General features: G+C 68.4%; 117 protein-coding genes, 2 pseudogenes and 2 riboswitches (2 of these 121 running past the window's edge). Of the genes and pseudogenes, 53 read left to right on the forward strand and 66 right to left on the reverse strand.

Annotation, left to right across the window (positions count from 1 at the left end; genetic code table 11):
* Positions 1-313, forward strand: partial view of a LysR family transcriptional regulator gene (locus AB0L91_RS20915; RefSeq protein WP_365012216.1) — the end only. 527 nt of this gene lie to the left of the window's left edge; only the last 313 of its 840 coding nucleotides appear in the window; its start codon lies off the left edge, out of view; the stop codon is at positions 311-313.
* Positions 314-412: 99 nt separating this feature from the next.
* Here the strand turns inward: AB0L91_RS20915 and AB0L91_RS20920 are convergent, their stop codons facing one another.
* On the reverse strand, positions 413-1,051 hold the full coding sequence (locus tag AB0L91_RS20920; RefSeq protein ID WP_365012219.1) for a hypothetical protein: 639 nt from the start codon (positions 1,049-1,051) through the stop codon (positions 413-415).
* Between the two features lie 116 nt (positions 1,052-1,167).
* A complete protein-coding gene (locus AB0L91_RS20925; protein WP_365012222.1) occupies positions 1,168-2,166 on the reverse strand; it encodes a WYL domain-containing protein in 999 nt (332 codons plus the stop codon).
* A gap of 111 nt (positions 2,167-2,277) precedes the next feature.
* Between AB0L91_RS20925 and AB0L91_RS20930 the strand changes: the two genes are divergently transcribed.
* A complete protein-coding gene (locus AB0L91_RS20930) occupies positions 2,278-2,745 on the forward strand; it encodes a VOC family protein (RefSeq protein ID WP_365012225.1) in 468 nt (155 codons plus the stop codon).
* A 52-nt stretch (positions 2,746-2,797) separates the two neighbouring features.
* Here the strand turns inward: AB0L91_RS20930 and AB0L91_RS20935 are convergent.
* Positions 2,798-3,082 (reverse strand): annotated as a pseudogene (locus AB0L91_RS20935) (helix-turn-helix domain-containing protein); the annotation flags it as partial.
* Between the two features lie 8 nt (positions 3,083-3,090).
* Between AB0L91_RS20935 and AB0L91_RS20940 the strand changes: the two are divergent.
* Positions 3,091-3,438 (forward strand): Rid family hydrolase, encoded by a 348-nt coding sequence (locus AB0L91_RS20940; RefSeq protein WP_365013660.1) that lies wholly within the window; start codon positions 3,091-3,093, stop codon positions 3,436-3,438.
* A 111-nt stretch (positions 3,439-3,549) separates the two neighbouring features.
* On the opposite strand, the gene AB0L91_RS20945 is transcribed toward AB0L91_RS20940, so the two are convergent.
* On the reverse strand, positions 3,550-6,387 hold the full coding sequence (locus AB0L91_RS20945) for a tetratricopeptide repeat protein (RefSeq protein ID WP_365012228.1): 2,838 nt from the start codon (positions 6,385-6,387) through the stop codon (positions 3,550-3,552).
* A 122-nt stretch (positions 6,388-6,509) separates the two neighbouring features.
* Positions 6,510-6,935, reverse strand: coding sequence for a hypothetical protein (locus AB0L91_RS20950; protein ID WP_365012230.1), 426 nt, complete (start codon positions 6,933-6,935; stop codon positions 6,510-6,512).
* A 189-nt stretch (positions 6,936-7,124) separates the two neighbouring features.
* Between AB0L91_RS20950 and AB0L91_RS20955 the strand changes: the two genes are divergently transcribed.
* Positions 7,125-8,273 (forward strand): serine hydrolase domain-containing protein, encoded by a 1,149-nt coding sequence (locus tag AB0L91_RS20955; RefSeq protein ID WP_365012233.1) that lies wholly within the window; start codon positions 7,125-7,127, stop codon positions 8,271-8,273.
* 25 nt (positions 8,274-8,298) lie between these two features.
* On the opposite strand, the gene AB0L91_RS20960 is transcribed toward AB0L91_RS20955, so the two are convergent.
* The gene (locus AB0L91_RS20960; RefSeq protein WP_365012236.1) at positions 8,299-9,513 is read right to left on the reverse strand and encodes an FAD-dependent oxidoreductase; all 1,215 of its coding nucleotides are present in this window, start codon (positions 9,511-9,513) and stop codon (positions 8,299-8,301) included.
* A 391-nt stretch (positions 9,514-9,904) separates the two neighbouring features.
* On the opposite strand from AB0L91_RS20960, the gene AB0L91_RS20965 reads away from it, so the two are divergent.
* Positions 9,905-10,576, forward strand: a complete 672-nt coding sequence (locus AB0L91_RS20965; protein WP_365012239.1) for a TetR/AcrR family transcriptional regulator — start codon at positions 9,905-9,907, stop codon at positions 10,574-10,576.
* 136 nt (positions 10,577-10,712) lie between these two features.
* Complete coding sequence (locus tag AB0L91_RS20970) at positions 10,713-11,876, forward strand: VCBS repeat-containing protein (RefSeq protein WP_365013663.1); 1,164 nt, start codon at positions 10,713-10,715, stop codon at positions 11,874-11,876.
* 44 nt (positions 11,877-11,920) lie between these two features.
* Here the strand turns inward: AB0L91_RS20970 and AB0L91_RS20975 are convergent, their stop codons facing one another.
* The 3 genes from AB0L91_RS20975 to AB0L91_RS20985 form a co-directional block, all read right to left on the reverse strand.
* Positions 11,921-13,024, reverse strand: coding sequence for a hypothetical protein (locus tag AB0L91_RS20975; RefSeq protein WP_365012241.1), 1,104 nt, complete (start codon positions 13,022-13,024; stop codon positions 11,921-11,923).
* 276 nt (positions 13,025-13,300) lie between these two features.
* Positions 13,301-14,200 carry a universal stress protein gene (locus AB0L91_RS20980; RefSeq protein WP_365012243.1) on the reverse strand — a complete coding sequence of 300 codons (900 nt, stop codon included), beginning with the start codon at positions 14,198-14,200 and terminating at the stop codon, positions 13,301-13,303.
* A gap of 93 nt (positions 14,201-14,293) precedes the next feature.
* Entirely contained in the window at positions 14,294-14,959 is a 666-nt protein-coding gene (locus tag AB0L91_RS20985) for a TetR family transcriptional regulator (protein WP_365013666.1), read from the reverse strand.
* A gap of 102 nt (positions 14,960-15,061) precedes the next feature.
* Here AB0L91_RS20985 and AB0L91_RS20990 point away from each other — a divergent pair, with 102 nt between their 5' ends.
* Together AB0L91_RS20990 and AB0L91_RS20995 are read left to right on the forward strand one after the other, a co-directional pair.
* Complete coding sequence (locus AB0L91_RS20990) at positions 15,062-15,994, forward strand: SDR family NAD(P)-dependent oxidoreductase (protein ID WP_365012246.1); 933 nt, start codon at positions 15,062-15,064, stop codon at positions 15,992-15,994.
* Positions 15,995-16,053: 59 nt separating this feature from the next.
* Entirely contained in the window at positions 16,054-17,031 is a 978-nt protein-coding gene (locus AB0L91_RS20995) for a YafY family protein (RefSeq protein WP_365012249.1), read from the forward strand.
* A gap of 53 nt (positions 17,032-17,084) precedes the next feature.
* Here AB0L91_RS20995 and AB0L91_RS21000 read toward each other — a convergent pair whose 3' ends face one another.
* Positions 17,085-17,528, reverse strand: a complete 444-nt coding sequence (locus AB0L91_RS21000) for an RDD family protein (protein ID WP_365012251.1) — start codon at positions 17,526-17,528, stop codon at positions 17,085-17,087.
* Between the two features lie 472 nt (positions 17,529-18,000).
* Between AB0L91_RS21000 and AB0L91_RS21005 the strand changes: the two genes are divergently transcribed.
* Positions 18,001-18,570 carry an HD domain-containing protein gene (locus AB0L91_RS21005; protein WP_365012254.1) on the forward strand — a complete coding sequence of 190 codons (570 nt, stop codon included), beginning with the start codon at positions 18,001-18,003 and terminating at the stop codon, positions 18,568-18,570.
* Here AB0L91_RS21005 and AB0L91_RS21010 read toward each other — a convergent pair.
* The gene (locus AB0L91_RS21010; protein ID WP_365012257.1) at positions 18,558-19,025 is read right to left on the reverse strand and encodes an NUDIX domain-containing protein; all 468 of its coding nucleotides are present in this window, start codon (positions 19,023-19,025) and stop codon (positions 18,558-18,560) included. The genes AB0L91_RS21005 and AB0L91_RS21010 overlap by 13 nt on opposite strands.
* Positions 19,026-19,035: 10 nt before the next feature.
* Positions 19,036-19,773 carry an XRE family transcriptional regulator gene (locus AB0L91_RS21015; RefSeq protein WP_365012259.1) on the reverse strand — a complete coding sequence of 246 codons (738 nt, stop codon included), beginning with the start codon at positions 19,771-19,773 and terminating at the stop codon, positions 19,036-19,038.
* Positions 19,774-19,933: 160 nt separating this feature from the next.
* Between AB0L91_RS21015 and AB0L91_RS21020 the strand changes: the two genes are divergently transcribed.
* From AB0L91_RS21020 to AB0L91_RS21035, 4 genes are read left to right on the forward strand one after another with little or no spacing between them, the layout of a single operon-like run.
* Complete coding sequence (locus AB0L91_RS21020) at positions 19,934-20,827, forward strand: radical SAM protein (protein WP_365012261.1); 894 nt, start codon at positions 19,934-19,936, stop codon at positions 20,825-20,827.
* Positions 20,820-21,389: an AAA family ATPase gene (locus tag AB0L91_RS21025; protein ID WP_357346723.1), complete on the forward strand. Its 570-nt coding sequence runs from the start codon at positions 20,820-20,822 to the stop codon at positions 21,387-21,389. The genes AB0L91_RS21020 and AB0L91_RS21025 overlap by 8 nt, the downstream gene beginning before the upstream one ends.
* Positions 21,376-22,050, forward strand: coding sequence for a class I SAM-dependent methyltransferase (locus AB0L91_RS21030; protein WP_357346722.1), 675 nt, complete (start codon positions 21,376-21,378; stop codon positions 22,048-22,050). Before AB0L91_RS21025 ends, AB0L91_RS21030 begins: the two co-directional genes overlap by 14 nt.
* Positions 22,047-22,601, forward strand: a complete 555-nt coding sequence (locus tag AB0L91_RS21035) for a class IV adenylate cyclase (protein ID WP_365012264.1) — start codon at positions 22,047-22,049, stop codon at positions 22,599-22,601. Before AB0L91_RS21030 ends, AB0L91_RS21035 begins: the two co-directional genes overlap by 4 nt.
* Before the next feature lie 101 nt (positions 22,602-22,702).
* Here the strand turns inward: AB0L91_RS21035 and AB0L91_RS21040 are convergent, their stop codons facing one another.
* Positions 22,703-23,833, reverse strand: coding sequence for an epoxide hydrolase family protein (locus tag AB0L91_RS21040; protein WP_365012266.1), 1,131 nt, complete (start codon positions 23,831-23,833; stop codon positions 22,703-22,705).
* A 63-nt stretch (positions 23,834-23,896) separates the two neighbouring features.
* On the opposite strand from AB0L91_RS21040, the gene AB0L91_RS21045 reads away from it, so the two are divergent.
* Entirely contained in the window at positions 23,897-24,859 is a 963-nt protein-coding gene (locus AB0L91_RS21045; RefSeq protein WP_365013668.1) for a WYL domain-containing protein, read from the forward strand.
* Here AB0L91_RS21045 and AB0L91_RS21050 read toward each other — a convergent pair whose 3' ends face one another.
* From AB0L91_RS21050 to AB0L91_RS21135, 18 genes are all read right to left on the reverse strand, one after another.
* Complete coding sequence (locus tag AB0L91_RS21050) at positions 24,860-25,519, reverse strand: GAP family protein (protein WP_365012268.1); 660 nt, start codon at positions 25,517-25,519, stop codon at positions 24,860-24,862.
* A gap of 1 nt (position 25,520) precedes the next feature.
* Complete coding sequence (locus AB0L91_RS21055; RefSeq protein WP_365012271.1) at positions 25,521-27,179, reverse strand: SulP family inorganic anion transporter; 1,659 nt, start codon at positions 27,177-27,179, stop codon at positions 25,521-25,523.
* A 47-nt stretch (positions 27,180-27,226) separates the two neighbouring features.
* Positions 27,227-28,201: a DUF389 domain-containing protein gene (locus tag AB0L91_RS21060; RefSeq protein ID WP_365013671.1), complete on the reverse strand. Its 975-nt coding sequence runs from the start codon at positions 28,199-28,201 to the stop codon at positions 27,227-27,229.
* Positions 28,201-30,093 carry an alkyl sulfatase dimerization domain-containing protein gene (locus tag AB0L91_RS21065; RefSeq protein WP_365012274.1) on the reverse strand — a complete coding sequence of 631 codons (1,893 nt, stop codon included), beginning with the start codon at positions 30,091-30,093 and terminating at the stop codon, positions 28,201-28,203. Before AB0L91_RS21065 ends, AB0L91_RS21060 begins: the two co-directional genes overlap by 1 nt.
* 197 nt (positions 30,094-30,290) lie before the next feature.
* Positions 30,291-30,905, reverse strand: coding sequence for a (2Fe-2S) ferredoxin domain-containing protein (locus AB0L91_RS21070; protein ID WP_365012276.1), 615 nt, complete (start codon positions 30,903-30,905; stop codon positions 30,291-30,293).
* Complete coding sequence (locus AB0L91_RS21075) at positions 30,902-31,690, reverse strand: ABC transporter ATP-binding protein (RefSeq protein WP_365012277.1); 789 nt, start codon at positions 31,688-31,690, stop codon at positions 30,902-30,904. Before AB0L91_RS21075 ends, AB0L91_RS21070 begins: the two co-directional genes overlap by 4 nt.
* On the reverse strand, positions 31,687-32,754 hold the full coding sequence (locus AB0L91_RS21080) for an iron chelate uptake ABC transporter family permease subunit (protein ID WP_365012280.1): 1,068 nt from the start codon (positions 32,752-32,754) through the stop codon (positions 31,687-31,689). Before AB0L91_RS21080 ends, AB0L91_RS21075 begins: the two co-directional genes overlap by 4 nt.
* A complete protein-coding gene (locus AB0L91_RS21085; protein ID WP_365012282.1) occupies positions 32,751-33,749 on the reverse strand; it encodes an iron chelate uptake ABC transporter family permease subunit in 999 nt (332 codons plus the stop codon). The genes AB0L91_RS21080 and AB0L91_RS21085 overlap by 4 nt, the downstream gene beginning before the upstream one ends.
* Positions 33,746-34,783, reverse strand: coding sequence for an ABC transporter substrate-binding protein (locus tag AB0L91_RS21090; protein WP_365012285.1), 1,038 nt, complete (start codon positions 34,781-34,783; stop codon positions 33,746-33,748). The genes AB0L91_RS21085 and AB0L91_RS21090 overlap by 4 nt, the downstream gene beginning before the upstream one ends.
* Before the next feature lie 27 nt (positions 34,784-34,810).
* Positions 34,811-35,008: riboswitch (cobalamin riboswitch) on the reverse strand.
* 122 nt (positions 35,009-35,130) lie between these two features.
* On the reverse strand, positions 35,131-36,585 hold the full coding sequence (locus AB0L91_RS21095; protein WP_365012287.1) for an NAD-dependent succinate-semialdehyde dehydrogenase: 1,455 nt from the start codon (positions 36,583-36,585) through the stop codon (positions 35,131-35,133).
* Complete coding sequence (gene gabT / locus AB0L91_RS21100) at positions 36,582-37,925, reverse strand: 4-aminobutyrate--2-oxoglutarate transaminase (protein WP_365012289.1); 1,344 nt, start codon at positions 37,923-37,925, stop codon at positions 36,582-36,584. Before gabT ends, AB0L91_RS21095 begins: the two co-directional genes overlap by 4 nt.
* Positions 37,926-37,977: 52 nt before the next feature.
* On the reverse strand, positions 37,978-39,408 hold the full coding sequence (locus AB0L91_RS21105) for an aminobutyraldehyde dehydrogenase (RefSeq protein ID WP_365012291.1): 1,431 nt from the start codon (positions 39,406-39,408) through the stop codon (positions 37,978-37,980).
* Positions 39,409-39,417: 9 nt separating this feature from the next.
* Positions 39,418-40,833, reverse strand: coding sequence for an NAD(P)/FAD-dependent oxidoreductase (locus AB0L91_RS21110; RefSeq protein ID WP_365012294.1), 1,416 nt, complete (start codon positions 40,831-40,833; stop codon positions 39,418-39,420).
* Positions 40,834-40,959: 126 nt separating this feature from the next.
* The gene (locus AB0L91_RS21115; RefSeq protein WP_357346706.1) at positions 40,960-41,931 is read right to left on the reverse strand and encodes an alpha/beta hydrolase; all 972 of its coding nucleotides are present in this window, start codon (positions 41,929-41,931) and stop codon (positions 40,960-40,962) included.
* On the reverse strand, positions 41,924-43,480 hold the full coding sequence (locus tag AB0L91_RS21120) for an NAD(P)/FAD-dependent oxidoreductase (RefSeq protein WP_365012298.1): 1,557 nt from the start codon (positions 43,478-43,480) through the stop codon (positions 41,924-41,926). The genes AB0L91_RS21115 and AB0L91_RS21120 overlap by 8 nt, the downstream gene beginning before the upstream one ends.
* Positions 43,481-43,884: 404 nt before the next feature.
* Positions 43,885-45,111, reverse strand: coding sequence for a helix-turn-helix domain-containing protein (locus AB0L91_RS21125; RefSeq protein ID WP_365012301.1), 1,227 nt, complete (start codon positions 45,109-45,111; stop codon positions 43,885-43,887).
* 121 nt (positions 45,112-45,232) lie between these two features.
* A complete protein-coding gene (locus tag AB0L91_RS21130) occupies positions 45,233-46,390 on the reverse strand; it encodes a zinc-binding dehydrogenase (protein WP_365012303.1) in 1,158 nt (385 codons plus the stop codon).
* 81 nt (positions 46,391-46,471) lie between these two features.
* A complete protein-coding gene (locus AB0L91_RS21135) occupies positions 46,472-47,344 on the reverse strand; it encodes a phytanoyl-CoA dioxygenase family protein (protein ID WP_365012304.1) in 873 nt (290 codons plus the stop codon).
* 456 nt (positions 47,345-47,800) lie between these two features.
* Here AB0L91_RS21135 and AB0L91_RS21140 point away from each other — a divergent pair, with 456 nt between their 5' ends.
* Both AB0L91_RS21140 and AB0L91_RS21145 read left to right on the forward strand, forming a co-directional pair.
* The gene (locus tag AB0L91_RS21140) at positions 47,801-48,490 is read left to right on the forward strand and encodes a transporter (protein ID WP_365013673.1); all 690 of its coding nucleotides are present in this window, start codon (positions 47,801-47,803) and stop codon (positions 48,488-48,490) included.
* Between the two features lie 100 nt (positions 48,491-48,590).
* The gene (locus AB0L91_RS21145) at positions 48,591-48,713 is read left to right on the forward strand and encodes a hypothetical protein (RefSeq protein ID WP_357346701.1); all 123 of its coding nucleotides are present in this window, start codon (positions 48,591-48,593) and stop codon (positions 48,711-48,713) included.
* A gap of 82 nt (positions 48,714-48,795) precedes the next feature.
* On the opposite strand, the gene AB0L91_RS21150 is transcribed toward AB0L91_RS21145, so the two are convergent.
* The 4 genes from AB0L91_RS21150 to AB0L91_RS21165 form a co-directional block, all read right to left on the reverse strand.
* Complete coding sequence (locus AB0L91_RS21150) at positions 48,796-49,137, reverse strand: hypothetical protein (protein ID WP_365012306.1); 342 nt, start codon at positions 49,135-49,137, stop codon at positions 48,796-48,798.
* Positions 49,134-49,622 (reverse strand): DNA-directed RNA polymerase subunit beta, encoded by a 489-nt coding sequence (locus AB0L91_RS21155; protein WP_365012309.1) that lies wholly within the window; start codon positions 49,620-49,622, stop codon positions 49,134-49,136. The genes AB0L91_RS21150 and AB0L91_RS21155 overlap by 4 nt, the downstream gene beginning before the upstream one ends.
* A gap of 12 nt (positions 49,623-49,634) precedes the next feature.
* Positions 49,635-50,057, reverse strand: coding sequence for a hypothetical protein (locus AB0L91_RS21160; protein ID WP_365012311.1), 423 nt, complete (start codon positions 50,055-50,057; stop codon positions 49,635-49,637).
* A gap of 130 nt (positions 50,058-50,187) precedes the next feature.
* On the reverse strand, positions 50,188-50,928 hold the full coding sequence (locus tag AB0L91_RS21165) for a GntR family transcriptional regulator (RefSeq protein WP_365012314.1): 741 nt from the start codon (positions 50,926-50,928) through the stop codon (positions 50,188-50,190).
* A 97-nt stretch (positions 50,929-51,025) separates the two neighbouring features.
* On the opposite strand from AB0L91_RS21165, the gene AB0L91_RS21170 reads away from it, so the two are divergent.
* The 4 genes from AB0L91_RS21170 to atzF all read left to right on the forward strand — a co-directional run bounded on the left by AB0L91_RS21170 (position 51,026) and on the right by atzF (position 58,628).
* The gene (locus AB0L91_RS21170) at positions 51,026-52,105 is read left to right on the forward strand and encodes a DUF1152 domain-containing protein (protein WP_365012317.1); all 1,080 of its coding nucleotides are present in this window, start codon (positions 51,026-51,028) and stop codon (positions 52,103-52,105) included.
* Between the two features lie 464 nt (positions 52,106-52,569).
* Positions 52,570-53,274: a GntR family transcriptional regulator gene (locus AB0L91_RS21175; protein ID WP_357346695.1), complete on the forward strand. Its 705-nt coding sequence runs from the start codon at positions 52,570-52,572 to the stop codon at positions 53,272-53,274.
* Positions 53,275-53,283: 9 nt separating this feature from the next.
* A complete protein-coding gene (uca, locus tag AB0L91_RS21180; protein WP_365012320.1) occupies positions 53,284-56,904 on the forward strand; it encodes an urea carboxylase in 3,621 nt (1,206 codons plus the stop codon).
* A complete protein-coding gene (gene atzF, locus AB0L91_RS21185; protein WP_365012323.1) occupies positions 56,901-58,628 on the forward strand; it encodes an allophanate hydrolase in 1,728 nt (575 codons plus the stop codon). The genes uca and atzF overlap by 4 nt, the downstream gene beginning before the upstream one ends.
* Before the next feature lie 108 nt (positions 58,629-58,736).
* Here atzF and AB0L91_RS21190 read toward each other — a convergent pair whose 3' ends face one another.
* The 3 genes from AB0L91_RS21190 to AB0L91_RS21200 form a co-directional block, all read right to left on the reverse strand.
* A complete protein-coding gene (locus AB0L91_RS21190) occupies positions 58,737-60,101 on the reverse strand; it encodes an NtaA/DmoA family FMN-dependent monooxygenase (protein WP_365012326.1) in 1,365 nt (454 codons plus the stop codon).
* Between the two features lie 10 nt (positions 60,102-60,111).
* Positions 60,112-61,317, reverse strand: coding sequence for an LLM class flavin-dependent oxidoreductase (locus AB0L91_RS21195; RefSeq protein ID WP_365012328.1), 1,206 nt, complete (start codon positions 61,315-61,317; stop codon positions 60,112-60,114).
* 231 nt (positions 61,318-61,548) lie between these two features.
* Positions 61,549-62,346 carry an SDR family oxidoreductase gene (locus tag AB0L91_RS21200; protein ID WP_365012331.1) on the reverse strand — a complete coding sequence of 266 codons (798 nt, stop codon included), beginning with the start codon at positions 62,344-62,346 and terminating at the stop codon, positions 61,549-61,551.
* 204 nt (positions 62,347-62,550) lie between these two features.
* Between AB0L91_RS21200 and AB0L91_RS21205 the strand changes: the two genes are divergently transcribed.
* Positions 62,551-63,540, forward strand: a complete 990-nt coding sequence (locus AB0L91_RS21205) for an AraC family transcriptional regulator ligand-binding domain-containing protein (RefSeq protein ID WP_365012334.1) — start codon at positions 62,551-62,553, stop codon at positions 63,538-63,540.
* On the opposite strand, the gene AB0L91_RS21210 is transcribed toward AB0L91_RS21205, so the two are convergent.
* Both AB0L91_RS21210 and AB0L91_RS21215 read right to left on the reverse strand, forming a co-directional pair.
* A complete protein-coding gene (locus AB0L91_RS21210; protein ID WP_355272635.1) occupies positions 63,530-63,715 on the reverse strand; it encodes a hypothetical protein in 186 nt (61 codons plus the stop codon). The genes AB0L91_RS21205 and AB0L91_RS21210 overlap by 11 nt on opposite strands.
* 186 nt (positions 63,716-63,901) lie before the next feature.
* A complete protein-coding gene (locus tag AB0L91_RS21215; protein ID WP_365012336.1) occupies positions 63,902-65,029 on the reverse strand; it encodes an NADH:flavin oxidoreductase in 1,128 nt (375 codons plus the stop codon).
* 113 nt (positions 65,030-65,142) lie between these two features.
* Between AB0L91_RS21215 and AB0L91_RS21220 the strand changes: the two genes are divergently transcribed.
* Both AB0L91_RS21220 and AB0L91_RS21225 read left to right on the forward strand, forming a co-directional pair.
* The gene (locus AB0L91_RS21220) at positions 65,143-65,586 is read left to right on the forward strand and encodes a MarR family transcriptional regulator (RefSeq protein WP_365012339.1); all 444 of its coding nucleotides are present in this window, start codon (positions 65,143-65,145) and stop codon (positions 65,584-65,586) included.
* Between the two features lie 267 nt (positions 65,587-65,853).
* Positions 65,854-67,038, forward strand: coding sequence for an alanine--tRNA ligase-related protein (locus AB0L91_RS21225; protein ID WP_365012341.1), 1,185 nt, complete (start codon positions 65,854-65,856; stop codon positions 67,036-67,038).
* A gap of 238 nt (positions 67,039-67,276) precedes the next feature.
* On the opposite strand, the gene AB0L91_RS21230 is transcribed toward AB0L91_RS21225, so the two are convergent.
* Positions 67,277-68,905, reverse strand: a complete 1,629-nt coding sequence (locus AB0L91_RS21230; protein ID WP_365012344.1) for an FAD-dependent oxidoreductase — start codon at positions 68,903-68,905, stop codon at positions 67,277-67,279.
* A gap of 161 nt (positions 68,906-69,066) precedes the next feature.
* On the opposite strand from AB0L91_RS21230, the gene AB0L91_RS21235 reads away from it, so the two are divergent.
* The 5 genes from AB0L91_RS21235 (at position 69,067) to AB0L91_RS21255 (ending at position 72,831) form a co-directional block, all read left to right on the forward strand.
* The gene (locus AB0L91_RS21235) at positions 69,067-69,336 is read left to right on the forward strand and encodes a metal-sensitive transcriptional regulator (protein ID WP_355272644.1); all 270 of its coding nucleotides are present in this window, start codon (positions 69,067-69,069) and stop codon (positions 69,334-69,336) included.
* 176 nt (positions 69,337-69,512) lie between these two features.
* Positions 69,513-69,920, forward strand: coding sequence for a hypothetical protein (locus AB0L91_RS21240; RefSeq protein ID WP_357346684.1), 408 nt, complete (start codon positions 69,513-69,515; stop codon positions 69,918-69,920).
* A 166-nt stretch (positions 69,921-70,086) separates the two neighbouring features.
* Positions 70,087-70,713 carry a TetR/AcrR family transcriptional regulator gene (locus AB0L91_RS21245; protein WP_365012348.1) on the forward strand — a complete coding sequence of 209 codons (627 nt, stop codon included), beginning with the start codon at positions 70,087-70,089 and terminating at the stop codon, positions 70,711-70,713.
* 155 nt (positions 70,714-70,868) lie between these two features.
* Positions 70,869-72,230 (forward strand): FAD-dependent oxidoreductase, encoded by a 1,362-nt coding sequence (locus AB0L91_RS21250; RefSeq protein ID WP_365012351.1) that lies wholly within the window; start codon positions 70,869-70,871, stop codon positions 72,228-72,230.
* Between the two features lie 214 nt (positions 72,231-72,444).
* Complete coding sequence (locus tag AB0L91_RS21255; RefSeq protein ID WP_355272651.1) at positions 72,445-72,831, forward strand: hypothetical protein; 387 nt, start codon at positions 72,445-72,447, stop codon at positions 72,829-72,831.
* Positions 72,832-72,838: 7 nt separating this feature from the next.
* Here AB0L91_RS21255 and AB0L91_RS21260 read toward each other — a convergent pair whose 3' ends face one another.
* Positions 72,839-73,207, reverse strand: coding sequence for a VOC family protein (locus AB0L91_RS21260; RefSeq protein ID WP_365012354.1), 369 nt, complete (start codon positions 73,205-73,207; stop codon positions 72,839-72,841).
* 62 nt (positions 73,208-73,269) lie between these two features.
* On the opposite strand from AB0L91_RS21260, the gene AB0L91_RS21265 reads away from it, so the two are divergent.
* The 5 genes from AB0L91_RS21265 (at position 73,270) to AB0L91_RS21285 (ending at position 78,283) form a co-directional block, all read left to right on the forward strand.
* Complete coding sequence (locus AB0L91_RS21265) at positions 73,270-73,716, forward strand: MarR family transcriptional regulator (protein WP_365012356.1); 447 nt, start codon at positions 73,270-73,272, stop codon at positions 73,714-73,716.
* Between the two features lie 141 nt (positions 73,717-73,857).
* Positions 73,858-75,222 (forward strand): MFS transporter, encoded by a 1,365-nt coding sequence (locus tag AB0L91_RS21270; protein WP_365012359.1) that lies wholly within the window; start codon positions 73,858-73,860, stop codon positions 75,220-75,222.
* A 46-nt stretch (positions 75,223-75,268) separates the two neighbouring features.
* The gene (locus AB0L91_RS21275; RefSeq protein WP_365012361.1) at positions 75,269-75,928 is read left to right on the forward strand and encodes a response regulator transcription factor; all 660 of its coding nucleotides are present in this window, start codon (positions 75,269-75,271) and stop codon (positions 75,926-75,928) included.
* A gap of 16 nt (positions 75,929-75,944) precedes the next feature.
* The gene (locus tag AB0L91_RS21280; protein WP_365012362.1) at positions 75,945-77,366 is read left to right on the forward strand and encodes a HAMP domain-containing sensor histidine kinase; all 1,422 of its coding nucleotides are present in this window, start codon (positions 75,945-75,947) and stop codon (positions 77,364-77,366) included.
* Positions 77,363-78,283: a TAXI family TRAP transporter solute-binding subunit gene (locus AB0L91_RS21285; RefSeq protein ID WP_365012365.1), complete on the forward strand. Its 921-nt coding sequence runs from the start codon at positions 77,363-77,365 to the stop codon at positions 78,281-78,283. Before AB0L91_RS21280 ends, AB0L91_RS21285 begins: the two co-directional genes overlap by 4 nt.
* A gap of 79 nt (positions 78,284-78,362) precedes the next feature.
* Here AB0L91_RS21285 and AB0L91_RS21290 read toward each other — a convergent pair whose 3' ends face one another.
* Positions 78,363-79,298 carry an alpha/beta hydrolase gene (locus AB0L91_RS21290; protein WP_365012368.1) on the reverse strand — a complete coding sequence of 312 codons (936 nt, stop codon included), beginning with the start codon at positions 79,296-79,298 and terminating at the stop codon, positions 78,363-78,365.
* A 369-nt stretch (positions 79,299-79,667) separates the two neighbouring features.
* On the opposite strand from AB0L91_RS21290, the gene AB0L91_RS21295 reads away from it, so the two are divergent.
* The 5 genes from AB0L91_RS21295 (at position 79,668) to AB0L91_RS21315 (ending at position 82,866) form a co-directional block, all read left to right on the forward strand.
* The gene (locus tag AB0L91_RS21295) at positions 79,668-80,186 is read left to right on the forward strand and encodes an OmpA family protein (protein WP_365012371.1); all 519 of its coding nucleotides are present in this window, start codon (positions 79,668-79,670) and stop codon (positions 80,184-80,186) included.
* 27 nt (positions 80,187-80,213) lie between these two features.
* The gene (locus tag AB0L91_RS21300) at positions 80,214-81,110 is read left to right on the forward strand and encodes an NAD(P)H-binding protein (protein ID WP_365012374.1); all 897 of its coding nucleotides are present in this window, start codon (positions 80,214-80,216) and stop codon (positions 81,108-81,110) included.
* The gene (locus tag AB0L91_RS21305; protein ID WP_365012377.1) at positions 81,107-81,775 is read left to right on the forward strand and encodes a CPBP family intramembrane glutamic endopeptidase; all 669 of its coding nucleotides are present in this window, start codon (positions 81,107-81,109) and stop codon (positions 81,773-81,775) included. Before AB0L91_RS21300 ends, AB0L91_RS21305 begins: the two co-directional genes overlap by 4 nt.
* Before the next feature lie 9 nt (positions 81,776-81,784).
* Entirely contained in the window at positions 81,785-82,222 is a 438-nt protein-coding gene (locus AB0L91_RS21310) for a VOC family protein (RefSeq protein WP_365012380.1), read from the forward strand.
* A 197-nt stretch (positions 82,223-82,419) separates the two neighbouring features.
* Entirely contained in the window at positions 82,420-82,866 is a 447-nt protein-coding gene (locus AB0L91_RS21315) for an NUDIX hydrolase (RefSeq protein ID WP_365012381.1), read from the forward strand.
* A 57-nt stretch (positions 82,867-82,923) separates the two neighbouring features.
* Here AB0L91_RS21315 and AB0L91_RS21320 read toward each other — a convergent pair whose 3' ends face one another.
* The 4 genes and pseudogenes from AB0L91_RS21320 to AB0L91_RS21335 form a co-directional block, all read right to left on the reverse strand.
* Positions 82,924-83,643 (reverse strand): ABC transporter ATP-binding protein, encoded by a 720-nt coding sequence (locus AB0L91_RS21320; RefSeq protein ID WP_365012384.1) that lies wholly within the window; start codon positions 83,641-83,643, stop codon positions 82,924-82,926.
* Positions 83,640-84,401 carry a cobalt ECF transporter T component CbiQ gene (gene cbiQ, locus AB0L91_RS21325; protein ID WP_365012386.1) on the reverse strand — a complete coding sequence of 254 codons (762 nt, stop codon included), beginning with the start codon at positions 84,399-84,401 and terminating at the stop codon, positions 83,640-83,642. The genes AB0L91_RS21320 and cbiQ overlap by 4 nt, the downstream gene beginning before the upstream one ends.
* Positions 84,402-84,845: a PDGLE domain-containing protein gene (locus AB0L91_RS21330; protein WP_365013675.1), complete on the reverse strand. Its 444-nt coding sequence runs from the start codon at positions 84,843-84,845 to the stop codon at positions 84,402-84,404.
* Positions 84,837-85,499: pseudogene (locus AB0L91_RS21335) on the reverse strand (energy-coupling factor ABC transporter permease); the annotation flags it as partial. The gene AB0L91_RS21330 and the pseudogene AB0L91_RS21335, both read right to left, overlap by 9 nt.
* Positions 85,500-85,606: 107 nt before the next feature.
* Here AB0L91_RS21335 and AB0L91_RS21340 point away from each other — a divergent pair.
* Entirely contained in the window at positions 85,607-86,005 is a 399-nt protein-coding gene (locus AB0L91_RS21340; RefSeq protein WP_365012389.1) for a low affinity iron permease family protein, read from the forward strand.
* A 149-nt stretch (positions 86,006-86,154) separates the two neighbouring features.
* Positions 86,155-86,826, forward strand: a complete 672-nt coding sequence (locus tag AB0L91_RS21345; RefSeq protein WP_365012392.1) for an alpha/beta fold hydrolase — start codon at positions 86,155-86,157, stop codon at positions 86,824-86,826.
* A 38-nt stretch (positions 86,827-86,864) separates the two neighbouring features.
* Here the strand turns inward: AB0L91_RS21345 and AB0L91_RS21350 are convergent, their stop codons facing one another.
* Positions 86,865-87,470, reverse strand: coding sequence for a TetR/AcrR family transcriptional regulator (locus AB0L91_RS21350; RefSeq protein ID WP_365012394.1), 606 nt, complete (start codon positions 87,468-87,470; stop codon positions 86,865-86,867).
* 49 nt (positions 87,471-87,519) lie between these two features.
* Between AB0L91_RS21350 and AB0L91_RS21355 the strand changes: the two genes are divergently transcribed.
* Entirely contained in the window at positions 87,520-88,293 is a 774-nt protein-coding gene (locus AB0L91_RS21355; protein WP_365012396.1) for a nuclear transport factor 2 family protein, read from the forward strand.
* A gap of 108 nt (positions 88,294-88,401) precedes the next feature.
* On the opposite strand, the gene gndA is transcribed toward AB0L91_RS21355, so the two are convergent.
* The gene (gndA, locus tag AB0L91_RS21360; protein WP_365012398.1) at positions 88,402-89,847 is read right to left on the reverse strand and encodes an NADP-dependent phosphogluconate dehydrogenase; all 1,446 of its coding nucleotides are present in this window, start codon (positions 89,845-89,847) and stop codon (positions 88,402-88,404) included.
* Between the two features lie 166 nt (positions 89,848-90,013).
* Positions 90,014-90,110: riboswitch (TPP riboswitch) on the forward strand.
* Between gndA and AB0L91_RS21365 the strand changes: the two genes are divergently transcribed.
* The 4 genes from AB0L91_RS21365 (at position 90,101) to AB0L91_RS21380 (ending at position 93,452) form a co-directional block, all read left to right on the forward strand.
* Positions 90,101-90,808 carry a TenA family protein gene (locus tag AB0L91_RS21365; RefSeq protein ID WP_365012401.1) on the forward strand — a complete coding sequence of 236 codons (708 nt, stop codon included), beginning with the start codon at positions 90,101-90,103 and terminating at the stop codon, positions 90,806-90,808. (Overlaps the previous riboswitch by 10 nt.)
* Positions 90,805-91,827, forward strand: a complete 1,023-nt coding sequence (locus AB0L91_RS21370; RefSeq protein WP_365012403.1) for an ABC transporter substrate-binding protein — start codon at positions 90,805-90,807, stop codon at positions 91,825-91,827. Before AB0L91_RS21365 ends, AB0L91_RS21370 begins: the two co-directional genes overlap by 4 nt.
* Positions 91,805-92,656, forward strand: a complete 852-nt coding sequence (locus AB0L91_RS21375) for an ABC transporter permease (RefSeq protein ID WP_365012405.1) — start codon at positions 91,805-91,807, stop codon at positions 92,654-92,656. The genes AB0L91_RS21370 and AB0L91_RS21375 overlap by 23 nt, the downstream gene beginning before the upstream one ends.
* Positions 92,649-93,452, forward strand: a complete 804-nt coding sequence (locus AB0L91_RS21380; RefSeq protein WP_365012408.1) for an ABC transporter ATP-binding protein — start codon at positions 92,649-92,651, stop codon at positions 93,450-93,452. The genes AB0L91_RS21375 and AB0L91_RS21380 overlap by 8 nt, the downstream gene beginning before the upstream one ends.
* Positions 93,453-93,472: 20 nt before the next feature.
* Here the strand turns inward: AB0L91_RS21380 and AB0L91_RS21385 are convergent, their stop codons facing one another.
* Positions 93,473-93,955: a nuclear transport factor 2 family protein gene (locus tag AB0L91_RS21385; protein ID WP_365012411.1), complete on the reverse strand. Its 483-nt coding sequence runs from the start codon at positions 93,953-93,955 to the stop codon at positions 93,473-93,475.
* A 160-nt stretch (positions 93,956-94,115) separates the two neighbouring features.
* On the opposite strand from AB0L91_RS21385, the gene AB0L91_RS21390 reads away from it, so the two are divergent.
* From AB0L91_RS21390 to AB0L91_RS21405, 4 genes are all read left to right on the forward strand, one after another.
* The gene (locus tag AB0L91_RS21390; protein WP_365012412.1) at positions 94,116-94,598 is read left to right on the forward strand and encodes a hypothetical protein; all 483 of its coding nucleotides are present in this window, start codon (positions 94,116-94,118) and stop codon (positions 94,596-94,598) included.
* A 31-nt stretch (positions 94,599-94,629) separates the two neighbouring features.
* On the forward strand, positions 94,630-95,382 hold the full coding sequence (locus AB0L91_RS21395; RefSeq protein WP_365012415.1) for an ATP-binding cassette domain-containing protein: 753 nt from the start codon (positions 94,630-94,632) through the stop codon (positions 95,380-95,382).
* Positions 95,379-96,170: an ABC transporter permease gene (locus tag AB0L91_RS21400; RefSeq protein WP_365012418.1), complete on the forward strand. Its 792-nt coding sequence runs from the start codon at positions 95,379-95,381 to the stop codon at positions 96,168-96,170. Before AB0L91_RS21395 ends, AB0L91_RS21400 begins: the two co-directional genes overlap by 4 nt.
* A gap of 163 nt (positions 96,171-96,333) precedes the next feature.
* The gene (locus AB0L91_RS21405) at positions 96,334-96,825 is read left to right on the forward strand and encodes a carbonic anhydrase (protein WP_357346641.1); all 492 of its coding nucleotides are present in this window, start codon (positions 96,334-96,336) and stop codon (positions 96,823-96,825) included.
* 10 nt (positions 96,826-96,835) lie between these two features.
* On the opposite strand, the gene AB0L91_RS21410 is transcribed toward AB0L91_RS21405, so the two are convergent.
* The 3 genes from AB0L91_RS21410 to AB0L91_RS21420 form a co-directional block, all read right to left on the reverse strand.
* Complete coding sequence (locus AB0L91_RS21410; RefSeq protein WP_365012420.1) at positions 96,836-97,825, reverse strand: hypothetical protein; 990 nt, start codon at positions 97,823-97,825, stop codon at positions 96,836-96,838.
* 30 nt (positions 97,826-97,855) lie between these two features.
* Positions 97,856-98,254 carry a PPOX class F420-dependent oxidoreductase gene (locus tag AB0L91_RS21415; protein ID WP_365012422.1) on the reverse strand — a complete coding sequence of 133 codons (399 nt, stop codon included), beginning with the start codon at positions 98,252-98,254 and terminating at the stop codon, positions 97,856-97,858.
* 287 nt (positions 98,255-98,541) lie between these two features.
* Positions 98,542-99,993: an FAD/NAD(P)-binding protein gene (locus AB0L91_RS21420; protein ID WP_365012425.1), complete on the reverse strand. Its 1,452-nt coding sequence runs from the start codon at positions 99,991-99,993 to the stop codon at positions 98,542-98,544.
* A gap of 159 nt (positions 99,994-100,152) precedes the next feature.
* Here AB0L91_RS21420 and AB0L91_RS21425 point away from each other — a divergent pair, with 159 nt between their 5' ends.
* Positions 100,153-101,256, forward strand: a complete 1,104-nt coding sequence (locus AB0L91_RS21425; RefSeq protein ID WP_365012427.1) for a helix-turn-helix transcriptional regulator — start codon at positions 100,153-100,155, stop codon at positions 101,254-101,256.
* A 23-nt stretch (positions 101,257-101,279) separates the two neighbouring features.
* On the opposite strand, the gene AB0L91_RS21430 is transcribed toward AB0L91_RS21425, so the two are convergent.
* The gene (locus AB0L91_RS21430; RefSeq protein WP_365012430.1) at positions 101,280-101,660 is read right to left on the reverse strand and encodes a nuclear transport factor 2 family protein; all 381 of its coding nucleotides are present in this window, start codon (positions 101,658-101,660) and stop codon (positions 101,280-101,282) included.
* 86 nt (positions 101,661-101,746) lie between these two features.
* Here AB0L91_RS21430 and AB0L91_RS21435 point away from each other — a divergent pair, with 86 nt between their 5' ends.
* Positions 101,747-102,556, forward strand: a complete 810-nt coding sequence (locus AB0L91_RS21435) for a helix-turn-helix transcriptional regulator (protein ID WP_365012433.1) — start codon at positions 101,747-101,749, stop codon at positions 102,554-102,556.
* Here the strand turns inward: AB0L91_RS21435 and AB0L91_RS21440 are convergent.
* On the reverse strand, positions 102,520-103,584 hold the full coding sequence (locus tag AB0L91_RS21440) for an NAD-dependent epimerase/dehydratase family protein (protein ID WP_365012436.1): 1,065 nt from the start codon (positions 103,582-103,584) through the stop codon (positions 102,520-102,522). The genes AB0L91_RS21435 and AB0L91_RS21440 overlap by 37 nt on opposite strands.
* Here AB0L91_RS21440 and AB0L91_RS21445 point away from each other — a divergent pair.
* Positions 103,573-103,743 carry a DUF5713 family protein gene (locus tag AB0L91_RS21445; protein WP_365012438.1) on the forward strand — a complete coding sequence of 57 codons (171 nt, stop codon included), beginning with the start codon at positions 103,573-103,575 and terminating at the stop codon, positions 103,741-103,743. The two genes, AB0L91_RS21440 and AB0L91_RS21445, sit on opposite strands and share 12 nt — an antisense overlap.
* A gap of 25 nt (positions 103,744-103,768) precedes the next feature.
* Here the strand turns inward: AB0L91_RS21445 and AB0L91_RS21450 are convergent, their stop codons facing one another.
* The 3 genes from AB0L91_RS21450 to AB0L91_RS21460 are packed head-to-tail and all read right to left on the reverse strand — an operon-like array spanning position 103,769 to position 105,357.
* Positions 103,769-104,263 carry an SMI1/KNR4 family protein gene (locus AB0L91_RS21450; RefSeq protein WP_365012439.1) on the reverse strand — a complete coding sequence of 165 codons (495 nt, stop codon included), beginning with the start codon at positions 104,261-104,263 and terminating at the stop codon, positions 103,769-103,771.
* A 43-nt stretch (positions 104,264-104,306) separates the two neighbouring features.
* Entirely contained in the window at positions 104,307-104,807 is a 501-nt protein-coding gene (locus AB0L91_RS21455) for a hypothetical protein (protein ID WP_365012441.1), read from the reverse strand.
* Positions 104,808-104,865: 58 nt separating this feature from the next.
* Positions 104,866-105,357 (reverse strand): MarR family transcriptional regulator, encoded by a 492-nt coding sequence (locus tag AB0L91_RS21460; protein WP_365012442.1) that lies wholly within the window; start codon positions 105,355-105,357, stop codon positions 104,866-104,868.
* 96 nt (positions 105,358-105,453) lie between these two features.
* Here AB0L91_RS21460 and AB0L91_RS21465 point away from each other — a divergent pair, with 96 nt between their 5' ends.
* On the forward strand, positions 105,454-106,296 hold the full coding sequence (locus AB0L91_RS21465) for an NAD(P)H-binding protein (RefSeq protein ID WP_365012444.1): 843 nt from the start codon (positions 105,454-105,456) through the stop codon (positions 106,294-106,296).
* Between the two features lie 90 nt (positions 106,297-106,386).
* Here the strand turns inward: AB0L91_RS21465 and AB0L91_RS21470 are convergent, their stop codons facing one another.
* The 8 genes from AB0L91_RS21470 to AB0L91_RS21505 all read right to left on the reverse strand — a co-directional run.
* Positions 106,387-107,298: an acyl-CoA thioesterase domain-containing protein gene (locus tag AB0L91_RS21470; RefSeq protein ID WP_365012447.1), complete on the reverse strand. Its 912-nt coding sequence runs from the start codon at positions 107,296-107,298 to the stop codon at positions 106,387-106,389.
* An 86-nt stretch (positions 107,299-107,384) separates the two neighbouring features.
* Positions 107,385-108,464: an alkaline phosphatase family protein gene (locus AB0L91_RS21475; RefSeq protein WP_365012449.1), complete on the reverse strand. Its 1,080-nt coding sequence runs from the start codon at positions 108,462-108,464 to the stop codon at positions 107,385-107,387.
* 134 nt (positions 108,465-108,598) lie between these two features.
* Complete coding sequence (locus tag AB0L91_RS21480; protein ID WP_365012452.1) at positions 108,599-109,465, reverse strand: hypothetical protein; 867 nt, start codon at positions 109,463-109,465, stop codon at positions 108,599-108,601.
* 70 nt (positions 109,466-109,535) lie between these two features.
* Complete coding sequence (locus tag AB0L91_RS21485) at positions 109,536-110,339, reverse strand: DUF4239 domain-containing protein (protein WP_365012454.1); 804 nt, start codon at positions 110,337-110,339, stop codon at positions 109,536-109,538.
* 125 nt (positions 110,340-110,464) lie between these two features.
* Positions 110,465-110,686, reverse strand: a complete 222-nt coding sequence (locus AB0L91_RS21490; protein WP_365012456.1) for a hypothetical protein — start codon at positions 110,684-110,686, stop codon at positions 110,465-110,467.
* A gap of 77 nt (positions 110,687-110,763) precedes the next feature.
* On the reverse strand, positions 110,764-111,447 hold the full coding sequence (locus AB0L91_RS21495; protein ID WP_365012458.1) for a 2-oxoglutarate and iron-dependent oxygenase domain-containing protein: 684 nt from the start codon (positions 111,445-111,447) through the stop codon (positions 110,764-110,766).
* 116 nt (positions 111,448-111,563) lie between these two features.
* Positions 111,564-111,776 (reverse strand): helix-turn-helix transcriptional regulator, encoded by a 213-nt coding sequence (locus AB0L91_RS21500; protein ID WP_071929024.1) that lies wholly within the window; start codon positions 111,774-111,776, stop codon positions 111,564-111,566.
* A 199-nt stretch (positions 111,777-111,975) separates the two neighbouring features.
* Positions 111,976-112,601: the 3' portion of a helix-turn-helix transcriptional regulator gene (locus AB0L91_RS21505; RefSeq protein WP_357346625.1), read on the reverse strand. The gene runs 349 nt beyond the window's last position; the window shows 626 of its 975 coding nt (coding positions 350-975); its start codon lies beyond the right edge, outside the window — the gene reads right to left on this strand; its stop codon occupies positions 111,976-111,978.

A 112,601-nucleotide genomic window follows, 5' to 3' on the forward strand; every position in this document is an offset into this window, starting at 1 on the left:
CCACCGGCCCCACCTCTCGATGGCCGAAGTCGACGCCTTGACCGACCTGCCCCTGCCGCGCTGGCCCCGGCGAGACGGCAGCTATCCGGACGGCCCCGGCCCGCAGGTTCGCGACCACACCCAGTTGGCCCAGCTGATCACCCTCGGACGGGCCTGCGCGGTCGTCCCCGAGTCGCTGCGCGCCCAACTCCGCGCCGACCACGCCACCGTGCCGGTGCCGGACGCGCCGACCGTCACGACCGTCATCGCCTGGCCACCGCACAGCACATCCCGAGCCGTCGCCGACCTCGTCCGTACGGCGACACGCCTCTAACCTCCGCCCGTGCCGTTGATCGACTCGATCGGCGCCCGGGCGGTGGGCAGTACAGCGGATCCGCGACCGGTCGACTGAGGGCGGCCCGCTGGCGCACGATCAGCCCGAGGACTCGGGAACCGATCTGCCCAGCCGGCGATCCGGTGGAGTCGGCGGGATCTCCGCCGTGCGGTGCTCAGTGTCGCCGGACGGGCTCGACAGCTGGAGGAACCGGGCCAGTTGCCATTCATAGCTCTGCGATGAACCGCGGATGGCGAGTCCGATGTCTTTCCGCACGACCTCATAGAAGCCGCGGCGCGCTTGACTTGCCTCTTCGACTGCCTGCGCCCAGGGGACATCGGAGATCCTGCCGGTTGCTATCAACTGGAGACGGAACCCGCTCTCGTGCCACCTGCGGCCTGCGACGACCGCGTCTTCGCTTCCCAACATCAGCACCGACTCCCACATCATCGTTCGCGCTTCCTCCGCGGCGGCGAGGGCGACCAGCCCTTCGTCGAGGGGAAGTTTGTCGATGTCGGGGTGCATCCCCTGGTGCGCGGCGATCCGGACCGAGAGACCGATCGCCTTCTTCACCGCGTAGGCGTACTCGGTGTAGGCGGCGAGTCTCTTCTCATCCCATCGGATCGCCTGAGCTCGGCGCCATCGTGTTCGCTCGGCGGCCGAGGTCGACAGGTAGGTTGCGACAACTCCGAGCAGCACGCCGATCAGGGCCGGCAGCTGCTGTACCAACGATGTCATCTCGAACCATCCCGACGGCGATGATGCGTGGTCGGTGGCGCACGTCCGTTCTCTCCCACGCGAATGTGTCAGCCTGCCCGATGAATTCTCCCAGTACGCAACATCTTTGGATAGGGTCACGGCCTCGGGCGGGCGGCGCGTGCGGCGCGCCGGGAGAGTGTGGCGAAGGCGTCGCGGAGTTCGCCGGGCCCGACGACTTCGATCTCGGTGTCGAATCGGGCCAGGGTCGCGGCGAGCGCGGCCCAGGACCAGGATCCCGTCAGGAGCCTGGTGCGCGCGGAGCCGAGTTCCTCGACGGTGCCGTCGCCGGCGAACGGCGTCACCCGGGCGGCGGGCAAGTCGAGAATCACCTCGCCGCGACACGGCCAGATGTTCGCGGTGCCGGAGCCTTTGAACCGCGCGGACAGGAAGGCGGCGATGTCGCCACCCGGTACCTCGCGTGGGGTGAAGCGGGGGCCGTTGGGGATGCGCAACACCATCCGATCGGCGCGGTAGGTCCGCCACTCCTGCCGCTCGGGATCCCAGCCGATCAGATACCAGCGACCGCCGCGGGCAACGAGGTGGTGTGGTTGCACCCGGCGCGCCGGCGGCGACTCCCCGGGTGTCCCCGCCGCAGACCGGTAGTCGAACCGGACCTCCTCCGCGGCGCGCACCGCGGCGCTCAGGGCGAGCAGCACAGTGGGGTCGACCTGGGGATCTGTTCCGCGTCCCGCCGATTCGACCGCGGTCACGTCGAGCGCGTCGACACGGTGACGCAGGCGCGCGGGCAGGACCTGCCGCACCGTCGTCAGCGCACGGGCGGCGGCCTCTTCGATCTCCGCGCCCGTTCCGACCGCGACCCGCAGCGCCACCGCGAGCGCGACCACCTGGTCGTCGTCGAACAGCAGCGGCGGCATTGCGCTCCCCGCCGCGAGCCGGTAACCACCGTCGGGGCCCTTCGCCGCGTGAATCGGGTAGCCGAGTTCGCGCAGCCGCTCGACGTCGCGCCGCACCGTGCGTTCACTCACGGCCAGCCGCTCGGCCAGCACCGCACCCGGCCAGTCGCGGTGGACCTGCAACAGGGACAACAGCGCGAGCAGACGACGAGAGGTCACGGTCGAGGACGCGATCGGCATGCTGACCAGCCTGCCACGAATAGCGGACGTTCCCTGTCCGGTACTGCTGACACGGTGGGCTTGTTGCCGGAGCCTCCGGCGACGAAACCACTTCCGAAGGGACCGCTCACCATGTCGGTAAACACTGTCGCGCACTTGAACTTCCACGGTCAGGCGCGTGCCGCCCTGGAGTTCTACCAGTCGGTGTTCGGCGGGCAGCTCACCGTCGCCACCTACGGCGACTTCGGGATGCCCGCGGCGCTGCCCGATGCCGCCAAGGTGGTCTTCGGTCAGATCGTCGCCGACACCGGGTTCCGGGTCATGGCCTACGACGTGCCGGGCACGGACGCGCCGGTCGCCCTCGACCAGCCGACCACCCGCCGCGAGAACGGCACGACCCTGACCACCGAGCCGTTCTTCCTGTCCGTCCGCGGCGACACCGTAGAAGCGGTCGGCGCGCTGTGGGAACGCCTCGCCGACGGAGCGAGCGTCATCGAGGACTTCGGCCCGGCGCAGTGGGCGCCCGGGTTCGGGATGCTGCGCGATCGCTTCGGCGTGACCTGGATCCTCGACGTCGCCACCGAGTACGCCCCGGCCTGATGCCCGTTCCCGGGGTGCGGCCATCGCGGTCGCACCCCGGCGGGATGGTCTGCTATCGCAGCGTCCCGGGGTCGTTCTCGCGCTGGTGATCGTCGAAGCGCGCGCGTGCCGGCTGGACCGCGGGCAGGGTGTCGGTGGTCCAGAGCAGCAGCGCGTCGATGAGTCCCTGCAGGGTCCGGCCGATCGGCGAGATCCGGTACTCGACAGCGATGGGCCGGGTGTGGGTGATCACTCGATCGACCATGCCGTTGCGTTCGAGACGACGCAGCGCCGCGGTGAGCGATTTCTGTGTCACCTCCGGGATCGCCCGGCGGAGCTCGTTGAACCGCAACGGCTGATGTTTCGATCAGCACCGGAACCCGCCACATCCACGTCGCCGGTCAGATCGCCCGCGACGCCGACGGCAATCCGGTCGCCCCCGGTGACCTCGCCGGCCAACTCGCCCACGCCCTGCGGAACACCGCCCTCGGCCTGGCCGGAGCGGGCGCCACCTTCGCCGACGTCGTCCGTCTCAGGTTCTTCGTCACCGACTGGACTCCCGACAAATACGCCGACTTCCTCGACGGCATCAACCAGGTCGCCACCGAACTCGCCCTCCCCGATCCCCTCCCCCCGGTGTCCGCCATCGGTGTCGACTACCTCTTCGAACCGGATGTCCTCGTCGAGGTGGAGGCCTACGCCGTCCTCGACTGACGCACTCCTCCACGGCGGCTTGGTCGACAATGAATTCCCCTCGCCGAGGGACGGATTGGCCCGGGGACAGCGCGGCGCTCGCCGAACACCTGTAGGACCTGCCCCTGGGCGTCAGTCCTGGGCGGCAGCCGCGCGCCACGCGACCAGGCGCCGGGTGGCATCATCGTGTTCGGCGGCGCCGAGCCGGTCGTAGAGCGCGACGGCGGCCGAGAGGTGCGCGAGGGCTTCGTCGATGGCCCCGCGCCGGCGGGCGACCTCGGCGAGCCCGGCCAATGCGTGCGCTTCCTCGTAGGTGTCGTGCAGTCCGGCCGCGTCGGCGAGTGTGCCGGTGAACAATTCGGCAGCGGTGTCGAGGTCGTCGCCGCGTGCGGCGAGCCCCGCCAGGAAGTTGACCGCGTAGATCTCACCGGCGCGCGTGCCCACAGCACGATAGATGTCGCGTGCCTCGGAAAACAGCCGACCCGCCTCGTCGCGGTCGTCGTCCAGATCGCGGATCCGACCGAGCGCGACCAACGCGTTCGCTTCACCGAAACGGTCGCCCGCCGCACGGTAGTCGGCCAGTGCCGAATCGGCGTGCGCGGCGGCAGCCTCGGCATCGCCTGCCGTGCAGTGCAGATGGGCCAGCTCGACGAGCGCGCTGGTCGCGCAGATGCGATGGCCGACCTCGCGTCCGATGGTCAGCGAACGGGTCTGGAGGTCGAGGGCCCGTCGGTAGTCGCCGCGACGTCGCAGGACGAGTCCGAGTTCACCGAGTGCGTAGGCTTCGCCGACCAGGTCACCGGCCTGCGCGTGCAGCCGCGCTCCGTCTGCCAGTAGCTCGGCGGCGGCGGCGAAATCACCGGTCAGCCGGTGGACGCGACCCTGTTCGACCCGGCAGTTCGCCTGCAAGGCGGGGTTGCCGGTGTCGCGGGCGAGCGCGCTCGCCACATCCTGCTGGGCGACAGCCGTGGGGTAGTCGGCGGCCAGCCGGTGGCCGATGCCGAGGTGGTGGACGGCGTCGGCCTCGCCCCGGCGGTTGCCCAGCTGCCGGAACGCGGCCACGGCGCTGCGGTGCACGTCGATCGCGGCCGGGTAGTCGCCGGTGATCTGGTGCAGGATGCCGATCGCGTGCAGGGCCTGCGCCTCGCCGAGCGGGTTGCCGATGGTGCGGCACAGGTCGAGTGCCTGCTCGTGATAGGCGACGGCGGCCGGGTAGTCGCCGCTCAGTCTGCTCAGCGTGCCGAGTTCGTTGACCGTCTCGGCCAAGCACAGTGGATGATCGATCGCCGCATAGAGCTCGCGGGCGGCGGTCAGCTCGGCGGCAGCCGTCCGATAGTCGCCGGTGATGATGGCGACGAGTCCGAGGTTGTATCCGGCGGTGGCCCGGCCGAGCCGGTCGCCGGACTCCTCGAAGATCACGAGCGCGGCTCGCAGCAGACTTCGGGCGTGGTCGAACTCGCCGAGTTCGTGCAGGACGTGACCGATGTTGTTGAGGGCGTTGCCCTCTCCGGTCCGATGTTCGATCCGACGGTAGGTCTCGAGCGCTTCGGTCAGCAGATCTCGTGCCTCGGCGTGTGCACCGGTGAGATCCCGGACGACGGCCAGATCGTTGAGGGCGTTGCCGTAGGCGAGCTGGTCGCCGCCGGTCCGCGCGTATTCGGCGACCCTGCTGTGCAGACGGGCCGCCTGTTCCCAGGGACCGTCCAACCGGAGCAGGCCCGCCAGGGACGAGGTCAACCGGAAGAGGTGCTCGAAATGATCGATGCCCCAAGCATACTCGACGCAGGCGAGCAGGTTGGTGCGTTCCGCGCGCAGCCAGCGGAGAGCGGCGGCGAAGTCACGGGGGCCGGAACGGCCGGTTGTGGCAGTCCCGACACCCGCTCGGCGGGTAGGGCGCGTGGTGGCGCCCAGAAACTGCTCCGCGAGTTCGGCGATGTCGGCATAGTGGGCGATGAGGCGGCGCACCGCTTCGGCGGATTCGAGCGCGGGATCGCGCGCGAGCAGGGTGCGCGCGTATTCCCGCAGCAGATCGTGGGTGCGGAAGCGGCCAGGTGACTTCTCATCGACGAAGTGATCCTCATAGAGCGCTTCGAGTTCGCGCCGCGCGGTGGCGACGCTACAGTCGTGGAGAGCGGCCGCGGCGTGCGCGTCGATATCTGTTCCAGGATGCAGGGCCAGCCGCCGGAAGAACTGTTGCCGTCCGGCGGGAACGGCGCGATACGACATCTCGAACGCCGCGCCGACCGCGCGGGTCCCGGAGGTCAATTCACCCAGACGATCCTCGGCTCCGGTGAATTCCGCGGCGTAGTCCGCGATCGACCAGCTCGGATGATGGGCGAGGCGACCGGCCAGCAGGACCAGGGCCAGCGGCAGGCCCTCGCAGCACTCGACCAGCTGGGCGACCGCGGCCAGATCCGCCGCCGGCCATGTCCGGCGTCCGGACAGATTCCGGAACAACTGGGTGGCATCCTCCGTGGGCAGCATGTCCAGCGGCGTCGGGACGGCGTCGTCCATGGCGACGAAGCGGCGCCTGCTGGTGACGAGAGTGAAACAGCGACTGCCACTGGGCAGGAGGGGGTCGACCTGCCCTTGGTCGCGCGCGTCGTCGAGGACGACCAGGATCCGCTGATGACTGACGCGATCCCGCCACAGATCGCGTCGGGCGTCCAGGCCGTCGGGAATGTGTCGCGGGTGGATACCCAGATCGATCAGGAGGGTGGCGAGCACGTCGGCGGGTTCGGCCGGTGTCGCTCCGGGCCGGTGGCCGCGGAGGTCGACGAAGAACTGGCCGTCGGGGTAGTGCGGCGCGAGAGCATGCGCCACGCGGATGGCTACCGCGGTCTTGCCGATCCCCGCGGTGCCGCTGATGGTACCGATGGCGGTGTGCCCACTCGCCGCGCCGGTCACCAGGGACGCGATAACTTCTTCCCGATCGACCAGCGTGCGCAGGTCCCGCGGCAACAGATGCACGGCAGGTCCCCGTGGCGCGAGCGCCGTCTCCTGGACAATGGTCGCGTGGACATCGCGGCCGGCTTGGATGCTGGTGCCGCCGTCCACCGAGGCCACGAGCTCGACCCGGGGCGGTTCGGCCGTCACGGCAGTGGCGGCGGACCGGAGAGGTGGGCGTCACGCCCGGCCTGAATGCTGATACCGCCGCTGACCTCCGCGTTGAGCGTCACCGAATGGTCCTCGACCGGAACCGCGCCCGGCGCTGCGGGCCGCAGGTTCTCGTCGAGGACTCGACGCAGTTCGACGGCCAGTTCCGGGTCGTGCTGGAGCAGTCGACGGAGGCGGTGCTGCCATGATTCGGCCAGCACGGCCTCGATGGTGGTGTCGCCCGCGGCCTGGGCTGCCTCCAGACCGGGGCGCTGGCGTTCGAGATCGCGCCCGACCTCCTCGGCCTCCTCCGGATCACCGTGCCGCCACAGGCCCACGATCGCATCCCGTGCCTGTGTCCAGGTCTGGGTGGTCAACGCGGTCACCAAGGCGGACCCGGCAGCGATGATCAGTTCATCCATTGAGAGTCCTTAGAACACAGGATGTTTCGATCGAGAATACCGGGCCGGAGCCTGCTGCGGTCGCAGCTCGACATCGGTCATCGATCTTTCCGGTTCGCCGGGGCCGCACCGTGGTCACAGCGATTCGGGGGCTCGGGTCCGGGTTGTCCCTGATGTGCGCGAAGGCCTTGCGATGCAAGGGTGTCAACCATGCATCTGCGTAGGTTCGTGCTGGTGGTCGGGGTCGCGACGCTGCTCGCGGGCGGGGGGCAGGTCATCGCCCACGCGACACCGGCCGACCAGCTCCGCCGCGACACCGAGGCCCTCCACGCCCTCGGCGTCAGCGGCGTCCAGGCCAGGATGATCGCACCGGACGGACGGCACACCGTCGCCACCAGCGGCACCGCCGACCGCACCACCGGCCGTCCCGTCCCGTCGGACGGCTACTTCCGGCTGGCGAGCACGGCCAAGGCGTTCGTCGCCACGACGGTGCTGCAACTGACCGCCGAGGGCCGGGTGTCCCTGGACGACACCGTCGACCGGTGGCTCCCCGCGGTGGTGCGCGGCAACGGCAACGACGGCTCGCGGATCACCGTGCGCCACCTGCTCCAGCACACCAGTGGCCTGCACGACGACCTGCCCGGGTACACCACGCCGCAGGAGTACTACGCGCAGCGCTACGACGTGTACACGCCCGAGCAGCTGGTCGCCCGAGCCATGGCGCACCGGCCGGACTTCGCGCCCGGCACGGGCTGGGGGTATTCGAACACCGGCTATGTCCTGCTCGGCATGATCATCGACCAGGTCACCGGCCGTCCGGCGCACCAGGAGATCGAGCACCGCATCCTGCGCCCGCTCGGCCTCGACCAGACCACCTGGGCGGGCACCTCCCCCACCCTGCCAACGCCGCATGCCAGGGCGTATCAGCTGTTCGGGCCCGACGCGGAAGTCGATGTCACCGAACAGATCCCGGTGGATCCGGACATCCTGTCGTTCGTCACCACCACCCGCGACGTGAATCTCTTTCTGCGCGCACTGTTCACGGGACGTCTGTTGCCCGCCGAACAGCTGGCCCAGATGCGCCAGACCGTCCCCGTGAGCGAGGACCTGCAGCGGCTGTGGCCCGGTGGACGGTACGGGCTCGGCCTGGTCGAACGCCCGCTGAGCTGCGGCGGCAGCTACTGGGGTCACGAGGGCGGCGACGGCGGTTACATCACCCACAACGGCGTCACCGCCGACGGCACACGCAGCGTCGTCGTGTCCATGTCCGAAGCGTTGGGCGATAGCCCCGAACACATTCAGGCACAGGAGAACGCGGCGAGCACACTGGTCGATCACGCGCTGTGCGGCGAGCAGTGATCGCAACACCACCGCCGATCAGCGGCTAGTTGTTGGCGCGTTGGATGGAGCGTTGGACCAGGCCGCGGATGCCGGGGAGCTGGATCGCGCGGAGCATCATTTCGCCCGCCCACACATGGGTGCGTGTCGGCGGGGCGAATCGGCTGATTCCCCTGCGCGCCAACGCCTGTCGCTTGTCCACCTCCGGCCGCAACGCCGTCTCCCAGGCGTCGAGCGCGGCGGGGATGTCGTCGCCATGTTCCGCCAGCGCGGTGCCGAGCCGGTCGGCACCGTCGAGGGCGAGGGCGGCGCCGTAACCGGCGAAAACCGTGACGCACCAGGCCGCGTCGCCGAGCAGAACGATCCGGCCTTGGCTCCAGCGGTCCATCACGATCTGGCCGACCGAATCGAAGTAGGCGCTGCCGGGCTCGGCGGCGAGCTGACCGAGTGCGTCGGCGACACCGCCGCCGAGATCCCCGAACGCTCGGGTGAGCGCGGATGCGGCGCCGAGATCGAGTTCGGTGGCGGAGTCGGCGTCAGGGCAGCGGTAGGCGAAGAACGCCGAGGACCTGCCCAGCCCCAGGTTCATCACCGCGGCCGTGCGGCCGGGACCGATGAACGTGGCGCCCACCCCATCGGGCATCCGGGTGGGAGGTGTATCCAGTGGAAACGCACCGACCATATGACCCAGGTCCACGAAATACTCGGACTCGGCGCCGAAGACGAGCTCGCGAACCCGGGAGTGCACGCCGTCGGCGCCGACGAGGAGTTCGGCGCGGAGATGGGTGTCGTCGCTGAGGGTGACGTCGACCTCCTCCGGGGTCTGGGTGATGGCCCGCACCGTAGTGCCGAAACGGATATCGGCGAACTCGGCGACGGCGTCGTACAGCGCCGACTCCAGATCGCCACGGAACAGGCTCAAGGCCTGGTCCCCGACAGCGGCCTCGGCGACGGCAGCGGGAATCCGGAGTTTCTCCCGGCCGTCGGCGTGGACGAGGACCGAGGTGAAGAATCCGATATCGCGCGGGTTCAACGCCGGGAGCAGCCCGAGCCGCTCGGCCGCGTCATATCCGGGCCCGTGCAGGTTCACCAGGTAGCCGCCACTGCGGCGACTCGGCGCACGCTCGACCACGACGACATCCCAGCCCTGCTGACGCAATCGCAGCGCGGCCGCCAAACCGGCGATCCCCGCGCCGACGATCACCGCCCGCCTGCCCGATGGCTCGGCTTGCCTGCGCGCAGCGCTGTCGAAAGCTTCCATTGCGACTCCTCGGTTCGATGTGATGTCGACGAAAGGAACTTCCGCCGTGCGTCAACTAGTAGTTGACGCACAGTCAATCGTCAACCATCGGTTGACGCAGGGTTCGGCAGGCATCCTGGACGCCCGCGATCGCGCGTGCCCACTCGCCGATGCCATCACACTCATCACCCGGCCCGATCCCCTCGACCGAGTCGGGCAGATCGCATCAAGACATCTCCGTGCCACCACAGTTATTGCCGCAGAAAATGATTCGCCACAGCGCCAGCCGCCGCGGCGATGCGATCAACCGTCACATCCCCAGGTAGCCCTCGGCTACGAAAACGAACCGCAACCGGGACTTCGTCGTTACAGTAGTAAACATGAGTGTCTACAACTTTCGTCGAACGGCGTCGTGAGCACCGATCCGGACGAGGTCCCGTCCGCGTTTCCGAAAGGCCCGCACGGATATTCGCCGGACGTCGTCGCCGCTTCGCAGCGTTCGCGGATCTTGCACGCGATCGCGGATGTCGTTGCCGAGCGGGGATACGCCGACACCAGCGTGGCGAATGTGCTTGCGACTGCCGGGGTATCGCGAAAGACGTTCTACGAAATGTTCAGCGGCAAGGACGACTGCTTCGCCGCGGCATTCGACGAAGCGCAGCGAAACCTCGCCCAGGCGATCATCGAGGCGACACTCGGCGTACAAGGTCCCGCGGAACGACTCGAAGCCGGGTACCGGGCGCTCTGCACCGCCCTTGCCGGGAATCCCTCGATGGCAAGGATATTCATCGTAGCGGCACCGGAGGCTGGGCGAGTGGTGGCGCCACTCCGGGCCCGCTGGATCGAGGGATCGGTACAACGCCTTCGTCGGCTCTACGCCGACACGATCGGTGACGACTCCGGCTTGCCGTCGGAACTGGCCGAGTACATCGCCCGCGCGGTCGTCGGCGCGGTCGATGCCCTCATCACGCATCATGCCGAAACCGAAGGCGTGGAGAGTCTTCCGCGGCTGGTTCCGCGGCTCGTCGAGGTTGCCGAGACCTTGATGTACAACCTCGAAAGGACGTCCGATGAAGCGAGATGACGCGATCGCGCAGAGCACGGCGGGGAAGTTCGTGCGCGTCTCGGCCGTGGCCGTGGCGACCGTCGCGATCGCGCTGTCCGCGGCTCCCGCGCACGCGGACGTCACTACCGGATTCCTGTGGGACGCGCCGGTGGAGATGCGCGCCGGCGCACTGGCGTGGATGCTCGCGTCGGGCGACCTCAACGGTGACGGCAAGCCCGATATCGTCGCCGCGAACGCCCTGGGGAGTGGAGATTCCGGCCTGTCGCTGTTCCTCAACAGGTCCGACGTGGGTGGGACGGCGCGATTCGATCCGGCGATCGGCCTCGCCGGCGATCTGCTGCCCCAGGCGGTGGCGATCGCCGACATGGACGGTGACGGGCGCAAGGACATCGTCGTCGCGGCGGGCAGCGCCGAGCTGCGGAGCGGTCGGGTCTCCGTCCTGCGCAATACCGGAGAACCGGAACAGTCCGTGCCTACCTTCGTCCCAGCTGCTTCGTTCGAGACCGGAGCGATTCCGCAGCAGGTGAAGCTCGCGGACATGAACCAGGACGGCACGCTGGACGTCGTCACGTCCAACCTGGGCGCGGTGGTGAGCCGGTCGGTGTCGATCGGTCTGCTGAAACCGGACGCCCCTGAGCAGCCGCTCGCGTTCGAAACACCGATCCAGCTCGACGGCGGCCTCTTCAACGAGGGATTGAGCGTCGGGGATCTCAACGGCGACGGCAAGCCGGACATCGCCAGCGGCAATGTCGGCACCGCGGATCTGCGCGTGTGGATGAGCACCGGGCCCGAGCACGAGGTGCGGTTCAGTCAGCCGACCAGCTACTACCCGGGCGCGGCCTTTCCCGCGGGCGTCCTGATCGTGGACATGAACGACGACGGCAGGCCCGATATCGTGTGCGGTTGCTCAGCCGATCCGTTCGGCCTGTTCGGTTTACCGGTCATGACCAATCGAACGACGCCGGGGGCAGCGGTCGGTGATTTCGCCATCGCGCTGAACCATGCGGGCGGCACCGGAACGCAGGGTCCGGCCGCCGCCGACTTCGACGGCGACGGCAAGCTCGACATCGCGGCGGCCAATTTCTACGCATTCGGGTTCAATACCGTGTCGGTGGTGCGAAATATCTCGGGACCGGACTCGACGGGCGTGCACTTCTCGAAGGCACAGGACCTCCCCGGCGGTGCAGGTGCGCAAGATGTGGTGGCTGACGACTTCAACGGTGACGGAATCGTCGACCTGGCGACGCAGAATGCCCTCGGGCCGGGCCCGGGTTCGTACGTCAGCGTGTACATCAACCGAACTCCGCAGAAGCGCTAGGCCATATCCCTCGGCCTCGATCTACCTGTCGACTCCGACGAGCATCACATCGGATAACGCAAGATCGCCGCGGCCGGCCCACCACCGGGCACCTCCGACCCGCGCACCGCGAGCACCCGGCCGTCCGTGAGCAGTACCCGGCGCGCGATCTCGTCGAGCACATCGAGACCTTCGGCGTCGGAACCGAACTCGACCGCACCGTCGTCGGCGGCCAGCGTGCCCGGGAGCGCGGTCTCGATGTCGACGAACAGGATGCCGACGATGCCGAATGTCGCCGCGCGGGCGATGTCGGCGATATCGGACAGCGCACGGCCCTCCGACATCCGCTTGTCGAACAGCGTCCTCAGGTCGGCGAGCTGACCGGCGTAGTAGCGGTCCAGGATCGGTCTCGTCTGGGCGGCGAGCTCGTCCGGGCCGAGATGCTCGGGGTTGCCCGCCAGGCTCTCGTCGAGCAGATCCGGATAGCTGTTCACCGACCGGAACAGCGAATCGGTGGGCTCCGTGGCGGCGAGCACCAGCGGGACGTCGCGGCCGGTCAGCGTGGTCCGCAACTGCTGGTCCACGGCGCGCGCGTACTGCCGCACCCGCATCTTGCGTCCCTCGTATCCCTGCACCCGGCCCTTCGGCGCCCGATCGCCCAGCGAGGACTTCCCGGCATGGTCGGAGGCGCTACTCGGCAGATCGCGTGGGGTGACGTCGACCGCGGGGCCCTCGGCGTCGACATCGATCAACCGGGCGGCGCCCTCCGACAGGGCGAGGACATAGGCCGACTGCGGAAAGGTCACCGTGCGCAGCAGCGGCTTGAGCAGGAATCGGTCGGCGACCGTGGTGGACGCCGGCAGCCGATTCGGCACACGGTAGGTCCGGATCCGCTCGGGGGTGGCCAGGACGACGAGCGTGCGCGACTGGAACCGCCAGAACTCGGGATCGTCCAGCAGGTCGTCGAATTCCTCCGACAGCGCCGCCCGCTCCCCCGCCGAGGTGACCCGTTCGAGCGCGTCACGCACCTGATTGGAGAAGGCGACGCGGCTGATGTCCGGTTCGGCGGGATCGATCTCGGTCGGTGTGTAGATCGACACCGACCAGGGCGCTGTCATCGCGGCGAGGACGGCCATCTCACGGCGGGTGGGGACATCGGTGTGCAGCACGCGGACTCCTCGATAGTGTCGCTTTCAGGTGCACAGGTCGTCGAATCATCAGTATCACCAGACCGTGCCCGCGTTCGGGCTACCGAAGACCGAGTTGTTACCAAGTGGTTGCCAGCCCTGCCTAGTGCCAGGACCGGAATGCCCGGCAAGTGCCAAATATCCCGTTATGCCCTGGATCCACACCCGAGAATCGCGATGACCACCTCGGTTTCCCGCGTCGCTGGATAGTCGCCGAACAGCGGAGAAGCACTCGGTAACGATCTTCGATCGGGACGCTCAGCGCTCTGTCGCGCGATGAACGACCATGACCGGGCACCGCGCGTGCTGGACCAGCGCATTGCTCGTCGACCCCAGCAACAGGCCCCGGAAACCACCGCGTCCGCGGCTCCCGGTGACCACGAGCTGCGCCTCGACCGACCATTCGAGGAGATGATGGGCCGGGCTGTAGCGATAGACCCGTTCCTCGACGTCGACCGCGGGGTGCGCGGCCCGGCCCGGCGCCAGCACCTCGATCAGCAACCGGTGCGATTCCGCGATCGAGTCGGCGTCGTCGACAGGATCCGGCAGAGCGGCCGCCTTCTCGTAGCGCAGGTCGTCCCAGGTGTGGACAGCAACCAAGCGCACGCCGCGCAGCGCAGCCTCGGCGAAAGCCGCTGCCGCCGCGGCACGACTGGGATCGCTGCCGTCCACCCCGACCACGACCGGTAGATCGGTGCGCGCGGCGAGATCGCCACGCACCACGACGACAGTGCCTGCCGCGTACGCGGACACCGCGAGCAGCGTGGAACCCAGCCGATTCCCCCCACGCCCGGCACCGATCACCGTGAGATGGGCGCCGCCCGACCGCGAGACGAGCGCGTCGGCGGCGTCGTCGTCAGTGAGTTCGACTGCCACTGCCAAGCCGGGGTCGATGGTGCCGACCAATCGACGCGCATTCTGGAGACGTTCCTCGCCCTGCGCGCGGACGGTGTCCGACAGCGAGGGCGTGAACAGGTCGAAACGCCCGAAAACCGACTGTACGGAGCTGATTTCGAGGGCGCACAGCAGCAGGAGCGGACGCCGCCGAGCCACCGCGGCGCGGGCGGCCCACCGCACCGCCGAATCACTGTGCCCGTCGATACCGACCAGGACCGGCGCCGACTCACGATCCGGAGTATCGGATACCGGGCTGCCCATGGGCGCGACCTTTCGCGTCGAAGAGACGAGGTGCTCCTGGTGGTGCTCGACCCATCCTAGAAGCTCCCGACCCGAGGACGAGTACGGAAAGACTCAGGCGCGTGGCAGCACTCCCAGCAGCGCCGAGGTGAACGACGCGCGCAGAGCGTCACGCAGATCTCGGTGGAGCACACCGAGCGCAGGCTCGTCCTCGTAGGCGGCGAGCACGCTGGGCGGCGGCGAGGCGTAGGCCGACAGGGCGCCCGCCGAGACGAGGCTCATCAGGCAGAACAGTTGCGCCTGGTCGTCGTCGAGCTCGGGGACGTGGCGGCGCACGAGTTCGGTCATGGCCGCGAGTCGTGCGAGGGAAGACCGCTTGTGCCGCTTGACCACCTCGACCGAAACGTTGTGCTCGAGGACGCCACCCTGCGCACCGAAGAGGTCGCACAGGACGACCCGGTCCGCCAGTGAACGACTGAGGACATCGGCGAGTTGGCCTGCCCGCGCTTCCGGCGCCTCCTGCGCGTCGATGCCCGCGACCAGTTCATCGGCGAGGGCGGCAAGCCAGCTCTCCAGAAAGAAGTCCAGCAATTCGAGCAGCACCGCCTCGCGCGACTCGAAGTACCGCAGGACATTCGATTTGGCCAGGCCCACCCGCCGGCTGAGCTCGTTGAGGCTCACCGCGGCTACCGGCATCTCGGCGAGCATCTCGGCCGCCGTGTCCAGGATCGCCTGTCGGCGGATCTCCCGCTGCTCCTCGCTGCGCGCTCGCTGAAACATCACGCCGCCATCGTAGCTTAGAGACCGCCGGTCTCTTGACAGCAGACCATCGGTCTCTTACGGTGGAGAATATAACAGACCGCCGGTTCTTTAGGAGAAGTCATGAGCAGCAACTGGACTGAGCAGCACATCCCCGATCAGCACGGCCGGGTCGCGATCGTGACCGGAGCCAACACCGGACTGGGCTTCGAGACCGCTCGGCTGCTCGCCGCGCGCGGCGCGACGGTGGTGCTGGCCGTCCGCGACGTCGAGAAGGGCAGGCAAGCGGCCGCCCGCATGACCGGTGAGGTCGCCGTCCAGGCTCTCGACCTCACCTCGCTGGAATCGATCCGGTCCGCGGCGGCCGACCTGCGCGAGGCCCACCCACGCATCGACCTGCTGATCAACAACGCTGGCGTGATGTACACCCCGCGACAGACCACGGCGGACGGCTTCGAATTGCAGTTCGGCACAAACCACCTCGGCCATTTCGCCCTCACCGGCCTGTTGCTGGACCGGCTCCTGCCGGTCCCCGGCTCCCGCGTGGTGACGGTCAGCAGTACCGGACACCGCATCCTGGCCGGCATCCATTTCGACGATCTGCAGTGGGAGCGCTCGTACAACCGCGTCGCCGCCTACGGCCAGTCCAAACTCGCCAACCTGATGTTCACCTACGAATTGCAGCGTCGGCTCGCACCGCACGGCACCACCGTCGCGGTCGCCGCCCATCCCGGCGTGTCCAACACCGAGCTCGTTCGCAACTCGCCCGCGGCGTTCCGCGTGCCGGTCACCTGGCTCGCGCCGCTGCTCACCCAGAAGCCCGAGATGGGCGCCCTGCCCACCCTGCGCGCCGCCACCGACCCGGCCGTCGGCGGCGGCCAGTACTACGGACCCGGCGGACTGGGTGAGATCCGTGGCTATCCGAAACTGGTCACCTCCAGCGGCGATTCCCACGACCGAGCCGTCCAGCAGCGCCTGTGGAGCGTTTCCGAGGAGCTCACCGGTGTGACGTTTCCCTGCGGTGAGGCAGTGACTCCGCTCCGCAGCGATTCCTGAGGCCGTCGAGTCACAAGCTAGGACAAATATCGTCCTAGCTGTGCGGAAGAATGTGCGGGGTGTTGGAAACTTCGGCTCGCCTCCTCGAACTCCTTTCGCTCCTGCAAACACCCCGCGTGTGGACCGGCGCCGACCTGGCCGAGCGCCTCGACGTCGATACCCGAACCGTCCGCCGCGACATCGACAAGCTCCGCAACCTCGGCTATCCCGTGCACGCGGTCTCCGGTGCGGCCGGATACCGCCTGGGAGCGGGAACCAAACTGCCTCCGCTGCTCTTGAACGACGAGGAGGCGGTCGCCGTCGTCGTCGGATTACGCACCGCGGCGAGCGGAACGATCACCGGTATCGAGGAGAGCTCGCTGCGGGCCCTGGCCAAGCTGGAGCAGATCCTCCCGGCCCGGCTACGTCACCGAGTCTCGGCGCTCCAGGCAGCGACAGTCAGCATGCCGGCGGGCACGCCGTCGGTGGACGCGGATGTCCTCACCGCGATCGCCGCCGCGATTCGCGACCACGAACAGCTCCGCTTCGACTACCGCACCCATGACGGTTCCGAGATCCGGCGGGCGGCCGAACCGCATCGGCTCGTGCACACCGGACGGCACTGGTACCTGGTCGGCTGGGACGTCGAGAAGCAGGACTGGCGCACCTACCGGGTCGACCGCCTCCGCCTCCGCGTCCCCAACGGGCCTCGATTCACCCCGCGCGAGGCACCCGAGGTCGACCTGACCGGCTGGGTGTCCCGCGGGGTCAGCACCGCCCCCTATCGCTACCAGGCACGCATCACCCTCGAGGTGTCGGCTGCCGTGGCGGCGGATCGGATCCCGCCGACGGTCGGTGTCATCGAGGCGATCGACGACGGGCACTGCCTACTGCACACCGGCTCGAACTCACTCGATGAAATAGCCGTCTACACCGGACTTTTCGGCTTCGGGTTCCAGGTTCACGAACCGCCCGAACTCATCGACCACCTTCGTGCGCTGGCGGACCGCGTCACCGTGGCCATCACTCCCCGCGACAACGCACACCCGACCCGGTAGCGGTGGTACAACGGGTACCGGCGAACCCAACACACGACCGCACACCGTGGGCATCAATCCTTGACGACTTGGGTACCGCCCGCGAAGTTGTCGTGCCAGCCCTGCTTGGTCGAACTCGAACTCACCGTCACCGCGATGCCGATCGCCGCGATGAACCACAGCAGGCCGCCGACCCAGGGAATCAGGTTCAGCAGCATATACGCGTTGCGCTTGGCGGACTCGGCCAGATCCGGTGTGCTCGCGCCACCGGCGCCGTTGACTCGCAACCCGAGGATCTTCTTGCCCGGCGTCGATCCCGTCGCTACTTCGAAGGCCACGAAGTACAGTAACCCGAATCCGGCGCCCGGCAGGATCGCAATCCAGCTGGGGAGATCGGTGACTCGCTCCAGTAGCCAGAACAAGACCGCGCCGATCAGTCCGGCGATGATCCAGTCGATGAACCGCGCTGCGGCCCGACGTCCGATTCCGGCGGGTGTGATGCCGACTGCGTTGGTCATGGTGTCCTCCTCGACGCGCTCACACGTCACCGTCCTCGACGCAGAAACCGCCAGTCACGGTGGCACACCGAGTATCTCACCGCTTCGCACGGCAGGGACACGGTCAGGTGGATCGAGACCACGTCGAGTACGGAGACGTACGGTAGCGACCGCCTGTCGACTACGACCCGCTCGTCGCCGTTCGTGCCGTGCCCTGTTGGAAACGAGCCTCGGTCGACCGTCGCTCTACTCGGCATCACCGACACCGCCGCTGTCCTCGATCGGATCTCCACCACCCCTGGACCTCGGCGAACCGACGGCGACCTGTCTGTCCGGCACCGCCGAACTGTTCGCGGACGCCTGATCGTCTTCAGCCAGGGGGCAGCGCGCCCTGATCGGTGGCAGGCTCTGTCGCGCCGGCATGGTCTGCGGAACGCGGGCGAGGCCGGTCAACTGTCGCGCGAATGGTCTGTTCTCCGGTAGTTTCCCGCCTGTGGGTGGCGATGTTGATATCGAATGGGCCAGGTCGATCGCCCGCGCAGAGTTGGAGCATGCCCTGCCACGCCGTTGGTCGCACTCACAGGGTGTCGAGCGAGCCGCCGAGAAGCTCACCGCCTGCCTGTCGGCCGCCGATGCACTCCTACTTCGAGCTTCGGCCATACTGCATGACGTCGGCTACGCCCCAAGACTGGCGCGGACGGGCTTTCATCCACTCGACGGTGCCCGATTTCTGCGGGACGAGCATGGCGTGGATGAGCAGCTGACGCGACTCGTGGCTAACCACAGCTGTGCGCTGCTGGAGGCAGAGGAGCGCGGACTCCGCGGCGAGCTGGAAGCCGAGTTTCCTCTCCCTCATGACCGCCTTCTGGTAGACGCATTGATATACGCCGACATGACAACAACGCCCGACGGAAGCCAGACGACGCAGTCCGCGCGGATCACCGAGATCATCGGCCGCTACGGCCCAGACACATTGGTGGGCAGATTCATCCAACGCGCGGAACCAGAGATCATGGCCGCAACGAGAAGGATCGAACGGGCGCTGCAGAATCAGCCGAGGTAAGGGTAGCTACCAGACAGATAGTCACCGATTTGTTGCCGCATACTCGGGTGGATGTCGTAGTTGTCCAGATCATCGGAAGCAACGAACTTCACCCCGTCGGCTTCGTCGTTGATCGTCGGCTTCCCTGACACCGGTCGCCCGATATAGGTGTTCTCGTACTGCTGGCGCACCTCGCCATCGGTGTAGGCGACGATGTGGTGGGGATTGCTGTAAATGCCCAGGAATCCGGTGATTTCAGCGGTAATCCCGGTCTCTTCACGGCATTCCCGGATAGCACATTCGGCTGCAGTTTCACCGAAGTCCATCGCGCCGCCCGGCAACGCCCACTGGCCTGTGTCGCGACGACGTTGCAGCAGAATCGCCCCGGCAGCGTCGGTGACCAGCAGATTGCACGCCACGACAAGCGAATTGGGCTTCGGGGCCTTCGGATCGTAGTAGTACTCGATTCTGCCCATTGTCGACCTCTCAGTCCGGAATCCAGGGCTGTGCATCTGCCCAGATCGCGTCGAAGCTCTCGGCGTAGTTGTCGAACCAGCCGCCATCGTTGACCCGTTTGAGCTGGAATACGGGATTGGCACTGGCTGGCTGCCCCCAGATGTGTGGATTCACCAACATGGTGTCGTCGTATCGAAACAACGAGTTGTAGAGCGTCGTATCATGTAGTCGCACCTCGCACCGTGCAACAGACGGGAGTGAGCGGTAATAGGTAAGCGAGGCACGGATCTTCGCGGCCAACGTATCCCGGCCGAGACCTTCTTCGAGACCACGTTCGAGGACCGCCCTGCCGCTGGGGTCGCCGAAGCACAACCTCACTCGGACCCCCTGGCGTGCTCGTTCGGTGAGCGTGTGGGCGACACGGGGATTCGACTGCGCCAGGAACGTGCCGGAGAACACGAGAACGTCGATCTGCTCGGTCGCATTACCCAGCAGAGACAGCCAGATCTCGCGAGGCACTTCAGCACGATTGTGAAAAGTGGCGACAAGTTCGACGTTCGTTGGCGCGGCGCTCTCGGCAACGGCAGGTGGCCAAAGGAATCCCTCTTCGACCCGCAGGTGATGCGCCACACGTCGGCGGTGCCGAGGATGCGGGACCCTGCCACCGAGCCAGCGCCCGACCGTCTTCGGATCGACCTCACAGACATCGGCCAGCGACTCGGGCGCGATCCCGCGCTGATGGAGCACACTCTGCAGCCGGATGTTCACGCCTTCCATAGAAGCCGACGCGACAGGCTCGAGCAAGCACAGGCTCCGAACCAGGAATCGAAACGTCCCCGGACGTCCTGGGCGACGTCCCAAACGCGGTTACGGGGTCCTGCTGCCGACGGCCACGATGTTGGCCTCACCGAAACCCAAGGCGGCCAATATGATCACCGAACGAACCGGCATCCACACCATCCGACGCCTCTACTTGCAGCTGCTCTATCGGTGCAACTTCGAGTGCAAACACTGTTTCCACGGTGAACGGCTCGAATACGCCGACGCATTCACCGCCGCACAAGCCTGCAACCTCCTCGCTCGCATGCAGCGCGACTACGCCACCGAGGCCGTGGTCCTGCTGGGTGGTGAGCCGTTCCTGTACAAGGAACTGCCGCGTGTGGCCCGCTATGCCAAGCACACCCTGGGGTTGGCCGTAGAAATCTGCACCAACGGCTACCGCATCGGCGCCCGGCTGCGCGAGATCGCGCCGTGCATCGACCTGTTGCGGATCTCGCTCGAAGGCATCGGCGCCACCAACGACCGCATCCGCCGCAACGGCAGCTACACCACTGCCATCGAATCCATCGCTCTTGCGCACAGCCTCGGCGTAGCCACTGGTGCAACGCTGACCGTGAACCGATACAACATCGACGAAGTCGTCGACCTGGCGAGAACCCTCCAATCGCACGGGGTGGCGCAACTCAAACTGCACCAGCTCCGCGCTGTGGGCAACGCGGCACAGCACCCGGACATGCTGATCACCGACCCTGCCGCCTACACCGACCTCCGGAACCGACTCGGCGAGGCTCACCTGAACATCGCGGTGATTCTCGACGACGACCTCAACGAATCACCGACGTGCCCGACTTCGGCCGGCAACGACACCATCGACCGAATCGAGACCGACCCCCGCGGCGCACTCACCATGTCCTGCAAGGCCGTAGGCAACGACTCACACGCCTTCTGGTACGACAAAGACTCTGACCGCATCGAATACCGACCATCCGCGCACGACGAGATCGCTCTCGGAATCCCCGACGTGGTGTATGGCCGTGTCTGAACACGTGCTGTTCGAGAGCATCGAAGGACTCGCGGGCACCGGCAAAACCACCGTCGCGCCGCTGCTGGCACAGGCCCGGCAGGCCGTCTTGGTCGCGACGGTCCCTGCGAACTTCCAGTCGCTCCGCCGGAAGCTGGACAAGTCGAGCAATGCCGACGCGCGCATGTGCCTGTTCCTGTCCGCTCTCCTGACCGCGACAGACCAGATTGTGCGCTATCTCGAGGCCGGGGTCCCCGTCGTCGTCGAAAGCTATTTCGCGCGCTGCATTACCACTCATCGCGAATACGGTGCCACGCTCGGCATCGTGCTGCCCGCTGAGCTGCCCGAACCAGTGACCTACCAGCTGACATGTGCACCGCACGAACGACTGCGCCGTCTTGCGCACCGCGACAAAGCTGTCACCAAGTGGGACATCCTTGCCGAACAACACTCGGAAAGCCTCACCGCCGCTATCGGCGAATGGGCCACACATCGCATCGACACGACGGCGAGCGCACCCGCCGATGTCGTCCGAACCATCCTGTCCCTCAACCGAAATGGGTCCGAAGATGCAACCCGCTAGCCTCTGGGAGCAAACCCTTACCTTCTTTCCGCAATTCCTGCGTGAACTGGACGACCGCTGCGGCCAGGGCGCGACGGTGACCGTCGTCGGCGCCGGCGACGGCAAGTTCGTTCTGCCACTCGCCGCCGCCGGGTACACGGTCATCGCCGTCGAGAGCGACCCGCAAGCGCTACTCGGCGGCGAGGTTCTGCTACCTGGATCCGGTCTCGCGTACGCACCCAGCTTGGCCGAACGTGTCGAGGACGCCGGGCTGACAAACCGCGTGCGGATCGAACCACACGACTTCTTCGACGCCGAGCTGCCTGAATTGCAGGCTGAGGCTGTGTGGACGAGTTGCTCGTGGCACTACAGCGCCAACCACCATCGTCCGCTGAGCGAATTCATCGGACGAATGACCGACCTCCTCACCCCCGGCGGGCTCTTCGGCGCCGAATTCATGATGCCGGTCGAGGATCACCAGTACCGCATCGAGCACTACACCACCCCGGACAAGCTGTTCCGCTACTTCCCCGGTGAGACGTGGGAAGTGTTGCTCACCTTGAGAACGGATCCGTTCATCGAACGGCCGCACGTCGGGCAACTCCACGACCACACGCACCGCATGGGTGTACTTTTCGCTGCACAGTCCGAACTCCTCGACGAAGGGTCGCGAGCTCGATGAAGCACGAATACGAAGCCACCTTCTTGGCGATCGACGTCGAGGTGATCAAGGCGAAGCTCGAGGCGCTCGGCGCCGCTCAACGATTCCCTCGAACCCTGCTGACCCGCAAGATCTTCGACGGCGGGGCGGTGCCCGAAGGAGCCTGGGTCCGCCTCCGGGACGAAGGCACCCGAACAACATTGACACTCAAGCGCGTCACCGACTCCACAACCATCGACGGCACCACCGAGGTCGAGACCACAGTCGGCGACCTGGACTCGATGGCCGAGATCCTCACCGCGATCGGGCTCACAGAGACCCGATATCAGGAGAACTACCGAGAAGAATGGAGCCTCGGCGACGTCGTCTTCGACCTCGACACCTGGCCGGACCTGCCCACCTTCCTCGAAATCGAAGGGCCCGACGAATCCTCGGTCCGCCGTGCCGCCGCGGACCTCGGACTCGACTACACCCAAGCGAAGTTCGGCAGCGTAGACACGATCTACCTGGTGGAACTCGGTCGGGACATCCTGACCGAACCGACCCTGCTGTTCAGCCACTCCACCGCGTAGCCCTGTCGCGGGCCCTGACAGGTGATGGCCCGCCAATGCCGGTGCGCAGCCGCCGACGGCCAACGTGGGTTTCTCCCCGGCCCGCCGGCCTAGCGTTGTGATCAGGAAATGCTGCGGAAGAAGGTGCGGATGTCTTCTGCGAGTAGTTCCGGCTCCTCCATCGCGGGGAAATGGCCGCCCTCGGTGAACTCGCTCCAGTGGGCGATCGCCTTCCACGGGTCCAGTGCACGGCGCATGAGTGGGTGGGTGTCGAAGACGGCCCATGCGGACGGCACGTCGGCGGCCATGATCCAGTCGAGTCCGGAGTGCTCGCCCTCGTAGTAGAACTGCGCGCTGGACTCGCCGCTGCGGGTGAACCAGTACAGGCTGATGTTGGTGAGGAGCTGGTCGCGGTCGACCGGCGGCCGGGAGGCACCGGACCAGGTCGTGAATTTCTCGGCGATCCACGCGAGCTGACCGACCGGCGAGTCGGTGAGCGCCGCGCCGATCGTGTCGGGGCGGTGGTTCTGGATCTCGAGATATCCCCGCTCGGCGGCGACCTCGGTGCGCACCGCCTCGAGCTGGGCGATCTCGTCCTCGGACAGACCGTCCGGGAGCGGGAGCTTGTCGCCGACGAACGCGAGCAACCGGGAGTCGGCGCCGGTGTGCGTGCCGATGACCCGTTCGGGGTGCAGCGCCGCGAGGCGGCCGATGACACCCGATCCGATATCGGTGCCGTGGGCCGCGAACCGCTCGTAGCCCAGCCGCGTCATGATCTCGGCGTAGGCCTCCGTGGTCCGTGCCAGCTCCCAGCCGGTCCCCGACAGTGGGGTGGAGAACCCGAAGCCGGGCAGCGACGGGACGACGAGGTGGAACTCGTCGGTCAACAGCGGGATGAGGCGCTGGTACTCGACGAACGATCCGGGCCAGCCGTGGCTGAGGAGCAGCGGGATGGCCCGCGGGTTCGCCGAACGCACCTGCACGACGTGGAACGTCTGGCCGTCGACAACCGTCGTGAACTGTTCGTGCTCATTGAGTTTCGCCTCCTGCGCACGCCAGTCGAACGCGTCGCGCCAGTACTCGGCGAGTTCCTTCAGGTACGGCAGCGGGATGCCCCGGCTGAAGTCGGTGCGGTCGTCTCGGCCCGGCACGGGGATCGGCCAGCGCGTGTGGGTCAGCCGGGCGCGAAGGTCCTCGATATCGGCCTGCGGGATGTCGATGCGGAAGGGAGTGAGTGCGCTGTTCTCGTTCATGCCACCCAGGCTCCCGGGTAATGCGGCAGGATAGCTTCCGCAATTGCTGGAATGATCGAGATTGTGTTGGAAACCTCGGCCCGCCTGCTCGAGCTGTTGTCGTTGCTGCAGCTCAAACGGGACTGGACGAGCGCCGAGCTCGCCGGTCGGCTCGCGGTGAGCACGCGGACGGTGCGCGCCGACATCGGCAAGCTGCGGTCGCTCGGCTATCCCGTCGACGCGCGTCCCGGCGTCGCGGGTGGGTACCGGCTGGTCGCCGGGACGGCGATGCCGCCGCTGCTGCTCGACGACGACGAGGCCGTCGCCGTCGCGGTCGGACTGGGTGCGGTCGCGACCCAGCGGCTCGGTGTCGAGGAGACATCGCTGACCGCGCTCGCGAAGCTGGAGCAGGTGCTGCCGTCTCGCCTGCGTCGGCGGGTCGAGGCGGTGCGCGAGGCGACGAGCGTTGTTCCAGGAGCCGAGCCGCCGCTCGATCTGTCGGGCCTCGCAGCGGTCGCTACCGCGATTCGCGGTCATGAGCGGCTCCGGTTCGGCTACACCAAGCCAGGGGGCAGCGAAAGCGCCCGCCACACCGAGCCACAGCGGCTGGTGAGCTGGGGTTCGCTCTGGTACCTGCTCGCCTGGGACCTCGACCGTGCCGACTGGCGGATCTTTCGGGTCGACCGCATGGTCGCCCACACGCCGACGGGCGCGCGGTTCCAGCCGCGCGTGATCCCGGCGGACGAGGCCGTCGACTACGTCGTGCGACGCGTCAGCAAGGCCGCCTGGCAGTACCGCGCCCGCGTCCTCGTGCACGCTCCCGCCGCCGAGGTCGCCGCGAAGATCCGGATCCCGGTCGATATCGAGGTGGTCGACGAATCCACCTGCCGGGTCGAGCTGGGTTCCACCGACCCGGACCGGCTCGCACTGTGGGTCACCCAGCTCGACCTCGATATCGAGGTGATCGACGGCGACGAGCTCGCCGAGGCGTTCGATCGCCTCGCGGCGAGGTTCCGCCGCGCGGCGAGCAGCCCACCCGCGAGGTGATCACCCGGCGAGGTTGACGATGCCGCGGACGGCGAACAGCGTGCCGAAGCCGAACAGCACCGACAGGGTGAGGGCCCTGCTGTGCGCGAGCATCCATTTCTCGAGGACGGCGAGGCCGTGTTCGGCATGCTCGCCGACGATGATGAAGATCCCGATCGGAATGATGAAATCGGCGACGGCCGCGACGAGCAATACCAGGGTGGCGACGAGCGCCGCGCCGGTACCGACCGCCGCACTGGAGATGGCGCTCATCCCCGCCAGCATGATGAACAGATTCGGGTTGAAGACACCGAGCACCACGCCCAACGCGAAAGCTTTACGCGGACCGGCCGAGTCGAGTTCGGCGAGTAGTTTCGGTCGCTCGGCGGTCGGTCGGGGTTTGCGGTACAGCAGCCAGCCGCCGATCGCCAGGAACAGCAGGCCCACGATGAGTCCGGCGTAGGCGGAAGTCCGGGCGGACGTCGCCGCCGGATCGGACGCGCCACCGAGCACCGCGGCCAGCGCGACCAGGAAGTAGACGACCAGGAATCCGGCGCCCAGCATCGACGCGTTGCGTACCGGCTCGCGCGAACGCAACAGCAGGACACAGCCGATGACCGCACCGGGGGTGATCATCAAGCCCAGGATCTCGGGCAACAGCAGGAGCAGTAGTCCACCCACGTCAGGACCTCCGTCGCTGGTCGATCCGGACCTCGGCGTCGGCGTAGGCCGACAACGTCGATTCCCCGATCGTGCTGGATGCCGGATAGAACTCGATCTCGATGCCTTGACTGTCGAGCAGTTCGTCGGTCCAGACCGCGCGGATCTGCGGGTCGATCCCGCTCAGGTAGAGGCGTCCGCCCACCTCGTCGAGGCGGCGCGCGTAGTCGGCGATGATGTGCAGGAAGGTCGAGCTGACGCTGGCGCGGCCCCGCAGGCGCAGGATGACGACGCACCCCGTCGCTCCGGTCGGGTCGGGCAGTCGCGTCTGCAAGGTCCGGGCGCCCGCGTAGAAGAGGCTGCCGTAGACGTCCAGGATCACGATCTCGTTGTCGGACAGGCGTTTCGGCACCGTCGACTCGAGCAGGTGGTCGCCCTCCACCCGCAGGCGCACGACCTTCAGATCGATGGCCTCCTGGTTCATCTGCATCAGCAGCGAGATCGCCACACCGACCCCGACCGCCGAGGTCACCGGCAGCAGCAGGGTCGCGACGAAGGTGACGCCCAGGGCGGTGCGCGAGATGGTGCCGCTGCTCCAGATCGCCATCACCCGGTCCGGATCCATCGAGCCGACCGCGGCGACGATGAGGATCGCCGCCAAGGTCGGCATCGGCACCCGGCCCACGACACCGCTCAGCGCGACGAGGATGACCAGGATCCACAGTCCCGACCACATCGCCGCCCACCTGGTCCGCGCGCCGGAACTCACGTTGATCGCGGTCTGGCCGACCGAACCACCCACCGGCATCCCGCGGAACAGGGCGGCGAAGACATTGCCGATGCCCTGCGCGCAGAAGTCACGGTCGGTCTTCGCGCGGGAACCACTCGGGTTCGGCGACGATTCGGCCACCCCGGCGCCCTGCACCAGGACGATGACGGTCACCGCGAGCGCACCCGCGATCAGCGACGGCGACAGCACACTCAGCTCGGGCACCTGCGGCAGGGGAAATCCGCGAGGAATCTCACCGGAATCCGAGACGGTCGCCACGCCATCCCAGCCCAGACCGATCACCAACGCGGTCGGCACGATGAGACCGGCCAGCGAGGCGACGGTGCGGAACCTGGTGCGGGCCAACGCGACCAGCAGCACGATCGCGAGCCCACCGACGACGGCCGAGGGCCAGTGGATCTGCCGCGGGTGCAGCACCACGTGCACCGCCTTCAACGCGGCCACCGACCCCTCCGACGGCGCGCCGACCAGCACGGGCAACTGGCCGAAGACGATATTGGCCGCGACGCCGAGCAGGAAGCCGGTCATCACCGAATGGGAGACGAACCGGGTGTAGCGGCCCAGCCGCAGTGCGGCAGCGGCGATCATCGCGATGCCGCCGATCAGGGTCAGCACGACCATGGCGGCCGAGCGGTCCTCGGGGTCGAGATCGGTGAGCACCGAGCCGGCCGCCAGGGCCGACGCGCTGGTCGTGGTGATCACCATGAGCCGCGTGCTGGTGCCCATCCCACCGAAGAAGCGCCCGGCCAGGCTCGCGTAGAGCCCGTGGACCGGGCTGACGCCGGCCAGCATGCCCGCCGCCATGCCGTCGGGGACCCCGCCGATCGCGCCGGGAACTCCCGCGACGACATCGGCCTTGGTCATGCGCTGCCCCGCGAATGGGTTACGCATGCCACGCACCTGCCGGCCCACCGAGCAGTCCCTGTGCGGCGATCATCTCAGTCCTCGAGTCTGGCGCCGACCGTGTGCACAACGATCACTTTCGGGTCGAACGGCACGAGATCGTCCACCACGTCCTGTAACTCGGCCACCGGTGGTAGCTGCTGCGGGCCGAGCACCGAGACCGTCGCGGTGTCGCCCTGCAGCGTGACGTCGATGACCTGTGCCCCCGGCGCGTCACCCAGCCAGTCCCGGGTCGCGTCGGCGATCTGCCTGGCCCACAGGGTGGACAGCGAATTGATCACCATCGGAATCGCGACCAGCACCAGCGCGGCACCGAGCACCAGATACGCGCGACCACGCCGGGCCGAGGAAGCCTCCGCCTCCCCCGCGTAGCCAGCGATGAGCAGCACCGCCGTCACCGTGATGATCATGGCGAGGACGTTCGACGCGAACAACACGAACGCGCCGAGCGCGAGCGAAGGCGCGTCCGAGCCCAGGCAGACCCCCACCACACCCAGTGGCGGCACCAGCGAGATCGCGATCGCCACACCGGGCAGCACATCACCGACATCACGCCGGGTGATGGCCACCGCTGCCACCAGCCCGGTGGCCAGCGCGGCGGTCAGATCCATCAGTTTCGGCGAGGTCCGCCCGACCACCTGTGCGTTCGTCAGCACGTTGACCGGATTCGGCAACACCTGCGCGAACACGAACCCGAGCGCGACGACCACCACGATCCCCGCCAGCACCAGAATCAGGCTGCGCCCGACCAGTGCCGCGCGTCCGGTGACCACGCCCAGCGCGACACCGAGGATGGGCACCGACAGCGGCGCCACGATCATCGCGCCGATCACGGTGGCGGTGGAGTCACCGATGACACCCGAGATCGCGATCACCGCCGAGAGCACCAGCATGATCCAGAACGCCGACCGCTTCGCGGTGACCGCACCGACCGACAGATCGAGTTTGTCGGTGAGCTCGTCCAGCGATCGGCGTTGATCCGCGGGAACCAGGAAGTCCAGTGCGGGCATCACGGCGTCACGATCGAGAAATCCGGATCGGGGGCATCGAGGTAGCCGACGAGTTCGGTCAGCGTGCTCGCGTCGCCCTCGACCGTGACCCGACCGGCGGTGATCATGTCCGGCAGCGACTCGCCGCCGAGCAGCGCCGCCCGCAGGTCTTGCTCGGTCAGGGCGAACCTCGCGTCCGCGGGTGGGAGATCGCCGTCGACGTCGAAGTGGACGAGCAGCCCATTGCGGAGGTGCGTGCGATGCACCGGCCCGCCCTGCACCCGCCAGTCGATGACGATCGTCGCCGACCAGGCCCGCGGGCCGTCGATCCGCAGGGCGAGGGCGTCGAAGAGCTGCTCCACCGACAGCGCCGCCTGAATATCCGGCGAAGCGGTCACCGTCGGTGTTCCGACTTTGCCGTTGCGCAGTTCGTAGGCGCCCATCAGGAAGAAGTTGCGCCAGGTGCCGTTCTCGGACCCGTAGCCGAGCTGCTCGAGTGTGTCGGCTTGCAGCGCTTTCGCTTCGGTGTTGTCCGGCTCGGCGAAGACGACATAGTTGAGCACCTGGGCAACCCAGCGGAAGTCGCCTTCCGCGTAGGCCTTGCGGGCCTTGGCGATCACCTCGTCCGCGCCGCCCATGAACTCCACGTGCCGGATCGCCGACGCGACCGGCGGATGCTGCCACAGGGTGGCCGGATTACCGTCGAACCAGCCCATGTACCGCTGATAGATCGCCTTGACGTTGTGGCTGACCGAACCGTAGTAACCGTGGGTCGACCACGAGTTCTCGAGCGACGGCGGCAACTGGATGTCCTCGGCGATCTCGATCCCGGTGGCGCCCTTGTTCAATGCCCGCAGCGTCTGGTCGTGCAGGTAGCCGTAGAGGTCACGCTGGATCGACAGGTACTCGGTGAGCCGGTCGGTGCCCCAGGTCGGCCAGTGATGGGAGGCGAACACGACATCGGCGCGGTGCGCGTAGCGGTTGATCGCCTCGGTCAGGTACTTCGACCACACGTGTGGGTCACGCACGAGCGCGCCGCGCAAGGTCAGCAGATTGTGCAGGGTGTGCGTGGCGTTCTCGGCCATGCACAGCGCGCGCCGGTCCGGGAAGTAGAAGTTCATCTCCGAGGGCGCCTCGGTCCCCGGCGTCATCTGAAACTCGATGGCGACGCCGTCGATCGTCACGGTCTGACCTGTGTGGTCGATGTAGACGGTCGGCAGGATCAGCGTCGGCGTGCCGGTGGAGGTCGTCGGTCCCAGTCCCGCGCCGACCGCGCCCAGCGGTCCGCGCGGTAGTGCGGCACCGTACATGTAGGCCGCGCGCCTGCCCATCGCGGTACCGGCGTACACGTTCTCCTCGACGGCGTGCTCGGTGAACCCGACCGGTGCGATGACCGGGACTGTGCCCGCCTCGACGTCGGCGTCGGACATGACGCCCTTGACCCCGCCGAAGTGGTCGATGTGGGAGTGCGAGTAGATCACCCCGGTCACGGGGCGATCGCCACGGTGCGTGCGATACAGGGCGAGGCCGGCGGCGGCGGTCTCCGCCGAGATCAACGGATCGATCACGATCACGCCGGTGTCGCCTTCGATCAGGGTCATGTTGGACAGGTCGAGGCCACGGATCTGGTAGATGCCGTCGGCGACCTCGTACAAGCCTTGCATCGCAACCAGTTTCGACTGCCGCCACAGGCTCGGGTGGACCGTGGGCGGGCACTCGTCGTCGAGGAAGGAGAACGTCCCGCTGTCCCACACGACGTCACCGTCCGCGTTGCGCACCACGCCCGGCGACAGCGAAGCGATGAACCCCCGCTCGGCATCCGCGAAATCCTGGGTGTCGCCGAACGGTAGCGTGCGTGCGGCCTGCTCGTTGCCCGCTTCGATACTGGCCGAGGCTTCCTGCTGACTGGTCATCGGTTCCCTTCCCACGACAATGAGCAACACCGACCGGTTCCCGCGCAGGCGGAGGCCGCCTCCGCAGCATCACACCGCGACGCCGCCGCGACCTCATCCGAACGGGATGAACTTGGCCGAGCGTCTGATCACGCGATCGGCGACGGGTCGGCCGCAATGTCGTGCGCGGACGTCCAAGCCCCCCATCGTGTTCTGAGCTAGGCGGTCGGATCGGGGTGGGAAACAGCGGCGGCGGAATGCCACTGTCCGTCGGGATAGGTGATGTACAGGGGTCCGAGGTTGCAGGGTGTCAGGCAGCCGGTCGGGGTGACGAGGGCGTCGGGATGGGTGGCGCGCAGACTTCGGTGAAGCTCGGCGGCTCCGTACGCGGTGCAGCGCGGACCGCGGCAGACCAGGATGTGGCCGGTGTGCCGCGGAATCTCCGACCAGGCGGGGCTGCGGAAAGCGCGGGGGCTCGCGGTGACGGGCGTGCCCGGTTCGCGCATACGGGTGCGGATGACGTCGGTGAATCCGGTGGCGGTGTCGACGCCGTCGGTGCGGCGGATGTCGAGGTCGATGGCGCGGGTTTCGCGCCAGTTGGCGACCGCGCGATCGATCCAGGTCTCCAGGTAGCGGTCGCGCGGCACGGCCAGCGGGATGAGGGTGACCGCGACATTCTCCGCGGCGGCCGCGTCGAGAACCTCGTGGATCGTTGGTTCGCCTTGGTCGAGGAGGGCGTAGCCGAGGCCGCAGGCGCGCGCGAGCGCATCGACGGCGGGCACGTCCACGCCGGACGGGGTGGGACGGGCGACGAGGAGGTGGCGGCGGTTCACGCGGTCCGCACCTCGCGGCCGGCCGGGACCACCAGCGGGGTACCCGTCATCGGGTCCTCGATCACCGCGCAGGTCACGCCGAAGACGTCGGCGACCAGGTCCGGGCGCACGATGTCGGCCGGGGCGCCCTGCGCGACCACCCGCCCGTCCTTCATCGCGATCAGGTGGTCGGCGTAGCGGGCGGCCAGATTCAGGTCGTGCAGCACCGCGATGATGGTGCGCGGCAACAGGTTCCGCAGCACGTCGAGTATGTCGAGCTGATGTGCCAGGTCGAGGAAGGTGGTCGGCTCGTCGAGCAGCATCACCTCCGGTTCCTGCGCGATGGCCAGTGCCAGCCACACCCGTTGCTTCTGCCCGCCGGAGAGCTGGTCGAGGGTGTGGTCGATCAGGTCGAGGGTGTCGGTGGCCGTCAACGCGGCACGCACCGCGGTCTCGTCCGCCGCCGACCACTGCCGGAACCACCGCTGGTGCGGGTGCCTGCCGCGCCCGACGAGTTCGCCGACCGTGATCGAGTCGGGGGCGACCGGCTGCTGCGGCAGCATGCCGAGCCTGCGGGCCACGGTCCTGGCGGGCTGGGGCGCGAGGTCCGCGCCGTCGAGCAGCACCGCACCGGCACTGGGCGGCAGGAGCCGGGCCAGGCCGCGCAGCAGGGTCGATTTGCCGCAGCCGTTGCGGCCGACGATCACGGTGAACCGGCCCGCGGGGAAGTCGACGGTGGCGTCGGTGACGATCGCGTTGTCGCCGTAGGTGAGGGTGAGCGCGTCGGTGGTGAGATGTGCGGTCATCCAGCGTGTCCGATCCGGGTTGCGCGGGCGAGGAGATAGACGAGGACGGGCGCGCCGAGCAGCGCGGTCACCACACCGACCGGCAGTTCCGCCGGGAACAGCGACCGGGCGGCCAGATCGGCGCCGACGACCAGCAGCGCACCGGTGGCGGCGGCGGGCGCGAGCCCGGCACCACGTTCGACGAGCAACCGACGCACGATCTGCGGCGCGACCAGCGCGACGAAGGCGACCGGTCCGGCCGCCGCGGTGGCCAGGGTGGCGGCTGCGGCGGCGAGCACGACGAGGGCGGTGCGGTGCGGTCCGCGCTGCCCCGCCAGCGAATTCGCGAGTTCGTCGCCCAGCTCGAGCAGCGGCAGCGAGCGGGCGAGCACCAGCAGCGGTGGCACGACCACGACCAGGGCCGCGGCGGCGAACCACACATGGTTCCAGTCGCGATTGGCGAGGCTGCCGGTGAGCCACATGGCGGCCGTGTGCGCCTGGTACACGCTGGCGGTAGTCAGGACGTACGAGATCGCCGAGGTCAGTATGGCGGTCACGCCGATGCCGACCAGGACCAGGCGGTAGCCGTCGAGGCCGTCCTTGGTCGCCGCCACGACGATCAGCGCCATGGCCACGAACGCACCGGCCAGCGCACCGCCGACGAGTGCCACCCCGGCACCGCCGAGCACCACGCTCACCACCAGCGCGCCCAGCGAGGCGCCGGCGTTGATGCCGATGATCTCCGGGCTGACCAGTGGATTCGTCGCGATGCGTTGCAGGATCGCACCGGACAGCGCGAACGCGGCACCGACCCCGAGCCCGGTGAGCGCCCGCGGCAGCCGGTCGGCGACCACCACGTCGTATTCGATGAGGGTGCCACCGCCCGAGAGCACCCGCAGCACGTCGACGACGTCGAGCGGAAAGTGACCGACCGTCAGCGAGTAGGCGGCCACCCCGAGCGCAGCGGCGGTGATCAGTGCCGTGAGCCTCAGGGATCGACGTTGGACGCGGATCACGATCCGCCGGCTCGGCGAGCGCACCAGCAGGGTGCCTGCGGGCAGCACCCGCCGTTCGGTCGTCGTCACAGCGTGGCCACCTTCCGGTTGCGCACCAGATAGAGGAAGAACGGCGCGCCCGCGAAGGCGGTGACGATGCCGACCTGGATCTCCACCGGCCGGGCGACGAGACGGCCCAGGATGTCGGCGAGCAGCAGCAGCGACGGCCCGAGCACCGCCGACCACGCCAGCACCCACCGGTAGTCCTGGCCCGCGAAGAACCGCGCGATGTGCGGAACCACCAGCCCGACGAACGCGATGGGCCCCGCGATCGCCACGGCGGCACCGGCCAGCAGCACGGCACCGGTGGCGCCCAGCGCGCGCACCGCGCCGAGGCGGGTGCCGAGGGTGCGGGCCAGGTCGTCGCCCATGGCGATCGTGTTCAGCGGCCGCGCCACCACTGTCGCCAGCACCGCGCCCGCCACGATGAACGGTGCGATCGCCCAGACGGATTCGCTGTCGGCCCGGGTCAGCGACCCGACCACCCAGAACCGGAAGTTCTCGAACTTCGTCCGGTCGAGCAGGGTGATGGCGGTGGTGATCGACCCGCACAGCGCGGCGAACGCGGCACCGGCCAGGGCCAGCTTCACCGGCGTCGCGCCGCCGAAGCCGAGGGATCCCAGCGAGTAGACGAAGACCGCTGCCACAGCGGCGCCGAGGAAGGCGAACCAGACGTAGCCGGCCGGCGTCGCCACACTCAGCCCGCCCATGGCGAGCACGATCGCCAGCGAGGCCCCCGCGTTGATGCCGAGCAGACCCGGGCCGGCCAGTGGATTGCGGGTCAGCCCCTGCATCACGGCACCGGCCAGCGCGAAGGCCGCACCGGCCAGCACCCCGGCGACGGTGCGCGGCAGGCGAATGTAGCGGACGATGTGGTCGTTGTCGGAGCCGGTGAAATCGGTGAACGCCGCGATCGCCTGACCCGGGGGCACGGCGTTGGCCCCGATCAGGATCGATGCGGCACCGATGACGGCCAGCACGGCCCCGGCCACGAGCAGGCCGGGACCGCGAACCGCGCGCGTCACCGTCCGAACAGCTCGGGGTGGATCAGCTCGGCGACCAGTTCGGTCGCGTGCGCGATCCGCACGCCCGCGGCCCGATCCGCGAACAGGAACGGGTGCACCTTCCCGGCCCGAACGGCGGTGAGGGTGGCGAAGGCCGGGTTGCCGACGATCCGGTCGACCTGCGGCTTCGCATCGGCACGGGTGTAGGTCGCCTTGCAGCACTGGCTGGTCAGGATGATGTCGGGGTCGCGGGCGATGAGCTCCTCGGCACCGATCTGGACGTTGCGGCGCGCGGTGAGGTCGGCGAAAGCGTTCACCCCGCCCGCGGCCTCGATGATCTGGGTGACGAAATCGATGCCGCCCGCCACCTGAAAAGTGCCGTCTTCCTTGGGCGAGACCACCGCGACCCGCGGCCGCGAGGCGGTGCCGACCTTCGCCCTGACCGCGTCGATTCGGGCGCTCAGGTCGGCTACCACCTCCTCGGCCCGTCCCGGGACACCCCAGAGGGCGCCCAGGTCACGCAGGTCGGCGTAGACATTGTCGAAGCGCACGGTCCTCGGGTCGATCGCCTCGTCGGCCAAGCCGTCCGCACTCGGGCACAGCGGGCTCAGCACCCAGGTGCGTACCCCGAGTTCGTGCAGGCTCGCACGGGTACCGACGCTCTGCTGCGCGGACTTCGCGAACACCCCGTTGAACCCCGACAGCACGAAGTCCGGATTCTGGGCGAGCAGTTCGTCGCGGCTCGGCAGCTTCTCGACGTAGGCCGACTTCGCCTGTGCGTCTTGATATTCGGGCAGCACGGTGGAATCGAGGAAGGCGGTGCCGACCAGGCGGTCGGTCACGCCGAGCGCGTGCGCGATCTCGATCGAGGGCTGATACGCGGCGTAGATCCGCTGCGGTGGCGCCGGAACGGCGATATCGATTCCGCAATTGGCGCGGGTCACGGCAGGCGCGCCGTCGGCGTGCGGGCCGGGTTGCACGCCGCAGCCGGCGATGACGATCGCACAGGCGATCAACGCGCCGCTACGTAGGCGCGTCAGAACAGACAGGGTCACGGTGTCGGCCTTCCAGGTCCTCGTGGAATGGGTGTACTAGGCCGTGGCCGGTCTCCTGGCTGACGGGGGTTGTGCGCGGCGGATCCACCTTCCCAGGACACAAGTGCCCCAGTGGCTCCGGTCGACAGGTGTCGTCCGGATCGATCCGCCGCTCCCGATCACAGTGGCGAGGGCCGCACCGGTTTTCTCACCGGTTTCCCGAACACCACGGCTCGGGCACTGTATCAAGATCACGATTCCGGCCGGTCGGTCGGCACCGATTTCGGACTATTCGGATATTTCACCTGCGCAGGACCTGGTCAGCTCGGGCGCTGCCCCCGAGGCCTCAGAGGCGCGACGGGCATCAGCTACTGCAGGGCGATGTATTTGGTGTCGAGGTATTCCTCGATGCCCTCGATGCCGGCTTCCCGACCGAGGCCGGATTCTTTGATTCCGCCGAACGGGGCCGCGACGTCGGAGATGAGTCCGCGGTTCACACCGACCATACCGGCTTCGATCGCCTCCGACACTCGCAGCGCCCGGTGCAGGTCACGGGTGTAAATGTAGGCAGCCAAGCCATATTCGGTGTTGTTGGCGGCGGCGATGCCCTGGTCCTCGTCGTCGAAGCCGGTGATCGCGGCGACCGGCCCGAATACCTCTTCACGCAGAATGCGCGCATCGGCGCTGACGTCGTTCAGCACGGTCGGGGCGTAGAAGTAGCCGTCGCCGTCAGCACAGGCGCCGCCGGTGGTGACCACCGCGCCCTTGGTGACGGCGTCGATCACCAGTTCGTCGACCGAGTGTCGCTGCTTGTCGGTGATCAACGGGCCGACCTGCACGCCGTCGAGGTGGCCCGGGCCGATGGCAAGCCCACGCATGCGTTCGGTGAGGCGGGCAGTGAATTCGGCGCGGACCGCGTTGTCGACGTGGAAGCGGTTCGCGGCGGTACATGCCTGTCCGGTGTTGCGCATCTTGGCGGCCATCGCTCCCTCGACCGCGACGTCGATGTCGGCGTCGGCGAACACGACGAATGGCGCGTTGCCGCCGAGTTCCATCGAGGTGCGAAGCACCGAGGTGGCTGCGCGCGCGAGCAGGTGCTTGCCCACCGCGGTGGATCCGGTGAAGGTGAGCTTACGAAGCCTCGGGTCCGCGAGCATCGGGTCGGTCAGCTGCGCTGATCGAGAGGTCGGCAGGATCGACAACACACCGGGTGGCAGGCCGGCCTCGGCGAAGATCTGGCCGAGGAACAGCATCGTCAACGGCGTTTCGGAGGCGGGTTTCACCACCACTGTGCAGCCGGCGGCGAGCGCGGGGCCGATCTTGCGGGTGCCCATGGCCAGGGGGAAGTTCCACGGTGTGATCGCCAAGGTCGGGCCGACGGGCTGTTTGGTCACCAGGATTCGCCCGTTCCCCGAGGGGGAGAGTGTGTAGCGGCCGTTGATCCGCACGGCTTCCTCTGCGAACCAGCGCAGGAATTCACCGCCGTAGCCGACCTCGGCGTAGCTGTCGGGCAACGGCTTGCCCATTTCCAGGGTCATCAGCAGGGCGAAGTCGTGTCGGCGTGCTGTCACCAGTTCCCATGCCCGGTGCAGGATTTCCGCGCGCCTTCGGGGCGCTGTCGCCGCCCACGCCGGTTGCGTTGCGGCTGCGATGGTCAGGACCTGCGCGCCGTCGGCGGGGTCGGCGTCGGCCACTTCGACCAGGACCTTTCCGGTGGCAGGGTCGTAGACCGGGAACCGCGACCCGCCGGCCGCCGGAGCTTGGTGCCCGCCGATCCACAGGTCGGTCGGCAGCGTGGCCAGGAAGGCGTCGATGTCGGTCATCGGCGGCCTGCCGCGGCGTGCAGGACGTCGTCGAGCACGGTAATGGCCTCGTCGAGCAGGGCGTCGCTGATCACCAGGGGTGGCAGCAATCGGATCACGTTGGAGTGGGTGCCGCAGGTCAGCAGGACCACGCCCTGGGCGAGGGCTTCCGCAGCTATCCATTTGGTGAGGTCGGGGTCTGGATCGGTGGAGCCGGGGTGGACGATCTCGATGGCCAGCATCGCGCCGCGGCCACGAACGTCGCCGATGATTCCGGTCCGGTCGGCCGCTTCGTGCAACCGTGGTTTGATCGCGCGCTCGATCGCCCGCGCCCGGGCAGGCAGGTCGAGTTCGCGCATCGTGCGCAAGGTGGCCAGCGCGGCCGCGCAGGACACCGGGTTTCCGCCGTAGGTGCCGCCGAGTCCGCCCGGATGCACCGCATCCAGGAGCTCGGCGCGGCCTGTGATCGCGGCCAGGGGCATACCGCCAGCGATGCCCTTGGCCATGGTGATGATGTCGGGCTCGATCTGCTCTGGTTCACTGGCGAACCAGGCGCCGGTGCGGGCGAAACCGGTTTGCACCTCGTCGGCGATGAACACCACATCGTGCCGCTTGGCCCAATCGGCCAGCGCGGGAAGAAAACCCGGGGCCGGGGTGATGAAGCCGCCTTCGCCCTGGATCGGTTCGATGATGATCGCTGCCAGCGATTCGGCGCCGATCTGCCTGTCGATCTGCTCGATGGCGCGGCGTGCGGCGAGCTCACCGGTCAGCCTGTCGCGGTAGGGATACGAGGCAGGCATCCGGTAGATCTCGGGCGCGAATGGCCCGAACTGGGTCTTGTAGGGCATCGACTTCGCGGTCAGTGCCATGGTCAGGTTGGTGCGGCCGTGGTAGGCATGGTCGAAGGCGACAACCGCGGTCTTGCCGGTGGCCAGCCGCGCCACCTTGACGGCGTTTTCCACCGCCTCGGCGCCGGAGTTGAACAGGACGGTGCGCTTGTCGTGTGCGCCCGGGGTCAAGGCCGCCAGTTGTTCGGCGACCTCGATGTATCCCTCGTACGGGGTGACCATGAAGCAGGTGTGGGTGAAGCGACGGGCCTGCTCGGCCACCGCGGAGGCCACCTCCGGGTTGGCGGCGCCAACGGTGGTCACCGCGATCCCGGAGCCGAGATCGATGAAGGAGTTGCCGTCGACGTCGACGATCACCCCGCCATCGGCGTCGGCGGCATACACCGGGACCGCAGAACCGACCCCGGCCGCGACAGCCTGTCCGCGCCGCTTCGCCAGGGCGGCAGAACGCGGCCCAGGCAGCGCGGTGACGATGGAGCGCTGTTGCGCGAGACGATAGGCGATGTCGGTCATCAGAGAGACTCCAGGTGAATAGATCGGAAGGTGGGTGGGGGTTGCCCTGGTGTCAGTGGAGGGTGCTCATCACGTGCTTGATGCGGGTATATTCCTCGACGCTGTAGGCGGAGAGGTCTTTGCCGTATCCGGAGTACTTGAATCCCCCGTGGGGCATTTCGGCGACCAGTGGGATGTGGCAGTTCACCCATACCGCGCCGAAGTCCAGTGCCCGGGTGAGTCGTTCGACGGTGCCGTGGTCGCGGGTCCACACGCTCGACGCCAGGCCGTAGTGCACGTCGTTGGCGTAGTCGACGGCCTGGGACTCGTTGATGAAGGACTGCACGGTCAGCACCGGCCCGAAGGTCTCCTGCTGCACGATCTCGTCGTGCTGACCGACGCCGGTGATGATGGTGGGTTCGAGGAAGTAGCCCTGGTCTCCCACACGTTTGCCGCCGGTGACGATCCGGGCGTGCGACGGCAACGCATCGAGTTTGTCGGTGACCGTGGTGAAGTGGTCGATATTGTTCAACGGGCCGTAGTAGGCATTCGGGTCCTCGGGCAGTCCCGGCCGTAGGGTCTCCGCCTTTTTCACCAGCGACTCGACAAGTTGATCGTGGACGGAGTGGTGGACCAGGACCCGGGCTGCGGCGGTGCAGTCCTGTCCGGCGTTGAAGAAGGCCGCTTCGGCGATGCCGGCGGCCGCCTTGTCGATGTCGGCGTCGGCGAACACCACCGCCGGCGCGTTGCCGCCGAGTTCGAGGTGTACACGTTTGACCTGCTCCGCCGCCGCGGCCGCGACGGCGATCCCGGCCCGCACCGAGCCGGTGATCGAGACCATGCCGAGAGCGGGACGTGACACCAGTGCCGCGCCCGTGGTGCTGTCGCCGAGTACTACGTTGAACACCCCGTCGGGCAGAATGTTCTTGCTCAGCCGGGCGAGAACCAGGGTGCTTTCGGGGGTGGTGTCGCTCGGTTTGAGGACGACGGTGTTACCGGCGGCCAGGGCGGGTCCGATCTTCCAGATCGCCATCATGAACGGGTAGTTCCACGGCGTCACCTGCCCGACGACCCCGATCGGTTCGCGCCGCACGTAGGAGGTGTATCCCTCCATGTACTCCCCGGCGGCTTTTCCCTCGAGCAATCTGGCCGCGCCGGCGAAGAAGCGCAGCTGGTCGGCGGCCACTGCAACTTCCTCGGTGGCGATGACCGCTCGCGGCTGACCGGTGTTGCGGCACTGCGCTTCGACGATGTCATCGCTGTGTGCCTCGATCGCGTCGGCCAGTTTCAACAGCACCGTCTGCCGGAAGGCCGGGGTGGTCTTGCCCCAGGTGACAAACGCTCGTGACGCGGCGGCGACCGCCGCCTCGACATCCTCGCGAGTCGAGACCGGTGCTCGGCCCACCACGCGCTCGTCGACCGGGTTGACCAGGTCCAAGGCCTCTTGGGACACCGAGGCCACGAACAAGCCATCGACGTAGTTGCGCAACAGCGCGATCGGCATGATTTCCTCTCAGAGTTGTGCGGTGGTGACAGCGGGCGCGGTCGGTGCGTTGTGCACCAGCGCCCGGCCGACGTCTTCGGCGGCTCGCTGCCCCGCGCTCACCGCGCCGTCGATGTAGCCCTGGTTGACGGTGGCGGTCTCGGTGCCGGCCCAGTGAACGCGTCCCACCGGTTGCCGATCGGCATCGGTGTACTGGGTGATCACGCCAGGCGGACGGGAGCTCACGCAACCGCTGATCCACGGTTCGTGCGTCCAATCCTTCTCCAGGTAAGCCCGCGGCTGGGCTGCCTCGGGCCCGAACAGTGTCTGCAAGTCGGCCAGGAACGTCGCACGACGCACTTCGGGGTTGTCGAGGATCTCGTCGCTCCAGTGCAGGCCGTGCCCGGATCCGGCGGTGCCGAGAAAGGTGAGGAGGATTCCGACGCTGCCGTCGGGCGGCGAATTGTCGACGACGTAGTTGGCGACCCGCAGATCGGTGATCGCCTGGCCGTTGAATCCCTGGTCACGCCAGAAAGGTCGGTCATAGATCGCGAACAGTTTGCTTTCGGTGCCGTTGCACCAACGGCGCTGGAGCATGGCCCGGCGGGTAGGCAGATCCGGCGCGAACCGGATGCGGTTGGCATCCGAGGGCGCCATAGCGACGATCGCTTGTTCCGCGCGAACATCGACACGCGCGGAGGACACCGTCACCCCGGTACTGTCCTGCGTGATCCGCGAGACCGGCGAGTCGAGCACGACCTGTCCGGGCAGGGCGTCGGCCATGCGCAGCGAGATCAGCTGGGTGCCTCCTACTACGCGGGATTCCTGAGCGCCGCCGGTGATGTTGACCAGATGGTCGATCCCGCCGCAGCCGGCGATGCGGGTCAGCTGCACCAGCAGCGAGGTGCTGTGGAGGTCTTCACCGTCGGTGACGGTGAAGGCCAGTTTGAACAGCAGCCGAACTTCCTTGGTGAAGGAGTTCGCGTCGACCCACCGGCCGAAGGTGATGCTGTCCCAGTGACGAGCCTCAGGTGCCTTCCACGGGGCGTCGAGCGGGACGGTTTTCGCCATCCGCTCGAGGCGCAGCTGCAACTGCGCGAAGTCGGCCAGGACCATCGGGTTCAGCGGCGGGATCGTGCCCTTGTAGAGCTTCTTCTTTCCTTTACGCAGGTAGATCGACTTGCCCTCGACGTAGGTCTTGAACGTGTCGAGGCCGAGTTCGTCCAGCAGCGCCAGCACGTGCTCTTGGCCGGGTCCGACCCACTGCCCGCCGCCCTCGGTGATCACACCGGGAACGACATCGAGGTTGAAAGTGCGTCCGCCGACCCGGTCGTCGGCTTCGACAACGACGACAGAATGTCCGGCTTGGTGGAGTCGACGGGCTGCGGTGAGGCCCGATACTCCGGCACCGACTACAACGACGTCGGCTGTCAATTGCTCGCTCATGGTGTGACTCCTTTGTCGGTCGAAAGAGTGAAGTGCGCCGGAGCCAGGGCGGTCCGGCGGATTCTTGTCAGCGGACGCGGCGGTCGAGCTGGTCGGCGAGGCCGGCGCGGGTGTCGGTGGTCTTGTTCATCGCGTTCCTCCGGATCGCCCTGTGGCAGTGGTGCGTCGGCGACGCTGTCTGGGCTTCGTGGTGGTGCAGTGCTTGTCGACATGCGCGGCGATGTGTTCGACGATCACGTCGGCCAGCGAGTCCGGGATGTGGTGGCCCATCCCCGCGATGACGAGGTGGCGGGAGTCGGGAATGGCGGCCGCGGTCGCCTCGCCCCCCGAGGGGTCGACGAGGGGGTCCCGTTCGCCGTTGACGACGAGTGTGGGTACGCGAATCGTGCGCAGCTCGGCGGTGCGGTCGCCGGACGCCAGGATGGCTTGTAGCTGGCGTTGCATTCCGGCGGGGCCGTCACCGGCTGTTCTGTCCCATTGGACGGCTGCGTGCTCGGCCTCGGCGAGTTCATCGATGGGGTACCCGGCACCCGCCAAGTTGGCGGTCAGGCGCAGGTGCGCTTTGATCGCCTGCGGTTTCGTCCGCGGCGACTGCGTGGCGAGGATGAAGGTCGTCTTCATCGATGCTCGCCCGACCGCAGGGTGGCCCGTCGTTGAGTAGACCGAAATCAATGATGCTGCGTACGTGGGGAATTCGGCGGCGACCTGCTGCGCGATCATGCCGCCCATCGATCGCCCGACCAGATGAACGGGACCGATGCCGAGGTGCTCGATCAGGTACGCGCAATCGGTGGCGCAGTCGGTGAGGGTGTAGGCATCCGATCGTGGGCGCGACGAGACCAGCCGGAGGACCCCCGGGGCGGGATCGGAGACGAAGGTCGACCGACCGCTGTCCCGATTGTCCACCCGGATGACGAGGAAACCGCGGGAAACGAGCGCGGTCACGAAGTGCTGGGACCACATGGTCAGGTCTTCACCGAGGCCACCGATGAGCAGGACCGCGGGTCGACCCGGCCGACCGTCGACGCGATAGCAGACCCGGATGCCGTTGGGCAGAAGTGTGAACTGGTCCGTGCTCGCCTCGGGCCGCTCAGACATTGCCGGATTCCTGTGCGGCTCCGGCCAGTTCCCCGCGAGTGGATGAGCCGCCGGCGAAGGGCTGGTCGGTACTGGCGCTGAGGTGCAGGCTGTCGTCGAACAGCGCGCCCCGCAGCAGTTTGGCGTCTTCGGGGTAGGACAGTCCCATCCGCCAGGGCAGTTCGGTTCCTTGCCGGGGCACGGTGTGCTGGGAACGCAGTACGTACCCGGCGCTGATGTCGAGCACGGGCTTGGTCTGCATGCCGAGCTCGGCGACCGCGATCGCGGTGTCGTAGCCGTGGCTGTCCATGTGCGCGAGCAGGTCACAGAAGTAGCGACACAAGAGGCTGATCTTCAGCGTCCACGACGATGTCGTGTATCCGACCGCGATCGCCCAGTTCGGCACGCCGGAGAGCAGCATTCCGCGGTAGGCGATCGTTTCGGCGAGGTCGACCGGAGTGCCGTCGACTCGCAGGTCCATGCCCCCGAACAGCTGCAGGTTCAGGCCGGTCGCGGTGACGATGACGTCGGCGGGCAGCTCGCGACCGGATTCGAGCAAGATGCCATCCGGGGTGAATCGCTCGATCTTGTCGGTAACGACCGAGGCGACGCCGTTGCGGATCGATGCGAAGAAGTCGCCGTCGGGTGCCAGGCACAGCCGCTGGTCCCACGGATCGTAGGGCGGGTTGAAATGGGTGTCGACGTCGAAACCCTGTGGCAGCAGGCGCTTGTTGACCCGGCGGATCAGCGCACGCCCGGCCCTGGGGAACATGCGCAGGCCCTTCACGACCCCGCGGTCGAGCCAGATGTTCTTGAACCGTGTCAGTGCGTATCCGCGCTGTTCCCCGAACAGCTTGGTCAGTGCCAGCGCCAGCGAATCCACCCGGGGCATCGACATCACATACGTCGGGGTGCGCTGCAGCATGGTCACGTGCTCGGCCGCGCCCGGGCCCGTGGCCATCGACGGAACGAGCGTGATCGCGGTGGCGCCGCTACCGATCACCACCACCTTCTTGCCGGCGTAGTCGTAGTCCTCGGGCCAGTGCTGGGGATGGAGGATGTCGCCGCCGAAGTCGTCGCGTCCCTCGAAGTGCGGAGTGAAACCTTCGTCGTAGCGGTAGTAGCCGGTCGCAGCAAAGACCCAGTTCGCCTTGATCTGCTGGTGGGTGACCGAGTCGGTGCCATTGTCGATCCGGACCCGCAGCGTCCAGGCCGCCTCGGTGGTGGACCAGTCGGCCGAGGTCACTCGGTGCCGGAACCGGATCAGCTGCTCGAGGCCGTTCTCCTGCACGGTTTCGCGCAGGTAGTCGCGAATGAGTGGCGCGTCCGCGATCGCGGCCCTGTCCTTCCACGGCTTGAATTCGAAGCCGAAGGTGTGCAGATCCGAATCAGATCGAATACCGGGGTAGCGGAAAAGATCCCACGTACCACCGATATTGTCGCGTCCTTCCAGCACAACGACACGCTTGGTCGGGAATGCTTTCGTGACGTAGCGGGCGGCGCCGATTCCCGAGATTCCGGCACCGATGATCACGATGTCGAACTCTTCGTTGACGATCGACGTGTTCATCACATTCACCCCATTTTCCGTTGGTTAGGCGTTAACCCACTCTCGCCTCGGCGCTATGTCGCCGAATACAGCGCCGTGCCCCACCTGTGGCCTCGACCGGTGCACAGTGCACACCTGTCGGTCTGTGCGTGTTGGTCTCGCCGGACGGAACCCGGGATGAGCTACCGCCGAGTCGTTGGACACGGCCCAGCAGAACCAGCCGAGCGGCGGTGGCGCGGTGTGTCGCATCGGTGATGGATGAGGGTGCAACGACGTGTCCCCCGGCACACCGAAGCGCCGGGCCGGGATCCACGTCAGGCTTTCATGAATTCAGCGCATCGCAGCCGGCAACCGAGTTCACGATTTCACCGGCCGAACTCGAAAGGCTCGCAACGCCGACCGTTTTCAGCTCCGGGCGTAACCCGTCAACGGTCATCGCGCAGCTGCAGATACATCAGCGCCGCGACCACACTGGTCGCATTCTCGACCAGCGGCATCGGCAACATCCGATCGACGCGCGCCAATCGGCGCTCGATGGTGTTGCGGTGGGTGAACAGTCGCTCGGCGGTGCTGGTGGCGTTGAAACGCTCTTGCACGTAGGCCAGGGCTGTCTCCCGCAGCAGGGTGTCGGCGGTCGCGAATTCGCCGAGCGTATCGGTGACGAACTGTTCGGCTTGGGTCATGTCGGCGGACAGGGCCGCGACGAGTTGGATGTCCTCGTACCGGACGACCCGGCGGGCCGAACCCAGCCGTGCCAGGACTCGCTGCGCGGTGGCCGCATCCAGGTGGGTGCGGCGAAAGCCCTCGATGTCCCGTCCTGGCCGGCCCACCGCCACTCGTACCCCGGGCAATCCCTCCAGCTCCGGTTGCAGCACGGAGGTCGGCGGGACTTGATCGGTGGGAATCCACAACCAGAGCGCATTCGTGCTCGCCACCAATGTCAAACGCCGTCCGGCGCCGCAGGCCCGCATCACATGCTCGGCTGCTGCCTCGAGCGCCTCGGAGCGTTCGCTGGAGTCCACCCAGACGATGGCTGCCACATGGGTGCCGGTGAGGGCGTAGCCCAACCGCGCCTCAGCGCGCGCACGGCTGATAGGTGCGCCTTCGACCAGCAGCTGCGCGGTGGCGTGCCGTTCGGCGTTGGCACTGCGAGCGAGATCGGTGCGTTCGGCTTCGACATATTCGGCCAGAGCTGCCATCGAGTCATCGACGAAGGTGATGATCGAGTAGCCCGACACCTGCAAGGTCTCGCGCAGCAGTTCGTGATCACTGGTAGCGGCGAAACACTCGTCGGTCCACCGGCGCCACGCGACCCACTGGGCGGCACGCCACGATCCCAGGTCGCTGGTGTCCAGACCTCGCCGCACGAGGTCACGGGCGAATCTCAGGGTCTCGGGATCCTCGAACACTGGTACCCGTCGACCGGGATGGTGGATGGTCCCGGTGAGCCAATGGATGAGGTAGGCCTTGTGCATTCGCCGGTCCCCCGCAGCGAGCACCGGATCGTCGACGACGAACTGGTACTGGGTGCCGAGCTGGGAGGCGGCGAACACCTCGTCGACGAAGTCCTCGGTGGTGGGCAGGATCCGTTCGGCAACGGCGCGCATCAACGCGCACGTCCGCTCGCTTGGCACCGGCCACAGTTCCTCCATGGGTGCACTGTTCACCATCGATGGCTCGATTGCATCCGACTCTCCGAGAACCGCCACGACGACCTCACTACCTCCCGCCGTGGCTGTGATCGGCAACGGCGCAGAGTGGGGCTCGAAGCACTCAGCCCCCGACGGCGGCCCCGCCGGGGAGGAGGAGTTGGCGCAGGGCGTGGCCGGCGGCCAGGTCGGCGAGTGCGTCGGCTGCTTCCGACAACGGCCTACGGGCGGAGATCATCGACGCCAGATCGAGACGCCCCGCCATCATCTCGTCCACCAGTTCCGGGATGTCGCGGTGGGGAATGGATGAGCCGTAGTTGCAGCCGAGGATGCGCTGGTCGGCTTCGGCGAGCGCGAGTGGATCGAAGGTCGCGTATTCGCCCTGAGCGGGAAGGCCGACGATCACCGCCGAGCCGCCGAGCCCGAGTGCGGCGATCGCCTGCTCGGTGGTGCGGATCTTGCCGATCGCGTCGAACACATAGTCGTAGCCCTCGGGTACGGCCGACCGGAGCGCGGCGACCACGTCGGGCACCGCGGCGGCGTCGACGGTGTCGGTCGCTCCCAGCGTGACGGCCAGTTCGAGCTTGTCGGCCACTACGTCGACCGCGACGATGCGGGTTGCTCCCGCGAGTCTCGCGCCCTGGATGCACGCCAGACCGACTCCACCACAACCGATCACGGCGACCGTGGACTCCGGCCTGACCGCCGCGGTGTTGCGGACCGCACCGACACCGGTAGCGATGGCGCAGCCGATGATCGCGACGTCTTCGAGTGGGGCATCGTCGCGAATCTTGATGGCGCCGGACACCGGGACCACCACTTCCTCGGCGAACGAGGACACTCCGAGATAGTGGTGAATGCGGCCGGTCGCGTCCGACAAGCGGGTCGTACCGTCGTAGAGCACCCCGCCGGGCGCGACGATCGAGGCCACCAGTGCGCACTGCGCGGGTCGCCCAGCGCGGCATGTGCGGCAGTCCCCGCAGCCGGGCACCCACGACAGCACGACATGGTCGCCGATCTCGAGGTCATCGACCCCTTCACCGACCACGGTCACGATCCCGGATCCTTCGTGCCCCAGGACAACCGGCTGCGGCACCTCCCAAGCACCGGCGGTGACGTGCAGGTCGGAGTGACAGACCCCGGCCGCGACGATCCGGACCTGCACTTCGCCGGGTCCCGGGGGTGCCAGATCGACGTCCTTGAGCGTGATCGTGCCGCCGTCGTCGAGGACGACGGCGCGGATCGGAGTCGGCTGGGAGGTGGTGGTGTCGCGAGTAGGCATGCGGTGGTTCCTGATTCGTTGAGCTGTAGGGGGCGCGCCGCCACCTGGGCACTGCCGTGGCGACCCGTCGAACGTGGCTTGTCAGAGGCCCAGGCGATCAGCGATCTCGTGGGCATCGGCCATCCACAGGCCCGGCGATCCGACGGGGTACTGCGAGCGAAACCCGAGTAGTTTCTGCACCCGCACCGACAGTCCGCGGATCGTTTCTCGGTCGATCAGCAGCGCATGCGCCTCCTCCGGAGTCAGAAAAGACGCCTGGACGGCGATGCTCACTGCCCGTCTGCACTGGTCGTGGGTCTGATTTGCGCCGCCCCCGTGCAACACCTTTCCGGAGAAATACAAGGCGTCACCTGCGCTCATCTCGGCTGCTACAGTTTCCGCGGGATCTCCGCGCAGACCGAAATCGTCGGCCAGATGAGTCCCCGGCAGCACTCGGGTCGCGCCGTTGGCGTCGGTGGAATCGGTCAGCGCGACAAGGAGATTGGCGCACACTTCGGGTGCGTTCCTGCCCATGGCGGCGAAGGCTGGATAGTTCTCGTTGTCGCGATGCAGGAACTGGGCCCGGTTACCGGGACCGATCTGAATGACCTGACCGGTCGAGAGCCACCAGTCCCCCAGATGATCGCGGAATGTTCCCTCGCCCAGGGCATGCAGGAGATCATCATCGAGGATCTCCCGGCGAAACGTCGGACTCTGCGCGACCAGTCCGGTCATCCGTTTGGTGTTGGCGCCGTGAAACTCCTGCATGATCGGGTTCCGATGCTGCGACCCCGCCGAAACATCGCCCAGAGCGGGGTCGAGTTCGGCGTTGAACCGGCGGACCTGATCGGCCGACAAGAATTCGCTGATGATCACCGCCCCGTCCTCGGCCACGATCTGCAAGATTTCATGCACGTCGGTCGACCGCGGTACCTTACGCACGAGCCGTGACTGGCCATCTGCCATTGATGCCATGGTTTCACCTTCGTCTCGACTGAATGGACTCACCCAGCGCTATCAGGTCGGATGTTGTTGTTCACCACAGAGCTCCGTCTCAGACGCGGGTTCCTGGGATATCCGCGGTTCGTTGCCGCTGGTGTAATGCCACTCTGCCTGCGGCGGTGTGTGTCCACCACGACGCGGTGCCCATGGATGCGCCGGGGACTGGTGCACGCTGCACACCTTGTCGCCGATTGTCCGATCGCAACCCGGTGCCGGCCTGGGGTGCCGCAACGCGGCGCGTGTGTTGCGCAGCCGCCGGGCCGCTGCAAGAGGCGAATCCGAGACTCGGACTCGAGGGGCCCGGTGGACGGTGTGCAGAGTGTCGCAGTCGGCGCGACATGTGGTTGCACGTCGGCGTATCGGGCGTCCCGCAAGCCAGCCACTGTGGAAGCCGCACGAGATCACGGTCACACTCAAGGAGGCGCGACGATGCGCGAGGCATTATTCGCAGCGGCGGACATCTGGATGATCGCCATCGGACTCATCTGCGGCGTGAAATTCATTCGGGGACATCACAACTATCTGATCGGCCTCGAATGGATCATCATGGGAATGTCGGGGACGAATTTCCTGATCTACGGCTTGACGATGGCGGGTCCCGATTCCCCGATGTTCCACATCGCCTTCTTCCTCGACGCATTCTCGCGCTCGATCGGGTTCACGCTGATCCTGGTCCTCGGATTGCTGGTCGTCACCCACGGCTACAAGCCCACAACCCGGGTCGAGGTGAGCGCCTTCGCCCTCGCCGCCGTTCTCGGGTTCTGCCTCTCCGAATACGCCCGGGAGATCGGTACCCCCGGCAAGGCATTCCTCCTGATCACCGCGCTCGCGACGTCCGGCTTCCTGTGCTACTTCGCAGGGAGGCTCTGGGAAATCGGCGAGCGCGCCCACGCCGGGGCGGTGGCTGCCGTTACCGCATTGAACGTGGTCGTCGCCGCGATCTACGACTTCTGGCGGATCCCCGGCGACGACGCCAACCACACCCTCTTCTACACCCTCGCATTGTTCACCTGGGGCCTGGCGATGCTCGTCGTCTACCGGTCCTACACCGCCTTTGCTACCCACAACAGCCGGGTCGGCGCAGGCATCGACCCCGTCGGCACCTCCCCGGTCCACTGAGCTGAAGTCACGGCGTAGTCGAGGAAGTAGGCCTCGCGGGCGCGGGTGGATTCAGGGACCTGGTCGGCGGCGCCCATGAAAGCGGTGGATTCGCTTGCGAATGACCGAGGACGAGTCGGTCGAGATGGTTCTCGACCTCGCCGCGGCCGGAGTCGTCCTGCTCGAGCTCTCCGGCAGCAACGGGCAGGACCACCCGCACCGGCAGAAGTTGCAGCGCCAGTAAGTCGCGGCAAAACGGGGGCCTTGCCAACGACGAGTTGAGTGAGCGTTGATCGGTTGGCAACGGGCGCAGGACGTCGGGGCAGTCACCGCAGACGCCCCCGTGGCCGGTCGACCGGTTCCTCGTCGCCGAAGCGGTTGAACAGCAGCTCGTGGAGGGCGTGCGCCGGCGTCATCCGGCCCGCGCGGATCTGTGTCCGCAGCGCGGCACGTTTGCAGGCACAGTCCTCGGCGGAGCACAGCTTGTGCTTCTGGGTGAGTTCATGGGCACGATCGGCGGACAACGGACGCGTGGGAGCGCGGTGCGGGAGGTCCGCGCGTACATCGGACACCGAGATTCCTTGCACGTCTCGCGACCACCACAGGTTCAGTGCGACAAGGACGGCGATCACGGCTGCGAGAGCGGCTGCGACGACGAGGGCGGTCATTGCTTGCTCGCCGGTGCGACGCAATCCAGAATCGCCCGGGTTACTATGGCTCCGGACGGCAGCTTCGCTGTCGGCGGCTCAACCCAGTACCGCAGATTCTCGTGCCACTCTGTGGGCGCAGGGAGCGCGATCTGTGTTCCGGAGCGAGACAGGGATACCTGGTGACGGAACAGCTGTGCGCAAGTGACGCGGTCGGTCGGCGCGTTGCCGGTCACCAGCAGGGTCCAGCGCCTGGAACGGGGGTGCGAGATCACCGGGCCGAGGCCGATCTGCTTGGCGTGCAGGTGATCGCGGACCCTGGTCGCTAGTTCGGCGGGCAACGTCATTCCCGCCAGGCGACTGTTGGCGACGACAATGAGCCGCCGCAGGTCCTCCTGGACGTGCGCATCGATCCCGTGCGCGCGGTAGAACTCGCAGTGTGCTCGCAAGGCTTCTTCCGGTGCCGCCGATGAGGACTGCTGGGTGTCCGCAGATACAGACGTCATGGCTTGGCTCCCTCAACTACCCAGTGCGACAGGCGAGCCGGCGGCGCGCGACCAACCTCTGGCCACGGCCAGTGCCCGACCCAATGACCATGGGCGGGCCACCGAGACCGGATATGGGTCCGGCTCGGCCGCTGTCCGGATCGGAATCCAGGGCATCTCGGCGGGATCGCACAGCTCCAGCATTCGGACCGTCTCATTGAGAGTCAGCCCGATCGGCCGCACCAACGCTTCGAGCTCACGCCACCTCGGATCAGCTGCGGGAAGTGGCAATACCTCGCTGATCGTGTCGGCGAGGACGACCAACGCCAGCGCCTGATCGGCGGTGAAGATTCGACCGCGAAGCGGCGGACAACTCCACTGCCCCGCACCGACGACGACCGCGCACACCGTCGATCTGTCGGTCCGAATCCCCTTGCAGTCCATCTCGACGGTCATCTCGGCCCGTCCCCTCCGCGATGTGGCTTCATGAGGCACACGGTCGGCGCCCCTGAGTGGACTATGCCACTTCATCGGCTAGTGGCATAGGCCACTTTGCCGATGATTGGAAAATTTCCGGAGAGCGAGATCAGAGGGTGATCGGATACTCCTGGCGGAACGTCCACGTCGACTGCGGGTAGACAGCCTCGTCGACCTGCAGCGGAACTTCACCCGGGCCATAGGCGACGAGCCAATAGACCAGGACGGCCGATCCGTGGTCGAGCCGGAGATAGTCCGCCTCGGCTTCCGTGGCGATGCGGGCGCTGACCTGATCGCGGGCGAATGACGCACGCAGCCCGACCGTTTCAGCCAGATACCGAAGCGTCCCGCCCCGGATTCGCTCCGGGGTCAGCAAGGCCGGGGCCGACTCGGCGAGATCGGCAGCGAACCAGCTTGTAGAGAACTCGATCGGACGGTCGTTGGTGATGAGTCGGCACCGCCGGACGACCTGAGAGTCCGGGTCGATTCCGAGCGAGCGCGCGACATCCGCTGGCGCGTCGACGATACCGACGCTCGGAAAGCTGACACTCTCCGCGTCGCTGTACATCGTGCCCAGCGCGGCCGCACGCTCATACCGCTCGCGAGCACGTGGCGCCGCCGCGACGTCACGCACGATCGTGCCCGACCCAACGCGAGATTCGACGAGGCCTTGCGCACGAAGGACCGCCACTGCGCTGGATGCCGTCGGGCGGGAGACACCCCAGCGTCTGGCCAGTTCCCGCTCCGAGGGAAGTTTGTCGCCGGGGCGCAGATCGCCCCGGACGATCTCGTCGCGCAGAGCGCCGGCGATCTGCTTGTATGGCGCTGCGACCTGCTCGACTTTCGGCACTGCAACTTCCTCTCGTGGGCGGCCTAGTACCCTAGGCCACTAGCCACATTAGCCACTTTTTCGCTCGACGACAGCAGGCAGACTCATGAGGAACGCAGTGGCCTTCGCCGCAGGTGGCGGTGGAGATGCCATCTCCGCCGCCGTCCTGGGGCACGCACTCGCCGATCAGATCACTGTCTCGGCAATCATGAGCTGGTCATGGGATCGGCTTCTCATGGACCCTTCGCCCGGTCCGCGCAGCGCCGCCGACTTCGACGGTCTGGTCGACCGTGGATCCGACCTCTTCGAGGTCGGACCGAACGCCAGCCTGAACACCGGCGGGCTGTCCACTCTCCCCCGGGTCGCCTGCCACACGAATTTGCCGATGCTGCTGGCCGATCCGACGAAGGGAGCCCGAGGACTGAGCCGTCAGCTGGTGCGGGCGGCACAGGTTTTCGACGCAGACATACTTCTGGTGGTCGATGTCGGAGGCGATATCCTGGCAGCCGGCCACGAGCCCGGGCTGCGCAGCCCTCTCGCCGACTCGCTCGCTTTGGCAGCAGCCGTCAAGACTGGAATACCGACCGACGTCCTCGTCACTGGGTTGGGCCTCGACGGCGAGCTCACCGTCGACGAACTCGAGGGTCGGCTTGCTCGACTCGAGGCCACTCCCCTCATCGATCTACAGCCGCAGCACACCACTCAGCTGGACGGTGTATGGCAATGGCACCCATCCGAGGCGAATGCCCTGCTCGCAGTCGCCGCGAACGGCTGGCGCGGACGTGTCGAGTCTCAACGCGAAACCTCGATCGTCGTCGACGACCGGTGCACCACGGTCTTTCGCGTCGACGCGGACCGCCTGGCCGGCGACTCGATCGCCGCGGACCTGGCCACATCCAGAACCCTCGACCATGCCGAACATCTTGTCCGCGTGCGACGGGGCATCAGCGACATCGACATCGAGCGACAGCGGCTCGTTGCGCGGCGCCAGCCACGCACCACGGGCCTCGACGATATCGGTGCCCTCGACCGATACGTTCAGGACGCAGCAGCACGCGGGACCGACGCCCTGACCATCCGTCGCGTTCTCGAACTCACTGATGCGACAAGCCCATCCGGTGCCGATACCTTGCGCAAGGAGCTTCTACGGCGGCGCCCGAACAACTTCCTGCCGCCCCTGTATCTGACCTCGCCCTAGTTCAGGCCAACGCGCTGGCGCGTGGCGGAGACGGCCGATGCCACTCAGCTGGATCGGGCAAGAACAGCGCCGGGGTCAGCCCGCTGTGATCCGGTTGAACGCACCGGTCACCGCCAAGTGATATGTGCTTATTGACGGTCGCGCGGCGCGGTCGTGGTTTCGGTGTCGCGGAGGCGATCCGTGCTGGCGCCCAATGCGGCGGCCGCGGTCCATCCGGCTCGCGCTGTTCATGGGAGTCAGCCTGGTCAGGTTTAGGCGAACACGTTCGACCCAGCTAACAGTTCTGCCGCCCTCGAAGCGTTGCCACGGGGCAGGGTGTGGCGAGACAACGCGGCCGGCCGAAGGGATTCTCGATTGATTCACGCTTGGGACAGTCGCGGCGAATTCGGGCGGTGAGGAGTTCCTAACGCTGCGGTTACCTTCCGCGACTTCAGAGAAACAGCACGTCAATAGCGTATACAGGCATGTCGACCACACTGAATACGCTGGGCCCGGCGCCGGGAAGTCTGCGCGACGTGGTGTATTCCGCGCTCCGCGACGAGATCATGAACGGGCAGATCCGGTTCGGGGAACGCCTGACCGAGCCGAAGGTGTCGGCCAGATTCGGGATCTCACGCACACCGGCGCGGGAAGCATTGGCCAAGTTGTGCGCCGACGGACTGTTGCAGCGCGACGAGGTCGGATACAGCCCGGTGCGGCCCAGCATCACCGGCATCCGTGACCTCTACGAGCTTCGGATCACCCTGGAGCTCGGCGGAATCACGCGCGCCATCACCAACCCCGAGGTCCGCCACGACCGGGAACTGCTCGAGCACGAACGGCAGCGCTGGCTGGACCTCCAGGCCGACCCGCCCGCGCAGGAACCGGGTTTCGTCGTCGTCGACGAGAGCTTCCACGTGGCGTTGCTGACCGCGTCGGGCAATCCCGAACTGGTGTCGGCGCTGACCGCGGTGAACGCCCGGATCCGCCACGTGCGGATGTACGACTTCATGGTCAACAACCGGGTCGAGGTGACCATCGCCGAGCACCTCGCCATTCTCGATGCCGTTCTGGCAGAGGACCTTCCCCACGCGTACGAGCTGTTGCGCCGACACATCGGCGAATCGTTGGACGTCGTCGTCGACCGGGTCACTCGCGCCGTCGTCGCGATGACCCTGGCGGCCGAGTAGGAGTTTGCGGTGAGTCTGAATTTCGACACCCTGCTGGTGGCCAACCGCGGGGAGATCGCCTGCCGCGTCATGCGCAGCGCGGCCGGCCTCGGCCTGAAGACGGTGGCGGTGTACTCCGATGCCGATCTCGGAGCCGCGCATGTCCGGATGGCCGACACCGCGATCCGGCTCGGACCGGGTCCTGCCGCACAGTCGTACCTGCGCAGCGATCTGGTCATCGAGGCCGCGCTGGCAGCCGGAGCGGGCGCGATCCATCCGGGTTACGGATTCCTCTCCGAGAACGCGGAATTCGCGACCGCGGCCGCCGAGGCGGGCATCGCGTTCGTCGGCCCGACACCACAGCAGCTGCGGATCTTCGGCGACAAACACACGGCGCGCGAAGCCGCCCGCGCGGCGGGCGTTCCGCTGGTTCCCGGCAGCGGCGTGCTGGACTCGGTCGACCACGCGATCGCCGAGGCCGAGCGCATCGGTTACCCGGTGATGCTCAAGGCGGTCGGCGGTGGCGGTGGCATCGGCATGCAGGCATGCTTCACCGCCGACGAAGTCCGCGCTGCGTTCGAGCGGGTGCGCAGGCTCGCAGTGGCCAACTTCTCCTCCGCCGGGGTGTTCCTGGAGCGGTTCGTCACCAGGGCCCGCCACATCGAGGTCCAGCTGTTCGGTGACGGTGCGGGCCGGGTCGTCAGCCTGGGGACCCGGGACTGCTCACTGCAACGCCGGAACCAGAAGGTCATCGAGGAAGCGCCGGCACCGGGACTGCCCGCCGAGGTCACCGCGGAACTGCTCGGGACCTCGCGGGCGTTGGCGAGCTCGGTCGGCTATCGCTCGGCGGGCACGGTCGAGTACGTCTACGACACCGAACGCGAGACGGCGTCGTTCCTGGAGGTGAATACGCGCCTGCAGGTCGAACATCCGGTGACCGAGGCGGTGACCGGCGTCGATCTGGTGGCGTGGATGCTGCGCCTGGCCGGTGGCGACACCGGCATGCTCGACGGCCTGCCCGACCACGGACCCGCGATCACCGGTGCCGCGGTCGAAGCCCGCGTCTACGCCGAAGATCCCGGCAACGACTACCGGCCCAGCGCCGGAACGGTCACGCGGGCACAGTTTCCCGACGAGGCCAGAGTCGACACGTGGATCGCGACGGGCACCGAGGTCAGTTCCTTCTATGATCCGCTGCTCGCCAAGGTCATCGCCCACGGCGACACCCGCGCGCAGGCCTTCGAGCGGCTCGCCACGGCGCTCGGGCAGACGCGGGTCTACGGCGTGCAGACCAATCTGCCCCAGTTGCGGGCCGCGGCGACCGCGCCGCTCGTGCGAGCGGCCGAGCATGTGACGAGCAGTCTGGCCGATCTGGCGTGGGCGAGCCGCCGCATCGACGTGGTGCGGGCGGGAACCATGACGACCGTGCAGGACCACCCGGGCCGGATCGGCTTGTGGGAGGTGGGGATTCCGCCGTCGGGACCGATGGACGACCTGTCGTTCACCCTCGCCAATATCGCGGTCGGCAACAAGCCCGGCGTGCCCGCGCTCGAGAACACGCTGCAGGGACCACGCCTGCGATTCGCCGGGCCCACGCTGATCTGTGTCACCGGAGCGCCCACCGTGGTGACCGTCGACGGAGACCCTGTCCCGATGTGGGAACCGGTCGCCGTCGCCGCGGGCGCGACGCTGGACATCGGCTCGCCCACCGACGCGGGACTGCGCACCTATCTCGCCGTGCGCGGTGGCATCGACGCACCGCTCTACCACGGCAGCGCGGCGACTTTCGCGCTCGGCGGGTTCGGCGGCGTGACCGGCAAGGCCGTCGCCGACGGTGACGTCCTCGGCGTCGCGGCCGTCGACGCGGACCGGCCCGACACCCCGGCCGCGGTGCCGGTCGAGCACCGGCCGGTGTTCACCCACGACTGGACCTTGGCGGTGGGTGAGGGTCCGCAGACAGCGCCCGCGTACTTCACCGACGCCGACATGGCACAGTTCTACGACGCCCGCTGGACGGTGAGCAGCCACGCCAACCGCACCGGGATCCGGCTCGAGGGACCGAAGCCGCAATGGTCGCGCACCGACGGCGGCGACGCCGGATTGCATCCGTCGAACCTGCACGACAACCCCTACAGCGTCGGCGCGCTCAATGTCTCCGGGGACACCCCGATCCTGCTCGGCCCCGACGGACCGAGCCTGGGCGGGTTCGCCTGTCCGCTCACCGTCGTCTCCGCCCACCGCTGGCAGCTCGGTCAGCTGCGACCCGGCGACACCCTGCGCTTCGTCCCCGTCGGCGACGCGACCGCCACCGCCCTGCGGAACTCCCCCGTCGTCCGCGCCACCGGCGTGGTCGGCGAACAGGCTGCGCCGCTGCATGATCGAGGCGTTCTTCATCGTGCACCGGGCACCCTCGATCGGCCCGACGTGGTGTATCTGCGCGGCGGCGACGACAACGTCCTCGTCGAGTACGGCGCCATGGAACTCGACCTGGGTCTGCGGATGCGCGTCCACGCCCTCGCGCAGGCGCTGGCCGCGGCGGCCCCGGCAGGGATCATCGACGTCACTCCGGGTGTGCGGTCGCTGCACATCCACATCGATCCCGACACGCTGCCCCAGCACCGGCTGATCGGGTTGCTCGCCGAGCTGGAACTCGAGCTGCCCGCGACCGCGGACCTGGAAGTGCCCAGCCGGACCATCCGGTTGCCGCTGTCGTTCGACGACCCATCGATCGCCACCGCGATCGATCGCTATCGCAACGGGATTCGCGACACCGCGCCCTGGCTGCCGTCGAACACCGAGTTCATCCGGCGCATCAACGGACTCGACAGCGTCGACGAGGTCCGCCGGACCGTCTTCGACGCCGAATACCTCGTGCTCGGCCTAGGCGATGTGTATCTCGGTGCACCGCTGGCGGTTCCACTGGATCCGCGGCACCGGCTGGTCACCACCAAGTACAACCCGGCCCGCACCTGGACCCCGTCCGACGCGGTCGGCATCGGTGGCAAGTACCTGTGCGTGTACGGCATGGAGTCCCCCGGTGGCTATCAGCTGATCGGCCGCACGATCCCGATCTGGTCGAGCTACCGGCAGACTCCGCCGTTCGAGGACGGCACGCCGTGGCTGTTCCGGTTCTTCGACCGCATCGTGTGGGAGCCCGTCACCGCCGAGCAGCTCCTCGACTATCGTGCCGCCGCCAGGGCGGGCCGGTTCGACGCCGAGATCAGCGACGGCACCTTCGCACTGGCCGACTATCTGAACCTGTTGCGCGACAACGCCGACGACATCGCCGCGTTCGAGGCGAGACAAGCCGCGGCCTTCGATGCCGAGAAGCAGGCGTGGCACGCCGCCGGCGAGTTCGACCGCACGATCGTCGCCGACGCCGAACCCGAACAGCCCACCGACCCGCTCGCCGGCCTGCCGACCGGCGCCACCCTGGTGACCGCCCCGATGGTCGGCAATGTGTGGCGCATCGACATCACCCCCGGTGCCCGGCTCCGCGCCGGCGAGCAGGTGGCCGTGCTGGAGGCGATGAAACTCGAGCTGCCCGTGACGAGCCCGGTCACCGGCACCGTGCTGCGGGTGTTCGCCGAACCCGGAGCCAAAGTAGAACCAGGAACCCCTCTCGCTGTGATCGGAGCCGACGAAGAATGAACACCCTTGCGCCCCAGTCCGACGCCGGGCAGGCACCGACCGCTCGGGTCGCCGCCGCCTACGCGCGTATCGCCGAGGTCGACCGGCCCGAGGTCTGGATCACCGTGCGTGCGCAGGCCGAGGTGACCGCCGAGGCCGCGGTGATCGAACAGCGTCTCGCCGCGGGTGAAGTATTGCCGCTGGCCGGTCTGCTCGTCGCCGTCAAGGACAACATCGACGTCACCGGGATCCCCACCACCGCCGGATGTCCAGAATTCGCCTACACCCCGACCGACACCGCCACCTCGGTCCAGCGTCTGATCGACGCGGGCGCGGTCATCCTGGGCAAGACGAATCTCGACCAGTTCGCCACCGGCCTGGTCGGCACCCGCAGTCCGTACGGTGCGGTCCGCAACGCGCACCACCCCGCGCTGATCGCCGGTGGCTCGAGCTCGGGTTCGGCCGCTGCGGTTGCCCTCGGCATCGCCGATCTCGGAATCGGTACCGACACCGCCGGTTCGGGCCGCGTCCCGGCCGCGCTGCACGGCATCGTCGGCATCAAGGCCAGTCTCGGCATCATCCCCACCGACGGTGTGGTCCCCGCCTGCGCCGACTACGACGCCGTCACCGTCTTCGCGGGCACCGTCGATCTCGCCACCCGCGCGGCGGCGATCATGGCGGGTCCGGAGCCCCGCGACCCCCGTAGCCGCACCTGGCCCGCCGACGTCCGCTTGGCCGCGCCGCGTGAACCCCGGCTCGCGGTGCCGGACGAAGCGAACCTCACGGCGCTGTCGTCGAGATATCGTGACGCCTTCGATCGCACCGTCGCCGCGGCCACGGCCGCCGGGGTCAAGATCGAGCCGATCGACATCAGCGGCCTGCTCGAGGCCGCGCGGCTGCTCTACGGTGGCGCGATCGTCGCCGAACGATACGCCGCGGTCGGCGCGTTCCTCGAGACCCGTCCCGCCGGTGCCGATCCGACCGTGGCCGCCATCATCACCGCCGCCGCGGCGACTACCGGCCCGGCTTTCGCCGCCGACCTCGACGCCTTGGCCCGGGCGCGCGCCGACGCGCTCGCGCTGGTCGGATCCTTCGACGCCCTGTTGCTGCCGACCACCACCGAACACCCGAGCATCGACGCCGTGGCCGCCGAGCCGGTCACGATCAACCAGCGGCTGGGCACCTACACCAACTTCTGCAACCTGCTCGACATGGCCGCGGTCGCGGTACCGGGGGAACCGACGGCCACCGGCGAGCCGTTCGGGGTCATGCTCGTTGTCCCCGCGTTCGCCGATCAGGTCGCCGTCGACATCGCCGCCCGGCTCGAAGGGGCCGCCGCGACACCACTTCTGGTGGACCGCGGGGTCGATCTGGCGGTGTTCGGCGCCCACCTGCGTGGCCAACCGCTGAACTGGCAGCTCGACGACCTCGGCGCCCGTTTCGTCGGAAGCATCCAGACGACCGACGCCTATCGGCTGACCGCACTGGACACCACACCGCTCAAGCCAGGACTCGTCCGCACGGCCCCCGGCGCGGGAGCCCCGATCGTCGGCGAGTTGTTCCGGTTGTCCGAGGCGGCGTTGGGCAGTTTCCTCGCGGGACTACCCGCGCCGATGGCCTTGACCCGTATCGAGCTCGCCGACGGCCGCGCGGTCGTCGGATTCACCGCCACCCACGACGCGACGAGCACCGCAACCGACATCACCGAGTACGGAGGCTGGGTGACGTACCTGAACGCTAGGTAGCGGACAGCCAGGCTCACGCACAGCCGCCTGCCGCCGCGACGTCCTCGGAGGTCGAGCATCGAACCCATCTCCGAGGGCACCGGCGCTGTCGGGCGGCTACCGCGGGGATCAGGCGTCGGCCGGGGCCGGGGTGGCGTGGACGGCGGGGAGACCGAGGTTGTCGCGCAAGGTCTTTCCCGTGTATTCCGTGCGGAGGGCGCCGCGGTCCTGGAGCAGGGGGACCACCCGGTCGACGAACTCGTCGAGGCCGGTCGGGACGAGGTGGGAGCCGAGGATGAAGCCGTCGGAGCCGTCGTTCTGGACGAAACTGTCGATCTTCTCGGCGACCTGGGCGGGTGTACCGACGATCGGGGCGCGTTCGAACTGGTCGATCACGGTTTCGCGCAGCGACAGTTTCTTGGCTTCGGAGACCTCGCGCAGGCGGCGGACCGTCGCGAAACGGTCCTGGTGCAGGGAGGCGCGGCCCTGGATGATCGGTGCGGCGTCGGGGTCGGGGTCGACATCGGGGATCGGGCCCTCCGGGTCGTAGCCGGACAGGTCGCGGTTCCAGATCTGTTCGAGCAGGATGAGGGCGGTCTGGCCGGTGACCTGCTCGTCGCGGATCGCGTGGTACTTCTCGATCGCCTCGGATTCGGTGTCGCCGAGGACGAAACTCGCCGAGGGCAGGATCTTGAGGTCGCCCGGGGCGCGGCCCGCGGCGACCGCTCTGGCCTTGATGTCGCGGTAGAAGTCCGCGGCCTCGGGCAGTTTGCCGAACGGCGAGAAGATGGCGTCGGCGTTGGCGGCGGCGAAATCGCGGCCCTGCGGTGAGACGCCGGCTTGCAGGACCACGGGCCTGCCCTGCGGGCTGCGGGGCACGGTGAACCGGCCCGCGATGTCGAACTGGGCGCCGTGGAAGGCGAAGGAGCCGGTGTCGGGTCGGGCCAGGAAGCGGCCGGTTTCCCTGTCGGCGACGATGTCGTCGGCGTTCCACGAATCCCACAGGGCGCGCACGGCGTTCAGGGTCTCCTCGGCCCGCACGTAGCGGTCGGCGGGGTCGAGGAAGCCGCCGCGGCGGAAGTTCTGCCCGGTGAACGCGTCGAAGGAGGTCACCACGTTCCACGCGGCCCGGCCGCCGGACAGGTGATCCAGGCTGGCGAACTGGCGCGCCAGTTCGTAGGGCTCGTTGAAGGTCGCGTTGATGGTGCCGGCGAGGCCGAGATGCTCGGTGACTCCGGCGATCGCGGCCAGCACACCGAAGGTGTCGGGGCGGCCGATGATGTCCTGGTCGAAGATCCGGCCCGCGCGTTCGCGCAGGATGAGGCCCTCGGCGAGGAAGAAGAAGTCGAACTTGCCGCGTTCGGCGGTGCGCGCGGTGTGTTCGAAGGTGCTGAAGTCGATCTGGCTGCCCGCCTCGGGATGCCACCAGGCGGTGTGGTGGTTGACGCCGCCGAGGTAGGCGCCGAGGATGACCTGCTTCCGGGGTGTACTCATCGGGGGGACCTCACACGTTCGCGTAGCGGTTGGGGACGGTGGTCGGCAGGCCGAGCAGCCCGCGCAGGGAGCCGTCGGGGTAGCCGGTGCGGAACAGGCCGCGATGTTGCAGAGCCGGTACGAGTCGCCCCGCGATGGCGTCGAGGTCGTCCACGGCGACACCGGGACGCAGCCGGAATCCGTCGATTCCCTGTCCGCTCCAGTCGACGAGCAGATCGGCGAGGTCTTCCGCGCTTCCGGCGAAAATGGCTGCGTCGGAAGTGAACTCGGTGCCGGCGAGGTCGTCGAGCCCGGCCAGGCGCTGCGCACCGGTGGCGTCGTCGGTGTCGAGGAAGACGACCAGGTCGGCGTACACCCGCAGCGGTTCGCCCACCCGGTTCGCCGCGGCCGCGGCGACTTCCCCGAGGATCGGTGCCGGGCCGTCCGCCCTGGTCGGCGTGACGAACACGAGATCCGCTCCGGCGGCGGCGAATTCGTAGATCCTTCGGCTGTGCGCGAGGGCGGTCACCACCGGTTGTCCCTGCGGCGGCCGCGGGGTGATCGACGGACCGCGGACCCGGAAGAACTTGCCCTCGAAGTCGACGTAGTGCAGTTTGTCGCGGTCGATGAACCGGCGGGTCGCGACATCGCGGATCTCGGCGTCGTCCTCCCAGCTGTCCCACAGCCGCCGGACCACCTCGACCACGTCGGTGGCCTCGACGAACAGTTCGTGCACGTGCGGCGGGTAGGTGCCGGTGGCGATGGCCTCGGCCCGTTCGGCCGCGGTGAGGTCGGGGATCGCGCGGCGCCCGAAGTGGGCGGCTTCCTCGGCGGTGCCCGACACCTTGACCTGCCAGCCCGCCCGGCCCCGCGAGGTGTAGTCGAGGGTGGCGAGGGCGGTGGCGACGTGGAACGGTTCGGTGTGGGTGGCGGTGACGGTCGGGATGAGACCGAGGTGCCGGGTGCGCGGCGCGACCCGGGCGGCGATGAGATGGGCGTCGAGCCGGGCGTTTACCCGGTCGACGGCGTCGGCCGGACCGTACGGGTCGCTCGGGATGCGCAGGCTGTCCTCGATGGTGACGAAATCGAGCAGCCCGCGTTCGGCGGTGGTGACCAGGTCGGTCCAGTAGCCGGCGTCGAAGAGTTCGGTGGGACGTGAGTTCGGTGCGCGCCAGGCGGCCGGATGCCAGCCCGCGCCGTCGAGCGCGACGCCCAGATGTAGGGGATTCGATGCCATCAGCTGCCATTTCTGTCGTTCGGGAACGGTGCCGAGTGCAACGCGCGTTTCCGTTGGACAGGACTGCGGAGCACGGTCACCGAGACCGATGGCGAGGCGGGGCGAGCACGATCGGACGCGCTCGCCCCGACATCACCGCTGGCAGAAGGTCATCGGCCCGCACGCGGACGGGCGGTGTGGCTCCCCGTGTCAACGGTTCAATTCTGGTTGATCGACCGGAAATGGCCCGGATCAGTAGAAGATCGGGCCGGGCACACCGCCGCCCGCCGCGACGGCGTCCCCGGTGATGGCGATGCTGCGCGGGGAGGCGAGGAAGGTCACCACATCGGCGACCTCGCTCGCGTCGATCACCCGGCGGATCGAGTTCCTGGCCAACTCGGCCTCCAGGGTCGCGATGTCGACGCCATCCTCGTCGGCCCGGGCGCGGAGCCGGTCGCTGAGCCGTTCGGTGCGGGTGAGCCCGGGGTGCACGACGGTGACGTTGACTCCGTGCGGGCCGAGTTCGTCGGCGAGGTTCTTGGTCAGCGCCGACACGCTGACGTTGCGGATGGTCTGGCCGATCGAATTCGCCTGCCGCGCACCGAGTCCGCTGATGTTGATGATGCGCCCCCAGCCCTGTTCGACGAGATGCGGGGCGACAGCCCGCGCGGTGCGCAGATAGCCGAGCACCTTGATCTCGACCTCCCGGCGCACGATGTCGTCGGTGGTGGCCGACAGATCGGTGTTCGCGCCCGCGCTCCAGGGGGTGGCGGCGGAGTTCACCAGGATGTCGACGCCACCCAGTTCGTCCACCGTCCGCGCGACGAGGTGCTGGACCTGCGCGTCGTCGCCGGTGTCGGTCGGTATCGCGATCACCCGTCGTCCCGACTCCCCGGCGATATCAGCCGCGGCGGCCTCGAGCGGTTCGCGCGAGCGCGCCGCGATCACCACATCGACGCCTTCGGCCGCGAGCCCGCGGGCGATCGCGAGCCCGATTCCCTTGCTCGCGCCGGTGACGATCGCGCGCTTTCCCTGCAGTCTCAGATCCACGACCTCGACGCTAGCCAGCGCGCACCCGCCGGAGAGCGATCCAGCTCGAGCTGATCGCAACCTGCCCCGCCCGCGACCGCCGGTCAGCGTATTGTCCTCCATGGAGAAATCCTGCCCAGCTCGGATTCGCCGAATCGGTCGACGCCGACGGCTGACGTAGCCGCGACCGTTTCGCGGATCGGCCTGCCGCCACGAGGAGACGTCATGGCTACCGACCAGAGCTTGCTGCACCGCTTCGTCATCGCGCAGTTCGACGCGGCCGGGCTCGATCGTGCGCAACTGATCCGGGATGCCGGGGTCCCGGATTGGTCGATGACCGGCCAGGACGTGCATCTGCCCAGTGCGGTGTTCTCCCGGCTGTGGGAGATCGGCGAACATCGTCTCGGTCCGGATGTCGCCCTGCAGGTCGCGCGCCGGTACCAGCTGTCCAGCCTGGGCCTCTACGACTACCTGTTCGCTTCCGCGCCGACGCTGGGCGCCGGGCTGGCCACCTGTGGGCCCTACGTCACCGCGGTCACCACCAATCACCGGTTCGACCTGGTCGCCGAGAGCGAGGACGAGTCCACCCTCTATCTCGAGATGCTCGACGGGGACGGCCGGGGCCGGGATCACACCCAGCTGTGGGGACTGTCGGCCGTGCTGAGCCGCGCTCGCCGGGTCGTCGACGATCCGCTGAACCCCGTGCGCGTCTCGCTGCGCCAGGCCGCTCCCCCGCACATCGACAGCTTCCGGGAAGTGTTCGGCTCCGCCACCGTGGAATTCGACGCGCCGACCGATTCGATCACCTTCCGTGCCGCGGACCTGGATCGCCCACTGACCACCGCCGATCCGGTCCTGGCCGGTGTCCTGCAACCGCTGGCCGCCGCGCTACCACCGCCGCCGACACTGGCCTCGGCCTGGCCACGGCGGGTGGCCGACGCCCTGGACCAGGCCATCGATGCCGGGGAGGTCTCGCTGCACAGCGTCGCCCGGATCCTCACGATCAGCCCTCGAACGCTGCAGCGACGGCTGACCGAGGCGGGCACGACCTGGCGCGCCGAACTGGACCGAGCCCGCAGCGCCCGGTTGGCGGCCACGGGCTCGCTCACCGGCACCAAGCAGGCCGAACTGCTCGGCTATTCCGATGCGGGCTCGTTGCGCCGGGCGGCCCGGCGCTGGTCGGCGGCTCCGCCGCCCGACAGCCTCACACCCTGAGGTAGGTCGAGGCGATCCGCCAGAAGGTCTCCCGCTCCATCAGGTGGAAGTCCCATCCGTCGGTGATGTCCCGGAACGCGGTGACGATGCCGGCTACGTCGAAGTCGTCCCGGGTCGCCGTCCCCTTCGCCTCCAGCGCGGAAATCACGTAGGCGGTGGCACTCTCCTTGGTCACCGACACCACGCTCCCTCGTTCGCACACTGATCCGTCTGATTCGTAAGTCTCGAATTCCATCGGGTCCGCGACAAGGACAGAACGCGCCATTCCCGCGCCGAACGCGCCAACCTGCCCGCATCGTCGCGCCGCCCGGCGACCGACCGCGCGCAGCGGTCGCCGCCGCATCGTGGATCGAATGCCAGGTCAGCTCAGCGTCTTCAGTGCCGCGGCGTCGTAGGGCTTCAGCTCATCGATCCGGCCGGCCAGGACCTTGGCCGCCCACTCCGGGTCCTGGAGCAGGGCGCGGCCGACGGCGACCATGTCGAATTCGTCGCGCTCGAACCGATCCAGGAGGTTGTCGATAGTGCCCAACTCGGCGCCCTCGCCGGTGAAAGCGCGCAGGAAGTCGCCGTCGAGGCCGACCGAACCGACGGTGATGGTCGGCTTGCCGGTGAGCTTCTTGGTCCAGCCGGCCAGGTTCAGGTCCGAGTCGTCGAACTCCGGAAGCCAGTAGCGGCGGGTGGAGGCGTGGAAGGCGTCGACGCCGGCCGCGGCGAGCGGGGCCAGGATCGCTTCGAGCTCCTGCGGGGTCTCGGCCAGACGGGCGCGGTAGTCCTGCTGCTTCCACTGCGAGTAGCGGAAGATCACCGGGAATTCGGGCGAGACGACGGCGCGGACCGCGGCCACGATCTCGGCGGCGAATCGGGTGCGCGCCACCGGGTCGCCGCCGTAGGCGTCGGCGCGCCGGTTGGTCTGCGCCCACAGGAACTGGTCGAGCAGATAGCCGTGCGCACCGTGCAGCTCGACGCCGTCGAAGCCGATGCGCTCCGCAGCCGCGGCGGCGTCGGCGAAGGCGGCGACGACATCGTCCAGGTCGCCCTGGGTCATCGCCTTGCCCGCGCCCTCGGTGCCGTCGGCGCCGATCCCGGACGGGCCCATGGCCGGGGCGTCGGGGTAGGGCTGTTCGCCCTGGTTGCGCACCATGCCGATATGCCACAGCTGCGGCACGATCGTGCCGCCCGCCGCGTGCACGTCCGCGGCGACCTTCGCCCACCCCGCCAGCTGCTCCGCACCGTCGAACCGGGGCACCCGATCGCTCTGCCCGGCCGAATCGTGGCCGACGTAGGTCCCCTCGGTGACGATGAGGCCCACCCCGGCGGCGGCGCGGCGCGCGTAGTAGGACCGCACATCGTCGCCGGGCACACCACCCGGGGAGAACATGCGCGTCATCGGCGCCATCACGATGCGGTTCGGGACGGTCAGGCCGTTCAGGGTGATGGGCCGGGCCAGGATCTCGGCCGTGCGAGCGGCGTCGGAGGCGGTGACGATCACGGGGTGCTCCTCATGTCACTTGACAATGTCGATGGTTGAGAACTTCAAGCAATGCCCGCCACGGTAGAGGTAACTATTTGAGATGGTCAAGTTTCTGGGGATAAGCTGATCGCATGACAGCAGCTCCCCGCGTCGACACGACCCAGCTCATGGAGTTGCTCTCGGTGTCCCTCGGCGTCTACTACGGGGACTTCACGGTGGCGGCGGCGAGCGAGAACCTCACCGCGAGCCAGGGCAAAACGCTGACGGTGCTGCGCCGCGGGCCTGTCGCGATGCGCGCCCTGGCCAAGATCCTGTCCTGCGACGCCTCCAACGTCACCGGGATCATCAACCGGCTGGAGAAGCGCAATCTCGTGCGCCGCGAAACGAGCCCCTCCGACCGGCGCGTCACCTATCTCGTCATCACGCCCGAGGGCGAACAGGTCACCGACGCGATCCGGGCGAAGATGCGGGTCACCCACGACGGCCTGAACCGGCTCAGCGAGGACGACCGCGACCAGCTGTACACGCTGCTCGAACGCGCCTTCGTCCAGCGCGCCGCCAGTCGATCCGAGTGAGCGCACCGCCGATCAGACATCGGACACCGCGGCCGCCTGCCGAAAATCGGTCGTGCCCCACGGGGCCGCGTTGCTACCGTGCAGACATGAAGGTCGATTCACACTTCGCCGCCGCGGCCGCACGAGCTCTCAGCTCGCCGGTCGCTGCCGCCTGACCCCTTCTCCCCTGCCGGCGACCGGAAACGGTCCGCTGGCGTGCGTCGGTCTCGATGCCCGATCGCCGGGCGTGGCCGCTTCCGGTCGATACCCATCGATGGAGCAACCGCCATGATCACCACCGACCAGACCGTCCGCATCTTCCTCGACTTCTTCCGCGAACGCGGGCACGAACGCACGCAGGGCGAATCACTCGTGCCCTCGCCGGGAGATCCGGTGCTGTTCACCACCTCCGGAATGCACCCGTTGACGCCGTACCTCCTCGGCCGACCCCATCCGCTCGGCCGACGGCTCACCGGCCTGCAACGCTGCCTGCGCACCACCGACCTCGACGAGGTCGGCGACGACACCCACCTCACCGTCTTCGAGATGCTCGGGTCCTGGTCACTCGGCGACTACGGCGGCCCGCAGAGCCTGCGCTGGGGCATCGAACTGCTACGCGACGGATTCGGCATCGATCCCGGTCGCATCCACGGCACGGTCTTCGGCGGCGACGACCAGGTCGGGCCGGACCTCGAATCGTGGCGCACCTGGGACGAACTGGGTCTGCCGGTCGAACCGACCACCGACGAGAACTGGTGGTCCAACGGCCCGATCGGACTCTGCGGACCCGACTCGGAGATCTTCGTCTGGACCGGCGACGAAACCCCGCGGGGCACACCGACATCCGACGATCGGTGGGTGGAGGTGTGGAACCACGTCCTGATGCGCTACCTCCGGCATCCCGACGGCAGCCTCGAACCGGTGCGCAGGCGCAGTGTCGACACCGGTCTCGGTCTGGAACGGCTCCTGCGAATTCTGCAGAACACCCCGTCGGTCTTCGAGATCGACGTCTTCCAGCCCTGGCTGACCACCCTGCCCCGTATCTGGGGTCCGCTGGAGGAACCGTCGCTGCGCGTGCTCTCGGACCACCTGCGCTCCAGCATCGTCGTCCTCGGTGACGGGGTCAGGCCCTCCCCGTCCGGCCGTGGCCACATCCTGCGTCGCCTGATCCGCCGCAGCCTGACCACGCTGTGGCGCGACGATCCGACCCGCACGCTCTCCGATCTGCCCGTCGAACTGATCGACCACACCCTCCAGCACTTCCGGCAGTCCGTCCGGCCCCTCGAGGTGCGCACCATCCTGCTCGACGAGGAACGCGGATTCGGCCGGATCCTCCAGCGTGGGCGAAAAGTACTGTCCCACCGCCGATTCACGCGACCGCTGACCGACGAGGACTACCACTACCTGCACGACACCCACGGCCTGCCCCGAGACCTCGTGGTCTACCTGACCACCGAGAGCGGCCTCGGATGACGCGTGGTCACGACAGCGGTACGCGCGCGGGAATCTTCATCGAGCGGCCCGGAACCACCGCCGCCGCGCCGGGCGCTCGTCCGCGCACGAACAGCGCTGTGCCGCCGGGACGTCGCCGAGCACCTGCTCGACGTGATTACCGCATCCGCTGTAGCCGGGCTTACCGCAGGTACGACAGGTGATTCGCTGACACATGGGGTGTTCCTTTCGGTTGGTGCAGAAGGATTCTCGGCCGGATCTAGCGCTGTAGTTCAGCGGTGGCCGCACGCCAGGTTCGATACCCGCCGTCGAGGTTGACCGCGTCGCGCCCCAGCTGGGTCAGCAGTCGGGTCGCATTGTTGCCGCGCTGACCGACCTGGCAGAACACCAGGACCGGGCCGTCCGGGATCTCGTCGGCGCGCGCACGCAGGACATCGAGGGGGATGTTGCGCGCGCCGGGGATCGACCCCGCGGCGAACTCCTCCGACGACCGGACATCCACGACCTGCGCCCCCGTGGCGACCAGGTCGTCGAGGTCGTACCACTGCGCCGTACGGAGTGCGCCGATGCGCAGATTGTCGGCGAGGTAGCCGAGCATGTTCACGGGATCCTTCGCGGACCCGTAGGCGGGCGCGTACGCCAGCTCCAGATCCATCAGCCGTGATGCCGTGATGCCGCCCGCCATCGCGGTCGCCAGGACATCGATGCGCTTGTCGACCCCCTCGCCGCCGACCGCCTGGGCACCCAGGATCCGGTCGGTGTCGGGGTCGACCAGCAGTTTCACCGACATGCCGCGGGCGTCCGGGTAGTACCCGGCGTGCGAGAGCGGATGCGTATGCAGCGCCCGGAACGGGCGGCCCGCGGCACGCAGCCGCTTCTCGCTCCAGCCGGTCATCGCCGCGGTGATATCGAAGACGCCCACGATCGCGGTCCCCTGGGCCGGAGGATCCACGGCGGGCAGGCCCGCGATGACGTCGGCCACGAGCCGACCCTGCCGGTTCGCCGCGTTGGCCAGTGGCACCAGCGCGGACTGCCCCGACACCGCGTCCTTCTTCTCCACCACATCGCCGACCGCGTAGATCCCCGGCGCCGAGGTGCGCAACTGCTCGTCGACCACGATGCCGCCGCCCGGAGCGATCTCGATCCCGGCGGCCCTGGCGAGACCGCTTTCGGGGCGGACCCCGATCGCCATCACGACCAGTTCACCGGGCACCGCGCGCCCGTCGGACAGCGTCACGGTGTCCGCGTCGATGGCGGTCACCTCCGCGCCCAGCTCCATCCGGATCCCGTGCTTGCGCAGCTCGGCGGCGACCGGTGCGGCCATCTCGACATCCAGCGGGGCCAGCACCTGCGTGCCCCGTTCGATCACGGTGGCCGCGATGCCCCGGCGCACGAGGTTCTCGGCCAGCTCCACGCCGATGAATCCGGCGCCGACGACCACGGCCGACCGCACGTCGGCCGCCGCCTCGACCATCCGGTCCACGTCCGCGACATCCCGCAGCACCAGCGCGCGTTCCACACCGGGCACCGGTGGCACCACGGCGGACGCGCCGGTGCTCAACACCAGCGCGTCGAAGGACTCCACGTACTCGCGGCCCGACTCCAGCGCACGAACCGTCACCGTCCGCGCGACCGGATCCACCGCGACGGCCTCGTGCCGCACACGCACATCCAGCCGGAACCGCGCCGACAACGCCTCCGGCGTCTGCAGCAGCAGCGACTCCCGCTTCGGGATCACGCCGCCGACGTAATAGGGCAGCCCGCAGTTCGCGAAGGACACGTGCGCACCGCGCTCGAGCACCACGATCTCGGCCGATTCGTCCAGCCGACGCAATCGGGTGGCCGCCGACATCCCGCCGGCCACTCCACCGACGATCACCACTCTCAACTTCTGCCTCCCTGCGCTCGTTGGCACGGCGGGTGCCGCACTTCCGGTTGTCATACCCCTGGGGGTATATTCGAAGTTGAGAGCCAATATACCCCCATGGGTATCCAGCGGGGCAGTGAGATGCGACTCCCCGACGGTTTCCCCGAGAGAAAGGCACCGCCATGGTCGGCAACGAAGAGACGATCGCCCAGGTCCTCAACCGCCTCCGGCGCGCGAACGGTCAGCTCGCCGGGGTCATCTCGATGATCGAACAGGGCCGCGACTGCAAGGAGGTCGTCACCCAGCTCGCCGCCGTCTCCCGCGCCCTCGATCGCGCCGGCTTCAAGATCGTCGCGACCGGCCTGCGCGAATGCCTCACCGGCGACACCGCCGACGGCTCGGAACCGATGACCGAAGCCGAACTGGAGAAGCTCTTCCTCGCACTCGCCTGACCCACCGGCGGTCCTTGACCGGCCCCACCGATCAGCGGAAGCTGAGGGCCGGTATCCACCTCCCGGAAACCGAGACCTGCGCTCGACATCGATGCACCCATCGCGGTGTTCGTCACATCATCGCCGTAGCCGTGGTCCGGAATTCGCCCGCCACGGATTGTCCGGAAGGAGTGGAAATGCACGCAAGCACGGGACGGATCGCCGTCGTCACCGCCGTTGTCACACCCTTTCTCGCGGTCGGGGTGAGCCTGGGGGCCGGGACCTCGGCGGCGGCCACACCGCCGACGATTTCGGTCACCCTCGCCGGTGACGACAGCTGGAACATTTCCTGGGACGGATCCCCCGCCGCGAATTGTTCCCTGTTCGTCAACGACGTCGTCAATCCCGATGCCAATCCCGCGCCGGCGGTGTTCACGGCCGGCGTGAGCCCCTCGATCGCGGCGGGTTCGTACGCGGTGCGGGTGGAATGCCCGATCATGAGCGGGAACAAGAGCAACACGGTGACCTTCTACACCCCGCGCGGACCGGTGAACGACGTGCGGACCCAGTTCAGCAACGCGACCCAGGGCGCGACCGGAAGCTGATCCCGGAACCACGCGGCGGAACCCCGACGGCCACGACGGGGTTCCGCCCTCGCGCACATCGCCCGCCAGATTCTCGGACGGTTGTCCGACTTTATTCGAGTCGACCCGGGTGACGTGTGCGAGAGTTGTGGCGACCTACGTCCGCCCGTGGAGCGAGGAGAGACCCGTGGCCTACGTCAAAGCGTCCGAGCGCGAGGAGCAGATCGTCGCGGCGGCGGTCACCGTGCTCAGCAGGGTCGGGGTACCCGCCACCACACTGCGCGCGGTCGCCGCCGAGGCCGGGGTCCCGCTCGGCACGCTGCACTACGTCTTTCCCACCAAGGACAAGCTGCTACAGGCGGTCATCACCACCGTCATCGGCGACATCTCGCGGACCCTCGGAACCCAGCTCGAAGTCGACAAGGGCGTCGAACACGCGCTGCGCCACGGCGTCACCGGCTTCTGGGAGATCCTGGTCGCCGACCGGATCGGCCTGCAGATCATGCAGTACGAACTGATGACCTACTCGCTGCGCACCGACGCCGGCGGCAGCCTGGCCCAGCTGCAATACGAGCGCTACAGCTCGGTCGTCACCGAGTTCTGCGAACGCGCAGCCGAGGCGGCGGGCGAACGCTGCGCGGTCGGCTTCGACACCCTCGGCCGACTGGCACTGGCCCAGATCGACGGGCTGATCCTGCAGTACGTGTCCAAGCCCGACCCCGACCGCGCCCGCCGCGACCTCAACCGGGCTGTCGACATGCTGGTGCTGTTCGCCGATCCGCAGCCGGTCGCCCGGAGCACTACCCGGCGATGAACTCGCGGCGCCACATCCTGGCCGCCGGATCACCACCCCTTGCGTCGTAGCTCACTTCCGTTCTATCGTAATTCGTACGGATGACCGACTTATTCTCCGTACGCCCGCATCAGAGCGGGCGCTGCGCGGTCGGCACAGACGCACCCTGGAGTGAGATGATGGCCCACCAGAACTCCCCCGCCCAGCCCGACCACGAGGACACACCGCGCGCCGCGACAGTCGTCGTGATCGGCGCCGGCATGGCCGGACTTATCGCCGCCCGCGAGTTGCGCCGCCGCGACATCGACGTTCTCGTGCTCGAGTCCGCCGGTCGACTGGGCGGGCGGGTGCTGGCCGAGACCACCGTGCTCGGCTCGCGAGTCGACCTCGGCGGCCAATGGATCGGCCACGGGCACCACCGCTTCGCGACGCTGGCCGCCGACCTCGACGCCCCGGTCTTCGCGATGCGAACGCCCAGCCGTCCCACGATCGTCGACGGCGACACGGTCGTCTCGCACTCGAGCCCGACGGCGGTGGTGACCAACGCGGTCCTGCTGGTGTGGGAGATCGCCACCCGCGTCGGCGCTCCCCGCTCGTGGCGGACGCGCAGCCTGCGGTCCTGGCTGGACCACGTGCCGAACCGGCGAGCGCGGCGGCTGCTGACCGTGATCACCTCGGTGTCCACCACCGCCGACCTCGACCGGTACTCGATGCACGCGTTTCTCGACATGATCCGCTTCCAGGGCGGCTTCCGGACCATGCTGTCCACCGCGGGCGGCGCCCAGGACAGCCTGGTCACCGCCGGGGCCGGGACGCTGGCCGAACGGCTCGCGGCCGAGCTCGGCGACCGGGTGATCCTCGACAGCGCGGTCACCGCGATCCACCGCGACGACGACGGCGTCACGATCCGGTCGGCCACCGGCACCTACCGCGCCGCGAAGGTGATCGTCACCGTGCCGCCGCCGACGGCCGCGCGCATCGAACACCAGCCGGCCCTGCCCGCCGCACGAATCCACCTGCAGGACAACACGTATATGGGCTCGGTGTACAAGGCGATCGCGGTCTACGACCGGCCGTTCTGGCGCGACCGCACCGACGCCGAGATGCTGGCGCTCACCGAACCGGGCCTGGCGACCTTCGATACCTCACCGCCCGGCGGTCCCGGTCACCTGTGTGTTCTCGTGGCAGGCCCCGAGGCTCGCGCCCTCGACGAACTCGACAGCGACGCCCGCCGCGCGGCGATCCTCGGCCCGCTGGCCACCCACCTCGGCCCGGAAATCCTCGCGCCGCGCGGCTGGCACGAGAAGTCCTGGCACCAGGACCCGCACGCCGGTGGCGGCTACACGGCCCTGCCGATCATCGGCTCCGACGAGGGCTATCTGCCCATCGACACGACGCCGCTGGGCCACCTGCACTGGGCAGGCTCGGAGACCGCGCGCGAACACGCCGGATACATCGAGGGCGCCATCGAGTCCGGCCAGCGCGCTGCCGCCGAAGTCGCCGCCGCCCTGCGGGATTCGCCGCCCGTGTCGGCGTGATGCCGGAATGGCGACGATGTCGCCGCGTCCTTGCATTGCCCGCTCCGACATCGGCCGGCACCCGCCGCGCCCCGGGTCCGCCGGTCGGCACCCCGTGCCCCACAAGGCCGGGCATGCCGACACCGGACCCGGGATATAGCGGAGCCGCCCTTTCCCGAGGACACTGTGAACGTAGACGTTCGCTCGTCCAGTGTCGTCACGAGGAGGAATTGCCATGGCAAATTTCGGGCCTTTCGACATCGACCCGGAGGATTTCGAACGCGCGCTCCGTGACACCGGAAACGATATTCGCGACATGCTCGGAAAAGCGGGCGATTATCTGGGTCGCGTCGATCAGGGCGGCATCGGCGCCCTGACATCCCTGTTCGGCCAATTCTCTCAGCAGCCGCGCCCCGCGGCGCCCGAGGGCGCGACGACCGGTGAGACCGGCAGCGGCGTGTGGGCGGCGTACACCCTCGACGACGACGGCCAGGCCAGGGTCGACCAGGTGTTCCCCAATGAACTCGAGGCGCTGCGCGCACATCGCGACAACACCGACGATCGCCGTCGGGTGCGATTTCTGCCGTACGGGGTTCCGGTGAGCGTCCTGGATCTGCCGTGAGCCCCGATCAGGCGCGGTCGTGGAGCGTGATCCGGTAGCCGTCGGGGTCGGCGAAGGTGAATGTCCGGCCGAACGGTCCGTCGATCGGTGCGGACACGATGGGGTGCCCGTCGGCGACGAGCGCGTCGTGGATGGCCTGGACATCGGTGGCGTGGAGCCAGATCGCGGCACCGATCCCCGGCTGAGCAGCGGAGGCGAGATCGGTGCCGGGCACGATGTCGCGCAGCGCGAAGGCGATCGGTGTCGTCTCGAAGACGACGGCGTGCGGCGGTCCGATCTGCGAGCGGACGAGGCCGAGGTACTGCTCGTAGAACGCCTGCGACGCTTCGAGATCGCGCGCCTGGAGCGAGATGAAGTCGGGGCCGGTGGCGGGCATGCGAATCCTCCTAGGGTCATGTCAGGTTTCTGACACGCATCAATCTATGTCAGAATACTGACATGAGTCAAGACGGTGTCGACCTGGAAACGTCGCTCGGGTACCTGCTGAAGGAGGCGTCGAGTGCCCTGCGCGTCGCCATGGAGGAGGTGCTGCGGCCGCTCGGGATGAACGTGACGCACTACTCCTGCCTCGAGCTGCTGGCACAGCGACCGGGTCTGTCGAACTCCGAGCTCGCCCGGGGCGCGTTCGTGACAAGGCAGACCATGAACGTGCTGCTCCACACCCTGGAACGGGACGGCTACGTCACCAGGCCCGCGCAGGCACCGGTCGGGAAGGCGCTGCCGACGCGGCTCACGCCGAGCGGCCGACGCAGCCTCGAGCAGGCGACCGTCGCGGTCCGGTCCGTCGAGCTCAGAATGCTGGCCGACCTGACCGAGACCGAGCAGTCGGACGCCTTGCGCATCCTGCGGAGCATGATCCGGTCCCTGCGCGACGACACCGCGTAGCCCGTTCCCGGCGCACCCGCCGAGACAGAGATCGCCCTAAGGGAGTGTTAGGAACCTCCCGCGCGGCTTCCGTTCGGTCTGTGACTGGCGACACAGTGGTCTCCGACGGCGCAAGGCCGCGCCGATGGAGGAGGGTGCACAGTGACAACACGGGCCGGAGGTGAACGGCGAGTCGTGGCGAACGTGCTGCGTGGCTCGATCGGCAACCTCGTCGAATGGTACGACTGGTACGTCTACGCCGCGTTCAGCGTCTACTTCGCGAAAGCGTTCTTCCCCGACGGCGACCCCACCGCGCAATTGCTCTCCACCGCAGCGGTTTTCGCGGTCGGATTCATCATGCGCCCGATCGGCGGCTGGGCGCTCGGACGCTACGCCGACCGGTTCGGCCGCCGCTCCGCACTCACGCTGTCGGTGACGGTGATGGCCGCGGGCTCGCTGATGATCGCGGTGACACCGGGATTCGGCACCATCGGCATCGCGGCGCCCGTCCTGCTGCTCATGGCGCGGCTGCTACAGGGCCTCTCGGTCGGCGGCGAGTACGCCACCAGCGCCACCTATCTGTCGGAAGTGGCCTCGCCGGGCCGGCGCGGCTTCTACTCCAGCTTCCAGTACGTGACCCTGGTCGCGGGTCAGCTCACCGCCCTCGGCGTGCAGATCATCCTGCAGCAGGTGCTCACCTCCGAGCAGATGCACAGCTGGGGCTGGCGCATTCCGTTCCTGATCGGCGCGGGCGGCGCGATCGTGGTGATGCTGCTGCGTCGCGGCATGGACGAATCCGACTCGTTCAAGGCCGTCGCGGGCTCCGCGGAGACCCCGGCCGCCGCGGGCAGCTCGCGCGGGTCGCTGCGGGTGCTGCTGCAGTACCCCAGGGAATGCCTGCTGGTGGTGGGCCTGACCATGGGCGGCACCGTCGCGTTCTACACCTACACGACCTACATGCAGAAGTTCATGATCAACACCTCGGGCATCTCCAAGGACACCGTGGCCTGGATCAACTTCGTCGCACTGCTGTTCTTCGTGGTGCTGCAGCCGATCGCGGGCGGACTCTCGGACCGGATCGGTCGCCGCAAGCTGCTGATCTTCTTCGGGGTGGCGGGCACGCTGCTGACGGTGCCGATCATGTCGGCCCTCGCGCACACCGCCAACCCGTTCGCGGCCTTCGGCCTGATGATGACCGCGCTGGTGATCGTCACCGGATACACCTCGATCAACTCGATCGTGAAGGCCGAACTGTTTCCCACCAAGATCCGGGCGCTCGGCGTCGGTCTGCCGTACGCGCTCACCGTCGCGGTGTTCGGCGGCACCGCCGAGATGATCGCCCTGGCGCTGAAGAAGGCCGGGCTCGAGTCGCTGTACTTCTTCTACGTGGCCGGGTGTGTGGCGATCTCGCTGCTCACCTACTACTTCATGCGCGAGACGTCGGCCGAGTCGACCATCGACGCCGAAGCCGCCGTCGAGGCCGCGCCGGTCGAGCCGGAGCGCGCGATGGCCACCGTGCGTGGCTGACCGTCCGGCAACCGCGCCGGTCCTGCCCCTGTGGGAGGATCGGCGCGTGCGGCTTGCGGTGGTCGAGGACGACGACGGAGTGGGTGACGCCCTGGTCGAGGCGCTCACCGCGCGCGGCTACCGGGCCGAGCGCCTGCGCCGGGGTGCCGATCTGCTCATCGCCCACCGCGGCTACGACGCGGTCCTGCTCGACCTCGGCCTGCCGGACGCCGACGGGCTGCAGATACTGCGGCAACTGCGCGAGGTCAGCGCGATCCCGGTCCTGATCCTGACCGCCCGCAGCGACGAGCGTTCCATCGTGCGCGGTCTGCGCGGCGGTGCCGACGACTACGTGGTGAAACCACCCCGTATCGCCGAGCTGATGGCGCGGCTCGAGACGGTACTGCGCCGGGCAGCGGCCGTGGCCAAGCAGGCCAGGACCGAGGTGATCACCGGCGATGTCCGGGTGGACCTGCGCGCCCGAGTGGTCGAGGTCGCCGGGACCCCGATCCCGCTCACCCAGAAGGAATTCGAACTCGTCGAGGCACTGGTGGAACGCCCCGGCGCCGCCGTGAGCAGGCAGCAGCTGATGGACCGCATCTGGGGCGACGCCTTCGTCGCGGTCTCGCGCTCGCTCGATGTCCACATGACCGGGCTGCGCGCGAAACTGAACCGGCCCGGCCTGATCACCACCATCCGCGGCTACGGATACCGGTGGGGCGAATGACTCGCCGAGGACGCGCATGCGGCGCCGGCTGCTGATCGCGCTCACCGTGTTCGCCGCGCTCGCCGTGCTGGCGTTCGCGGTGCCGTTGTCGCTGACCGCGGCCACCAGCCGAACCCAGCACCTGGTGCTGGGCCGGTCCGGCGACGCCGACCGTTTCGCCACCCTGGCCGACGCGGCCGGGTCGGCCGGTGGCGTGCGGGCACTCGCCGACGAGGTGACCCGCTACCACGAGCTCTACGGAGAGAACGTGCTGGTCGTGGACGCGCGCGGGGCTCCGATCGTCAATGCCGGGGTCGCGGTGGACGACCCGCGGATCCGGGCCGCGGTGGCCGCGGCGCGGCGCAACCAGCGCCCGCAGCAGGTCGATCGGCTGACGCCGTGGAGCGCGCCGGTGATGCTCATCGCGCGTCCCGTCGGCACCGGGGTGCAGGTCAACGGCGCCGTCGTGATCGAGGCGTCGACCGCGGCGGCACGCTCGGCGATCGCCCGGCTGTGGGCGTTGATCGCGGTCGGCGCGCTGGGCGCGATGGTGGTGTTCGTCCTGTTGGCGCTCGTGTTGAGCCGCTGGGTGCTGCGCCCCCTGGCCGCCATGTCCGACGCGGTCGCCGAGCTCACCGCGACGCTGCCGAAGCCGCGTGGGCGGGCCCCGATCACCCGGCGATACGGCGGGCCACCCGAGGTCCGTGCCCTCGCCGAGTCCGTCGACGCGATGGCCACCGCCGTCGGCGATTCCGCCGACGCGCAACACCAGCTCGTCGCCGATACCGCCCATGCCATGCGGAACCCGCTCGCCGCCTTGACGATTCGGCTCGACTCGCTGGAAGCCGCCGTCCCCGCCACCGCGTCGGCGACCTTCCGCGCCGCCACCACCGAGGTGGAGCGGCTGACCGCGCTGTTGGACGACCTGCTCCAGCTGGCCGTCGCCGAAGCGCCCGCGTCGTTCGGGACCGCGGCCTCCGCCGAGGAGCACTGCGATCCGGCGCAGGTCGCGGCCGACCGCGTCGACGCGTGGACCTCGGCGTTCGACGACGCGGGGATACGACTGACGGCGACGCGCCACTCCCCTGTGCAGGGTGACAGCGCCGAGCACCTGGCGGCCGCGATCAGCGCGGCCGCCCTCGCCCAGATTCTCGATGTGGCCCTGAGCAATTCGTGCCGATACGCCGGATCCGGCGCGCACAGCTCCGTCGGCGTCTCGGCCGGTCCGGACTGGGTGACGGTGCGCGTCGCCGATGACGGGACCGGCGTCGCGCCCGACGAACTCGACCGGCTCACCGCCCGGTTCTTCCGCGGTTCGACCGCGGCCGCCGGCGGCACCGGTCTGGGACTGTCGATCGCGAACGCGCTGACCAAGGCCCGGGGCGGCACGTTGACCGTCGAGGCGGTGCACCCGCACGGTCTCGCCGTCGCGATCCGCGTCCCGGCGGTCGTGCGATGAGCGGGCTGCCGATCAGCCGTCGCCGGCTGCTGGCGCTGGCCGCGTTGGCATCGGCGGGCGTGGTCGGCTGCGCCACGAACGACCCCGCGACGATCCGGCTCGCCTCCGGCGAGGACGGCGGCTTCTACTTCGCCTTCGCCCGGCTGCTGGCCACCGCCGCCGCGAGAAACACTGACGACCTCCGCATCGAACCGGTGGAAACCGCTGGCTCCCAACAGAATCTGCGAATGGTCGCCGACGGCGCTGTCGACACGGCCCTCGCGCTGGCCGACTCGGCGAGCGACTTCGGTGGCCGCGTGCTGGCGCTGGGCCGGGTCTACGAGAACTACTTGCAATTGGCCGTCCCCGCCGACGGCCCGATCACACAGGTCACCGACCTGCGCGGGCGCCGGGTCAACCTCGGCGCGGAGGGTTCGGGCGCCGCGGTCACCGGTGAGCGCCTGCTGCGCACGGCCGGTGTCGACCCCGCCGATGTCACGGTCGAGCACCGCCCCCTGCGCGAGGCCGCCCAGGCGCTGACCGACGGCACCATCGACGCCCTGCTGTGGGCCGGTGGCGTCCCGACCGCCGCGCTCACCGTTCCAGACCCGATGCGACTGCTCGACCTCGGCGCCCTGGCCGCCCCGATGCGGGAGGAGTACGGCCCCGTCTACGACCGCGTCGCCATCCCGGCCGACGCCTACCCTGGCAGTCCCGCCGTCCACACGATCGGCGTCGCCAACCTCCTGCTCGCCGGCGCGACCCTGCCCGACGACACCGCCGCCGCCATCGTCGACCTGCTCGTCCGCCACGCGGACGCACTCGTCCCCGCCGAGGCCGCCGGCGCCCAGTTCCTCGACGGCCGCTTCCTCATCGGCACCGGAACCATCCCCCTGCACCCCGGCGCCGCCGCCGCGTACCGCCGCCGGCACGGATGACGTAGCTCCCGCCCGGGCGGCGACGCACAGCGAGGGCCACCGGTGTATCCGGTGGCCCTCGCTCGTCGAATCAGGCGGATCAGCCCAGGTGCTTGTGATAGAACGGCACCAGGCTCGCCAGCGCTTCACCCGTCGGGCCCGGCTGGTCGTAGAGGTCGTAGTGCGAGGCACCCTCGACCACCACGAGCTGCTTGTCCTTCGACGCCGCCCGACCGAACAGCTCCATGCTCAACCGCTGCGAGGCGAAGGCGCCCGGCTTGTCACCGATCACGACGCACAGCGGCTGGGTCAGGAACACCTCGACGCGGTCGTAGGCGTCCCAATCGGCCAGCGCGGCCTGCCGGGCGAAGTTGAAGCTGGTCTTGCCGCCCGGGGCCTGACCACGATCGGTCTTGTAGTAGTCGGTGGCCTCGAGAACATCGATATCGGTGACACCGGCCTGCTTCGCCGCCTTCACCGACGGCGGCAGCAGATCGTTGATCACCTGGGCCTGACCACGCGCCTCGGCGGTGCGCTGGGCGGCGATGGCCTCGAGCATGCCCATCGGGTTGTACTCGGAGAATCCCTCCCGCATCAACCGGCCCACATTGCTGCCGACGACCGTGCCGAGCGCCTTGATCCGGCGGTCGCTCTTGGTGGCCGCCACCGCGTAACCCGCGCCACCACAGATCGCGAGGACACCGATATTGTCCGCGTCGACATAGGGCAGGGTCACCAGGTGATCGATGACGAAACTGAAATCGCTGGTCCGGAAACCGGGGTCCTCGACCGAACGCGGATCCCCACCGCTGTCACCCTGGAAGCTCGCGTCGAACGCGGCCACCACGAAACCGGCTTCGGCCAGCGCGGTGCCGTAGATGTTGCCCGAGGTCTGGGCCTTGCAACTACCGGTCGGGTGCGCGGAGATGACGGTGGGGTACACCTTCGACTCGTCGAACCCCGGCGGGAAGTAGATATCGGTCGCGATGTCCCAGGCCCAGCCCTTGACCCGCACGGTGGTGATGTTGTCTGCCATGACTTTCTTCTCCCGTTCGCTAGCTGATCAATGGCTACGAACAGAACGCTACGGTCGCTCCGGGAGTCGAAGAAGGACAGAAAAGTGCATAGGAACGATCCTTCCCAGTCGGGTCAGAACGTCTTCGGCACCGGCCTACGCGCGGGCCGGTGGGCCGTCACCGAGACCGTGCCCGCTGGGTTCACCCGATTCGGGTGAGGCGCGCGGCCCGGACGCGGCGCACGATTCGCCTGTGGGATCGACGCCGTGTCCGGGCTCGGTGCTGTCGGTCGACGCAGCGGGCGCGATGGCGACGACGATCTCGATGAGAGGGGACCGACCGAGCTGTGCACGACCCGCCTTCCGACCTTCACAGACCAGGAGATTCCAGTGAAACTCACGAGCAGTGTCTACGGGATAGCGTCGATCGCGGCGGTCGTGCTGATGACCGCGGGGTGCAACTCCGACGACACCGCGTCCACGACCACCGCGACGACCCCGGGCAACAGCCTGCAGAGCAGCATCGTCGCCACGGCGTCCTCGGCGGTGAGTTCCGTGCGCGACAACGTGCAGCAGACGGTGCAGGACGCGATCAACAAGATCCTGGTCGCCGCCCCGATCTCCTTCGACCCGGGCAGTTCCGACCTCGGCACGACCGACACCGTCACGCTCAAGGCGGTGGCGGCGGCCCTGCAGGGGAACGACACCAAGATCGAGGTCACGACCTACGCCCAGGACTCGAACGTGGCCGCCGCCAAGACGCTGGCCGAGGCCCGCGGTGACAATATCGCTGCCGAGCTCGAGGCCGACGGCATCGACAAGTCACGCATCACGGTGAAGTCCGACGCGAATCCGTCCGACCCGCAGGTCGATCCCGATCAGGCCAAGATCACGGTGGTCGACGGCTAGACCGGACGGCACCGACACGGAGCGGATGTGGATGTCCTCGTAGCCGGTTCGACCGGGTTCATCGGACGGCGGCTCTGCCCGGTTCTGCAGGAGTCGGGCCACACCGTGCGGGCGATGACCCGGCACCCGGGCAACTATCGCGGTGCGGGCACCCCGGTCGGCGCCGACGTCGCCGACCGCGAGTCGCTGTATCCCGCGCTGCGTGACTGCGACTGCGCCTACTACCTCGTGCACTCGCTGACCGAGGCGGACTTCGCACGGCGCGACGCGGCGGCGGCACGCAACTTCGGGCAGGCGGCCGCCGCGGCCGGCCTCGAGCGCGTCATCTACCTCGGCGGGCTCGGGGACGACGCCGATCGCCTCTCGGCGCATTTGCAGAGCCGCAGGCAGGTCGAAACGCTGCTCGGCGAGGCCGGTGTCCCGGTCACGACATTGCGCGCCGGGATCATCGTCGGGCACGGCGGGATCTCCTGGGAGATCACCCGGCAGCTGGTCGAGCACCTGCCCGCGATGATCACCCCGCGCTGGGTCCGCACCCGCACCCAGCCGATCGCCGTCGACGACGTGATCCGCTACCTCGCGGGCGTGCTCGACGAGCCACGAACGACCGGCCATACCTATGAGATCGGCGGTCCGGATGTGCTCGCCTATCTCGACATGCTGCGGCGCGTGGCCCGGATCCAGGGTCGGCCGACACCGATCGTGCCCGTCCCCCTCCTCTCCCCACGACTGTCGTCGCTGTGGCTCGCGCTGGTCACCGATGTCGATGTGCAGACCGGCCGCTCGCTCATCGACTCGATGGTCAACGAGGTCGTCGTCCACGACACCTCCATCCGCGATCTCCTGCCGTTCGACACGATCGGCTACGACGAGGCGGTCCTGCGAGCGCTCGGCGAGCGCGTCGGGCTGCGGCACGACGGATGAGGACCGGCTCGTGGCCGCGGAGGAGACGGCCGAGGCGGGGCGAGCGACGGCCAGGAGAGGTCGTTGTCGTCGGCCTGACCGGCGCGGCGCTGCTCGGCGCCTCGCTGGCCGCACCGCCGGCGAGCGCCCGCTTCTACGGCCTCACCCTCGCCACGGCGGCCACCCTGACCCTCGGTGGCCTGGCCACCACCCCGCCGCCGGAGCGACCGCGCGACCGGCGGGTCCTCGTGCCCGCGATCACCGGCGTCGCGGCCTTCGGCGCGTTCTACGGGTGCGCCCTGATCGTGCGACGAATCCCGGTGCTGCGCAGCGCGATCACCGAGCTCCTGCGCTACGCCGATCGCGGCCGGACGCCGGCGGTGCTGCTGACCGCGCTGGCCAACGGCGCGGCCGAGGAGGTCTTCTTCCGCGGAGCCGTCTACCACGCCGCGCCCCGCCGACCGGTCGCCGTATCCACCGGCGCCTACGTTCTCACCACGACCGCGACGCGCAATCCGGCGCTGGTGCTCGCCGCGGCGGTCATGGGCACTCTGTTCGGCCTGCAGCGGCGGCACACGGGTGGGATCGACGCCTCCCTGATCACGCACCTGACCTGGTCGACGCTGATGCTGCACTTCCTACCACCGCTGTTCCTCGACGACCACCGCCCGACCTCGGAGTCCTAGGATGACCGCATGCCAGTCACGATGAACAACGTCGGCATCGTCGTCGAGGATCTCTCGGCGGCGATCGAGTTCTTCACCGAACTCGGCCTAGAACTCGAAGGCCGCGCCATGGTGGCGGGCGAGTGGGCCGGACGCGTGACCGGCCTCGGCGACCAGCGGGTCGAGATCGCCATGATGCGCACGCCGGACGGGCACAGCAGGCTCGAGCTGTCGCGCTTCCTCGTGCCGCAGGTACTCGCCGGTCCCCGGGAGGCCCCGGTGAACACGCTGGGCTACCTCCGCGTCATGTTCACCGTGGACGACATCGACGACACGCTCGCTCGCCTGGGCGGATACGGCGCGCAACTGGTCAGCACCGAGGTGGTGCGCTACGAGGACGTCTACCGCCTCTGCTACATCCGCGGCCCCGAAGGCCTGCTCATCGGGCTCGCCGAAGAACTCGGGTGACGCGGGACCGGATAGGGCTCGTCCGCGGGATCTCATCCGGGCCGGATCGGGTCCGTGGGCTCGGTCACGGCTTCGCAATCTTGCGTCCTGATTCGCCCACGACCGTAGTGCCCGAGACGTACGGTAATCACCGACCACCGTCGTCGAATCCGGCCGCGGTGGTGAACGGTGGCGGAGTCGAAAGTTGGTGAGTACTAGTGGTATCCGAGTCGGAGTTCGAAGAACTGTCGCGTCGAGCCGAGGTCGACGGTACCGCACCGCGAGTCGGTGCGATCATCGATCGCGGCGGACAGATACTCCTACTCGCGCGCCACGACACCGGCCCGATCAAGGCCACGCTGAAGCTTCCCGGCACCACCGTGCTGCCGCGCGAGCCCCTCGCCGACGCGGTCGTCCGGGGCGTGTACGAGGAAACGGGCCTGACCGTCACCGGGATTCGGCACCACGTCGGGGATTTCGACTACCTGTCCCCCGACGCGCACCCGGTGCGCCGCCTGCATTTCGCGGTGGATGTCGCGGCGACCGATCCGATCCGCCTCACCGTCCACGCCCGGTACGTCTGGGCGCCACTCGACGGCGAGCTCCTGGTGACCCCTTCCATCCGCCGCATCCTCGACACCTACCGGACTCTCGTCCATCCCTGAGTCCGTGGGGGCGGTCCTGCCGGGACCGCCCCGGGCTTCCGGAACACACGCTGTCGATCAGCTGAGGCGGTGCGCGGCGAGCAGGGCGGCATCGCCGAGGATGTCCGCGGTGGGGCCGTTGGCGACGACTTCGCCGCCATCGAGGATGACGACCCGGTCGCAGATCCGCTGCGCGTAGGGCAGATCATGGGTCACCACGAGCATGGTGGTCGGCAGCGACAACAGGATCTCGGCCAGCTCGCGGCGGGCCACCGGATCGAGGTTGGCGGCGGGCTCGTCGAGGACGAGCACCTCGGGTCGGCACGACAGCACCGTGGCCAGCGCGGCCCGACGGCGTTCCCCGAGCGACAGGTGCGCGGGTGAGCGCCCGGCCCGATCCGTCATCCCCACCGCGGCGAGCGCCTCGCGGACGCGATCGGCCAGAGCCTCGCCGCGGACACCGAAGTTGGCGGGACCGAACGCGACGTCCTGTTCGACGGTCGGCATGAACAGCTGGTCGTCGGGGTCCTGGAACACCACCCCGACCCGTTCCCGGATCTCGCGCACACTGTCGCGGTCCAGCCGCAGACCGCCGATGTGCACCTGTCCCGAGGTGGCGGTGAGCACGCCGTTCAGGTGCAGCATCAAGGTGGACTTGCCCGCGCCGTTGGGCCCGAGGACGGCCACCCGCTCCCCTGGCGCGATCTGCAGGTTCACTCCGTTCAGCGCGCCGGTCCCGTCGGGATAGGCGAAGGTCAGGTCGACCACGCGCACCGCGGGTGTCGTCGGTTCGGTCACCGCACCATCCAAGCAGCAGCGCAGACGACGATCGCCGCGACCGCGGGTAGGCAACCCAGCAGCCATTGCCGTGCGGTGGCGGGCGGGGTGCCGATATCCGGCACGGCGCCGTCGAATCCGCGCGACAACATCGCCAGGTGGACCCGCTCGCCGCGTTCGTAGGACCGCAGGAACAGGGTGCCCGCACCCCGGGCGGTCGCCCCGGCCTGGCGCAGGGTGCGCGGATCGTCGCCGCGCGAGATCCGCGCCAGCCGCATCCGCGCCGCCTCGGCGACCAGCACGTCCACATAGCGCAGCATCAGGACCACGATCATGACGATCGTGCCCGGCACCCGCAGCCGGGTCAGCCCTTCGGGCAGGGCGCGCACGCTCGTCGTCGCGGCCAGCGTCAGTGAGATACCCACGCCGAGCGTGCCTTTCGCGATGATGCCCCACGCGGCGTACAGGCCGGTCACCGACAGCGACAGCCCGAGAACCTCGGTGCGGGGTTCTCCGGCGGCGAAGGGCAGTAGGACCGCCAGCACGACGAAGGGCAGCTCGATGAGCAGCCGAGGCGCGATCCAGCGCAGCGGGATTCCCCACCATCGCCACAGCGCGACCAGGCCCACGGCATAACAGCCGAACGGCCACAACAACTCCCGCGGAGTCGCCACGACCGCGAACACGGCGACCACCGCGCAGACGATCTTCACCTCGGCCGGCGCTCGATGCGCGGGCGAGTTCCCCGCCAGATACAGCCGGTGGACCGGGCCGCTCACCTACTCCGGCTCCGCGTCCGACCGCACCGCGGCATCATCGGCACGAGCCGCCGCGCGCGTCCCGCTCCGCCCGATCCGGATCGTGCGGACCACCGCGAACAGCACGGCGAAGGCCGCCGCGACGCCGACGATGCCCGCCAGACCGGCCAAATCGCTGTTGCCATCGATCGTGTAGTCGGCCAGCGGTGAACCGGCGAACCGGTGTTCCTCGGCGCTCTGGGCGATGCACTCACCCCGCAGCTCCTCGCCGCCGTCCACCTCGACCGTGGTGCACCCACGCTGGGTGGTGGCGTCGAGTCCGTCCGGATGGGAACTCGCGGCGTAGGACAGCACGCCCGCGACGAGTACGGCAGCCGCGGCGAACGCCCACAGGAATCCGGTGAACGACAGCCGCGCGCGAGCGGGAGACGCCGTGGCGGACACCGGTTCCGCCGCGCGGAGCACGTAGACCAGGTCGGGCCGCGCGTTGAACACCGCCACCACCGTGATCGCGGTGATGATGCCCTCGCCGATCCCGATCAGCGCGTGCGTGACGAACATGTAGCCCGCGACGGCACCGACCGTGGAGCCCGCGGCACCACCGATCGCGTATTCGACGACGAAACCCATGGCGGCACAGAGGGTTCCGATGAGCGCGGCGACGAAAGCCACGATGCCGATACCGGTGTCGGTGCGCCGGCGCAGCAGCGACACCCCGGCGCGGGCAACCAGATATCCCACGCCGACACCGATGAGCGCCATATTGGTGATGTTGGTGCCGAGCGCGGTCAGCCCGCCGTCGGCGAACAGCAAGGCCTGGACGACCAGCACGATCGCCACACACAACGCCCCGAGGTAAGGCCCGACCAGTATGGCGGCGAGCGCTCCGCCCAGCAGGTGCCCGCTCACGCCGGGCAAGATCGGGAAATTCACCATCTGCACCGCGAAGATGAACGCGGCGACGAGTCCGGCCATCGGCGCCGCGCGCTCATCGAGTTCGGCCCGTGCTCGCCAGCCCGCGAACCCGAGCCCCACTGCCGCGATCCCCACGAAGATCAGCGACGTCGGCGCATCGACGATCCCGTCGCTCATGTGCATTGCCACGGTATTGCCGTTCACCTATCAGAACACTACGCCCTTTATCTGTCTATGTGAACAGATAAAGGGATGTCCGGGCACGACATCGGCTGGATGCCACCCAGGTTGGACGCGACTAGAATCCGATGATGGAGCGTCGCAGCACAGCCGCGCGCAGCCGCGGCGGAGGTGATCACCGCTCGCCCTTCGACCGGTTCGTCGAGCAGGCCGAACTGCGGGTGAGTCAGGCTCCGTTCTTCTTCCTCTGCGTCGGAATCGTCGCCGCGTGGCTGATCAGCCTGCCGTGGTGGACGGATCTCAAAACCTGGCAGGTCGCCATCCACACCGTCGCCAGCGTCTTCACCCTGCTGCTGGTAGTCCTCCTCGAGAACGCGGGCCGCCGCGCGAGTGAGGCCGCCCAGGAGAAACTCAACGTCATCGCCGAGGCACTGGCGACGCTCATGACCTCGTCAGGATCGACCGATCCCGAACTCCGCGCGGCGGCGGAACGGCTGCGAGAGTCGGTCGGACTCGAGGAGCGCCACTGACCCAGCAGCGCCGGGTGGCGATGCCCAGCCGGAGTGACGCACCACACAGGTAAGGCTAAGCTTAGTTCTGGCACACTTCTCGGGTGCTCTTCTTCGATGGACCCCGTGGGCTGGTGCACTACCGGCGTTGGCAGGTAGCGAGCCCTCGCATGGGGGTGATACTGCTGCACGGCCTCGGCCAGCAGAGCGCGGACTACCACCGGTTCGGCAGGTTCCTGAATCGCCACGGCATCGAGGTCTGGGGCATCGACCACATCGGGCACGGTTTGAGCGAAGGCGAGATCGACGGGCTTCCGTCGGTGGACGAGCTCGCCGCCTCGGCCTCCCAGCTCATCTCCATCGCCCACGCCGCCGACACCACGATTCCGCTGGCTGTCGTCGGACACTCGCTCGGGGCGGGCACAGCACTCATCGCGATGCAGTCGAATCCATCAGCCGCACAACATATCTCCAGCGTCGCTCTCACCGGGACGCCCGAACGCGCGCACACACTCGCCGTGCCCGCCCCCGAGGTACCGACGTTGGTCCTGCACGGACAGGACGACCGGCGCGCGCCGATCGGCCCGATCAGGAGCTGGTGCGCGGGCAAGCCGACGGTCACGCTGCGGGAGTTCGCCGATGCCGGACACGATCTCCTGCACGAGCCGGTCCACCACGCGGTGTCCACCGCGATCGTCGAATTCGTGCTCGCTCGACTTTCGACGAACCTCGGTCCCGCGTCGCACCACGAAGCCCCGAACCCGGCCTCGTCGGCGCTGCACCGCGCATCCGCCGGACGCCGCTCCGCGCTACGCCCTCGCCTGCCACTCCCGGTGGGCTGAGCAACCTCCCGGCCCCGGCGAGTCACGAGCCCGCCTCGTCATCGACGACTCGGTCCTGCCGGGCTGACCTCGCTCAGGAGTTGCGTCGCGACCGCGGTCACGTGGGTGGCGAAGGCGTCTCGGTCGGTACCGAGACTGCCTTCCGTCCACTCGACGAACAGCGAGATCAGGGCACCGAAGAGGGCGGAGAAGCGCATCCGCACACCGGGATCGTCCGGTGAGCCGGTGACGCGATCGCCGAGTACGGCCAGCGTGATCGCCGGAATGGTCTCGCGCACATAGCCCCGTAGCCGCGCGTCCGCCACCGGCTCGATCAGCAGTATGCGACAGATCCGCGGATCGGCCTCCATGAGACGGGCCGCGGCCTCGAACACGCCGTGCAGGTCGCCCGATGCCGCCGCCGGCGCGACGGCCTCCTCCAGGCGGGACAGCGCCGCCTGGTACACCGCGTGCAAAAGCCCATCCGTATCGGCGAAGCTCTCGTAGAAGAACCGCTGACTCAATCCCGCCGCACGGCACACCGAGCGCATCCCCAGAGCGGAAACCCCTTGCGTGCCAACCATGTCGACGCCGACATCGATGAGGCGCGCCCGCCGGTCGGCAGCGCGTCCCTCGGCGGTCTGCCCGCCGTAGCTCCTTGACACGGCACCACTTTACAAGAACCATTTCCCATCAGGAAGCAGGTGCTTCCGGATGGAGAAAGCGATGTTCACCGACGAACAGTTCCAGCTGTCACTGCTGCAGCCACGCCTGGCGCAACCGATCCCCGCGGTGCTGACCAACCGCGCCGAGCCGGTCGATGTCCTCGACGAAGCCGCGCTGACCGCCATGACCCGCACATGGTTCGACGAGTACGAGAAGAAGATCGAGTTCTACGCCGGGCACGGCCTCGATATCGCCTGGACCCTCGACTGGGCGAAGAAGTACTGGTGGAGCTGGCAGACCCGGGACATGAGCTACAACCACGAGCTCTACACCGACGACCTGCGCTACAAGGACGTGACGACACTCGGCGCGACCATGGTGAGACTCGACGAGTTCGTGGCCTACAACTTCGCGTTCTTCGACGCCATCCCCGACTGGCGCTACGACCCGATCCCCGGACAGTGCTACATCGACCTGTCCCCATCAGGTGAGGTCCGAATGGTGGTGCGCTACTACGGCAGTGGCCATATCGTCGGGCCATTGAAGCTGCACCCCTACGGTGCGGGCGCCACCGCGATCCCGGGCAACGGCGCGTTCATCCAGTGCACCGCCGTCGACCGCTATCACTTCAACACCGAGCACCTGATGTACGAGGGCGAAACGCTCTACGACCTGCTCGACGGTGTGCAGCTGGCCGGAATCGTGCCGGGCCCGTCCACCACCGCGTTCCGGTGGCTCCTGCGGGGCGCGGGTCTGGCCACCCGGGCCATCACCCGGCTCCGCCCTCCCTCCACACTGCCTCGCTCGACCGCTTCCCGCTGACGGCCGCCCGATCTCTCCAGAGACGACGAACCCCCTCCGACCCGAGCCGGAGGGGGTTCGTCGGAAGGACTGACGGGATTCGACCGCCAGCAGTCCCGTGCGCGGAGATCAGCCCGCGGTGACTTCGCTGCGGTCACCGCTCCACAGGGTGTGGAACTTGCCCTCGGCGTCGATGCGCTCGTAGGTGTGCGCACCGAAGAAATCGCGCTGGCCCTGGGTCAGGGCGGCGGGCAGGCGCTCGGCGCGCAGCGCGTCGTAGTAGGACAGCGAGGACGCGAACGCCGGGACCGGGATTCCGAGCAGGGTGGCGGTGGACACCACGCGCCGCCAGCTGTCGATCGCCGTCTCGATCGCCTCGCGGAAGTACGGGGCCAGGATCAGGCTCGGCAGCGCGGGGTCCTGCTCGTAGGCTTCCTTGATCCGGTTCAGGAACCGGGCCCGGATGATGCAGCCGCCGCGCCAGATCGTCGCCATGTCGCCCGGGCGCAGATCCCAGCCGTATTCGGCGCTGCCCGCGGCGATCTGGTCGAAGCCCTGTGCGTAGGCGACGACCTTGGACGCGTAGAGCGCCTGCCGGATGTCCTCGGTGAACTGCTCGACATCGGTCGGCTTGGCGGCGAGCGTGCCGGAGGCGAGACCCACCGCGGCCTTGCGCTGGGCACGGGAACCCGACAGCGCCCTGGCGAAGACCGCCTCCGCGATACCGGTCACCGGCACACCGAGATCCAGCGCGGACTTGACCGTCCAGCGGCCGGTGCCCTTCTGCTCGGCCGCGTCGACGATGACGTCGACCAGCGGCTTGCCGGTCTTGGCGTCGACCTGCGCGAGCACCTCGGCGGTGATCTCGACCAGGTAGCTCTCCAGGTCGCCGGAGTTCCACTGCGTGAACACGTCCGCGATCTGCTTGGCGTCGAAACCGAGCGCGTCCCGAAACAGATGGTAGGCCTCGCCGATCAGCTGCATGTCGGCGTACTCGATGCCGTTGTGCACCATCTTGACGAAGTGCCCGGACCCGTCGGGGCCGATGTGGGTGCAGCACGGCGTGCCGTCGACCTGCGCAGCGATCGACTCCAGCAGCGGGCCGAGCGACTCGTAGGACTCCTTGGGCCCGCCGGGCATGATCGCGGGGCCGTTGAGCGCGCCCTCCTCGCCACCGGAGATACCGGCGCCGACGAAGTTCAGGCCGCGCTCGCGCAGGGCGGCCTCGCGCCGGATGGTGTCGGTGTAGAGGGCGTTGCCGCCGTCGATGATGATGTCGCCCGGCTCCATCGCGGCAGCCAGTTCCTCGATGACGGTGTCGGTCGCGTCGCCTGCCTTGACCATGATCAGCACGCGCCGCGGCTTCTCCAGCGCCGCGACGAACTCCTCGACGGTCTCGGTGCGGACGAAATCGCCGTCACCGCCGTGCTCGGCCAGCAGCGCGTCGGTCTTTGCCACGGAACGGTTGTGCAGTGCCACGGTGTAGCCGTGCTTGGCGAAGTTGCGGGCAATATTGCTGCCCATCACGGCCAGGCCGGTCACACCGATGTGTGCACGCGCGGTCGAGGTCGACATTGATCAGCTCTCTTCGTTCGGCGGTTCGATGGGCGCGGGAAGACGGACTTCTTGGCAGCGAAGTTACCGGGTGCCGGTCCGCCGCCGAACACCTACCACCGTGACCGGGGCTCCGGGCGGAACCCGGCACGGCCCGCGTGTCGGAGGTCGCTGCTAGTCTCGATCGAGTTCCGACACGGGGTGCCTCGCGACCGCGAGGCTGAGAACAGACCCGCTGAACCTGTTCAGGTAATGCTGACGAAGGGATGTCACGGTGTTGCGCGCCCACACCACGAATACCGACTTGTTCACCGATCACCTCTGGGACCGGATCAAGGTCCTGCGCACGGCGATCGATGAGCTGGAATTCCTGCGCCACCTCGGCGAGGGCACCTTGCCGCTCGAGGTGTTCCGCACCTACATCGAGCAGGATTCGCTGTACCTCACCGGGTACTCGAAGGCGCTGGCGCTGCTCGCGGCCAAGTCGCCGGACCCGCAGACCGCGGCCTTCTGGGCGACCTCGTCCGCGAACGCCGCCGCCGTCGAATCGGCCATGCACGAACAGCTGCTCACCGGCGGCGTGCTGCCCCCGCGGCAGGGTGAACCGGAGTATTCGCAGACCTGCCTGGCCTACGTCTCCTACCTGATCGCGGCTGCCGCGACCGAGTCCTACGCCGTTGCCGCGGCGGCGGCACTGCCCTGCTTCTGGATCTACGCCGAAGTCGGACGCGACCTGGCCGAGAGCGCGGCGAAGGTGATCGCCGCCGATCCAGCACACCCGTACGCCCAGTGGGTCACCACCTACGGCGCGGCGGAGTTCCAGCAGTCCGCGGCCACGGCGCGCGCACTGGTCGACGCCGCCGCCGAGTCGGCGAGCGAACAGGAGCGGGCGGCGATGGAGCAGGCGTTCGTCGTCGCGACGCGCTACGAATTGCTGTTCTGGGACACCGCCCTGCATCCGCAGCCCTGGCCCGCCGCATGACCGGGCGTCTGCGCCGCGCACTCGCGGTCCTGGCCACCACCGTCGCGACCCTGTCGCTGCTCACCGCCTGCGGTTCGGGTGGCGGCTCCGACAACACCATCCGGTTCGCGCTGGACTGGACGCCGAACACCAACCACGTCGGGCTCTATGTCGCGTTGCAGCGCGGCTACTTCACCGACGCCGGCCTGGATGTGCAGGTCCTGCCGTACAACAACACCGCCGTCGACACGGTGATCGACGCGGGCAACGCGGAATTCGGGATCAGCACCCACAACTCGTCGACCTTCGCCCGCGCGTCGGGTGCGCGGGTGAAGTCGGTGCTCGCCCCGCTGCAGCACTGGGCGACGGGTATCGGCGTGCGCGCCGATCGCGCCGACCTCGCGAGTCCGAAGAACCTCGACGGCAAGACCTACGCCGGTTTCGGTGATCCGGGCGAGAAGGAAGCGCTCCAGCAGGTCATCCGCAACGACGGCGGCACCGGCGATTTCACCTCGGTGATGCTGGGTTCGTCGGCCTACGAAGCGGTCTACTCCGGCAAGGCCGACTTCACCGTCTCGTATCTGGCGTGGGAAGGGATCGAGGCCGAACACCACGGCACCCCGATGCGCTACTTCCGCTACACCGACTTCGGTTTCCCCGACGCCTACGCGATCGTGGTCGACGCCAACGAGGGCTGGCTGGCCCAGAACCCGGACCGCGCTGCGAAATTCGTGCAGGCGCTGCAGCGCGGCTACCAGTTCGCCGCGGACAACCCGGACGCGGCGGCCCAGGATCTCATCGATGCGAATCCGGGTGCGTTCACCGACGAGAAGCTGGTCTTCGAGAGCCAGCGCATGCTCGCCGAGCAGTTCATGAAGAACGCCGCGGGCAAGGTCGGCACCCAGACGGTGGAGCAGTGGACGGCCAATTCCGGCTTCCTGTACCGGGGCGGCCTGCTGACCGGACCCGACGGAAAGCCGCTGACCACCGAACCCGACTGGTCGACCTACTTCACCAATGAGTACCTCGCCGCCCCGTGAGCGGTCCGTAGCCGTGCCGCCGCCGGTCCCCGCCGGTGGTGACGGCGGCACGGCTCGCTGGGCCGGAATCCGGTGGGCGGTGCCGTCGTTGGTGACGGTGGTGGCCCTGGTCGCGCTCTGGCAGGTCTACGTCACGAGCAGCGGTGTCCGTCCGCAGGTGCTGCCCTCTCCGCTGCGGGTCGTCCAGCAGGGGTGGGCACACCGCGACGAGATCGCCACCCACGCGGCCGCCACCCTGCAGGTGACGCTGGTCGGGTTCGCGGTGTCGCTGACGCTGGCCTGGGTGCTGGCGGTGATCGTGGACTTCTCGCCCTGGCTGCGGCGCGCGCTGGTGCCGCTGTTCGTCGCGTCGCAGACCGTGCCGATCGTCGCGATCGCACCGCTGATGATCATCTGGTTCGGCTTCGGTCTGCTGCCGAAGATCCTGGTGGTCGCGCTGGTCACCTTCTTCCCCATGGCCATCGGCCTGATCGAGGGATTCGCCGCGGCCGACCGCGAGGCGGGCGCGCTGCTGCGCAGCATGGGCGCCTCGCGGCTGCAGGAGTTCCGCTATGTGCGGCTGCCGTCCGCGCTGCCCCGGTTCTTCACGGCGCTGCGGATCGCGATCACCTACGCGGTCGTCGGCGCGGTGTTCGCCGAGTATGTCGGCGCGAGCGCCGGTCTCGGCATCTACATGAGCCTGCAGAAGAACTCGTTCCGCACCGACCTGGTCCTGGCGGCGGTCCTGGTCACGGCGCTGCTGAGCATCACGCTCTACCTGTCGACGTTCGCGATCGAACGCCTCGTCGCACCGTGGGCACGCGCGCAGAACAGGAGCCGACGTGACTGATGCCGGGGACGACCGGATCGTCGTCGACCATCTCACCAAGTCGTTTCCGCAGGGTCGGCGCAGTCCGGATCTCGAGGTACTGGGCGGGGTGTCGTTCACCGTGCGCTCGGGCGAGTTCGTCTCGGTCATCGGGCCGAGTGGGTGCGGCAAGAGCACGGTGTTCAACATGCTGGCCGGACTGGAGTCCCCGGATTCCGGCAGTGTCGGCTTCCGCGCCGCCGACAGCGAGGACACCGCGTCGCACTGCGCCTACATGCCGCAGAAGGACCTGCTGTTCCCCTGGCGCACCGTCCTCGACAACACCATCCTCGGCCTACGCGTCCAGGGCGTCCCGACAGCCGAGGCCCGGCGCCGCGCCCGCGAGCTGTTCCCCGTCTTCGGCCTGTCCGGTTTCGAGGACGCCCGCCCGTTCCAGCTGTCGGGCGGGATGCGGCAGCGCGCGGCACTGCTGCGGACGGTGGTCCAGGAGCGTGAACTGCTGCTGCTCGACGAACCCTTCGGCGCGCTCGACTCCCTGACCCGCACCGAGATGCAGTCGTGGTTGCAGGAGGTCTGGCAGCGCTACCGCTGGATGGTCCTTATGATCACCCACGATGTCCGTGAGGCGGTGTACCTGTCGGACCGCGTGATCGTCCTGTCGGCGCGCCCGGCCACCGTGCGTCACGAAGTCCGCGTCGACCTGCCGCGGCCGCGCGGCTTGTCCACGATCACCGCTCCCGAATTCGTCGCGCTCGAAGAGGAACTGCTGACGATCCTGCACGAGGAGTCGCGCCGGGCATTCACCGACCAGCGCTAGCTCGACCGACGCCGAGCGGGTCAGTGCTCGAGCGAAGGATCCCAGCGGTTGGCCAGCAGCTTGAAGCTCGGGAGATCCGCCAGCGAGGTCAACGCCTCGTAGATGCGCTCGTATCGGGTCGAGGCGATCCGCCACACCCCGTCCGGGTCGCGCCGATAGGTGTCGGAATAGTATCCGCCACCACGGATCTGCACTTTCGCGCCCGGCACAAGCACCGTGTCCTCGAACGCCCAGGACCCCGTCGCGGTATCGCCGTCGACGTCGATCTCGGGATGGTTCGCGATGTGGACCGTGACGATCCCGTGCCCGAGGTTCGCGCTCATGTACGCCACGACGTCGGACCGGGAGTCGAAATGCAGCGGCTCGGCCATGGCCTGGGTGCCGTAGCGCGCCGAGATGTCCGTGGCGAGACAGTCCGCGAACTCGTCCCACAGCTTGAGGTCGAGCGTGCGGAAGTAGCGGTGCTTGAGACGCTTGATCTCCTCGATCGCGACAAGGTCCATGGCCGGAGTCTAGAACGTGTTCTAGATCTGGGCGGGCGTTCGACCGAGGTTCGATCGGCAACTTAGGTTTGACTAACCTTATCTCGAAAAGTAGCGTGCTGAGCACTATCGGAGCTACCGACGGCAACCGCCCGTCTCGATCGTCCGCGGAGGACATGTCATGAAGAAGATCGCCGGCCTCGTCGCCGCCCTCGGTCTCGCCGGTCTGCTGACCGTGGGCGCCGCCTCCCCCGCGCTCGCCGACCGCTCGGTCCGCGACGCGACCGTCGCCGACCTCTACCTCCGGGACGCGGACCCGTCGCTCGACGCCATCGCCGGGCAATTCGCCGCGCTGTGGAATCCGAATCTGCCGATGAGCGCGAAGGAAGAGGTCAGCTACCACGGTGCGACGGTCGGTCCGGCGCTGCAGGGCATCCTGTCCCAGGGCGGGGTCTACGACTTCCTGTCCATCCAGGAGCGCGCGACCTCGAAGACCATCACCGGCAACACCATGACCGCCACGCTGTCCGGCGTGATGGCGGGCTTCCCGGCCACCAGTGGAACCTACAGCTACATCCGCGAAGACGGCCTGTGGAAGGTCGACTGGAAGGCCACCTGCGACGCCATGGGCGGCTGCACGGGCAACCCGGACTTCGGCTACTGATCCCCGAACGTTCGCGACGATTCGATCGCCGATGATCACAGTTTCCGGTATTTCCAAGCGATTCGGCGACCGGGTCGCGGTCAGCGATGTCAGCTTCGAGGCGGCCCCCGGCTCGATCACCTATCTGCTCGGGCCCAACGGCGCCGGTAAATCCACGACCATGCGGATGATCGCCGGGCTGACCACCCCGGACGCGGGCACGGTGCGGATCAACGAACGTCCACTGCGCGAACTCCCCCACACCATGCGCGAGGTGCGCTTCAACCTCGACACCTTCGCCAGGCATCCGAAGCACACGGCGAAACACCATCTGACCTGGCAGGCGCGCCTCGGCGGCATTCCCGTCGGCGAGGTCCGGCGGGTGCTCGCGCGCGTCGGTCTCGCCGATGTCGAAGACCGCCTGGTCGGCCGGTTCTCGCTCGGCATGCTCCAGCGGCTCGGCATCGCGACCGCGCTCCTGGGCGACCCGCGGACCATCGTGCTCGACGAACCGGACAACGGCCTGGACGTGGACGGCATCCTGTGGCTGCGCGAGCTGCTGACCGGGCTCGCCCGCGAAGGACGAACCCTGCTGGTCGCCTCGCACAATCTGACCGAGGTCGACATCACCGCCGACCGGATCGTGATCATGGGCCGCGGGCGGATTCTCTCCGACGCAGGCCGGGACGAGACCGTGGCGCTCGGCTCGGGCCCACGTCCGCTCGAAGCGGCGTATCTGACGGTCACCCGTGGCAGCGTCGAGTACCACGGCCGCACCGGTGCGCCGGGTGAGGTGGAACAGTGAGCGCAGCAGTGGCTCTCGGTCGCGCGGTGCGGAGCGAACTGGCGAAACTGTCCTGGCGCAGCCCGGTGTGGTTCGCGATCGTGCCGATCGCCGTGGTGCTGCCGATCGCCCTGAACGCTAGCTTGGCGATCGCCACCCGGATGAACAAGGTCAACGGCAGCGGCGGCATGGACACCAACAACGCCGGCTACTGGGTGATGATCTTCTCGACGATCGTGCTGATGTCGGCGGGTGTGGCCTCGCTCAGCAATGAATTCAAATACGCGACAGTGGAATTGGCCTACTGCGCGCAGACCCGGCGCCCGCTGCTCCCGCTGGCGAAGCTCCTGGTCTTCGGGCTGATCGCCGCGGCGGCGACGCTGGTCACCGTGATCGTCCTGCTCGCCGGTTTCCCCGCGATCTTTCCCGAGGTGTGGGGACGAGTCGAGCTGACCTCGTCGGCCGGTCTCCGATTGCTGTGGGGGCTACCGGTATTCGCGTTCTTCGTCACCGCACTGGGGATCGGGATCGCCGGGCTGATCCCCCGTCCGGGTGTCGTCGTCGGTGTGGTGTTGCTGTGGAAGTTCGGGATCGAAACCTTCTCCGCGATGCTGCCGGTGAAGATCGGGAACGTTGTCGCGCAGTGGATGCCGTTCAAGAACGGTGAACTGGGCGCGGGCCAGTACCCGACGATGCGGCCGGTCTTCGGCGGCGCCAACGGTTCGCTGGCGTATTTCGCGGCGATCGCCACGGCATTCTTCGTGCTCGGGACGATACAGCTGTCCCGACGCGATATCACGACGGACTGATCGGCGGATCGAGTAAGCGCGGACCGCGCGCTTCTACCCTGTCGCACCGGCGCGAACGACCCTTGTCCTCGGCGTGCGCGAATCTCTGGCCGCCGTCCCGGTCGGCACGAACGATGGATGCGGAGATTCGTATGTCGCCACCCATCGACCGGAGGACGCCGCCATGACCGTCACAGACGAATACCTCACCAACAACGCCGCCTACGCGGCGCAGTTCAGCGGCCCGCTCCCCCTCCCGCCCAGCAAGCATGTCGCTGTGGTGGCGTGCATGGACGCCCGCCTCGACGTCTACCGCATCCTGGGCCTGCAGGACGGGGAAGCCCACGTCATCCGCAATGCCGGCGGCGTGGTCACCGACGACGAGATCCGCTCGCTGGCCATCAGCCAGCGGCTGCTCGGCACCACGGAGATCATCCTGATCCACCACACCGACTGCGGCATGCTCACCTTCACCGACGACGATTTCAAACGCGCCATCCAGGACGAGATCGGCATCAAGCCGACCTGGTCCGCCGAGGCCTTCGGCGATCTCGACGAGGACATCCGCAATTCACTGCGCCGTATCGACCGCAGCCCCTTCATCACGCGCACCACCTCCCTGCGCGGCTTCGTCTTCGATGTCGCGACGGGGAAACTGAACGAAGTGCTCGACTGACCCGCTGGCGCTATCGGAAGATGCTCATGAAAATGATGTTCGCGACAATGCTGGATTGACTCCACGTGTTCCCGAGGCCGTCGTCCCGATAGGCATAGACAAACGCCCCGACAGTGAACGTGTACGTATTGCCAGGACGCATCGTCCAGGACACCTCGATGGTGGCGCCGGGGCCGAATCCGTTGCTGCTGTAGACGTCGGTCTCGTTCTGGCTGACCCGCTTGCGCCAGCGCTTGTCGACGGCGGAGGTGACAAAGTTGCCGTTCTCGAACACCGTGAGATCGGTGCCGCCCTCGGCGATGGCGGAGCCGCCGAGTCCGCAGCCGACCGAGTAGTGGTCGTCGGTGGTCCGGTACGAGCGCCCCATCACGGCCACCTCGCGATCGGTCTGCAGCGTGATACCGTACCCGGCCCGCGTGTACACGAACTCCTCGGCGCCGCCGATCTTCGGGCCCGCGCGGCCGTCGATGGCCACGCGGCCGTTGTCGCGATCGACGACGAGCTTGAACGGCCTGCCGCCCGCCGGGTCGTGCCATGCCCAGTCGAAGTGGTACGGGATCGCGAAGATCTCGGTGCCCGCCCGGATGTCGAGCGTTGCCGTCGCGTCCGGGTGGATCCCGTGCGGTGCGGTGACGCGCGGGTGTACCAGGTCCTCGTCGAACGGTACCGGGGTATCGTCCGCTTTTCGCAGCGTGTCCGCCGTCTCGGGATCCTGTCGTGCCAGTCGGATCAGGGGCGCGTAGAGCGCCTGGGTGATCGCGTTCCGCTCGGCGGCGTCGGCGCGCCTGCGCGCGGTCTCCGCGGACGAATGTTCGATCATGCTGTCGATCGACTTCTCGACCAAACGATGGTGCTCGGCGGGGAAACCCGGCGAATAACGGATCTGCGGCGAGCCATAGTCGGTGCGGGGAGCCGGTGTCGTGGTCGATGTCATGAGCGCACCTCCAAAGATGATGTTGTGCTCTCGACCAGCCTGCGCCCGCGAACTCGCGGCTGTCACGCGTAGTCGACTACGCCCACGCAGCCGGGATCAGCCGCGCGGTGAGATCTCGATCCCGATCGACGCGCTCTGCCGGCGGGTGATCCAGGTCCCGAACTCGCTCAACGGGCCGAGGAGCCAGTACTTGCGGTTCATGATCTTGCGGACTCGTGGCGTGTCCTCGGCGTCGAGGACACGCGCGGTGCCCTCGACGACGGGTGAGCCGGGATCGATCGTGCCCCGCACGGAGCACGGCTGCACTGTGACCTCGGGATTGCGGCGAATCCGCTTCACCTTGTAGGCGTCGACCCCCGACAGGAAGTAGAGCTTGCCGTCGGCAGGAGCGATCCAGACCGGAAGGGAGACCGGGGTGCCGTTCTTGCGGTAGCTCGTGAAGGACACGTAGGTCGACGCGCCGACCGTCTCCCACGCCGATGCGCCCGCCGTCACGACGTCGCCGCCGGCATCGCACCGACCATCGCGGCTTCGATCATCGACATCTTCCTTGCCCTCTCGAAAACTATCGGTCGTGGACCCGTGAGCACGACCGGATGTCACGGGTGGTGCGCTTCCGGCGGTCGACGCGGTCCTTCGTATGCGGTAACAATCAGTGGCCCCGGGACAGTCCTGGCTCCCTCGATCCACGCGCAGACAGAGCGCCGGTCAGCAGGGACACACTACACACGGAAGTAAGCGGCGTCCACATCCCCCCGATCGAGCCGCTCCCCTCCCATTCTTCACGCGTCGAACAACCCTCCGACCAGTCCGGCCGCCTCGGCCGCGAGACCGGGCGGGTTGGTGGCGATGAACAGGGAATCGGCTGCGAGATTCCCGAGCACGTGCCAGGTCCGGTCCGGTGCACCGCCGACCATCGAGCGCCGGGTCACCGGTTCCGCCCGCAGGCCGCCCGCGGGATGGGATTCGGCCGCGCCCGCCGCCAGCAGCGCGCCGATCAGCGGCTCGGTGTCCGGCGGTGTCGTGTAGGCGGGCGGGTTGACCGCGTTGAGCACGGTGTCCGCGGACCAGCTCCGATCGTCGTGCACGGTGAATCCGCCGCCGGGCCGCGCCTCGATCTTGGTGACACCCGCCCGCAGCCGCAGCAGGCCGGAATCCAGCAGCCGCAGCACGATGCGGGCGTTGTGCGGCACCATGGGCGAGCTCAGGCTGTTGATGGTGCGGAAGTGCTCGGTGCGCAGCATCGCTCGGTCCCGGTCCGCGAGCAGCGGCCACGCGATGGGGCCGACGACGCGGATGACCATCGCCAGCAGACGCCGCCCGTGATGCGGCGAGTCCACCGCGTCGAGCTGGCGGCGCAGACGCGTCACCGGATCCCCGGCGTCGCGGATCTCGGTGGCCAGGGTCTCGAAATCCTGTCCCAGTGCGGCGAGTTCGGCGCGCAGGAGCGAAACCAGCTGGGCGAAGGCGAGTTCGCCGTGTTCGGCGGACAGTGCGCGCACCGCTCCCGGGGTCAGGTGGACGGGGTCCAGCCGGACCGGACGCTGCTGCACGAATGGGAGTCGCCCGCTGCGGGAGACCAGGGTGATCGGGCCGGTGTGCCCGGTCGCCGCGAGGGTGACGGCGACATCCACCGCGGTCAGACCGCTGCCGATGACGGCGACATGATGGTCCGCGGGAACCCCGGTCACGGTCCGGGCGAGCGGATAGGGCTCGTCGACATAGCCGGGCGCGCCGGTCAGCCCGTATTGGTCGCGTGGGCGCCCGCTGCCGACCGCCAGCACGGCCCGATCCACCGGGATACGATCGCCGTCGGCGGTGTGCAGGACCGCCTGGCCGTCGCGGGAGAATCCGGTGACCGTCGAGCGCACCACGCGGACCCGGCAGCCGACCCGCCCCAGCCGCGAGATCGCCTCGCGCGCGGTGTCTTCCAGGTACTCGCCGTAGACAGCACGCGGCGCGAGCGGTTGGCCCAGGCGCTCGTCGAGATAGTCGGTGACGTCGCGATCGGCCAACCAGCGCTGGTAGTGCCCGGCGTCGCCCGCGCGCACCGACATGATCGGCGGCGGGGCGTTCACCCGCACGGTGTCGAGGTCGGGCTGGTACGGGCGGCCACGCCAGAGCGCGGGCGCGCCGTCGAAGACAGTGACGCCGCTCGGGTGGTGGTCGGCATGGGCCAGCGCGTCGAGCAGTGCGACGGCGGCCGCGCCCGCTCCGATGATTCCGATGTGCATGGGGCTCCTTCGTTTTCGTGTGTGTGCCGGACCCCAGCGTCGCGAAGTCGCGCGGCACGGACCATCCCGCGATCGAGGGGTTCGCACCGGAGGCGCCGTGGGCACCACCCCTCAGTTGCGGGGTGGCCGACGCGCGACCGGCCGTCGAAGATGTCACCTATGACCGCGACGACCGCACTCGACGCACTACTCGCAGGCATCGCCACCGCGCCCGACGCGCACGCGCTGTTCGCCGACACCTCGGCGCGCCTGCGGCGCATCACGCCCTTCGACGCCGCGGTGTGGGTGGCCACCGATCCGGTCAACGGGCTCACCACGGCACCGGCGCGGGTGGAGAACCTGCACGAGGGCGGCTGCGGAATCTATTGGGAGTCGGAGTTCTTCGCCGAGCACGTGAATCTGTTCCGCGATCTGGCGCTGGCGAAGGTCCCGGTCGCCGGGCTGCGCGAGGTGACCGGCGACCGGCCCGCCTCGAGTCCGCTGTACCGCGGCTTCATGCGCCCGCGCGGGTTCGACGACGAGTTGCGCGCGGTGTTCCGGGTCGGCGGGCAGCCGTGGGGACAGCTGAGCTTGTTCCGCGAGCGGGGCAGGCCACCGTTCCGGGCCGAGGACATCGCCGGGGTCCACGCGATCTGCGCGCCGATGGCCCAGCGATTGCGCGCCTTCGCCCGGCCCCGCGCGACACCGCCGTCCGCGCTCGCTGCCGCCCCCGGGCTGCTGTTGTTCGGGGCGGGCGGGGAACTGCTGTCCCTCAACGACGAGGCCCGCGCCCTGCTGGCCGAGATGCCGCCCGGCCCCAGCACCGGGACCCCGCTGGGCATCGATCTGCCGCTACCCGTCTGGATCCTCAGCACGGCAGGCCGCGCCCGGCTCACCGGCGTGGCGTCGCGGATCCGGGTACGCACCACCGCCGGCCGCTGGCTGGTGTGCCACGCCACCTGCCTGCGCGACGCCGAAGGCCGTTCGGGCACAACGGCTCTGGTAATCGAGCAGGCCGAGCCCGCGGAGGTGGCCGAGCTGATCGTGGCAGCCTACGAACTCACGCCGCGAGAACTCCAGGTCACCGAACTCGTCGCGCACGGTCTGCCCACCGCCGAAATCGCCACGCGACTGTTCCTCTCCCCGCACACCGTGCGCGACCACTTGAAGTCGATTTTCGACAAGGTCGGTGTCACCAGCCGCGGCGAACTGGTCGCCCGGCTCTTCACCGAGCACCGGGCGCCGCTCGCGGCCACGGTCCGCGCCCTCGATGTCGCGAGCTAGCGCGCTTGTCCCGCCGGCGGTTCTCAGAACATGCCGTGCGGGGTGCTCGCCGGTTCGGGGACCGGCTGCACCACATCCCAGTGTTCGGTGATCCGGCCGTCCACCAGCCGCCAGACGTCGATGACGGCCGATCCGCGGCCGTCGCCCGCGCCGATCATGTGGTAGTGCACGACCGCGTAGTCGTCATCGGCGATGACGCGTTTGATGTCGAGGCGTGCGCGTGCGACCGGCGCGGTCGCGATGAACGCGAGGAAGGCGTCGCGCCCGGAGGGATTGCCGGGGCTGTGCTCGACGAAGTCTTCGTGCAGGAGCTCGCGCAGGACGCCGATATTTCCCCGGGCGAACTCCGCCAGCCCGTGCACGATCAGTTCCCGGTTACGGTGCGCCACAGTGTCTGGTGTCATGGTGGCACTGTGGCACCCGCGTCGTCGCGGAGGCGATTACCAGCCGGGTAATGGCGCGGCGTATTTCCGGCCGCGATACTCGGGTGATGAACAGTCCGGTCGGTGAGCTCTTGCGCGCGTGGCGGATGCGAAGTGGGCTCAGCCAACTCGCGCTCTCCGCGCAGTCGGGTATCTCCACCCGGCACATCAGTTTTGTCGAGACCGGCCGGACAGTGCCCAGTACCGCCATGATCGAACGTTTCGCCGACAGTCTGAATATTCCACTGCGCGAACGTAATCAGCTGCACCTGGCGGCCGGTGCGCTGCCGATCCATCCGCAGCGCACCCTCGACGACCCGGATCTCGCGGCGGCGACAGCGGCGGTCCGCCGGGTTGTCGCCTACCACGCGCCGTACCCCGCCGTCGCCGTGGACGCGCGCTGGAATCTGCTGTTCGCCAACGACGCGGCCGAGATCTTCTTCGACGGCGCGTCACCCGAGCTCCTGGCCCCGCCGGTGAACATGATGCGCCTCGGTCTCCACCCCGACGGGTTCGGCGCGCGTCTGACCAACCACGCGCAGGTCAGCGCCTACCTGCTCCCCCGGCTGGCCCGGCAGGCCGAACGCAGCGGCGATCCTGTCCTCGCCGCGCTGCACGCCGAACTCCGCGCGTTCGCTCCCACGGACGACAGCCCGGTCGATCCCGCCGATGTCGCCCTACCGATCCGGCTGGCGCACAACGACACCGAACTGTCCTTCTTCAACACGATCACGACCTTCGGTGCCGCCTTCGACATCACCCTCGCGGAGATCGCCGTCGAGTCCTATTTCCCCGCCGATTCGCAGACCGCCGAGTATCTCCGCCGCCGGGCACTCTTGACTCAGTCCGCCTCGATGGCGGCCACACCTTCGGCGTAGGTCGTCACCCGGAACTCGGGAAACGCCCGCTTGAACTTGTCCGAAACGAAGAAATTGTTCACCTCGTAGCGCGGCAGCAGTTCCCACAGTTCGCGCACGCCCTGATTGAACAGTCGAGCGAAGAAGAACGCGGGCCGCTTCATCACCGAGTAGTCGATCTCGCGACCCCGCGACGCGGAGGCCAGCTCGATCAATCCCCGGTACGTCACCCGGTCGTCGTCGCACGGCAGATGCCAGGTCTGCCCGTACGCCGACGGCGTGTTGCCGATCAGGGCCATGGCGCGGCTGGCATCCGGCGTCCAGATCAAGGTCCGCAGCGTGTCGTCGCGCAACGGAACGCGTGGCCGCTTGCCCACCGCGATCGGCTCGAACACCAACGCATTGGTGAAGCTCTGCGTCTTGCCCGGCCCGTAGAACTCCGGCGCACGACAGATGACCGCCTCGACCCGACCCGCGGCCATGGCGTCCACCAGCATCGTCGCCATCGTCGCCCGGGTGCGCGCCTTGCTCCCGGCCGGGGCGAATCGCGTCTGCTCGGTCTGCGGGTCGCCGTTCATCGGATACATGTACGTGTTGTCGAAGAACACGAGCTTGGCACCGTGTTTCTCGCATGCGGCGATGGTGTTCGCCATCATCACCGGGAGCTGATCCGCCCACAGATTCGCATCCGGCGGCAGGCCCACGGTCAGGTACACGATCTCGCTGCCCGCGACCGCCGCCGCGGTCTGCTCGGCATCCATCAGGTCCGCCGTGACCAGCTCATCGGTGTCGTGCAGCCGCCGGGGGTTGCGGCTGACCAGCCTGATGTCCTGCGTGAACCGCCGATGCAGCTCGTGCGCGAGCTCGGTCCCGATCTGTCCGTTTGCCCCGAGAATCGTCTGCACGGGAGGAACCCTTTCGATTGCCGACTGTTGACCGCATCCCACGATATCACCAATGTAAGCGTCGTTAACATGAGGCTCTTCACACCTCGGACGCCCGCCGCGCACCTTTCGCATAATCGCACCCATCGATACGTGCTCACCCACGCCGCCACCGAGGAGTTCCACGCGCCGGAGGCCGAGTTCGATGCGGCGGGCGGCGAGATCGAGACCGTGACGCGCGGCGAGAACGGCTGGCTCGTCGCCTGCGCCTACGTTTTCCAGGGCGTGCATGCCGAAGAGCTGATCGCCACGCGCGAGTGGTGAACGCAGGGACATGTCAGATCTTGTGTCAAGGTCGATTCAGCCATCGCAGGTACCAGTCGGCAAAGCCGAGGGCGAATGGGGAGACGCCACTGCCGCTGCACCGCCCGTCCTCCCAGAGTGCGCCCCGGTGGGGCCCGTCGAGAACCAGCCGGACCATGTATCCGCAGCCCTGGTGAGACACATCCAGGGAGCCACGAATGTGCGCTGGGTCGAAATACTCGTCTTCGGCTTCGGGTGTACCGTCGCCGAGTTCGTTCCAGGATTGTGTATGTGGAAAGGCCCCGGCGAGAAACCCGGGCACCAGATCCGCACCGTCACGGCCGTCGAGATCGGTACGGTCGAGACGGAAAATGCCGTAGAACGGGCCGGCGCCTCCGTCCCCGACCTCCACGATGAAGGACCGGTAGTCCTCGGGCAGCTCCACGCCGTGCCTGGCCTCGAACGCCGAGACTTCGGATTCAGCGAGCGGCCGGTTCAGCAGGTAACGGTGGCGGCCGGCGCCGAGAGGAAGTCTACGCACCGATCGCCGAGAACACCTGGGCCCCAACTGCGCAGCCTCGAGGCTAGTCGAGGACGACGTTGAGCACGATGATGATCAGCCCGAGAGTGGTGTTGGCGAGACCGACCCCGCAGGCACCCCACTTGGAATAGCCGCCCACCCGGGCCGCCACCACGCCCCAGCCGAACAGGATCGCGGCGTTGATGCCCAGCGCCAGCGTCGTGTAGCCGGGCGTCACCGACCCGTCGGGATGGACGATATCGTCACTCCACCCCGCGATATGCGCGATCAACAGCACGATCAATGTCGGCACACAGGCGATCACCAGCGGTATGCCTGTCAGCATGTTGCGCCCGAGGTCGGCCCAGAACCCCGACGTCGCCCCGGCCTTGTGCGTCGACACGTGCTGGCCGTAGCTGCGCGTGATCGCCGCGATGGCCACGCTCACCACGACCCACTCCGCCGCGTACCGTGGCGTCTGGTCCGCCGGAACAGCCGCCAGCATGACACTGGCGAGCACTGTGCCCACCACCCCGCCGTAGAGGTCGTTCACCTGTAGCTGCATATTCGCCGATGATAGGCGAGCGGCACGCCCGTTCCCGGGCACGACGTCACCCCGGCGACTACTGCCGATCGATGTCGAGACCCGCAGCGGCCTCGCGGCCGGCGACGATGACGCGATCGAGAAAGTCGCCAACGAGTTCGAGCTGCTCGGGCGTGTAGTCCGCGCACAGCGTGTCGACGGCGGCATTCATCCCCGACAGCAGGTCGTAGACCTCGCCGAGCCGCTCGGGACGGGAGCGGACGACGACCGCACGGCGATCGCCGGTGGCGCGCTCACGCAGGATCCAGCCGCCGCGTTCGAGGCGGTCCAGGACTCCGGTGAGCGTCGCGGGATGCAACCCGGCCCGCTTGGCCAAGGCACTCGGGCTCAGCGGCCCATGACCATTGACCAGATCCAGGCAGTCGAAGTCGATGTCCTTGAGTTCGAGATGGGTGCCCACCTTCCGGTTGAGCAGGGCCAATTGACCGCGTACCTCGCGCAGCGAGCCCTTGACGCGGGCGGTCAGGCGCCTTCGGTGTCGAGCATCACCCACATTTCCTACGGAACTCATATCATCTCCAAGTCGAATAAACTAATATGACTTCCATATCTTACGACATTCAGTGGACCGGCTTCGGCGGCCCACCAGCACGAAGGAAGGTCAGCAATGATCGTCGTCATCGGAGCCACCGGAACAGTCGGCAGGGAAGTCGTCGCGCAGCTGACGGGAACGGGTGTGGCCGTCACCGCCGTCACCCGGAACTCCGGACAGGCGCGGTTCCCGAAGGGAACCGTTGTCGTGGAAGCCGATCCCTCGGTGCCGAGCATCCCCGCCGAGACTTGGGACGGCGTGGAGGCGGTGTTGCTGAGCTCGCGAGCCGTGCTGACCTCGGCGCCGGAAATCCTCTCCGCCGCAGCTCAGCATGGAGCGCAGAGGGTGGTCGTGATCTCGGCCTCGACGGTCGAGCACCCGGCAGGTGAGCCGCGGTTCATCGCCGGATTCCGGGCACTGGAGGCCGCGGCCGAGGCATCGGGGACGGCATGGACATCATTGCGCTGCGCGGATTTCGACGCCAACACCATGGCCTGGGCACCACAACTCCGTAGCAGCGACGCAGTGCGGGGCGCCTACGGACAAGCCGCTACCTCTCCCATCCATGAACGAGACATCGCCGCGGTCGCGGTACGAACGCTGACCGAGGACGACCACGATGGCCGCCGATACGTGCTGACCGGCCCACAGTCACTGACCCAGCACGACAAGGCCCGAATCCTCGGCGAAGCAATCGACCGTCCCCTGTCCTTCCTCGAACTCGCCCCCGAACAGGTTCGCGCCGCCATGACCGCCCAGGGTCTGCCCGAGGAAGTCCCTGCCCGGCTCCTCGGCTCCCTGGCCGACTACGCCCGCACCCCGGGCCCCACCACGACCACGGTCCAGGATCTCCTCGACCGCCCCGCCCTGGACTTCGCCACCTGGGCCGCCGAGCACGCCGACGCCTTCACCCGGTGAACCGTGCTGCCAGACGATCCGGGGTGTTCGCGCGAGTGGGATTCTCCGTCGGTGGAGCGGTTCGGCGGTGGATCAGGGTCATCGCACCGACTATCTCACCGCGCGCATCAGGCCTTGCGCGTCTACAGAGGCCACCAATTCTCCCGCGCGCGTGAAGATCTGAATGCGCGCGTACATGCGGCTCGCACCCGCGAACGGGCTCTCGCAGCGCAGGAGCAGCCAGTCGTGCACCGTGAACGGCCGGTGGATGGTGATGGTCTGGGTGAGCATGGCCGACTGCCCGCGGCCACCTCGGCGCGCGATCTCGGCTTGCGGGTACGGACGCATGGCGACGGGGCCCAGGAAGCCCTCGCTGCCATGGGCCAGCAGTGCCCGCGAAAACATCGGCAGGTCGGGGGCCTTGTCGCAGCGCATCCACACGTCCAGCGACGGTGGGCCCGCGAGATCGAGGGCCAGGGCGTCCGCTCCGCCGGGCGTCCGGACCTCCCACGGCAGCAGGGCACACGGCAGGTCGGCGCAGTCGTCCGGACCGGGGACCTCGGGCGGCAGTGCCGCATGGTGTGCCAGGAAGTCCGGCTCGTCGACGCTGAGCATGGCCAGCACCCGCGCGTGCTCACGCCCGTCCTGCCGGAACGACACCTGCGCGGTGGCCAGCGACCGCCCCGACTGGACGACCTCGACGTCCACGTCGACCTCCCGGTCGGCGTACCCACCGCGCGGGAACACACCGTGCAGCGACTGCACCGCCATGTGCGGCACCGTCCGCTCGGCAGCGACCACCGCCTGGGCCAGCGTCTGACTGCCCAGCGTCGTCGGCAGCGTCGACGTCACATTCCTGGCCCGGAACCGGCCGGGCGCGACCTCGGCGAGATCCAGCACGTCGAGGAGGTCGGCCAGGTCGACGACCGGCCAATTATCTGTTCCACCAGCCACAGCGGAATGCTCGCATACGCCGCGGCCGCCGGCGAAGTCGCGGTGCGCGGTGAGTGGGACGCTTTCCACCGGGGCACCTCGTCGACGGGCGACAGGTGGTACGAGGTGGCGGACACCCCTGGGCTTCAGGGCCGGGTTCCGCTACCTCGACTGGATCACCTGTCGGAGGAACCGCTCGCCGAGCCACTGCCCAGCAGACACAGTGGGTTCGCCACCATCGCCGCCTGTGCCGAACCCGAGGACGAACCGGTGATGCCGGAGTCGACCGGCGGCGTATTCGGGACCGGTGCCGCCGGGTTCCCCGAGCCGCCGGCCAGCATCGACTCGCCGTCGAGGTTCGCCGGAGCCGCGACATCGAGCAGGTCCAGCACGGTCGGCGTGATGTCGGCGAGGGTGTACCCGTTGTTCTGCGCGCCCGCCGCGAAACCCGCCCCGCGGGCGATCACGAAGCTGGCCGTCTCGTAGGCGCTCTGGCCACCGTGGCCGCCGTCCGGCTTGTGCCCGTGGTCGGTCGTGACCAGGATCGTCCACCGCTCGTTCGAGTGCGCGGCCGCCCGCGCGTCCACCGCGGCGGTGATCTTTCCGACCAGACCGTCCACGCGGCCGATGGCATCGCGATACGCCTGCGGCCAGACCCCGCGCAGCGTGTGTCCCACGATGTCGACCTGGTCGAGGTGGGTGAACAGCAGGTCTGTCCCGTCCTCGGTGATAGCCGAGACGACGCCCGCGGCGGCATTGTCGTCGGCGGTGGTCTCACAGATGCCCGCGCCGGTGGGGTCGAGCTGGGTGACGGTGACCTGGTCGGCCTGCGGGCTGCCGGTGCGCGCGATCATGCCGATCGTGTCCCAGGTGCCGATGGAGGCCGTCGACAAGGCCGGACGCTCCCGCTCCACCTGCGTGAACACGGTCGGATACTGCGCGAAAGGCCCGGCATTGCAGGTGGATCCGTTGTCCTGGATGCCATGCTTGGTATCCCACACGCCGGTCAGCGCCGTCGCCCACGAGACGCACGACATCGTGGTGTGCGGGGCGATGGAGGTGCGGGCCAGAGTGCCCTCCGCGGCCAGGCGGTCGAGGTTCGGGGCATCGGCCGCGGACACCTCACTCCACAGCGTGCCATCGATGCCGATGACCACGACCTTGTTCACGACCGGAGCCGCCGGAGCCGGAGCCGCAGCAGCGAGTGGGGCGGCGGCCAGAACTGCGGCCGCGAGGATGCGGTGAGTGCGAGACATGCGCGGCACCGTAGCTGGCGAGCGACCGCGGCGCCCAGCAAATTGGACAATTGACCGGTACAGTCTCGGCCACCGGAATTCGCCGGGCTTCCCGCTCGACCCCGACCGGAACCGGGCAGGAATCTCCCCGATCCTCACCGACCGCGCAGTCGAGCACGCGCGCCCGCGATGATCGTGATGATCATGACCGTCATCACCTGCAGCGCGGTGAGCGGCGGCGCAGGGGGTGACTGGACCGGCGCGGCGTACTCGACCACGGATGGCGGCGGCACCGGCAACGGCGGGGCCGCCGTGAGGATCGGTGGGATCATCTCGGGCACCCGCACGGGAACCGGCTCGACGGCCGGTGCCACCGGTGTGGGCGGAATGGCCAGGGGGATCCCGGGCTCCGGCAGGCGCGGAACCGGGAGCAACAGCAGGCAGGTCAGCGCGGCACTCCCCGCCGCGGCACTGCCGACCGCCACACTACCCGCACCGGCCGAGCCCGTGCCTGCACTGCCACTGGAACCGACGCCGACCAGGCTCGAGCCCATGCCGCTACCGGTGATGATGCCGGACCCCAGCGCGGCGCTGCCGACTGCCGCGCTGCCGACACAGGCGGGCAGCACATAGTCGGGGTCGAGGAGCAGCAGGCCGCCGAGCGTGTCCGGGGCAGCAATGGGGGTCGTCGATGCCGCGTCAGGAGCGGCATCGTCAACGATGGGATCGGTCACCACGGACTCGGGACCGTCGACGATGCTCGGACCGAGGCCGAGCGCTTGCCCGGCCGCCGGATTCGGGACAGCTCCCGCCGAACTGCCGGTCGACGCCGCGGACCAGCCCGGTCCACCCGCGCTACCGGTGCCGAGACCCAGCTCCTGCCCGGCGGATTGCCCGTCGCCCGGAGCCGTCGTGGTGCCCGGAGCCGCACTGCCGCTGATGATCTGATCAATCGTCGGCATTCCGGGAGCAGCCGCGGCGAGTGGGGCGGGCACGGCCAGCAGCACTGTAGCCGCCCCCACTGCCGCGAATCCTCGTACTGCTCTTCCTCTTCCGTCCATCATGCCTCCGAGGGATCGCTGTTCGCCGCGGTCAACGAGGAAGATCGCCGCCGGAGGAAGGCTCCTCGGCAAGATCCTGGAAGCGCGTGAGCGCGAGCTCGTAGGCATCCTTGGCGACGTGATTGCCGCCCGCGAACGGCCGATCCAGTTGGTAGACAGCCAGAATCACCGCACCAATCACCAGCCCGAACAACGCGGTCATCAGGACGCTGCGCTTGGTGACAACGACACCGGAGAAGACGGTGCCGAACAGCAGCATGGCCGTGGCGAACCACAGTGCGACGTAAAGAAACCCGGGCAAGCGATAGCCAGCGTCCAGGCCGCGATCGAAGCGGGCGTCGGTGATCGCCGCGACGGCAGCGGCGGTCTCGTCCTGGTCCGCCTTCTCTTCCGCGCTGGCGGCGGGCACGGAATCCACCGCCTCCCGCAGTTCGTCCAGCGTTGCCTGCGTGGACGGGCTCAGCCGCCGCTGTTCGTCCATGACCTGCCACTCCTCGTCGATCACCTGCCGGGTGTAGGCGGTCACCAGCGTGCGGACCTTCTCACGATCCGCCTCGGGCATGGCGTTCGCGGCCTCGTAGACGTTCACCAGGGCTTTGCCCTCCGACACGGTGTGCGCGTGCGAAGTGTCGTACTGCTGCCACAGGATCACCACCACGAACGCCACGATGGCGGCGAAGAACATGTTGACCATGTCCAGCATCATCGAACCGGCACCGGAATCGTCGTCGTGCCGCCACGAGGCAGGCCGCACCCGATCCCCCAGTACGAAGATTCCCACCGCGACGCCGACGAACAGCGCCAATACCGCCAGCTGCAACAGAATTCCAGGCATTCCGCGACTCCGTTCACGCCGGGGGTGGAAGCGATCACAGAGTATTCGCGGTGGACACACGGTTGGATTGCGTCCCGAATCCCTTCCACGCCACGGGTTTACAACCGAGCGGTCGCTTTCGAGACCTATCTGTCGTGCTTGCCGACCAGGCGTCGCGTGGGGCCGAGGGTTTTCATGGTGAACGCCATCGCCGCGGCCAGGCCGGTCGCGCCCGCGAGTGCCAGCGGCATCGGCGACTTCAGTGTCACCAGTCCGAAGAGGAAGAACACGCAGGTGGCCAACATGATGATGGTGTTGGTCAGATCCATGCTCGGCGTAGTCGTTGTGCGATTACGTGAGTTGGTCATACAGAGAGGGTTGACCATCGCGGCCGTTGCCAAACCGTGACAGTGCAATCGGCCACAAAATCCGGTCGACGCGGCCGTCAGATAGCGGGCCGGGCGCCCTCGATCCAGCCCGCGGGCCCCTGCACCTGCAGCCCGCCGACCTCGTCCTGCGGCAGGAGCACCAGGTACCCGTAGTCCTTGTGTGCGCCCTGGTCGTCGCCGGTGGTGTCCCGGCCCGGGTAGTGAATGATCTCGAGGTGGGTCGAGGCCTCCTCGTCGAACCACCGGTCGAAGTAGCCCTCGTCCTGCCCGAGCGCGACGGCCAGGGCGCGCAGCACTTCCCGGCTGACCCGCAACGCCTCGGCCTGCCACGCCAGGGTGACCGCACGCAGGTGCGGCACCGCGACCGGCCACTGGTTCGGCCCGATCAGCCGCTCCCAGGCCGGTCCCCCGGCCGGCCGCACGGCCCGCTCGGGCCCGATGTCGATCTGTTCTCGCCGGTCCGGCGCGCCCGCCGTGTATTCGTGTCCGGTGCTGGTGTAGCCCCGGAACTGCGGCGAGTGGATGGTGGCGATCTCCCGCCGCTGCTCGACCGGCAGGGCGAAGAACTCCCGCGCGACCGCGAACACCCCGTCGGTGAGCACCGGATCGACCCCGTGTCCGACCACGTAGAAGAACCCGATCTCGTGCGCTGCCCGGCGCAGCTCATCGAGAAAGACGGCGCGATCGGTGTCCGGGCCACGGAACCGCGAGATGTCCACGAGCGGCAGACTGGAGGTCACGAATCCCGAGTCTAGGTCGGACACCGCCCCTGACAAGGCCTTTCGTTCACCGTGAACCCAGCACCCCGGTCATTCCGCGCGCCGGGATTCGACCCCGCGGTCGCGCCTGGCGCGGATCAGCACGACACCGTATCGCCGGACGAGTTGTCCAGGCGCACCCCCAGCACCCGCTTCAACTCGCCGACACTGTCGGCACTGGGTGTCACCACATCGCGCTCCCACCGGCTGATCTGGTTGCCGTCCCTGATCCCGATCCAGTCGGCCAGCTCCGCCTGCGTGAACCCGGAGGCCATCCTCGCCGCCCGAATCGCTTTACCGATCGTGGACATGGTCTCCCCTCTCTCTCGATGCCCTCGGCGGACCGCATCGGCGGCGGGTGTCCGTCGGCGAACACTCGCTCTCCTGAAACGGTCTCGCGCAGCCACATTCGAACGATAAGGGCGAATCCGCTGTCGAAAGAGACTGTGACTGCACGGCAACTGACTGTGCACGCACAAACTCGAGCGCCCGCCGCGCACCGGACGTCGGCTATTCCGGTGGGGTGTCCGCGGCGGTGGCGCTGCGGCGCCAGTCCCGCGGTGTCATCCCGAATGTTTCGCGGAATCGGCGGGCGAAGTGGGCGGGGTCGCGGAAACCCACGGCACCGGCCACCGCGGCGATGGACCGGTGCGCGTAGCCGCGGTCGATCAGCATGTCGCGGGCCCGGACGAGACGTTGTTCGATGATCCACTGCTCGAGGCTGATTCCCGACTGGGCGCAGACCTTGTACAGGTGCCGGACGGAAATATTGTTGGCGGCGGCGATCCCGGGGATCTTCAAGGTCGAATCGGAGAGGTGGTTCCGCACATACCCGAGGACCTGCTCGATCAGCAGTTGGTCCGGGATGGCGGCGCCGTCGCCCGGCCCGCGACCGGCGGCCGAGATCAGCAGCGCCCGAACCATTTCCAGGCACGACTCGCCCACCGAGGCGGCGGCCGGATCGGCTTCGAGCTGGTCGGCGACCCGGACGAGGTGCTCGATCTGCGCCGTGACCATCGGGTACAGCGGCGACGCCGCCAGCCGCCCGTGCGCCGCGGCGACCGTTTCCACGGAGATGCCGAGGCGTTGCCTGGACAGCTGCAGACACAGTGTGCCGCCGAGTCCGTACCAGCCGG

The organism is Nocardia sp. NPDC051833, from assembly GCF_040681225.1.
Taxonomy (GTDB): Bacteria; Actinomycetota; Actinomycetes; order Mycobacteriales; family Mycobacteriaceae; genus Nocardia.

Coding starts and splice junctions, on each gene's coding strand:
- AB0L91_RS21405 (WP_357346641.1), top strand. CDS start 96,334: ATGACCGTCACAGACGAATACCTCACCAACAACGCCGCCTACGCGGCG.
- AB0L91_RS21235 (WP_355272644.1), top strand. CDS start 69,067: ATGGTCGGCAACGAAGAGACGATCGCCCAGGTCCTCAACCGCCTCCGG.
- AB0L91_RS21040 (WP_365012266.1), bottom strand. CDS start 23,833: ATGAACGAGAACAGCGCACTCACTCCCTTCCGCATCGACATCCCGCAG.
- AB0L91_RS20990 (WP_365012246.1), top strand. CDS start 15,062: ATGAGCAGCAACTGGACTGAGCAGCACATCCCCGATCAGCACGGCCGG.
- AB0L91_RS21135 (WP_365012304.1), bottom strand. CDS start 47,344: ATGGCATCAATGGCAGATGGCCAGTCACGGCTCGTGCGTAAGGTACCG.
- AB0L91_RS20955 (WP_365012233.1), top strand. CDS start 7,125: ATGCATCTGCGTAGGTTCGTGCTGGTGGTCGGGGTCGCGACGCTGCTC.
- AB0L91_RS21125 (WP_365012301.1), bottom strand. CDS start 45,111: ATGGAGGAACTGTGGCCGGTGCCAAGCGAGCGGACGTGCGCGTTGATG.
- AB0L91_RS21160 (WP_365012311.1), bottom strand. CDS start 50,057: ATGACCGTCGAGATGGACTGCAAGGGGATTCGGACCGACAGATCGACG.
- atzF (WP_365012323.1), top strand. CDS start 56,901: ATGAACACCCTTGCGCCCCAGTCCGACGCCGGGCAGGCACCGACCGCT.
- gabT (WP_365012289.1), bottom strand. CDS start 37,925: ATGACCGACATCGCCTATCGTCTCGCGCAACAGCGCTCCATCGTCACC.
- AB0L91_RS20925 (WP_365012222.1), bottom strand. CDS start 2,166: ATGCCGATCGCGTCCTCGACCGTGACCTCTCGTCGTCTGCTCGCGCTG.
- AB0L91_RS21390 (WP_365012412.1), top strand. CDS start 94,116: ATGAAGAAGATCGCCGGCCTCGTCGCCGCCCTCGGTCTCGCCGGTCTG.
- AB0L91_RS21375 (WP_365012405.1), top strand. CDS start 91,805: ATGAGTACCTCGCCGCCCCGTGAGCGGTCCGTAGCCGTGCCGCCGCCG.
- AB0L91_RS21385 (WP_365012411.1), bottom strand. CDS start 93,955: ATGGACCTTGTCGCGATCGAGGAGATCAAGCGTCTCAAGCACCGCTAC.
- AB0L91_RS21220 (WP_365012339.1), top strand. CDS start 65,143: ATGACAGCAGCTCCCCGCGTCGACACGACCCAGCTCATGGAGTTGCTC.
- AB0L91_RS21020 (WP_365012261.1), top strand. CDS start 19,934: ATGATCACCGAACGAACCGGCATCCACACCATCCGACGCCTCTACTTG.
- AB0L91_RS20970 (WP_365013663.1), top strand. CDS start 10,713: ATGCGCGCCGGCGCACTGGCGTGGATGCTCGCGTCGGGCGACCTCAAC.
- AB0L91_RS21140 (WP_365013673.1), top strand. CDS start 47,801: ATGCGCGAGGCATTATTCGCAGCGGCGGACATCTGGATGATCGCCATC.
- AB0L91_RS21485 (WP_365012454.1), bottom strand. CDS start 110,339: ATGCCTGGAATTCTGTTGCAGCTGGCGGTATTGGCGCTGTTCGTCGGC.
- AB0L91_RS21155 (WP_365012309.1), bottom strand. CDS start 49,622: ATGACGTCTGTATCTGCGGACACCCAGCAGTCCTCATCGGCGGCACCG.
- AB0L91_RS21065 (WP_365012274.1), bottom strand. CDS start 30,093: ATGACCAGTCAGCAGGAAGCCTCGGCCAGTATCGAAGCGGGCAACGAG.
- AB0L91_RS21455 (WP_365012441.1), bottom strand. CDS start 104,807: ATGCAGCTACAGGTGAACGACCTCTACGGCGGGGTGGTGGGCACAGTG.
- AB0L91_RS21500 (WP_071929024.1), bottom strand. CDS start 111,776: ATGTCCACGATCGGTAAAGCGATTCGGGCGGCGAGGATGGCCTCCGGG.
- AB0L91_RS21435 (WP_365012433.1), top strand. CDS start 101,747: ATGAACAGTCCGGTCGGTGAGCTCTTGCGCGCGTGGCGGATGCGAAGT.
- AB0L91_RS21225 (WP_365012341.1), top strand. CDS start 65,854: ATGATCACCACCGACCAGACCGTCCGCATCTTCCTCGACTTCTTCCGC.
- AB0L91_RS21265 (WP_365012356.1), top strand. CDS start 73,270: ATGAGTCAAGACGGTGTCGACCTGGAAACGTCGCTCGGGTACCTGCTG.
- AB0L91_RS21305 (WP_365012377.1), top strand. CDS start 81,107: ATGAGGACCGGCTCGTGGCCGCGGAGGAGACGGCCGAGGCGGGGCGAG.
- AB0L91_RS21175 (WP_357346695.1), top strand. CDS start 52,570: ATGTCGACCACACTGAATACGCTGGGCCCGGCGCCGGGAAGTCTGCGC.
- AB0L91_RS21075 (WP_365012277.1), bottom strand. CDS start 31,690: ATGACCGCACATCTCACCACCGACGCGCTCACCCTCACCTACGGCGAC.
- AB0L91_RS21130 (WP_365012303.1), bottom strand. CDS start 46,390: ATGCCTACTCGCGACACCACCACCTCCCAGCCGACTCCGATCCGCGCC.
- AB0L91_RS21475 (WP_365012449.1), bottom strand. CDS start 108,464: ATGTCTCGCACTCACCGCATCCTCGCGGCCGCAGTTCTGGCCGCCGCC.
- AB0L91_RS20980 (WP_365012243.1), bottom strand. CDS start 14,200: ATGGGCAGCCCGGTATCCGATACTCCGGATCGTGAGTCGGCGCCGGTC.
- AB0L91_RS21355 (WP_365012396.1), top strand. CDS start 87,520: ATGGAGAAAGCGATGTTCACCGACGAACAGTTCCAGCTGTCACTGCTG.
- AB0L91_RS21115 (WP_357346706.1), bottom strand. CDS start 41,931: ATGTCTGAGCGGCCCGAGGCGAGCACGGACCAGTTCACACTTCTGCCC.
- AB0L91_RS21280 (WP_365012362.1), top strand. CDS start 75,945: ATGCGGCGCCGGCTGCTGATCGCGCTCACCGTGTTCGCCGCGCTCGCC.
- AB0L91_RS21250 (WP_365012351.1), top strand. CDS start 70,869: ATGATGGCCCACCAGAACTCCCCCGCCCAGCCCGACCACGAGGACACA.
- AB0L91_RS21460 (WP_365012442.1), bottom strand. CDS start 105,357: ATGAGTTCCGTAGGAAATGTGGGTGATGCTCGACACCGAAGGCGCCTG.
- AB0L91_RS20930 (WP_365012225.1), top strand. CDS start 2,278: ATGTCGGTAAACACTGTCGCGCACTTGAACTTCCACGGTCAGGCGCGT.
- AB0L91_RS21420 (WP_365012425.1), bottom strand. CDS start 99,993: ATGCACATCGGAATCATCGGAGCGGGCGCGGCCGCCGTCGCACTGCTC.
- AB0L91_RS21145 (WP_357346701.1), top strand. CDS start 48,591: ATGACCGAGGACGAGTCGGTCGAGATGGTTCTCGACCTCGCCGCGGCC.
- AB0L91_RS21035 (WP_365012264.1), top strand. CDS start 22,047: ATGAAGCACGAATACGAAGCCACCTTCTTGGCGATCGACGTCGAGGTG.
- AB0L91_RS21110 (WP_365012294.1), bottom strand. CDS start 40,833: ATGAGCGAGCAATTGACAGCCGACGTCGTTGTAGTCGGTGCCGGAGTA.
- AB0L91_RS21430 (WP_365012430.1), bottom strand. CDS start 101,660: ATGACACCAGACACTGTGGCGCACCGTAACCGGGAACTGATCGTGCAC.
- AB0L91_RS21195 (WP_365012328.1), bottom strand. CDS start 61,317: ATGGCATCGAATCCCCTACATCTGGGCGTCGCGCTCGACGGCGCGGGC.
- AB0L91_RS21030 (WP_357346722.1), top strand. CDS start 21,376: ATGCAACCCGCTAGCCTCTGGGAGCAAACCCTTACCTTCTTTCCGCAA.
- AB0L91_RS21010 (WP_365012257.1), bottom strand. CDS start 19,025: ATGGGCAGAATCGAGTACTACTACGATCCGAAGGCCCCGAAGCCCAAT.
- AB0L91_RS21310 (WP_365012380.1), top strand. CDS start 81,785: ATGCCAGTCACGATGAACAACGTCGGCATCGTCGTCGAGGATCTCTCG.
- AB0L91_RS21095 (WP_365012287.1), bottom strand. CDS start 36,585: ATGACCGACATCGACGCCTTCCTGGCCACGCTGCCGACCGACCTGTGG.
- AB0L91_RS21395 (WP_365012415.1), top strand. CDS start 94,630: ATGATCACAGTTTCCGGTATTTCCAAGCGATTCGGCGACCGGGTCGCG.
- AB0L91_RS21190 (WP_365012326.1), bottom strand. CDS start 60,101: ATGAGTACACCCCGGAAGCAGGTCATCCTCGGCGCCTACCTCGGCGGC.
- gndA (WP_365012398.1), bottom strand. CDS start 89,847: ATGTCGACCTCGACCGCGCGTGCACACATCGGTGTGACCGGCCTGGCC.
- AB0L91_RS21255 (WP_355272651.1), top strand. CDS start 72,445: ATGGCAAATTTCGGGCCTTTCGACATCGACCCGGAGGATTTCGAACGC.
- AB0L91_RS21345 (WP_365012392.1), top strand. CDS start 86,155: ATGGGGGTGATACTGCTGCACGGCCTCGGCCAGCAGAGCGCGGACTAC.
- AB0L91_RS21340 (WP_365012389.1), top strand. CDS start 85,607: ATGGAGCGTCGCAGCACAGCCGCGCGCAGCCGCGGCGGAGGTGATCAC.
- AB0L91_RS21370 (WP_365012403.1), top strand. CDS start 90,805: ATGACCGGGCGTCTGCGCCGCGCACTCGCGGTCCTGGCCACCACCGTC.
- AB0L91_RS21000 (WP_365012251.1), bottom strand. CDS start 17,528: ATGACCAACGCAGTCGGCATCACACCCGCCGGAATCGGACGTCGGGCC.
- AB0L91_RS21285 (WP_365012365.1), top strand. CDS start 77,363: ATGAGCGGGCTGCCGATCAGCCGTCGCCGGCTGCTGGCGCTGGCCGCG.
- AB0L91_RS21205 (WP_365012334.1), top strand. CDS start 62,551: ATGGCTACCGACCAGAGCTTGCTGCACCGCTTCGTCATCGCGCAGTTC.
- AB0L91_RS21240 (WP_357346684.1), top strand. CDS start 69,513: ATGCACGCAAGCACGGGACGGATCGCCGTCGTCACCGCCGTTGTCACA.
- AB0L91_RS20960 (WP_365012236.1), bottom strand. CDS start 9,513: ATGGAAGCTTTCGACAGCGCTGCGCGCAGGCAAGCCGAGCCATCGGGC.
- AB0L91_RS21150 (WP_365012306.1), bottom strand. CDS start 49,137: ATGACCGCCCTCGTCGTCGCAGCCGCTCTCGCAGCCGTGATCGCCGTC.
- AB0L91_RS21060 (WP_365013671.1), bottom strand. CDS start 28,201: ATGCCCGCACTGGACTTCCTGGTTCCCGCGGATCAACGCCGATCGCTG.
- AB0L91_RS21465 (WP_365012444.1), top strand. CDS start 105,454: ATGATCGTCGTCATCGGAGCCACCGGAACAGTCGGCAGGGAAGTCGTC.
- AB0L91_RS21425 (WP_365012427.1), top strand. CDS start 100,153: ATGACCGCGACGACCGCACTCGACGCACTACTCGCAGGCATCGCCACC.
- AB0L91_RS21290 (WP_365012368.1), bottom strand. CDS start 79,298: ATGGCAGACAACATCACCACCGTGCGGGTCAAGGGCTGGGCCTGGGAC.
- AB0L91_RS21490 (WP_365012456.1), bottom strand. CDS start 110,686: ATGACCAACTCACGTAATCGCACAACGACTACGCCGAGCATGGATCTG.
- AB0L91_RS21260 (WP_365012354.1), bottom strand. CDS start 73,207: ATGCCCGCCACCGGCCCCGACTTCATCTCGCTCCAGGCGCGCGATCTC.
- AB0L91_RS20985 (WP_365013666.1), bottom strand. CDS start 14,959: ATGTTTCAGCGAGCGCGCAGCGAGGAGCAGCGGGAGATCCGCCGACAG.
- AB0L91_RS21120 (WP_365012298.1), bottom strand. CDS start 43,480: ATGAACACGTCGATCGTCAACGAAGAGTTCGACATCGTGATCATCGGT.
- AB0L91_RS20950 (WP_365012230.1), bottom strand. CDS start 6,935: ATGGATGAACTGATCATCGCTGCCGGGTCCGCCTTGGTGACCGCGTTG.
- AB0L91_RS21105 (WP_365012291.1), bottom strand. CDS start 39,408: ATGCCGATCGCGCTGTTGCGCAACTACGTCGATGGCTTGTTCGTGGCC.
- AB0L91_RS21055 (WP_365012271.1), bottom strand. CDS start 27,179: ATGCGTAACCCATTCGCGGGGCAGCGCATGACCAAGGCCGATGTCGTC.
- AB0L91_RS20920 (WP_365012219.1), bottom strand. CDS start 1,051: ATGACATCGTTGGTACAGCAGCTGCCGGCCCTGATCGGCGTGCTGCTC.